The organism is uncultured Gimesia sp. (assembly GCF_963976445.1).
Classification (GTDB): domain Bacteria; phylum Planctomycetota; class Planctomycetia; order Planctomycetales; family Planctomycetaceae; genus Gimesia.
On the sequence record NZ_CAXBKP010000016.1, the window covers coordinates 1 to 115,343 of the forward strand.

Annotated in this window: 88 protein-coding genes (1 of these 88 running past the window's edge); 40 read left to right on the top strand and 48 right to left on the bottom strand. The window is 49.2% G+C overall.

Features of this window, described 5'->3' with window-relative positions; all coding sequences use genetic code 11:
- Window positions 1-3,529, bottom strand: a 3,529-nt coding sequence (locus AAC022_RS17120) for an Ig-like domain-containing protein (protein WP_339732993.1), incomplete at its 3' end; no start/stop codon positions are given.
- 850 nt (window positions 3,530-4,379) lie between these two features.
- On the opposite strand from AAC022_RS17120, the gene AAC022_RS17125 reads away from it, so the two are divergent.
- The gene (locus AAC022_RS17125; protein ID WP_339732996.1) at window positions 4,380-5,813 is read left to right on the top strand and encodes a porin; all 1,434 of its coding nucleotides are present in this window, start codon (window positions 4,380-4,382) and stop codon (window positions 5,811-5,813) included.
- A 67-nt stretch (window positions 5,814-5,880) separates the two neighbouring features.
- Here AAC022_RS17125 and AAC022_RS17130 read toward each other — a convergent pair whose 3' ends face one another.
- From AAC022_RS17130 to AAC022_RS17160, 7 genes are all read right to left on the bottom strand, one after another.
- Window positions 5,881-6,876, bottom strand: coding sequence for a cation diffusion facilitator family transporter (locus AAC022_RS17130; RefSeq protein WP_339732997.1), 996 nt, complete (start codon window positions 6,874-6,876; stop codon window positions 5,881-5,883).
- A gap of 204 nt (window positions 6,877-7,080) precedes the next feature.
- Window positions 7,081-8,244, bottom strand: coding sequence for a M24 family metallopeptidase (locus AAC022_RS17135; protein ID WP_339733000.1), 1,164 nt, complete (start codon window positions 8,242-8,244; stop codon window positions 7,081-7,083).
- Between the two features lie 434 nt (window positions 8,245-8,678).
- Window positions 8,679-10,415: a TIGR03545 family protein gene (locus tag AAC022_RS17140; protein ID WP_339733002.1), complete on the bottom strand. Its 1,737-nt coding sequence runs from the start codon at window positions 10,413-10,415 to the stop codon at window positions 8,679-8,681.
- Window positions 10,412-10,924, bottom strand: coding sequence for a TIGR03546 family protein (locus AAC022_RS17145; protein ID WP_339733005.1), 513 nt, complete (start codon window positions 10,922-10,924; stop codon window positions 10,412-10,414). The genes AAC022_RS17140 and AAC022_RS17145 overlap by 4 nt, the downstream gene beginning before the upstream one ends.
- A gap of 251 nt (window positions 10,925-11,175) precedes the next feature.
- Window positions 11,176-11,571, bottom strand: a complete 396-nt coding sequence (crcB, locus tag AAC022_RS17150; RefSeq protein ID WP_339733008.1) for a fluoride efflux transporter CrcB — start codon at window positions 11,569-11,571, stop codon at window positions 11,176-11,178.
- 49 nt (window positions 11,572-11,620) lie between these two features.
- The gene (locus tag AAC022_RS17155; protein WP_339733011.1) at window positions 11,621-12,829 is read right to left on the bottom strand and encodes a PQQ-binding-like beta-propeller repeat protein; all 1,209 of its coding nucleotides are present in this window, start codon (window positions 12,827-12,829) and stop codon (window positions 11,621-11,623) included.
- Window positions 12,830-12,888: 59 nt separating this feature from the next.
- Window positions 12,889-14,034 (bottom strand): hypothetical protein, encoded by a 1,146-nt coding sequence (locus tag AAC022_RS17160; RefSeq protein WP_339733014.1) that lies wholly within the window; start codon window positions 14,032-14,034, stop codon window positions 12,889-12,891.
- Between the two features lie 294 nt (window positions 14,035-14,328).
- On the opposite strand from AAC022_RS17160, the gene trpD reads away from it, so the two are divergent.
- Complete coding sequence (gene trpD / locus AAC022_RS17165; RefSeq protein WP_339733016.1) at window positions 14,329-15,351, top strand: anthranilate phosphoribosyltransferase; 1,023 nt, start codon at window positions 14,329-14,331, stop codon at window positions 15,349-15,351.
- A gap of 190 nt (window positions 15,352-15,541) precedes the next feature.
- Window positions 15,542-16,015 carry a DUF2203 domain-containing protein gene (locus AAC022_RS17170; RefSeq protein ID WP_339733018.1) on the top strand — a complete coding sequence of 158 codons (474 nt, stop codon included), beginning with the start codon at window positions 15,542-15,544 and terminating at the stop codon, window positions 16,013-16,015.
- A 28-nt stretch (window positions 16,016-16,043) separates the two neighbouring features.
- Here AAC022_RS17170 and AAC022_RS17175 read toward each other — a convergent pair whose 3' ends face one another.
- Both AAC022_RS17175 and AAC022_RS17180 read right to left on the bottom strand, forming a co-directional pair.
- On the bottom strand, window positions 16,044-17,408 hold the full coding sequence (locus AAC022_RS17175) for a sulfatase-like hydrolase/transferase (protein WP_339733020.1): 1,365 nt from the start codon (window positions 17,406-17,408) through the stop codon (window positions 16,044-16,046).
- A 149-nt stretch (window positions 17,409-17,557) separates the two neighbouring features.
- Complete coding sequence (locus AAC022_RS17180) at window positions 17,558-19,606, bottom strand: prolyl oligopeptidase family serine peptidase (RefSeq protein ID WP_339733022.1); 2,049 nt, start codon at window positions 19,604-19,606, stop codon at window positions 17,558-17,560.
- 537 nt (window positions 19,607-20,143) lie between these two features.
- Here AAC022_RS17180 and AAC022_RS17185 point away from each other — a divergent pair.
- On the top strand, window positions 20,144-21,943 hold the full coding sequence (locus AAC022_RS17185) for a DEAD/DEAH box helicase (RefSeq protein ID WP_339733024.1): 1,800 nt from the start codon (window positions 20,144-20,146) through the stop codon (window positions 21,941-21,943).
- 85 nt (window positions 21,944-22,028) lie between these two features.
- Here AAC022_RS17185 and AAC022_RS17190 read toward each other — a convergent pair whose 3' ends face one another.
- Window positions 22,029-23,525 (bottom strand): hypothetical protein, encoded by a 1,497-nt coding sequence (locus AAC022_RS17190; RefSeq protein ID WP_339733026.1) that lies wholly within the window; start codon window positions 23,523-23,525, stop codon window positions 22,029-22,031.
- Window positions 23,526-24,010: 485 nt separating this feature from the next.
- Here AAC022_RS17190 and polA point away from each other — a divergent pair, with 485 nt between their 5' ends.
- The 5 genes from polA (at window position 24,011) to nusB (ending at window position 30,573) form a co-directional block, all read left to right on the top strand.
- The gene (gene polA / locus AAC022_RS17195; protein WP_339733027.1) at window positions 24,011-26,716 is read left to right on the top strand and encodes a DNA polymerase I; all 2,706 of its coding nucleotides are present in this window, start codon (window positions 24,011-24,013) and stop codon (window positions 26,714-26,716) included.
- Window positions 26,717-27,015: 299 nt separating this feature from the next.
- Complete coding sequence (gene coaE, locus AAC022_RS17200) at window positions 27,016-27,660, top strand: dephospho-CoA kinase (RefSeq protein ID WP_339733030.1); 645 nt, start codon at window positions 27,016-27,018, stop codon at window positions 27,658-27,660.
- A gap of 215 nt (window positions 27,661-27,875) precedes the next feature.
- The gene (rho, locus tag AAC022_RS17205) at window positions 27,876-29,309 is read left to right on the top strand and encodes a transcription termination factor Rho (RefSeq protein ID WP_339733033.1); all 1,434 of its coding nucleotides are present in this window, start codon (window positions 27,876-27,878) and stop codon (window positions 29,307-29,309) included.
- Between the two features lie 155 nt (window positions 29,310-29,464).
- Window positions 29,465-29,947, top strand: coding sequence for a 6,7-dimethyl-8-ribityllumazine synthase (gene ribE, locus AAC022_RS17210; protein ID WP_339733035.1), 483 nt, complete (start codon window positions 29,465-29,467; stop codon window positions 29,945-29,947).
- Window positions 29,948-30,024: 77 nt separating this feature from the next.
- Window positions 30,025-30,573: a transcription antitermination factor NusB gene (gene nusB, locus AAC022_RS17215; protein WP_339733037.1), complete on the top strand. Its 549-nt coding sequence runs from the start codon at window positions 30,025-30,027 to the stop codon at window positions 30,571-30,573.
- Between the two features lie 5 nt (window positions 30,574-30,578).
- Here nusB and AAC022_RS17220 read toward each other — a convergent pair whose 3' ends face one another.
- Window positions 30,579-31,712, bottom strand: a complete 1,134-nt coding sequence (locus AAC022_RS17220; protein ID WP_339733038.1) for an SDR family oxidoreductase — start codon at window positions 31,710-31,712, stop codon at window positions 30,579-30,581.
- Between the two features lie 258 nt (window positions 31,713-31,970).
- Window positions 31,971-34,199, bottom strand: coding sequence for an MMPL family transporter (locus tag AAC022_RS17225; RefSeq protein WP_339733041.1), 2,229 nt, complete (start codon window positions 34,197-34,199; stop codon window positions 31,971-31,973).
- A gap of 561 nt (window positions 34,200-34,760) precedes the next feature.
- On the opposite strand from AAC022_RS17225, the gene AAC022_RS17230 reads away from it, so the two are divergent.
- Window positions 34,761-35,111 (top strand): PilZ domain-containing protein, encoded by a 351-nt coding sequence (locus tag AAC022_RS17230; protein WP_339733044.1) that lies wholly within the window; start codon window positions 34,761-34,763, stop codon window positions 35,109-35,111.
- A 39-nt stretch (window positions 35,112-35,150) separates the two neighbouring features.
- Here AAC022_RS17230 and AAC022_RS17235 read toward each other — a convergent pair whose 3' ends face one another.
- Together AAC022_RS17235 and AAC022_RS17240 are read right to left on the bottom strand one after the other, a co-directional pair.
- Complete coding sequence (locus AAC022_RS17235; protein WP_339733047.1) at window positions 35,151-37,010, bottom strand: hypothetical protein; 1,860 nt, start codon at window positions 37,008-37,010, stop codon at window positions 35,151-35,153.
- Between the two features lie 218 nt (window positions 37,011-37,228).
- Window positions 37,229-38,086 carry a deoxyribonuclease IV gene (locus tag AAC022_RS17240; protein ID WP_339733048.1) on the bottom strand — a complete coding sequence of 286 codons (858 nt, stop codon included), beginning with the start codon at window positions 38,084-38,086 and terminating at the stop codon, window positions 37,229-37,231.
- Window positions 38,087-38,321: 235 nt separating this feature from the next.
- Between AAC022_RS17240 and AAC022_RS17245 the strand changes: the two genes are divergently transcribed.
- A complete protein-coding gene (locus AAC022_RS17245; RefSeq protein WP_339733050.1) occupies window positions 38,322-39,743 on the top strand; it encodes a sulfatase in 1,422 nt (473 codons plus the stop codon).
- Window positions 39,744-39,751: 8 nt separating this feature from the next.
- Here the strand turns inward: AAC022_RS17245 and AAC022_RS17250 are convergent, their stop codons facing one another.
- The 4 genes from AAC022_RS17250 to AAC022_RS17265 all read right to left on the bottom strand — a co-directional run bounded on the left by AAC022_RS17250 (window position 39,752) and on the right by AAC022_RS17265 (window position 44,022).
- Entirely contained in the window at window positions 39,752-41,314 is a 1,563-nt protein-coding gene (locus AAC022_RS17250; protein ID WP_339733051.1) for an arylsulfatase, read from the bottom strand.
- 119 nt (window positions 41,315-41,433) lie between these two features.
- Window positions 41,434-42,138, bottom strand: coding sequence for a class I SAM-dependent methyltransferase (locus AAC022_RS17255; RefSeq protein ID WP_339733052.1), 705 nt, complete (start codon window positions 42,136-42,138; stop codon window positions 41,434-41,436).
- The gene (locus tag AAC022_RS17260) at window positions 42,119-42,733 is read right to left on the bottom strand and encodes a methyltransferase domain-containing protein (protein WP_339733054.1); all 615 of its coding nucleotides are present in this window, start codon (window positions 42,731-42,733) and stop codon (window positions 42,119-42,121) included. The genes AAC022_RS17255 and AAC022_RS17260 overlap by 20 nt, the downstream gene beginning before the upstream one ends.
- A 2-nt stretch (window positions 42,734-42,735) precedes the next feature.
- Entirely contained in the window at window positions 42,736-44,022 is a 1,287-nt protein-coding gene (locus AAC022_RS17265) for a glycosyltransferase (RefSeq protein ID WP_339733056.1), read from the bottom strand.
- Window positions 44,023-44,304: 282 nt separating this feature from the next.
- Between AAC022_RS17265 and AAC022_RS17270 the strand changes: the two genes are divergently transcribed.
- Window positions 44,305-46,017 carry a hypothetical protein gene (locus AAC022_RS17270; RefSeq protein WP_339733058.1) on the top strand — a complete coding sequence of 571 codons (1,713 nt, stop codon included), beginning with the start codon at window positions 44,305-44,307 and terminating at the stop codon, window positions 46,015-46,017.
- 42 nt (window positions 46,018-46,059) lie between these two features.
- Here AAC022_RS17270 and AAC022_RS17275 read toward each other — a convergent pair whose 3' ends face one another.
- The 6 genes from AAC022_RS17275 to AAC022_RS17300 form a co-directional block, all read right to left on the bottom strand.
- Window positions 46,060-46,695 (bottom strand): DUF3124 domain-containing protein, encoded by a 636-nt coding sequence (locus AAC022_RS17275; RefSeq protein WP_339733060.1) that lies wholly within the window; start codon window positions 46,693-46,695, stop codon window positions 46,060-46,062.
- A 155-nt stretch (window positions 46,696-46,850) separates the two neighbouring features.
- Entirely contained in the window at window positions 46,851-47,438 is a 588-nt protein-coding gene (locus AAC022_RS17280) for an HD domain-containing protein (RefSeq protein WP_339733062.1), read from the bottom strand.
- Between the two features lie 36 nt (window positions 47,439-47,474).
- Entirely contained in the window at window positions 47,475-49,598 is a 2,124-nt protein-coding gene (locus AAC022_RS17285) for an ABC transporter ATP-binding protein (protein ID WP_339733064.1), read from the bottom strand.
- A gap of 55 nt (window positions 49,599-49,653) precedes the next feature.
- Window positions 49,654-50,568 (bottom strand): ABC transporter permease subunit, encoded by a 915-nt coding sequence (locus tag AAC022_RS17290; RefSeq protein WP_339733066.1) that lies wholly within the window; start codon window positions 50,566-50,568, stop codon window positions 49,654-49,656.
- Window positions 50,569-50,928: 360 nt separating this feature from the next.
- Window positions 50,929-51,240 (bottom strand): acylphosphatase, encoded by a 312-nt coding sequence (locus tag AAC022_RS17295; RefSeq protein ID WP_339733067.1) that lies wholly within the window; start codon window positions 51,238-51,240, stop codon window positions 50,929-50,931.
- 107 nt (window positions 51,241-51,347) lie between these two features.
- On the bottom strand, window positions 51,348-51,551 hold the full coding sequence (locus AAC022_RS17300) for a carbon storage regulator (protein WP_339733069.1): 204 nt from the start codon (window positions 51,549-51,551) through the stop codon (window positions 51,348-51,350).
- Between the two features lie 716 nt (window positions 51,552-52,267).
- On the opposite strand from AAC022_RS17300, the gene AAC022_RS17305 reads away from it, so the two are divergent.
- Both AAC022_RS17305 and AAC022_RS17310 read left to right on the top strand, forming a co-directional pair.
- On the top strand, window positions 52,268-53,329 hold the full coding sequence (locus tag AAC022_RS17305) for a Gfo/Idh/MocA family oxidoreductase (protein WP_339733070.1): 1,062 nt from the start codon (window positions 52,268-52,270) through the stop codon (window positions 53,327-53,329).
- Window positions 53,330-53,584: 255 nt separating this feature from the next.
- Complete coding sequence (locus AAC022_RS17310; protein WP_339733071.1) at window positions 53,585-54,424, top strand: MBL fold metallo-hydrolase; 840 nt, start codon at window positions 53,585-53,587, stop codon at window positions 54,422-54,424.
- A gap of 135 nt (window positions 54,425-54,559) precedes the next feature.
- On the opposite strand, the gene AAC022_RS17315 is transcribed toward AAC022_RS17310, so the two are convergent.
- Entirely contained in the window at window positions 54,560-55,933 is a 1,374-nt protein-coding gene (locus AAC022_RS17315; protein WP_339733072.1) for a Gfo/Idh/MocA family oxidoreductase, read from the bottom strand.
- Window positions 55,934-56,258: 325 nt separating this feature from the next.
- Here AAC022_RS17315 and dinB point away from each other — a divergent pair, with 325 nt between their 5' ends.
- Window positions 56,259-57,455, top strand: a complete 1,197-nt coding sequence (gene dinB / locus AAC022_RS17320; RefSeq protein ID WP_339733073.1) for a DNA polymerase IV — start codon at window positions 56,259-56,261, stop codon at window positions 57,453-57,455.
- A 33-nt stretch (window positions 57,456-57,488) separates the two neighbouring features.
- Here dinB and AAC022_RS17325 read toward each other — a convergent pair whose 3' ends face one another.
- Window positions 57,489-59,720: an ABC transporter permease subunit/CPBP intramembrane protease gene (locus tag AAC022_RS17325; RefSeq protein ID WP_339733074.1), complete on the bottom strand. Its 2,232-nt coding sequence runs from the start codon at window positions 59,718-59,720 to the stop codon at window positions 57,489-57,491.
- On the bottom strand, window positions 59,717-60,496 hold the full coding sequence (locus AAC022_RS17330) for an ATP-binding cassette domain-containing protein (RefSeq protein WP_339733075.1): 780 nt from the start codon (window positions 60,494-60,496) through the stop codon (window positions 59,717-59,719). The genes AAC022_RS17325 and AAC022_RS17330 overlap by 4 nt, the downstream gene beginning before the upstream one ends.
- 454 nt (window positions 60,497-60,950) lie before the next feature.
- On the opposite strand from AAC022_RS17330, the gene AAC022_RS17335 reads away from it, so the two are divergent.
- From AAC022_RS17335 to AAC022_RS17355, 5 genes are all read left to right on the top strand, one after another.
- Window positions 60,951-62,207, top strand: coding sequence for a PQQ-binding-like beta-propeller repeat protein (locus tag AAC022_RS17335; RefSeq protein ID WP_339733077.1), 1,257 nt, complete (start codon window positions 60,951-60,953; stop codon window positions 62,205-62,207).
- A gap of 51 nt (window positions 62,208-62,258) precedes the next feature.
- On the top strand, window positions 62,259-62,543 hold the full coding sequence (locus AAC022_RS17340) for a hypothetical protein (protein WP_339733079.1): 285 nt from the start codon (window positions 62,259-62,261) through the stop codon (window positions 62,541-62,543).
- Complete coding sequence (locus AAC022_RS17345) at window positions 62,540-63,007, top strand: hypothetical protein (RefSeq protein WP_339733080.1); 468 nt, start codon at window positions 62,540-62,542, stop codon at window positions 63,005-63,007. Before AAC022_RS17340 ends, AAC022_RS17345 begins: the two co-directional genes overlap by 4 nt.
- Before the next feature lie 91 nt (window positions 63,008-63,098).
- The gene (locus AAC022_RS17350) at window positions 63,099-64,169 is read left to right on the top strand and encodes an FAD-dependent oxidoreductase (protein WP_339733081.1); all 1,071 of its coding nucleotides are present in this window, start codon (window positions 63,099-63,101) and stop codon (window positions 64,167-64,169) included.
- Window positions 64,169-64,741: a class I SAM-dependent methyltransferase gene (locus AAC022_RS17355; RefSeq protein ID WP_339733082.1), complete on the top strand. Its 573-nt coding sequence runs from the start codon at window positions 64,169-64,171 to the stop codon at window positions 64,739-64,741. The genes AAC022_RS17350 and AAC022_RS17355 overlap by 1 nt, the downstream gene beginning before the upstream one ends.
- Before the next feature lie 7 nt (window positions 64,742-64,748).
- Here AAC022_RS17355 and AAC022_RS17360 read toward each other — a convergent pair whose 3' ends face one another.
- On the bottom strand, window positions 64,749-65,006 hold the full coding sequence (locus AAC022_RS17360) for a DUF2007 domain-containing protein (RefSeq protein WP_339733083.1): 258 nt from the start codon (window positions 65,004-65,006) through the stop codon (window positions 64,749-64,751).
- 268 nt (window positions 65,007-65,274) lie between these two features.
- Here AAC022_RS17360 and AAC022_RS17365 point away from each other — a divergent pair, with 268 nt between their 5' ends.
- Window positions 65,275-66,543, top strand: a complete 1,269-nt coding sequence (locus AAC022_RS17365) for a dipeptidase (protein ID WP_339733084.1) — start codon at window positions 65,275-65,277, stop codon at window positions 66,541-66,543.
- A gap of 645 nt (window positions 66,544-67,188) precedes the next feature.
- On the opposite strand, the gene AAC022_RS17370 is transcribed toward AAC022_RS17365, so the two are convergent.
- Window positions 67,189-68,310: a hypothetical protein gene (locus AAC022_RS17370; protein WP_339733085.1), complete on the bottom strand. Its 1,122-nt coding sequence runs from the start codon at window positions 68,308-68,310 to the stop codon at window positions 67,189-67,191.
- 331 nt (window positions 68,311-68,641) lie between these two features.
- Here AAC022_RS17370 and AAC022_RS17375 point away from each other — a divergent pair, with 331 nt between their 5' ends.
- The gene (locus AAC022_RS17375) at window positions 68,642-68,974 is read left to right on the top strand and encodes a hypothetical protein (protein ID WP_339733086.1); all 333 of its coding nucleotides are present in this window, start codon (window positions 68,642-68,644) and stop codon (window positions 68,972-68,974) included.
- Between the two features lie 1,218 nt (window positions 68,975-70,192).
- Here AAC022_RS17375 and AAC022_RS17380 read toward each other — a convergent pair.
- The 5 genes from AAC022_RS17380 to AAC022_RS17400 form a co-directional block, all read right to left on the bottom strand.
- On the bottom strand, window positions 70,193-71,854 hold the full coding sequence (locus AAC022_RS17380; protein WP_339733088.1) for a hypothetical protein: 1,662 nt from the start codon (window positions 71,852-71,854) through the stop codon (window positions 70,193-70,195).
- A gap of 48 nt (window positions 71,855-71,902) precedes the next feature.
- Window positions 71,903-72,835 (bottom strand): SgcJ/EcaC family oxidoreductase, encoded by a 933-nt coding sequence (locus AAC022_RS17385; RefSeq protein WP_339733090.1) that lies wholly within the window; start codon window positions 72,833-72,835, stop codon window positions 71,903-71,905.
- Between the two features lie 440 nt (window positions 72,836-73,275).
- Window positions 73,276-73,653: a hypothetical protein gene (locus AAC022_RS17390; RefSeq protein WP_339733092.1), complete on the bottom strand. Its 378-nt coding sequence runs from the start codon at window positions 73,651-73,653 to the stop codon at window positions 73,276-73,278.
- A gap of 47 nt (window positions 73,654-73,700) precedes the next feature.
- Window positions 73,701-74,576, bottom strand: coding sequence for a bifunctional methylenetetrahydrofolate dehydrogenase/methenyltetrahydrofolate cyclohydrolase FolD (folD, locus tag AAC022_RS17395; RefSeq protein WP_339733094.1), 876 nt, complete (start codon window positions 74,574-74,576; stop codon window positions 73,701-73,703).
- 70 nt (window positions 74,577-74,646) lie between these two features.
- Window positions 74,647-75,138: a phosphatidylglycerophosphatase A gene (locus tag AAC022_RS17400; protein ID WP_339733096.1), complete on the bottom strand. Its 492-nt coding sequence runs from the start codon at window positions 75,136-75,138 to the stop codon at window positions 74,647-74,649.
- A 325-nt stretch (window positions 75,139-75,463) separates the two neighbouring features.
- Here AAC022_RS17400 and AAC022_RS17405 point away from each other — a divergent pair, with 325 nt between their 5' ends.
- From AAC022_RS17405 to AAC022_RS17420, 4 genes are all read left to right on the top strand, one after another.
- Window positions 75,464-77,185, top strand: a complete 1,722-nt coding sequence (locus AAC022_RS17405) for an NADPH-dependent assimilatory sulfite reductase hemoprotein subunit (protein WP_339733098.1) — start codon at window positions 75,464-75,466, stop codon at window positions 77,183-77,185.
- 382 nt (window positions 77,186-77,567) lie between these two features.
- Window positions 77,568-79,091 (top strand): 2-isopropylmalate synthase, encoded by a 1,524-nt coding sequence (locus AAC022_RS17410; protein ID WP_339733100.1) that lies wholly within the window; start codon window positions 77,568-77,570, stop codon window positions 79,089-79,091.
- A gap of 32 nt (window positions 79,092-79,123) precedes the next feature.
- Window positions 79,124-79,558 carry a hypothetical protein gene (locus AAC022_RS17415; protein ID WP_339733102.1) on the top strand — a complete coding sequence of 145 codons (435 nt, stop codon included), beginning with the start codon at window positions 79,124-79,126 and terminating at the stop codon, window positions 79,556-79,558.
- A 469-nt stretch (window positions 79,559-80,027) separates the two neighbouring features.
- Window positions 80,028-81,788 carry a glycosyltransferase family 39 protein gene (locus AAC022_RS17420; protein ID WP_339733104.1) on the top strand — a complete coding sequence of 587 codons (1,761 nt, stop codon included), beginning with the start codon at window positions 80,028-80,030 and terminating at the stop codon, window positions 81,786-81,788.
- 15 nt (window positions 81,789-81,803) lie between these two features.
- On the opposite strand, the gene AAC022_RS17425 is transcribed toward AAC022_RS17420, so the two are convergent.
- Window positions 81,804-82,451 carry a molybdenum cofactor guanylyltransferase gene (locus AAC022_RS17425; protein WP_339733106.1) on the bottom strand — a complete coding sequence of 216 codons (648 nt, stop codon included), beginning with the start codon at window positions 82,449-82,451 and terminating at the stop codon, window positions 81,804-81,806.
- 72 nt (window positions 82,452-82,523) lie between these two features.
- Here AAC022_RS17425 and AAC022_RS17430 point away from each other — a divergent pair, with 72 nt between their 5' ends.
- The 7 genes from AAC022_RS17430 (at window position 82,524) to AAC022_RS17460 (ending at window position 90,768) form a co-directional block, all read left to right on the top strand.
- Entirely contained in the window at window positions 82,524-82,955 is a 432-nt protein-coding gene (locus AAC022_RS17430) for a YkgJ family cysteine cluster protein (protein ID WP_339733108.1), read from the top strand.
- A 616-nt stretch (window positions 82,956-83,571) separates the two neighbouring features.
- A complete protein-coding gene (locus AAC022_RS17435; protein ID WP_339733110.1) occupies window positions 83,572-84,030 on the top strand; it encodes an HU family DNA-binding protein in 459 nt (152 codons plus the stop codon).
- Window positions 84,031-84,560: 530 nt separating this feature from the next.
- Window positions 84,561-84,779 carry a hypothetical protein gene (locus AAC022_RS17440; RefSeq protein WP_339733112.1) on the top strand — a complete coding sequence of 73 codons (219 nt, stop codon included), beginning with the start codon at window positions 84,561-84,563 and terminating at the stop codon, window positions 84,777-84,779.
- Window positions 84,780-85,112: 333 nt separating this feature from the next.
- On the top strand, window positions 85,113-86,051 hold the full coding sequence (locus AAC022_RS17445; protein ID WP_339733114.1) for a dihydroorotate dehydrogenase: 939 nt from the start codon (window positions 85,113-85,115) through the stop codon (window positions 86,049-86,051).
- 79 nt (window positions 86,052-86,130) lie between these two features.
- A complete protein-coding gene (gene trpS, locus AAC022_RS17450; protein WP_339733116.1) occupies window positions 86,131-87,111 on the top strand; it encodes a tryptophan--tRNA ligase in 981 nt (326 codons plus the stop codon).
- A 5-nt stretch (window positions 87,112-87,116) separates the two neighbouring features.
- Window positions 87,117-87,776, top strand: coding sequence for a hypothetical protein (locus AAC022_RS17455; protein ID WP_339733118.1), 660 nt, complete (start codon window positions 87,117-87,119; stop codon window positions 87,774-87,776).
- Between the two features lie 91 nt (window positions 87,777-87,867).
- Window positions 87,868-90,768 (top strand): PQQ-binding-like beta-propeller repeat protein, encoded by a 2,901-nt coding sequence (locus AAC022_RS17460; RefSeq protein WP_339733120.1) that lies wholly within the window; start codon window positions 87,868-87,870, stop codon window positions 90,766-90,768.
- Window positions 90,769-90,780: 12 nt separating this feature from the next.
- Here AAC022_RS17460 and AAC022_RS17465 read toward each other — a convergent pair whose 3' ends face one another.
- Window positions 90,781-92,286 carry a sulfatase-like hydrolase/transferase gene (locus AAC022_RS17465; protein WP_339733122.1) on the bottom strand — a complete coding sequence of 502 codons (1,506 nt, stop codon included), beginning with the start codon at window positions 92,284-92,286 and terminating at the stop codon, window positions 90,781-90,783.
- Between the two features lie 166 nt (window positions 92,287-92,452).
- Between AAC022_RS17465 and AAC022_RS17470 the strand changes: the two genes are divergently transcribed.
- The gene (locus AAC022_RS17470) at window positions 92,453-93,358 is read left to right on the top strand and encodes an endo alpha-1,4 polygalactosaminidase (protein ID WP_339733124.1); all 906 of its coding nucleotides are present in this window, start codon (window positions 92,453-92,455) and stop codon (window positions 93,356-93,358) included.
- Between the two features lie 6 nt (window positions 93,359-93,364).
- Here the strand turns inward: AAC022_RS17470 and AAC022_RS17475 are convergent, their stop codons facing one another.
- The 5 genes from AAC022_RS17475 to AAC022_RS17495 form a co-directional block, all read right to left on the bottom strand.
- Window positions 93,365-94,156, bottom strand: coding sequence for a phosphoadenylyl-sulfate reductase (locus AAC022_RS17475; RefSeq protein ID WP_339733127.1), 792 nt, complete (start codon window positions 94,154-94,156; stop codon window positions 93,365-93,367).
- A 227-nt stretch (window positions 94,157-94,383) separates the two neighbouring features.
- Window positions 94,384-95,199: an HAD-IIA family hydrolase gene (locus AAC022_RS17480; RefSeq protein WP_339733129.1), complete on the bottom strand. Its 816-nt coding sequence runs from the start codon at window positions 95,197-95,199 to the stop codon at window positions 94,384-94,386.
- A 573-nt stretch (window positions 95,200-95,772) separates the two neighbouring features.
- Window positions 95,773-96,216 carry an Hsp20/alpha crystallin family protein gene (locus AAC022_RS17485; RefSeq protein ID WP_339733131.1) on the bottom strand — a complete coding sequence of 148 codons (444 nt, stop codon included), beginning with the start codon at window positions 96,214-96,216 and terminating at the stop codon, window positions 95,773-95,775.
- Between the two features lie 359 nt (window positions 96,217-96,575).
- Window positions 96,576-97,988: a type I glutamate--ammonia ligase gene (gene glnA / locus AAC022_RS17490; protein WP_339733133.1), complete on the bottom strand. Its 1,413-nt coding sequence runs from the start codon at window positions 97,986-97,988 to the stop codon at window positions 96,576-96,578.
- Window positions 97,989-98,656: 668 nt separating this feature from the next.
- Entirely contained in the window at window positions 98,657-99,373 is a 717-nt protein-coding gene (locus AAC022_RS17495) for a pyridoxine 5'-phosphate synthase (RefSeq protein ID WP_339733135.1), read from the bottom strand.
- Window positions 99,374-99,688: 315 nt separating this feature from the next.
- Between AAC022_RS17495 and AAC022_RS17500 the strand changes: the two genes are divergently transcribed.
- On the top strand, window positions 99,689-104,275 hold the full coding sequence (locus tag AAC022_RS17500; RefSeq protein WP_339733137.1) for a putative Ig domain-containing protein: 4,587 nt from the start codon (window positions 99,689-99,691) through the stop codon (window positions 104,273-104,275).
- Here AAC022_RS17500 and AAC022_RS17505 read toward each other — a convergent pair.
- From AAC022_RS17505 to AAC022_RS17530, 6 genes are all read right to left on the bottom strand, one after another.
- Entirely contained in the window at window positions 104,235-105,044 is an 810-nt protein-coding gene (locus AAC022_RS17505; RefSeq protein WP_339733139.1) for a lysophospholipid acyltransferase family protein, read from the bottom strand. The two genes, AAC022_RS17500 and AAC022_RS17505, sit on opposite strands and share 41 nt — an antisense overlap.
- 125 nt (window positions 105,045-105,169) lie before the next feature.
- On the bottom strand, window positions 105,170-106,285 hold the full coding sequence (locus tag AAC022_RS17510) for a serine hydrolase domain-containing protein (RefSeq protein ID WP_339733141.1): 1,116 nt from the start codon (window positions 106,283-106,285) through the stop codon (window positions 105,170-105,172).
- A 162-nt stretch (window positions 106,286-106,447) separates the two neighbouring features.
- Entirely contained in the window at window positions 106,448-106,783 is a 336-nt protein-coding gene (locus AAC022_RS17515; protein ID WP_339733143.1) for an STAS domain-containing protein, read from the bottom strand.
- Between the two features lie 482 nt (window positions 106,784-107,265).
- The gene (locus tag AAC022_RS17520) at window positions 107,266-108,522 is read right to left on the bottom strand and encodes a hypothetical protein (RefSeq protein WP_339733145.1); all 1,257 of its coding nucleotides are present in this window, start codon (window positions 108,520-108,522) and stop codon (window positions 107,266-107,268) included.
- A 67-nt stretch (window positions 108,523-108,589) separates the two neighbouring features.
- Entirely contained in the window at window positions 108,590-109,336 is a 747-nt protein-coding gene (locus AAC022_RS17525; RefSeq protein ID WP_339733147.1) for a hypothetical protein, read from the bottom strand.
- 155 nt (window positions 109,337-109,491) lie between these two features.
- Window positions 109,492-110,631, bottom strand: a complete 1,140-nt coding sequence (locus AAC022_RS17530) for a hypothetical protein (protein WP_339733149.1) — start codon at window positions 110,629-110,631, stop codon at window positions 109,492-109,494.
- Window positions 110,632-110,956: 325 nt separating this feature from the next.
- On the opposite strand from AAC022_RS17530, the gene AAC022_RS17535 reads away from it, so the two are divergent.
- From AAC022_RS17535 to AAC022_RS17555, 5 genes are all read left to right on the top strand, one after another.
- Window positions 110,957-111,931: a hypothetical protein gene (locus tag AAC022_RS17535; protein WP_339733150.1), complete on the top strand. Its 975-nt coding sequence runs from the start codon at window positions 110,957-110,959 to the stop codon at window positions 111,929-111,931.
- A 159-nt stretch (window positions 111,932-112,090) separates the two neighbouring features.
- Window positions 112,091-113,110 (top strand): hypothetical protein, encoded by a 1,020-nt coding sequence (locus AAC022_RS17540; RefSeq protein ID WP_339733152.1) that lies wholly within the window; start codon window positions 112,091-112,093, stop codon window positions 113,108-113,110.
- Window positions 113,111-113,174: 64 nt separating this feature from the next.
- Window positions 113,175-113,738, top strand: coding sequence for a signal peptidase II (gene lspA / locus AAC022_RS17545; protein WP_339733154.1), 564 nt, complete (start codon window positions 113,175-113,177; stop codon window positions 113,736-113,738).
- Window positions 113,739-113,766: 28 nt separating this feature from the next.
- Window positions 113,767-114,825, top strand: a complete 1,059-nt coding sequence (locus AAC022_RS17550) for a tetratricopeptide repeat protein (RefSeq protein WP_339733156.1) — start codon at window positions 113,767-113,769, stop codon at window positions 114,823-114,825.
- A gap of 34 nt (window positions 114,826-114,859) precedes the next feature.
- On the top strand, window positions 114,860-115,343 hold the 5' portion of the coding sequence (locus AAC022_RS17555) for a MotA/TolQ/ExbB proton channel family protein (RefSeq protein ID WP_339733158.1). Its footprint extends 380 nt past the window's final position; the window shows 484 of its 864 coding nt (coding positions 1-484); the start codon lies at window positions 114,860-114,862; its stop codon lies beyond the right edge, outside the window.

Genomic DNA, 115,343 nt, shown 5'->3' on the forward strand with positions numbered 1-115,343 from the left:
TCACGCCCGTAATTGTGATGGTCGCCGTTTGAGCAACTGAGCCACCTTCGCTATCAATCACGTTATAGCTATAGGTAATCACGGCGGATTCACCCACCGCCAGATCGTTGTAAGCACTCGGGGTAATATCCAGCTGGTTTCCGTTGATGGTGACGCCACTGGCGTCGCCGCTGTCCAGCGTCAGACCGTCCACACTCAACAGGTCCGTCGTATCGGGATCACTGGCACCCGTCAGCAGGTCCAGACTGAAGCTCATATCATCTTCCGTCGCAGTTGAAGTCACAGCCGCACTCACTGCGGGTGCATCATTCACGCCCGTAATTGTGATGGTCGCCGTTTGAGCAACTGAGCCACCTTCGCTATCAATCACGTTATAGCTATAGGTAATCACGGCGGATTCACCCACCGCCAGATCGTTGTACGCACTCGGAGTAATATCCAGTTGGTTTCCGTTGATCGTAATTCCGCTGGCGTCGCCGCTGTCCAGCGTCAGACTGTCCACACTCAACAGGTCCGTCGTATCGGGATCACTGGCACCCGTCAGCAGGTCCAGACTGAAGCTCATATCATCTTCCGTCGCAGTTGAAGTCACAGCCGCACTCACTGCGGGTGCATCATTCACGCCGGTGATCGTGATGGTAGCAGTCTGAGCCACACTGCCCCCTTCGCCATCGATCACATTGTAAGAATAAACGATGACCGCGGACTCACCAACGGCCAGATAAGTGTAGGCACTCGGATCGATATCCAACTGGTTACCGTTAATCGTGATGCCGCTGTCGTCACCACTGTCCAGCGTTAGACTATCCACATTCAATACGTCGGTCGTATCAGGATCACTGGCGTTGGTCAGCAGATCCAAGCTGAAACTCGCATCGTCTTCCGTCACCGTTGAAGTTACCGCAGCACTCACGGCGGGAGCATCATTCACACCCGTAATCGTAATCGTCGCGGTCTGAGCCACTGAGCCCCCTTCGCCGTCGATCACATTATAAGAGTAAACGATGACTGCGGACTCACCCACGGCCAGATAATTGTAGGCACTCGGATCAATGTCCAGCTGGTTACCGTTAAGAGTAACCCCACTATTGTCACCACTGTCCAGAACCAGAGCATCCACATTCAGCAGATCTGTCGCGTCAACATCGCTGGCATTGGTCAGCAGGTCCAGACTGAAGCTGACGTCATCTTCCGTCGCGGTCGTTGTGACAGCGGCACTCACGGCGGGAGCATCATTCACACCGGTGATCGTAATCGTCGCAGTCTGGGCAACAATGCCCCCTTCGCCATCAACCACATTAAAAGAATAAACGATGACCGCGGATTCACCAACGGCCAGATCGTTATACGCACTCGGGTCGATGTCCAGCTGGTTTCCGTTGATCGTAACACCACTATCGTCGCCACTGTCCAGCGTCAATCCACTGATATTTAACACATCAGTCGCATCAGGATCACTGGCGTTGGTCAGCAGGTTCAGGCTGAAGCTCGCATCGTCTTCCGTCACCGTTGAAGTTACCGCAGCACTCACGGCTGGGGCATCATTCACGCCGGTGATCGTGATGGTAGCAGTCTGAGCCACACTGCCCCCTTCGCCATCGATCACATTGTAGGTATAGGTTATGACCGCAGATTCACCCACGGCTAAATAATTGTAAGCACTCGGATCAATATCCAACTGGTTTCCGTTGACCGTCACACCACTATCGTCACCAATATTCAGAGTCAAGCCATCCACATTCAGCACATCAGTCGCGTCAATATCGCTGGTGCTGGTCAGCAAGTCCAGGCTGAAGCTCATATCGTCTTCCGTCGCGGTCGTCGTTACCGCGGCACTCACAGTCGGAGCATCGTTCACACCATGGATCGTGATGGTCACAGTCGCGGTATCCGTGCCGCCGTTACTGTCATCAATCGTGTAGGTAAATGTTTCGGTGGTTGACTCACCGTTCGCCAGAGCCTCATAGGCTCCGTTAGGATCAAATGCGAAACTACCGTTGGCGTTTAAAGTCAGAAGACCACCCGCCCCTATGGAAATCGAAGCTCCGACATCACCTGCATTGCCATTCACGGCTGAAATCGTCAGCGCGTCCATATCCACATCCGAGTCGGCAGTGGTGGGATTCGCAGCCAGCACGTCGCCGTTCATCAGAACGGTGTCCTCATCTGTCACAACAGCGTCATCGACGGCGACCGGTGCATCGTTGATAGCACTGACATCGATGGTAAACAGATTAGACTGAACAGTATTGCACGCAAGATCAAATGCTTCGATTACAATACTTGTCGATCCAGTCGCATTCAAGATCGAATTCAAAACCAAGTCACCGGTAGAGAAATCAAGTTGAACAAGACCATCATTTGAGATGCTTTGAACACGAAAGGCGACTTCCGTTCCTCCATTCTGATCGAAGTAAGTGGAGAGTGAACCCAAATTCAAGCTACCAAAATCTTCAGCCCCCGCTTGATCTGAGATACTTAACAAAAAGATAGGAGGGGTAACATCCAATTCGAAACTGACATCGAAGTCACCGGGCGAGTTCAGATTGCCGTGTTCATCCTCTGTCATGAAGTGCAGCGTATGAGCGCCCCCTTCTAGAGACATGCTGCCATTCAGATTGGTTTCCAACCAGCCACGCGTCAAGGTGAAGGAACCGCCGCTCGCGCCGCCGGAAATCATTCCGAAGATATCAACAAAACTGCCCCCATCCAGGGCAACTTTAAACTGAGTGATCAGGCTTTCGTCAGACACATTCCCGACGATGGTTAAATCGTTGGTCACGCCGTCTGAATTAGACACACCAGAATCAATCTGCAACCCTGCGACCACAGCAGGTGCGTCCTGATCTCCGATCAGTTCCAACTGGATCGGTGGAATATTTCGGTTGGAACTCAATGCTCGCATATCGGCATCGTCGATGTCACCATCTTTATCGCTGTCCAGCTCTTCTGAATAAAGATCTGTGCTCGGATCCAGCCCCAACTGTTGCATTAACTGAGTCGTATAGTGATTATAGCCAAAGAGATAATGGTAGCTGGCAGCCAGCGCGTGCTGGTATTCAGGATCAGAAACCGATCCACTGCCGTCCTTATCACCGGGCAGGAAGACGTCGACAATGAAACCACCCGTTTCGGCAGTTTGACCGTTGACCAGGATCTTGTATTCCCCTGGATTCAGTGTCGCTAAGACTAGCGAATTCAGGCCATTATGATCATTCTCAGCAAGAGTCAACTCAATAACCGCATTGGTATTCGCATTTAAGATTTGAATTGCTGCCGGATTAAAGGAAGAGTTCGCCGCCGCTCGAACCTCAAACCCAAGCGTCGGAGAGCTGCCGGCTCCCACATTCAAGAGCAGTTCCGTAGAGTCGTTCGGTTGATTCACTGAACTTTCGAGCGAAGCCAGGATATTACTAGCAAGCAAGGTCCGGTCTTCGAGTCGTTCGACGTGACTCGCATATCCAATCGGACGCGAGATCCGAAATGGGGAACGACGGTTTACTTTTCGAGTAGATTTACGGCCAAACAATCTCTTCAGGCTCTTCATAGTGTTTTTACTCGTAACTGATTGAATAGTGGTTGATTCACAAATGGTATGGTCGCGAGGGTATTTACTGTCAAAATAGTCACTTAATTTGACGATTAAGCGAATTAAATCTAACAGCCAGCCAAGCGTTCAATAAAAGGAAATTCTTTTTTGTGTACGCATATTTGGCTCAAGAATGCAGATATTAATACGCATTATGGAATATCTTTGCCGACGCGCGAACGAATTGCAATTAATAAAAAGAGATTCTACGTCGTTTAGGCAATCTTGTTCAGGTTGTAGGACCATCATAAAGGTCGTCCCAAAAGTAAGAGTCCTGTTCAGTAGGCGGGATGAGGAGAGCTGTTGCTTTAAAGCAACATGATTGTTCAACTTAGAAAACGTAAATGTTAAGTCTTCTGTACAAACTGATTGATCTGAATCAGATATCGCTGGCGAATGAATTCATCTCAAACCATGCTCCCTATTCGCTGTGCTCACTGCGCCAAATTCTTGTCCGATAACATAGGTAATTCAGAGCCGAAGTTAACGTTTGCTGCGGGAAATCACTGTTAAGACGTCACTTAACAAATAATTAGTTTCTGCCTGTTGGACCATCTAAACCGAAAAAAGGAGAAGAAGAGCTATTTTGCCACGAAGAAGGCGTCATGTTCTTTTGAATCAGGCAGGCAAGAGAAATACTTCTTTTTAAATAACTTATAGCTATCAATTCAGACAAAACAGACAGAGGAATCCAATCCTCTGATGTCTTGATCACTTAATTGTTCAGGCACAGGGTGGACACGACAGGATTATCGTTCCTCAGCCGAGCTATCACAAAAGTTGGAATAAGATGCAAATAAATAAAATCTCACAATGGATTGTGGTTGTAGTTGCTATTTGTACGCCTTGTCTGGCTCACGGACAGGAAACTCAACTGGCGGAAACGCTCATTCATGAATCCGTGCCGGGCGAAGAACCATCTTTGTACGAACCCATTTCTATGAATTACGCAGAGGCACCTGCCTGCAGCCCCGATCAGGCGCGTGCAGAGAGTTGTGTGAATGAGATGTGCCTGCCCGAATGCCAGTGTTGCAATTTTCTCGATCAGTTTCTGATGAGTCATTCTCCCATTTATCCCTCAATGAAGTCAAAACGGATTCACATGGGTGGCTGGATTGATCAGGGCTTTACCGGGAACTTTCAGAAGCCTAACAACAATTTCAACTTGCCCGTGACGTTCAATGATCGATCCAACGAATATCAGATGAACCAGCTTTACCTGTTCATGGAACGAGCTGTCGATTTTGGTGGCGATGAACTGGACTGGGGTTTCCGCGCCGATCTGCTCTACGGTACTGATTACTTTTTCACCACCGCGACCGGGCTCGAAACACACAACGACGGTTCGGCCCACTGGAACAGTGGCAATGGCCCCCGAGCTAACGGCGGTGATTCTTACGCCATGTATGGCCTTGCAATGCCTCAACTGTATGCAGAACTCTATATTCCCTGGCTCTCTGGTGTCAGTATCAAAGCTGGTCACTTTTATACGCCAATCGGGTACGAAAAAGTAACCGCACCAGATAACTTCTTCTATTCACACTCTTATTCCATGCAGTATGGGGAACCATTTACTCATACCGGTATGCTGGCAACCTTCCAGGTCAATGAGCAATTGCAACTGTTGGCTGGTGTCGCACGCGGCTGGGATACGTGGGAAGATCCCGATGATGACGCCGAATTACTGGCGGGAATCGGCTGGGTCAGCAGTAATAAAGAGACAAACATTAACGTGGCTTTGTCCTCTGGAGATCAGGATAACAATGCCAGTGCCAGTGCCAACCGCACCATTATCAGCTTTGTCCTGTCGCATCAATTCAGTGAATGCCTGACCTATGTCTTCCAGAGTGACTTCGGGATTCAGGACAACGGAGCGCTCAATAATCAATTTCAGGTTGTCCCCGCCAAATGGTATTCGATCAATCAATATCTGTACTATGATGTCTCAGAGACTCTTGCCTGGGGAGCCCGCTTCGAATGGTTCCGCGATCAGGAATTCTCGCGGGTACTCCAGTTGCCGGCCTCAAATGCCACAGGCGGCAACTACTATGAATTAACCCTGGGTGCCAACTGGCGTCCTCATCCCTGCGTGACAGTCCGACCGGAACTACGTTTCGACTGGTCTGACACCAGCTCCCCGTTATTCAACGTACAAGGCCCTTATAATGACTTCCAGGAAGACTATCAGATCTTGCTGGGTGGTGATGTGATTATTCGGTTCTAATCGTACTTGAAGGTACCATGGCTTCAACTACTGGTGTCATTGACGGCAGTTGCGATGTCGGCTCGTTTTAATGGTCGGCTTCATAGTAGGGTTCGACATGCACTACGACTTCCCTGACAGTAGGCCAGTCCAGTTGTATCTGGCGTCGCACCTGCTGAGCCGTTAAGTGGGCCTGATCGACGGTTTCGTTGGGATTGACTTCAATATCAATATTCACGTGTGCGTCAGGACCGGCAGTCTGAATGCGGACCTTTTCCACATCCAAGACGCCTGCGACCTTCATCGCAGATGCTTTGACCTGATCGAAATATTTCTGATGGGGAATTTTATCCGTCAGTTCATTCAGGTTCTCTCTGGCGGCAATCCAACCCAGATATACCATGATCACGGCCAGAATCATCGCTGTGATGTGATCGATCAAATGCCCGTAGCCGGGAATCTGGCTGGCAATCAGCAAACCAAAAGCAGCCACAAAACTGGTAATGGCATCAACGCGATAATGATAGGCTTCCGCAATCATCGCTGAGCTCTGTTCCTGTTGCGCCATCCTCAACACAACGCCACAGGTAAGCTCTAGAAGAATCGCTGCAAACAGGGGAATCGTCCAACTGACCCAGCCAATCACTTCAGACTGCGTATGGCTGATGGCCGCAAACAACTGATATCCGAACGTTCCGGTCCCCACAAGCAGTATCAGAATTCCCAATTGAAATCCGGCCAGAGGTTCATAGCGACCGTGGCCAAAGGGGTGATCTTCATCGGGAGGTTGTTCTGCCAGACGGATGGCAAATAAAATCGCCAGTGAAGTAAAGACATCGGCACTGCTTGCCAGCGCATCGACCAGCAGCACGGAATGCCCCAGAAACCAGAGACCGACCAGTTCCATCACGATCACAAACAGGCGAACCGAAATTCCCAGCCAGGCTACTTTCATCAAGCGCGCTGTTCTTCGGCGGCGAATGCGATTCACATCATCCGATAATGTGAGTGCATCCGGAAAGACATCCAGCACAGGAGTCTGAGGCGGTAAATCGGGATTCCCAGATGAATCGGAAGCTGCCATGAGAGTGCTAACACATCTAATGATAAGAAGTCAGGGCTCAAACCTTACTCGCCCCGTGACTCGACTGACTCTATTGCAGGGATCATCTTGATTCGAATCAGGAATTTTGACAAGAGCGAACGCAGCCGAATGAACTAAACTTTATGCTTTTTATCGTCTCCACTTTTTAGCGTCTCCAATAGTGACGATACGCATTCAGCAGTCTCACTCGGGCAGAATCAGAATGTCGGGCAATGACATTTGCTGCTCTTTGACCTTAATCTTTGCGGTCGGCCACTGTTCCATCGGGGTAATCAGGATCGTCTGGTCCTGTTCAATCAGAATGGTATCCCCGGTCATCGCGGGTCCAACGGAAGGGTGCCAGAATGCAGCCATGCCGGGGGCGAATTTGAAGTCACTATTCAGCAGAATGGACGTTTCCGCGGGCAGGTAGCCAATGATATCAGCCTGATCAGCGTGCTGCCATTCGTCAGGGCAATCATACTTCTCATAAATGCGTTTGACACGATTCCAGGTGTCGAACAAAGCCCAGTCCGGTTTGGAAAAATAGATGCCTGTTGCCTGCATTAACAAAGCCTGATGATGGGACTTGATAAAACTGGAGGGCGGTTTACCCAGCGAAACGGTTCGCGTCGCTGCCGCATGCAATCCATTTTGCGAGCCAACGGCCGAGATGACACAATAGCGTTCCAAACGGTCTTCGCCGTAGCCCCAGTGGCGATAGCGAATACTCTGGCCATCGACCATGACCTGCAACCGCTTGGGATTCACGCCATGTTTCAATAACCGATGCGACAGGCAGCCTGCGATCTCCTGTTCTGTCTGGCTGCGTTCCACTCTGCGGGCAGTCGCCTCAACAGCGTGGGAGACAATTTTCCCCAGAGCCCGTATGCGTTCGCCTTCCAGTTCGGTGAAAGGAACACGAAACCCTTTTAACTCCGCGGAAACATTCTGTGTCTGTTCCACGCCTGTATCACTGGCAACTTTTCTTCCCTTACAGAGATCTTTGATCAACTGGGATAATGGCTCGTACCAGGGACGGGTTTTAATTTGAAAACCGAGTCCGGGAATCGCGCGGTCGAAGATCTGGTTTGCATCGACATTGCTGCAGGCAATCAGCCGGGCATCCTGAGTGATGAAAACCGCAGCACAACTCTCTCCAGATCCAGAGCGGGTCAAATCGGCCCCAGAGGTAAACCAGGCGATATTTTCAGGAGACTGCAGGAGCAAGGCATCGAGTTGATTCTGTTCCAGAAAGTCGATGATCTGTTGCTGTTTGTAGTCAACATCGGTTGCACGTCGTGGATCGGTCGTGGGAATTTCTCCAGAAGAGATAGGTGCATTTGCATTGACTGCCACGATGGTCATAAAAGACTCCCGACTCGAATATTACAAACGACATCTCAAATACACGCACAGACCCTTTGAAAATCGCATGTTTGAATACTGATCTCATTAATGAGTTTTGTATTGATATTTGTTGAAGTCAAGCGTTTCTCGTTGATCCCAACGAAGAAAGCCAAGTTTCGTCTCAATTGTCGCTACGATCTCATCTATTCGGCTGTTCCAAGCCAGAATATTTGAAAAGTAAAGATGTGAATTACGATGACCTAGTGGACAGGATGGTGCAGACAGAACAGGCAATATAAAGGCGAATAAAAGCATCCTGCATCGCGCTCCGTTCCCTGATTATTAATCATATCACAATGTGAGAGAAATCAAGGGGAATTTATCAGAACGAATCGCTTCTCTGCGATAAACTGAGGAGATTTTCACTGTTTTTCAGTGAATGCGCGTACCCGTCAGCGGAGGAGTCTGCGAATATCTAAAGGTCGGTTTGAGACTTTTTGTATCACCGCCTGAACTTTGGATTCCTCTTGTTCGAGGTGTGCGATGACCTCGGAATACTGGCGATTCAGTTTTTGAACCAGCTGTTCCCGTTCCTGCCCCGCCCGTTGCTCAATCTGCTGAGCCATATTCTGTTTTTGTTTCACCAATTGCGACTGGAACGCAAGCTTCAAGCCCTGGGCAATTTTCTCTCCTAGTTCCGATTCCAGTCTGACTTCCGGTCGCTCATAAGAACCGGCACAATGCAATGTCGCCGAGATAGTCTCTACTGAAGAAAGCGTCTGCTGCACGATGTCCGCCATGATTTGATTTCCGGACTCAGATGTAGAGACCTCAAACCGGACCGGACTCTGATTAAATTCAAGGCGGCATTGAAAATCGTGCTCTCGTAATGTGACATACGATTTGCATTCGGTCTGGTCGGCAATCAGGTCGAGTGTCAGCTTGTCTGAATCTTCGAGTCTGATTTTTTTCTGATGGGGCAATTGAAACAGGACGACAAAATCATGCGTAGGTACTGATTCATAAAACTTGAGATCTCCGGCAAACTTGATCTCGGCGTCTGCTTCGACCTGAGCCTGAAGTTGAATCGGCTGCCGATACATTGAAGGCGAGGAGGAAAGTTCTTTGATCAGGCCGACGAAAGGATACATCTGCTGATCAACGCGTGCGTTTCCACTTAAGCGAATCTTTTTGAATAGAACCTTTGGCAGAGCCGTATCGCGACGAAAATCGATCCATTCCCCTTGTATCCGTTCCGGTTCCTGCTCATCCCGTAGCGTTTTGACAGTTTCAAAGATCATGCCGGACCAGCCGGAAACCTGTTCCAGTTGTTGAGACAACTCCTCGCCGATGATCGCATGCAGAATTTTCTGTGGATCGGGCGAGACAGACTCTACCAGTTGATCGAGGTTTGCCAGATCCTGTTCTTTGGCCCGTTCGATTCTCTGATAATCCTGTTGAGCAATTTGGGGAAGCGAATTCAGTTCGCTGCGAATCTGCTTGCCTTCTCTGACAAGTAAATCTACGCGCTCGGCTGACTCAGCATAGGTCTTGATTTTATCAATCGTTTTTCCATCAGCCGTCTTTACTCTATTTTCAACCGAATCAATTTCCAGTTTGACCTGCTGCAGACGCGTTTCATACTGGTCAAACCGCTGTTTCCATTCCTGTTGAATTGTCTTGGAAACCCGAACGGTCTGCAGTCGATTCGGATCGAGTTGTTCTGCGGCCGAATCTTTTAAAATACTCAGCCAGGATTTCCCCAGCTCCTTTGATTTTTCACGAAAACGACGGGAGTCTACAAAGAAACCGGTCCCCGGTTGATCAGCTGCGTGCTCCGACAATTCATCGGTTGCTGTGCGAGGTGTATCAAATTCCATCCCAGAGATGGTTGCTTCTTCAACAATCAGATTGCGGTACAGTAACGGTTTACCCGACAGTTTCATTTCAAGTTGATCGAAAGTAGCCAGATAACGTTTACTCGAACGACTGGCAATTGCGACAGGGCCGGTCTTGATTGACGGAGGAAAGAATCCGGTCTCGAGGCTCACGACCTCCACTTTCGTTCCAGTCAGTGATTCTCCCACCTGCACCAACCCCGTTCGTACGAGCGGATCAAAGGCAAAGGCAAAAAAGACCCAGAGAATGGTAGCTAGCGCAAACCGAGGGAGCAGGTAATTCCACTTCATGAGACTTCCCCGACAATCGCGCCCACTTGCGTCCCCCAGAGAATTTTCACAATACGATATTTTTTCAGTTTCTCAGCCACGAGCGGCGTGTATTTTTCAAACTGAGGTTTTGTGAAGTAATACACCGGGTAAAACAGCAACAGTCCCAGAATCAGGCTGCCCATCACGATGGTATTGTTAAAGTCAGTCCAAGGTGCCAGAGGCAGTTCATACACCGACTGCCAGAAACCCTGTAACGAAGATGCCAGCAACACGCCGCGACCAATCAGATGGCTTAAGGGATCAAACAGCAAGGAGAGCCAGGAGAACAGAATCGTCGACAAAGAAGCTGAACAGAGATTGACCTTGGAGCCGGCCAGAATGAATAGCAGGACAACCGCAATCAAGTTCTCTTTCGGAACCAGACCTATCACCATGCCCATACTGAACCCAAGGGCCAACTGGCGGGGTGAGGCAGCGCCACTGAGAGCGCTCGCAAGAAATCGCAGAGATCGAAGCCAATAAGACATGTCGAGACGAACTCCGCTCTATTTCTGGAGTGAGGGATGGAAAAAATAATTCTGCCCGCCTGAGAAGGTCAGGCAGAATCCCCCCCGATACGTTGTTTTATCGGTCCGAGTTCGTGTTCTCCTTAATTGATATAACCAGAAAATCTTAACATTCACAAATTCCCCATCTGTCAGCGCGGAATGTGGCCCGGAATAAGAAAGGGATCAGTAAAGTCCGATGCTTGCGGCATATTGGAGGAAAATAACTCGACTTACTTTTCCAGATAGAACATGACCGAAGCCCAGCCCAGCCAGACAGCAAACAAACCAACAATCAGATTTCCGGAGATGTTGAGAAACGCCTGCTGCATCTCAGAGTTTCGCATCAAACTGACTGTATCGTGACCGAAGGTCGAGAATGTAGTGAGCGATCCCAGAAAACCAGATACCAGGAACAGGCTTGCATGTTCGTGAACGCGGAGAGAGGGATGAAGCTGTTTATGCGTGATGATCGCCATCAGAATACCGATCAACAGACAACCGGCGGCATTCACCACTAAAGTCCCCGCAGGAAACCCCGGGTACCTGCGCGACACGAATTCCGTTATGCTGTATCGCGCAATCGCACCGACAAAGCCTCCTAACCCGACAGCCAGCAATTGTGACACAAATCAGTCCTTTACTCAGTCATGATTGACGCGCATCGTGAGCAGCGTTTTACTTGGAAGATATTTTCCAGAGATGTTTATCGCTACGAAGGAAGAGTGAATTGTCTGCAATCGCCGGCGTTGCCAGAATCGTTTCTTTCAAATCAATTTCTCCCGTCACTTCGCCCTTCTCTTCTCCCAGTTGGACAACCTGCAGCAGTCCTTTTTCACTGACCAGATAGAGATGATTGGCGGCGGCAATTGGTGTCGCACTGAAGGGGCCTTTCAAACGCAGTCGCCAGACGACTTCGCCGTTCTCCGGATTCCCACACGTTAAAACTCCCGCACGATTTACCGTGAAGATCCGTTTCTGATAAACGAGCGGACTGGCAGTGGAGGGAGACAACTTCTGTTCCGACCAGAGCACTTTCGGCGGTTCGCTGCTGGAACCGGGCACTAGTGCAGTCAGTCCTTTAGAGGGAATATACAGCACATTATCGCCCACTGTTGTTGAAGGAATGCGACTAGCGCCTTCTTCGTACTGCCAGGCCGTTTCACCCGTTTGAGGATAAATGGCATCAACACCATCATTCGACTGCAGCAATACCAGTGTTTCACCTTCACCGGAAGACTTGAGGATGGAGGGGGAAGTCCAGTTCGCCACGCGGGGACGTTTGATCTTCCAGCGGGCGATGCCGGTTTTGACATCCAGGCCTGTCGTGAAGGAATCATCATCATTTTCAACAGGCACAATTAAGGTTTCCCCGACTACAATCGGTGATGAAGCCATTCCCAGGCTATTACTGGCATTCGGAAAATCGTGAGACAGTCCCCGAATCCAGAGCAGATTGCCATCCAGATCGAGGCAAACGACATCGTTACTGGAAAAGGTCGCAAAGATCCGTTTACCATCGCTGGCCGGAGTCGGCGTCGCGACACACATCTTCGTGTGGCACTGCGTGCGGCCTGTCGCCCAGAACTGTCGTTCCCAGAGACGCTTGCCGGTTTTGAGATCGAAACAGAGCACGTGCAGTTGATCTTCCTTGAATCCTGTCGTGCTGGTGATAAAGACTTTATCGCCGACGACGATAGGGCCCGAAGCGCCGCGCCCCTCTAAATCGGCAGTCCAGGCGATGCTCTCCTGATCTACTTTTGAAGGTGGTGCGTCTGAGGTCGCCACATTATTAGTCAATGGCCCTCGAAACTGGGGCCAGTCGGCTCCGCAACACAAACCAATGGCGATCAGCGGCAGCAGCAATTTAAATGATTCGTTTTTCATCAGTTCATCCTTTTCAGGAAAGAAGCGTATCAATCAATGATTTGAGATAAGAACGCACGTTATGGGCTGAGTTGAGTCGTCGCCTCTGGCTTTTGTGAAAGCACACCCGTTCCTGAAGGACGTGCGATGCGAAGCTGAAACTGATAACGTTGTGCCCAGCTTTCCTTTTGTTCGTTCTGGCAAAGCTTGAGCAGGATCACATTTTTGCCGGGCTTGAATGTTACGGGCACAATGTATTGATCGAGCACCATTCCACGGTGATATTCGTTGCGGGCAAACAGAAGTTTGCCATTCACCCAGATTTTCCAGGCGTTGGGTGTGCCCAGACGAATCTCCAGCGACTGTTCTTCCGGGCTGTAGAAATCAGCGGAACAGTACATGACCGCTCCCTTGTAAGCCGAAATCGACTTGGCAATATCAAAGATGCCGTAGTCATCTTCGGTATTCACCGACTTCCATTCAACTTTGCCCTCTTTGCCTTCCACGGCTGACGTGAAATCTATTTTTGCTTCCGGTGTGTAAGCTGTGTCGTAACCTTTTTTGTCACTGTTATCGAAGGGGCCGACAATCATCCAATCAGACAGGAACCCAAAATGTTTCTGCAGATCAATTTTCTGGCCGAGGGTTCTTAACGGCTTGACGATCGCTTTGACCTGATCCCCATCAGTCGCACCGGTGAGTGCCTGCTGATAGATTTTCTTAGCCTGATCTTTCTTGCCAGCTTTCTCCAGATTTTTTGCTTCATCAATCAAACGTTGCACGGCGTCGCGACGAAGCGTGACGCTGGGGTCGTTAATCATGCCGGGAATCAACCGGTCTTCTGCTTTCGGATCAACTTTGATCAGCGTTTCATAAGCCAGCCGTCGTGCGCGCGGATTCTGAGATTTATCCAGAATGAATTTTTCCAATTGGTCGACGGGGAGTTTTTTCTGCTGAATGGCGTTAGCCGCGATGGTTTCAAACGCACCACGCAGCCAGTTGACGGCCAGTGGATTGGCGCCTTCAAAGCTGGACAGGATCGGAATCAAAGCCGACGCGTCTGCCTGGGAAAGTTGCTTCACCGCTTTCGAAGCAGCGAGATTTCCCTGACCTTCTTTTTGAACCTGTTTAATTTGTGCAATGTCTTGCTCTACATCGTTCGCCTGAAGAGTCGCCAGCGAACTGAAAAGGAACATGAGGCAGAGTAGAAAACGGCTTCGCATCATGGGAGTCTCCTGAGATTCTTCGAAGTTATCGGAATGATCCTCTGAAGGCAGGAGGATCAGTGTGAAATCGAACGTAATACGAGGTTGGATTGTACCAATCTGAAATCAGTACCGACAAGTATGACAGGAAACTTGTGCTTGATTCAAGTCTGGAAAACAAGAATGGCTCTCTGTTTAAATAATATTAACTTCCTGTATTTAACCCGGGAACTTTGGCTGAATGTTATCTGTGGTCTTGTTATAATTTCAGTCTAATACCAGATAAACCGCTTTTGAGTGTTTGGATTTACGCAGATGTCTACAGTTCTCAGGGAAACACTGGATCGATTACTTCAAGGCGAAAGCCTGGAGACTGAAGCCGCTTACGAGGCGATTGCATCGATCATGCGTGGCGAGTGCAGCGAAATACAAATCGCAGCGTTACTGACCGCACTGCGGATGAAAGGGGAGACCTCTGACGAGCTCGTCGGTGCAGCCCGAGCGATGCATGAACGGGCTCTGGCGATTCCCACCAAAACCACCGGCCTCCTGGATACGTGTGGAACAGGAGGAGATCAACTCCATACGTTTAATATCAGTACTGCAGTCGCGATTGTTGCGGCTGCTGCCGGAATTCCGGTGGCCAAACATGGAAATCGGAGTGTTTCCAGTTCCAGCGGTTCTTCAGATGTCCTAGAAGCCTTAGGGGTACGCCTGGACCTGACACCTGAACAAATAAGTCTCTGCCTGGAAACAACAGGGATAGGCTTCTGTTTTGCTCCCCTGTTACATTCGGCGATGAAATATGTGGCTCCCGTCCGTCGGGAACTGGGAATTCGCACCATCTTCAATTACCTCGGGCCTTTAACGAATCCCGCGAGTGCTGAACACCAGTTATTAGGAGCAAACTCAGATCAGGCTGCGGAAAAAATAGCTCAAGCCCTATTAAAATTAGGTCGAAAACATGCATTGGTTGTCTGTGGGAATGGAGAACTGGATGAGGTTAGTCTCTGGGGAAAAACAGCCGTTTATGAAATTACTGGCTCCGAATTACGGTATTTTGAATGGACAGCCGCTGATTTCGGATTATCGGAATGTGACGTAAGTCATTTGGTTGTCGAGTCCTCAGAGCAAAGTGCTCAAATCATTCTGGGTGTCTTTCAAGGTGAACAGGGACCCGCGCGGGATATGGTCGTAGCAAATGCTGCGGCTGCCTTATTGGCAGCGGAAAAGGCTACAAATTTGGAGCAAGCTGTTCAAAATGTCTCACAATTGATCGATACAGGAAAAGTATTCGAAAAACTCAAACATCTCATCGAGTTTACCAGTAAAATATAAGGAGAATGAATATTCGGGATTTCTGTCAGGTCCCAGGAAAATGCGCGTCTCTTCGTTTGTATTGACTTGCCGAATCTGAACAGCCTCTTATAATTCTTCAAAACTATGACAATTCAAACAGGAACATTCAAAAGCGAAAAGTCGCTGCTCAATTGATTTGTTTCTGTCAAAAAGAAATAAAGGTCTCATCATGAATGCTGAAGCACAACGCAAGCTGATTTTCACACCTGAAGAGGCCAATCTTCGTTTACCACTCGTGCAGGCGATTGTCAAAGACATCGTTGAGTTGTATCAAAATCTGCACGACCGCCAGGAACGAATTACCGAAATCAAACGGCTACCCGGTGCGTCCGCTCGGGATGAAGAGTCTGCCTACAGCGAAGAACTTATCCAGGCCGAGTTGGATATCGAAAACGATATGGAACAACTCAAAGGTTTCGTCACCGAGCTCTTGGAACTGGGTGTCGAACTGGAAGACCCGGCGCTGGGTGTCGTGAACTTCCCTGCCCTGCGTGACGGCAAAGAAATTTATCTCTGCTGGAAACTGGGAGAAGAAGAAGTGTCTCACTGGCATACGCTGGATGAAGGCTTTTCTGAACGTCAGGTGCTGTTTGAAGAATCGTTGAATCGTGATAACGAAAACAGCGATGAGCCACTGATGTAATCAACGTCAGGCACGAACCCTTCCTGCTTTAATTCGTAGTCGCTTCGCGCTCCCATTCTGTATACGCGTGCGTTAAATCCTTCACGATCTGCGGGTGCTGTGACGCTACGTTCGTTGTTTCCCCCAAGTCCTGTTCGAGGTTAAAGAGCATGAAAGGCTGCTGTGGTTTCGTACGCAGCAGTTTCCATTTACCTCTGCGGACCGCGATATACTTGCGATACTGAAAAAAGAACGTCCTAGGTGACGCGGTGTCTGGTGCTTCCAAAACGGGCAGCATGTTCTGACCGTCCAGAATCCGATCGGAGGGAAGCGTACCTCCTGTCAACGAGACCAAAGTGGGTAGTATATCCAGACTGATGAGTGGGGCATCATTCACCGTCCCCGGTTTGATGTGGCCCGGATAACGCACGATTGCGGGAACCCGAATTCCCCCTTCCCATAATGTGACGCCTCCGTCGCGTAACGGTTTGTTGCTGGCCACTTCCAAGCCGCGCTCCTTGAGCATGAAGGCGCCGTTGTCCGAATACCAGATCACAATCGTATTCTCGCTGAGTCCACTTTGCTCCAGTTGCTTCAAAACCCGACCGAGGGCGGTATCCAGGGCAGTGACGACTGCACGATAGCGTTCTTGCGGATTTTTGGTTTGCGGCGAATAGCCGTAGGCTTCAAACGCGCTGTCCGGTGCCTGCCATTCATTTCCTTGTCCCGGTCGCTTATTGCGTTTGCTGGGAAAGTGCGGCGCATTAAAGGGCAGATAGAGAAAAAACGGATGCTGTCGATTAGCGGCGATGAACTTGCAGGCTTCATCGGCAAATAAATCGGTGGAGTAACCTTCCACGAACACTTCTTTTAAACCACGCCACAAATCGTGCCGTCCCGCATAGTAATGGTGGTAATAATCTATATTGCCCGCCGCGAAACCAAAAAACTCATCGAAGCCCCGCTCTGTCGGACGACTCCCCGGCGAAAAACCGATATTCCATTTTCCAAAACAGGCGGTCCGATAACCCTGCTGCTTCAGATAGGCCGGAATCAGCAATTCACTCTGGCGTAAGCCATCCGCATAATTTTCATCCGCGCTTAACTGGTGATTCAAACCAATCCGTTGCGGATAGCGGCCCGTCATCAATGTGGCCCGGGAGACAGTACACGTCGGCGAGGCGGTATAAAAATCGGTGAGTTTCACTCCCTGCTTCGCCAGTTGATCCAGTTGCGGCGTTTTTATCACGTCATTACCGTAGCAACCCAGGTCGCCGTAACCTAGATTGTCGGCCGTGATCAGCAAAATATTAGGTCGCTTCGAATTCTGTTTTTCATTCGCCGAAAGTGGCGAAAGAGAAAGCACAGCGAACAAAAAAACCACGATCAAGCAGGAAAACAAGCGGCGGTGCATCGAAGATCCTCTTAACGGTTCAGACAAAGTGTCATGTACATGAAGGAGTGCGCAGCAAACGAAACCTCTTTTCATTTACCTTCATCTGAACAAGGTCAGCAAACGGTGTCAATCAAAGGCCTGTGATCGCGATCCCCTGGAGCCGTACGCTATGTGAGCTGCTGCATTAAATACAAATACTCCAGCGAATTGAGCATGGCTTCCTGTTTCTGGTTTGCGGTCCCTTTGTGGCCCCCTTCGATATTTTCGTAATAGTAAAAATCGTGCCCCATCTGTTCCATGCGGGCTGCCATTTTGCGAGCATGCCCCGGATGCACGCGATCATCTTTGGTCGAGGTAAAGAAATAGACTTTGGGGTACGCCTGCCCCTCTTTCAAATTCTGCAACGGCGAATACTTCTGCAGATAGGCCCATTGTTCGGGCAGATCGGGGTTCCCGTATTCCGCCATCCAACTGGCGCCGGCCAGAAGTTTATTAAAGCGTTTCATGTCGAGTAGAGGGACGCCGCAGACAATCGCATTGAACAATTCCGGACGTTGTGTAAATGCGACTCCCATCAGCAGGCCTCCATTACTGCGGCCCATCGCTCCATAATGCCTGGGGGAACTGAAGCCGCGGCTCTGGACGGCTTCGGCAACCGCGTAAAAATCATCAAACGCGCGCTGACGATTTTCCAGCAGAGCCGCATCGTGCCAGCGAGGGCCATATTCGCCGCCACCTCGAATATTGGCCAGCACATACGCGCCCCCTTTTTCCAGCCAGAGTTTACCCAACAGCGGGCTGTAATGCGGCATAATCGAAATTTCAAAGCCGCCGTAGCCGTACTGCAAAACCGGAGTCGTATGATCGAGTTTGATGTCTTCCCGGTAAACAATGAAATAAGGGACGTCGGTTCCGTCCTTGCTGATGGCAAAATTTTTCTCGACCTTCAAACCGCTGGTATCGAAGCGGGCGGGAGTAGATTGAATCGGTTCTTCGACGCCTTTTGAAAAATCGACGTAATACAGGGTGCTTGGTTGCAGAAACCCATCTCGGGATATGAGCAGATGATTGCTGTTACTGTCAGAAGAGTTGATGGAAATGACATCATTGTCTCCCCAGGGAATCAGTCGTCCCTGCCACTTATTGTCTGCAAACTTGAATTCCCGGATCTGGCTGGAAACATGTTCGATATCGGTGATATAGACCGCATCCTTCGCACACCGTACCTGTGAGACGGTGCCCGATAGCCCTGGATCAAACAGCGGCAGCACCTGATTGATCTTGCCCGTCTGTTGAAAATCGGTCAACGAAAAACTGACCAGAGCCCCGGGCTTGAAGCCGCGCCATTCTTCTTTTAATTCGACCAGCACCTGATCCTGAAACAGACCTGATATACTGGACTTCTGCGGAAGCGGCAGTTGTTTTAACTCCCCGGTCTCTGCAACAAGATAGAAACTGAAATGATAAAAGTCGTGCCCACGCAGAACAAAACAGACCTGCCGTTCTCCGTGTTCGAGATTAACGGGATGAGTGAAGGTTTCCTCCATTCCTGTTTCCAGCAGCGTTTCGGCTTCTGAGAGAGGCGTCCCCCGCTTCCAGCGTTTGAGAATGCGGGCATAACCGGATGTATTCATACTGCCTTCGCCCCAATCGGTGGCGATCAGTAATTGATCCCGGTTCTCCCAGCAGAGATTCGTTTTCGCCAGAGGTACCTCAAAACCATCTTTGACGAATGACTGGGACGGTACATCAAATTCACGATAGACGGCGGTATCAGTTCCGCCGGGAGCGAGCTCGATGATACAGCGATCATAATCGGGCCCCAGACAGTCGACGCCTTTATAAATCCAGTTCTCGTTTTCGTCTTTCGCCAGCTTGTCAACATCGAGCAGTGTTTCCCAGTTTCGCTGCTTGCTTTTGAATTGGGCGAGACTCGTGCGCCGCCAGATGCCACGTACGTGATCTTTGTCCCGCCAGAAGTTATAAACAAAATCGCCGCGCAGAGATCCATAAGTAATACGGTCGGAGGCGGTCAGAATCTGCAGTGCTTCCTGCTCATATTCTTGATACCGCGGATCACTGGTGAGGACCTTTAATGTCGCATCATTCTGTTTCCTGACCCAGTCTAGAGCCTGTTTCCCCTCAATCTCTTCCAGCCAGAGCAATGACTCTTCCTGATTTGCGTTTTCCTCCGAAGGACGATCCAGTGAATCCATGGTTAAACTCCGATTGAGTAGGGGCTTATGATCAAGTCTGCATTCATTGTAGATGAAAACTTGAATCTGTCTTAAGAGATCAGAACAAATTTGTCATATTTTTCTGAAGAACCGCCCGGGAAATCAGATATTCTTTGAAATACTGAAAAGGAGACGTGCAATTAAATAGGGGCAGTGGTATAATCCCCAACGTTGAGTAGTCAAAAAACATCCGGTTTATAGAAAAAAACCTGATTCAATTTTGACTGATCTCCAGAAACTCTTTTTTAAAGAACACGCTGTTTGCGGTTCTTTCGTGTTGTTTTGGCTACTTTTTGCCGAATTTCCTAATAGGAATTCCGTTATCAAGGGTAGCAGTTGGGTGATACGAAGCAGAGCTTCGAGGAGAGCTCTTTTCAGGTCATAACCTGAAAATGAATCCCTGAGTCCGGAATGGCCGACTCTCACCTGTATCTTTTTTTGCACGAGCAACTTCTATTTTTAACACGACGTATACGCCCAGCCTCCCGGCTGAAGGTTCGTCGAAAGGTTCAACGTATGTCAACAGATGCCCCATCACAGGCAAAATTTACGGATTTAGCGCTCAGTCAGCCCATCTTGGATTCGCTGGAAGAGCTTGAATACCATATCCCGACACCGATTCAGACACAGACAATTCCCCACTTACTCGAAGGACGTGACCTGGTTGGGCAGGCCCAAACAGGAACAGGTAAAACAGCCGCATTTGCACTGCCTTTACTCTCAAGAATCGATCTGGATGTCAAAGCACCGCAGCTTTTAGTGCTTGCCCCTACCCGGGAACTGGCAATTCAGGTTGCCGAATCATTCAAAAAATACGGTTCCAAACTCAAAGGCCTGCAAGTACTTCCGATTTACGGGGGAGCTGATTTCAAAGGCCAGTTGCTGCCTTTAAAACGGGGTGTGCACGTGGTGGTAGGAACTCCCGGTCGTGTGATGGACCACATGCGTCGCGGTACACTCAAAATGGACAACTTGCGTTGTCTCGTTCTGGATGAAGCCGACGAAATGCTGCGTATGGGCTTTATTGATGATGTGGAATGGATTCTGGAACAGATGCCAGAAAACCATCAAACCGCCCTGTTTTCAGCTACAATGCCCGCAGTAATCCGCCGCATCGCTGTCAACCACCTGAAATCGCCTGAACAAATCACCGTCAAAGATAAGACCAGAACAGCAGATACCATTAACCAGCGCTACTGGCTGGCAAAAGGTCATCATAAGCTGGATGCACTGACTCGCATTCTGGAAGCAGAAGAAATCGATGGCGTACTGGTTTTTGTGCGAACAAAAACAGTGACCACGGAACTGTCGGAAAAACTCGAATCGCGTGGTTTTCTTGCAGCTCCTTTAAATGGTGATATTCCCCAGAAACAACGGGAACGGACCGTGGGTCGCCTTAAAGCCGGCCATGTGAATATTGTCATCGCAACCGATGTCGCGGCCCGTGGGTTAGACGTGAATCGCATCAGCCATGTGATCAACTACGATCTACCCGGCGACTCAGAAGCCTATGTGCATCGTATCGGTCGTACTGGTCGTGCAGGTCGAACGGGTGAAGCAATCACTTTCGTTTCTCCCCGCGAAACACGTTCACTGCAAACTATCGAACGTGCCATCAAGCATAAAATCGAACGGATGGATCTGCCCGCGATCAGTAAGATCAATGAACGCCGCCAAGAGCGTTTCAAAGAATCGATCACGAAGGCCATGAAGGGCCCTGATTTCGAACTGTTTCAGAAGATGCTGGCCGAACATCAGACCGAATCTGGCAACACGGAACTTCAGATTGCAGCCGCATTGGCCTGTATGTATCAGGGGAAACGTCCGTTGTTTTTAACCGAGGCCCCCCCCAGACCGCAACGGGAAACATCGGCTGGTCCGGGAAGAAATCAATTCCGTTCGGAACGCCCAGAGCGTTCTGCACGTCCGGAACGCTCTGAACGTCCAGAGAGTCGTTTCCAGAAAGATAAAGAACGTCCTCCTCGCACTCGCAATCCCGAAAATGTCCCCGAAGAAGGCATGGAACGGTTCCGCATTCAGGTGGGCCACAGCCATGGCGTCAAACCGGGCAACATTGTTGGTGCGATTGCCAATGAGGCCGAACTTGATAGCCAACATATTGGCCGGATCAATATCTTTGATGACTACAGTACGGTTGACCTGCCGGAAGGCATGCCTCGGGATATTTTCCAGGCTTTAAAAACCGTCTGGGTCTCTGGCCAGCAGCTAGGGATTTCGCGATTCGAACAAGCGGACGCATCTGCCAAACGAAAACGCTTCAAAGGTAAGCCTAAGCACAAACAACCACGGGTTTGATTCCTGTTGTTTGCCGCTTTGACCAGACCATAAAAAAAACCGCGGTCGTGATTCACGACCGCGGTTTTTGTTTTTATCGTCGCTATTATTTATTGCTTCCAAAAGCCTTACTTGTCTGGCCTGAAGAAGTCTGTTGCTTGAGTCGTTTGTTGCGAGTGAAGACCTGTGAAACAGCCCCTGAGGATGACGCATTCACGCCTGTTTTCTTGGCCCCTAACTTGATTTTCGAAGGCACACCGGACCCAGGCACAAACAGACGACGTTGTGGCTTATAACCGATGTAGCTCAAGAAGTCGTTAATCCCAACCACGCGTACTGCTTTCAGACGTGCTTCTTCCTTGATCTCTTTCATCTTGCCGATCAGCTCCAGCATCTTGTCACGTTGCTCATCGGTCTTGGCTGAGTCCACATCTGGAGTCTCACCAATCACGAGGAATTTGGTATGGACGGATAATCCGTCTCCGAGCCGTTCCCCGTTTTCTGTGACTTGATTGTCGATCTTGGCATTGGCATTTTCAATGATCCCACGCAGCAGATCCATGTCCGATTTTCCGTCCCCATCCAGATCGATGATACCGGCAATGGCAAATGTTTCTGGCCGACCAATTCCCCAGAGTGGCGTATAAATCGGGTCGCCGGGACTGATGGGCTGGTAAATGTCATCGCCAACAATACGGGCTTCCGCAAGATGCGGTCCCAAGATTTTGGTCACTTCAATGGCACCGATGATATCTTCTTCACCACGACCAATCCCCTGATGGGATTTGCGGTAAACACTGAATGTCATTCGTTTGGGAAGGCGATCGGCTTCTCCCAGGTTGATCCAGACGACGCCCGTACTGTTATCAACCGTGCGGATCACGCCATCGGGCTTTTCGAAACTGACTTTCTGCACCTGATCCAGACGGCTGCGAAGTGTATCAATCAGGCTGGCATATCGAACACTTTTGTTTTCGAGATCTTTAATCTTTTTGGCGTCTGTTTCACGCAATTGATCCAGTTCAATCAGGATCTCTTCATTTTCTTTCTGGAGGGCTGCGATTTGCTGATCCTTGGCAGAAACCTCTTCTTCTTTGATTTTCTGAGTATCCGCTAAATCGCTTTCAGAACTGTCTCGGGCCATTTTATGCTGATCGACGACTTTGTCCAACTCTCCTTTTAAGGCCAGGAACCTTGCTTCCAGTTCATTTTTGGCCGTTTGTTCCTGTGCGAGTTGGCTTTTGGTCTGATTCAACTGACCCGACATTTTGATGAGTGTGTTCTTAATGGTTGGCTCAGCCAGAACGGCGGCATGAGTTTTGATATCCAACTCGGTGGCCCCAATCACGGTATTGGGAGTTTTGTTATCCAGGCCGATATCGTCCTGCTCATTGCCGATCAGTTTTTTCAGCGCCTGCAGTTCTTCGTCCAGCTTGCGGACCGCGGCACCATCCCGCTGTGAATCCTTCTGGGCCTGATCCAATTTGACGTTCGATTCTCCCAGATCTTTATAACCCAGATACGCGGCAACGCCCGCAATCAGTGTGGTCATCACAAAAAAGATTAATGAGATGTGAACAGCAGTTGGTTTACTGGCAGCCATGTTTTTAAACCTTAAGGATTTCTAAGTGACAATCAGGTGCGGCTTGCACCGTGACGGTAATCGTCTGATGTGTAAAACCAATTTCGCGTCGCTCTGGATCAGCCTTGACTCACTACAGGAAAGACAGATGAAATGAATCTGAAAATTCTGAAGAACCAGCATCCTGCCTTCTATCCATTTTAAATGCTGAAAAAGCAGTGTCAAGAAGCTTTCTCATTCTATGTCGTGTGCTGACAATTGGTTTTACGCTTGCTGGCAGGGTTGACCTCTTCAAAAAAGTACACAAACTATCAGTTATACGACCATAGCAGCCAGGACTGATAAAAGATTTCAACGAGTTTTGAGTTCGACAAGCCTGTCGATGGCGATCCCGGCTTGTCTCTTCAATAATGAGCCTGACCCTGCAGTCATACTGTGGTGTTAGCCTCCCCATGTTTCCAATTTCGGCAATCTCTTTTCAGAATTTCAGGTAAAGCTAAATCTTTATGAAAGAAACACTTTACATCATTGATACGTTTTCTCTGGTATTTCAGGTTTTTCATGCTGTACCGCCCATGACCAGCCCCACCGGGCAGCCTACCAATGCCATTTTTGGTATCACCCGCGATATCCTTAATATCATTAAAACCCATTCTCCCGACTATCTGATCTTTGCCATGGATTCGAGTGGGCCGGGAACCAGAAAAGAGATCTACCCGGAATATAAGGCAAACCGCAGCGAGATGCCCGAAGATCTCAAACCCCAGATTCCGAATATCATGGAAGTGATCAAGGGATTTCAGGTGCCAGTCATTGATTGCCCGGGCTGGGAAGCGGATGACATTTTCGCCACCATCGCGCACAAGGCGAAGGAAAAGGGACTTGAAACCATTATTGTGACTAATGATAAAGATGCCCGGCAGCTGATCAATGACGCCGTGCGGCTCTATAACATTCGCAAAAACAGCTTCATGGACGCAGATGCCGTCGTAGAGGATTGGGGCATTCGCCCCGAGCAGGTGATCGATTTTCAATCACTGGTAGGCGACAGCGTCGATAACATTCCGGGCGTTCCCCTGGTCGGTCCGAAAAAAGCACAGACTTTAATTGAGCAATTCGGCACGCTGGAAGAAGTGCTGGCCAATGCTGATCAGGCGAAAGGCCCCAAACTGCAGCAAAACCTGAAAGAATTTGCCGATCAGGCACGTATGTCGCGTGAACTGGTGACACTGAAAATCGATCTGGAATTGGAAGTCGACTGGGAGGACTCGCGTTTAACGCACCCCGATCGCGAACGGTTGCGCGAACTGTTTCTGGAATTTGGTTTCCGTCGTTTTGCCGACGATATGCAGGAAAACTTTACCAAAAAGAGCGAGCCAAAGATTACCGAAAAACGAATCCAGGAAACGGTCGACACCAAACCGGCGTTCGAAAAATTCATGACGCTGTTGAAGCAGCAGGAAGAATTCTGCGTCGATCTGGAAACCACCGGCTTGAAACCAGCCGAGGCAGAAATCGTGGGCTGGGCCATCAGTTGGCAGAAAAACCAGGGCTATTACATTCCCGTCGAAGGCCCCGCCGGTCAAAAAGCCCTTGATCCAGAGTATGTTCTCGAACACATCAAGCCGCTTCTGGAAGACCCAGACATTCAGATTACCAATCAGAATATCAAATACGACATGGTCGTACTGATGCGCGTCGGCGTGTTTCTGCAGGGAGTCAGCATTGACCCGATGGTCGCCAGCTATCTGCTGAGTGCCGGCGAACGTGGACACAGCCTGGATAAACTCTCCGAACGCTATCTGCAGCATACGATGATTCCGATCTCGGATTTGATCGGCTCAGGAAAACAGCAGAAAAGAATGTTTGAAGTTGATGTTGAGAAAGTGGCCGAATATGCGGTGGAAGACGCCGATATCGCCTGGCAGCTCTCTCGCATTCTCAAAGAAGAACTCAAACAGAATGACCTGTGGGAGCTGTACTGGGACCTGGAACGCCCACTGATTCCGATTCTGGCAGAGATGGAATTCACAGGCATCAAGGTGGATAAAGCCGAATTAAAGCAGCAAAGCGAGCAGCTTCAGGAACGCCTGACCGAACTGATTGGCGAGATCTACGAAATTGCCGGCCATGAATTCAATATCGCTTCGCCGCTGCAGCTCCGCACCGTTTTATTTGAAGAATTAAATTTGCCTGTCTTCAAGAAAACAAAAACCGGCCCCAGCACCGACCAGAGTGTTCTCGAAAAATTAGCGCCGTTGCATGAACTACCGGCTAAGATCACCGAGCATCGACACATCTCGAAACTGAAAAGCACTTATCTGGATGCCTTGCCTGATCTCGTGAATCCGGAAACGGGGCGGATTCATGCCAGCTTTAATCAGGTGGTCGCGGCAACAGGCCGATTAAGTTCCAGCGATCCAAATCTGCAGAACATCCCCATCCGAACAGAAGAAGGGCGGCAAATCCGCAAAGCCTTTATTCCGGAGAACGAAGACTGGCGATTATTGTGTGCTGATTATTCACAAATCGAATTACGGGTTCTGGCGCACCTGAGTCAGGACGAAGCGTTGAGCCAGGCATTCCGTGAAGGGGCCGACATTCATACGGCCGTCGCATCGGACATCTTTTGTGTTTCTCATGACGAAGTCGATCGTGACATGCGACGCACCGCCAAAGCAGTCAACTTTGGTGTGATCTATGGACAAAGCCCTTTTGGTCTCTCCGAAGCGATCGGTATCCCGCAATCCGAAGCAGCTGGTTTTATTGATGATTATTTTAATCGTTACAGCGGTGTTCGGGAATTCCTGGATCAGATCCTGGAAGACTGTGCGAAGAATCATTTTGTGCGAACAATCTGTGGCCGAAGGCGAGATATCCAAGGAGTGCGTACAGGCATTCAGAAGCAGTTAAATATGCCCGAACGAACCGCCATCAATACCGTGATTCAGGGATCGGCGGCCGACCTGATTAAACAGGCGATGATCAATTTGAGTGCCCGGCTGAAACAGGAACAACATCCAGGCAGACTACTGATGCAGATTCATGATGAACTGGTGTTTGACGTACCGGTCGCGGAACTGGAGTCACTAAGTCAACTGGTACGAGTCGAAATGGAATCGGCGATGGAATTGGATGTCCCGCTGATTGTCGATATCTCATCCGGTTCAAACTGGCTCGAACAGACTCCGCTGGAGGTCCCCAAAGCCTGAACCTGTGACGATTAGGTCAAAAATCCGTATCCGGCGCGCTCATAGATCAAACTCTTCTGATATTTGAGTGAGAGTCCCTAAGCTGAAAAGCATAATTTTAAGGGGAAAACAGCGAAGTTTCCTTTTTTTTGTTGACATCCAGCATGCTATCGGTAACCATATTAATGCACGCCCATGTGTCTCATCTACCAGTTGCTAAGGGATTCAGCAATCATAAACCTCCTGTGTGGTAAGTTTCTGTTGCGAAGGAATGTGTAAGAAAACCATTTTCCACCATTGCAAGTTGTTTTAACCATCTTGTGTCTTGTCATACATTCATTCCCACAATTGCACTGATCGGAGGGATCGGGTCTGGCAAAAGTGCGGTAGCTAATAAAGTCAAAACGTTGCGATCTGTAACAGTCATTGATGCCGATCAAATCGGTCATGAGATACTTGATTTTCCTGTAATTCAGCAGAAAATTCGAGAGCAGTTTGGAACTGCGGTGTTCAATGAACAAGGGAAGATCGTCCGTTCCAACCTTGCCAAACTTGTTTTTGGAGACGAGAAACAACATCACGAAGCATTAGAGAAACTGGAAGCAATAGTCCACCCCGAGATCCATCGGAGACTTGAACAGGAAATTTTGTTGGCCCGGTCCCAAGGGCAGGTCGATGCAATCCTGGTTGACGCAGCTGTGATTTTGGAAGCGGGCTGGAAAGATTTGTGCGATCAGATCGTATTTATTGAATGTCCTTTCGAACAACGGTTCAACAGGGTCACTCAGAACCGAGGCTGGTCGTCAGCAGAATTGACTAAACGGGAAAAACATCAGTTGCCTCTCTCTGAAAAACGAAAAATGGCGAACGGTGTGATTCACAATGACCAGGACCTGGATGCTGCCGGACTCGCATTATCCAGATTTATCGATGACTTACTAAAACGAAATCAATTAGACAAATAACCGGACTCCTGATGTTTCACCAACATGTTTGAGTCTCGCAGATAAATTCGTAGCAGGCACCTCCCAGACCGTATCATAAACATCCACTGATGCTTTTCACTTTATTGACAACCTTTCCAAAGGTTATTTGATCTTCGCGTTCAACCCATCTCATTTGTTTCAAGAACTCCACGCTATTTCATCTCACTATTTTTGTAATTCGGAAAGTTATCACCATGGCCAAATCCATTAAACTTCAGACTTCTGAAAATGACGGACCTGTGGCTTCAAAAAATATCGAAGAGTTAGACCCCAAGTCAAAGCGGGAAAAAGTCGAAACGCGTCATCAACGCGAATCGGCGATTACCAGAGCCGCCGATGAACGCTATGAGAAAATCAAGCAGAGTGACATTCATATCGCCGACCTGCAACGGCTGACAATGAAAGATCTCATGCAGTTGGCCAAAGAAGAAAATCTGACCGAATACACGGGGCTGAAAAAACAGGATCTGATTTTCAAGATTCTGAAAGAACGCACCAAAGTCAACGGTCTGATGTTTGGGGAAGGCACGCTGGAGATTCTTCCGGACGGATTTGGATTTTTACGCAGCCCCGATTACCACTATCTGCCCTGCCCGGATGATATTTATGTCTCTCCCAGCCAGATCCGTCGCTTTGGCTTACGGACTGGTGCGATTGTGGCCGGCCAGATTCGACCTCCCAAAGAAAACGAACGGTACTTTGCGTTACTCCGCGTCGAAGCCGTCAACGGCTGTGATCCCGAGATCCTGACCACCAAGGTCTTCTTTGACGATCTGACGCCGCTCCACCCCAAAGAACGTCTTCGACTTTCATCCACCGCCGGCAATTTGAGTACCCGGATTGTCGATCTCGTGGCTCCCGTCGGAATGGGACAACGTGGTTTGATCGTTTCTCCACCACGTGCCGGTAAAACCGTGATGCTGCAGGAAATGGCAAAATGCGTACTGGGCAGTCATCCCGAAGCTTATGTGTTTATCCTGTTGATTGACGAACGACCTGAAGAAGTCACCGATATGGAACGCCAGGTCGGCGGAGATCGTTGCGAAGTCGTCAGCAGTACGTTTGACGAGCCACCGAGCCGCCATATTCAGGTTTCCGAAATGGTGATTGAAAAAGCCAAGCGAATGGTCGAATACGGCGAAGATGTCGTGATCTTTTTGGATTCGATTACTCGACTGGCGCGTGCCTGGAATACGGAAGTTCCGCATTCCGGTAAAATTCTGTCTGGTGGTGTCGATGCCAACGCACTGCAACACCCCAAACGATTCTTCGGTGCCGCCCGAAATGTGGAAGAAGGGGGCAGCCTGACGATTGTCGCCACCGCATTGGTTGATACAGGCAGTCGTATGGATGAAGTGATCTTTGAAGAATTCAAAGGAACCGGTAATACGGAACTGCACCTGGATCGCCGAATGGTCGAAAAACGAATCTGGCCTGCGATTGACGTGAATAAATCTGGAACACGACGTGAAGAATTGTTGATGGACGAAGAAGAACTCCGCAGAGTCTGGATCCTCAGACGCGTGCTCAACGACATGAACCCCGTGGATGCGATGGAGCTTCTGGTAAACCGAATGAGTCGAACCAAAACCAATGAAGAATTTTTACTAAGTATGAACTTGGGGTAATCATCGCTAAGATCTGCCCCGCAGGTTCAAAACGTTCTTGAATCAAACCAAATTGATTCAGAGATGCAATCCCCGTGATTCACTCAGCCAAATGATAAGTGAACAACCCACTGGTCTGTTTTTTTGTTTCCCATTTAGATTAAGTTACTACTTCGATGAACCACAAACTGATTGAAGGCGATTTACTGGCCCGCGATGCAAAATTTGCCATCGTTGTTTCCCGCTGGAACGAACTGATTACCCGCCGGCTGCTGGACGGGGCGCTTGAAACAGTCCGTCGTCATGGTGGTTCGGAAGAAAATGTTTCTGTCGTCTGGGTCCCCGGTTCATTCGAATTACCTCTGATTGCGGATCGTCTGGCAAAAAGTGGTCGTTATCAGGCTGTCTGTTGCCTGGGTGCCGTCATTCAGGGAAGTACGATGCACCACGATTACATTAATCATCAGGTAGCAGCCGGCATCATGCGAAGCAGTCAGGAAAGTGGCGTTCCCGTCTTGTTTGGCGTTCTGACCTGTGAAACAATGGAACAGGCGCTAGATCGCGCCGGCGGAAAAGTTGGCAATAAAGGGAGTGAAGCAGTGCTGGCTGCGATTGAGATGATCAATCTGTTACAATCGATTGATAAAAATCCTTCATAAGTGCGCTGTTAAGCCACAACCAGAGTGATTGAAACTCTGATTTCTATATATTCTCCAACCGTGTTAGTGATGCCCTCATGTCTCTCCGAAAACAGGCGCGAACTTTAGTCGTGCAAATGCTCTATCAAATTGATCTTAACCCCGATATTGTCGCAGGGGATGTTCGTCGTATGATTGACGAACATGGGCGTAATAAAACAACCCGCGAATTTGCGTGGCAATTATTTACCGGCGTGATGGAGTATAAACCACAGATCGATGAGCAAATTATTCGCGTCGCTGAAAACTGGTCTCTGAAACGGATGGCGGTGACGGATCGTAACATCCTCAGACTGGGTGCTTATGAATTATACCACACCGATACTCCGTCGGCAGTCGTCATCGACGAAGCAGTGGAACTGGCCCGTGAATTCGGCAGTGCCAACTCTTCTCAGTTTGTGAATGGCATTCTCGATAAGCTGCTGCATCAACCGACAGCGCCCGAAGTACCTCCAGAGGAGCAACCCGCGCCGGCCCCACCTGAAATGCAGGAGCCGGAAGCAGAAGAAGAAGCACCCGCCAAAGACGAAATGGCACCCCGCTCGCCGTCTCCCTATCGCAAGTCGAAGAACCCCTGGGCTACTTAACGCGGCTACTTAACGCCAAATCGATGTGGCGTGCGGTCATTCCAGCTGAAATTCATATCGATAGCAGCCTGCGAAAGTCGCATTAATAATTCGCGGTCGATATGCGGGCAGGGTAAATGTGGTGCTGCCGTCTGGGTATTCGTGCTGTCGAACACTGGATCATCGCGCCAATAGGAATTGTAAACGCGGATGTGATCATAAAACAGCCGCTCTGCTTCGGTTGGATCTGTCAGCTCAACACCGCCGCCGACAAAGATGGAACCGTAGAAATTACAGGTTTCTTCCAAGACATCATGTACCAACCTGGACTGAACAGGATGCAAGGGGGTCAGATGATACGTTTTCTCATGATGTTTGGGATGCGTAATGATGTAGGACATCACAGCAGAAACCCAATCCACGGGAATCAGATTTTTTGATTCCGTTCCATCAAGAGTAAAGCGGGAGTTAGCATAGAGCCGTCCCGTTTCATCGGGGGTTTGCATTTGCGTTAAAGTATGCCCCAGCTGCAAGGCGGCATAAAACCCATGAAATGTATTTGTAAATCCGGTTTTCGAGTCGCCAATAATAATCGCAGGCCGAAAAACTGTCAGCGATTCAATATGCTCGGCACTCCGTACCAGCATCTCAGCTTCGAGTTTACTGCGTTCATAATCGTTACCCGATTCCTGCCCGACATCCACATCGGACTCCATAATTCGGTCCGAGCGCAAACCACAAATGTACGCCGTTGAGACATGGTCTAATTTTTTGATTTCCGCTGTTTTACAGAAATCGAGAACTTTTTTCACACCGCCAACATTCGAACGCCAGGGTTCGCTTTCCTGACTGGTGCTATAAAAAGAAAGGCTGGCTGCAGAGTGAAGAATGCGGTCTACATTCTCTGTAGCCCATTCAAGATGCTCCGGACTCAACCCCAGATTTTCCTCATTGATGTTACCTTCCAGAACAATGGGCCGTGGCAATTCGCGACCTAACTGATCATCCCAGAAGCCCATGATCATGTCGATGCGCTGGTCAACCGTCATCCGTCTTGTAGGACGGACCAGAACGGCCAACGGGACTCCCGCAGAAGCTAAGTCCCGAATTAAATAGCGTCCCAGTAATCCTGTGGCACCCGTTATCAGAAGATATCCCATGTTGAATTCCGCTGTGTTTTCAATAAATAAAAAAGTTAAGGTCGTTTCATACCTATAATTTGTTGTTCTACCAGTTCGCTCAGATAATTCGTCTATTGCACATCGTGTCGAGGCAGATTCAGCCTGGAAAGAAGCAAAAGGGGACGCCGATTGAGCTGGGGAGCATCAATGATAATGAACTGGCTTCATATATCAATCAAGGGGTACCGAAAAGCCGAGAGTTTGCAGGAGCAAATGCCTTGTTTTCAGGAATTCGCTCTATGCAACTGCTTTCTCTGATTGATCTTTCGTTCCATGACGATCCTGCTTGAGGAAATGCGGGACACGAGGATGCTGGCTCTCAAGCAGCTCGTCTCTGTCATTGTGATCAGTACTTTCACTCTCATCTGATTTCTGCGGTCGTAATGCCAGCAGACAAGGAAGTAAGATCAAGTCGCCCACTAAAGCTGCCACCAATAGAGATGTCATCATATATCCGAACCGTGCGGTGGGCACAAAATTGCTCAACGTCAAAGCGAGCATCCCAGCGCCGGTAATCACAGCCGCTGTGAAAATCGGCTCTCCAGTCATCAGCAGTGAATCACGAGAAGACTCTGCCGAATTCTTCGTCAGTCGATATTGGCTCTGATAGCGTACCAGGAAGTGGAATGTTCCATCGACGGCAATCCCCAATGCGATACTGGCCGTCATCATAATTCCGATATCAATGGGAATCTGATACCAGCCCAAAATCCCGAACACGATACAAATCGGGGTCAGGTTAGGTACCATCGCCACCAAACCGGCATTGATGGAACGCAGCGAAACAATCATAATCACGGTGATGATCAGAAACGCCATCGAGAAGCTTTCCCAGAATCCGATAAAGATCTGGTTTTGTGCCCGTCTCAATAAGGGGGCGACACCAGTCAGAATCACATCTGGATCATCTATCATCTCCGTCAGTTGGTCATAGATCATATCTTGAGGCAGATCGGCACCACTGCTGATTCGGGCGGAAATTCGCCAGAGTCGTTCACCATCGGAAACAAAATCATTCTCACCATGGGTCGCTTGTGCATGTGATAACAGGCGAGCTGTCTCGAACGGGCTATCTGGAAACTGTTTCGGGAAAAAACTGCCCAGAGACATGGTATGCCGGACCGCGGGATGCTGTTTGATCTTTTCTTCCAGCTTACGAACCCGGTCGATTTTCTGAATGAAGGGAATTTCTTCATCGCCAAAATCGACAATCACTTCAACAGAATCCAATTCAGTCAGGTCATTCTGTACCGCACGCACGTCCTGAAGCACTCTGCCTTTAGCCGGCAGAAAATCGAGCGGATCGATTTTAGTTCTGAGGTTAAACAGACCGACCCCGGTAATCATCACGAGGACAATCGTCGCGATAGAAACACGACCGGAATGATCGATCAGCCAGTTGGCACAGCGTTTGAAATCCCAGCGACTTTCTCCCGCATGTACCATTTTGGGGTCAATGGGCCAGAGCGTTAACACAGCCGGCGTTAGTCCGAGACCGGTAATTAACGACACGAATGTTCCAATCGAGGCGGCATACCCAAACTGAACCACCGGACCAATTTGACTGACCGTCAATGAAAACAGACCAATCGTCGTGGTCAAGGTTGCCAGAAAGCAGGGCTTCCAGGCAATTTTCAGAGCGGCCGTAATGGGATCTTCTTCGTCAATACAGCTGGCAACGTAATGATGAACGTGGATCGAAATCGCCAGGGTGAAGACCATGACCATCACCGACAGGGCACCGAGGATGAAATTCATTTCCCCGCCCCCCAGATAGATCAAGGCGGTCGTCAGGTTGATTGCCCAGACGGTCAAGCCGAGTGTCGCCAGCGTTTTTTTCCATTCCCGGAAAGAGTAATATAATAATCCCAGACTGATCAGCAGCGTGATGATAAAGAACTTCTTATTACTTTTCTGACTGCCAAGTCGGTCCAGTTCGGCAATCACAACCGGGGCTCCTGCCAGTTGAACTTCATTGCCCGTTAACTGATTGTATTCCAACTGCGCACGGATGCCTGCTACCGTGCCAGCGCGGTCTTTAATTCCGACATCTGACAGCAAAACAACGATACCGGCTACGTTCTTTTCCGAATTGATTAACAGGCCATTCAACCTGTGATTGATTTCTTCTTTTTCAACATTGAATTCATTGAGAATCTTTGTGAGCCGACCGGGTGTCCAGCATTGCCTGACTGTTGGCAGTGTTTCAATCCTGCTGGCCGTTGATTCGATCAGTAACGGCTGGTCTAGACCTTGCTGTACTGCGATTAAGACAACTTCTTCCGCACCGAATTCTGCCTTGAATCGATCGTACACAATTCGCACATCGGAATCTTTGGGTAACCAGGTTTCGATGTCGTTATTGGATGGCAGCAATTCCGCTAGAAATGTCAGAATTGGCAGCGTACAAAAAACGCCCCAGATGAGTTGCCTGCTATATTTTTTATAAAAAGAAGAGATCATCATAAGTATTGGTAGATCAATCTGCTTTCTCTTGTTTGAGCCAGTTCAAGTTCTCTCAACAAAGAAATTCATTGAGAAAATGGGCATCTTCAGACTGCCGCTCTGAAGGAGGACCGTCCGTTGAATTGTTCTTGAACTATTTAGTATTGGAGGTATTTCCCGTTTTTTATCGGAAGCACCCCAATTTGGTATCGAACCAATTTCGAGATTGACGTCATGAGGATTTTATAAACAACAAACGTTATAGCAGAATTTGGTGGAGTCTTTGGAATGACTGATACAACACGCGCCAACGGGGTGCGGATAATCGTTATAACATGCAGAAATCGATCTGCTTCTACTGTTTTGGCGGACGTTATAATTGTTAGTGTTTAACAGTATCAAGGGTTCTCCCTACTCGAAGTTGCTCTCGCGGCGTCCAGAATCATCGGAAACGCCGCACCGAATTCAATTTGAAACGAAAGTCAAACCCGCATTATTTTTATAGCCTATATTTCAATATCAGCTATGGATTAGAGACTTGGTAGACTTTCAGAAATGACTTCAAACTCAGGAGTAAATTCAATGTCAGAGACCCCGTGGAGCCGTCCCTCGATTGAGGATCTCAAACACGTCTTGGAAAGTTTTGGAAACAGCGATGCCGTCAACATCAGAGAAGTTGACCGACTGGAACTTTCTGTTCCCGCCGAGATAAAAACAGCACGTGGAAATACCATCCCCGCGATGACTCGAGAAATCAGTCGTCAGGGACTGGGCATGCTGCACAAAGGCATGTTAAACCCGGGTGAAGTGACCGTCAAACTGGCAAGCGAAACACGCGAATTTGAGTATCGTGTCAAAATCATGTGGTGTACGCCTTGCGACAACGGCATGTTTATCAGCGGCGGAGAATTTTTGACCAAGCCACAAGACTAATCTGACAGATCAACGTGGCTGAACATGCAAACGGAAGGATCAGGGCGAAGGATTGCCCCGCCGTAGCAGGATGACAATGATCATCAACAGCAACAGGATGATCACCCCGCCCACAATCAGCAACAGTGTCGTCATTCCTGACCACGCGTTTCTGAGCTGGGGACGTTTATTCCCATCCAGATCCCATTCGATCTCATCCAGCACTAAACTGGTTTCAGCAAGAGGACCATTACGATTCTCTCCATTCAACACGCGCCCCTTCTCTCGTCGTTCCTGAATCTTCGACTGGAACTTCACAGGCGCTGTCTGAAAACCCTGTTTTCCCCCGGAATGATTCAGCATCGTTGCCGATTGTCCCTGAGACTCGCTGTTTTGTGAAGTCAAATCTCCAGGCAGCCTGGGCAGCATTAACCTTGGCCCCGGTGCAGAGGACGCCTCTGCTTTTTCTACTGCTTTAATCGACTTTTGTTGAATCGGTTCCTGCTGAGCAGGCTCTGGCCCACTTAACCTGATTCTGGCCGGTGGTTCTTCTGGAACTTCTTCCAGACCGAGAGAGGGACTGGGAACAGAACTGGTTTCAGGCTGAACTGTTTTTTTCGGGAACGGAATCTCTAATGGCTCTTCTGCTTTCTCTTCGAACGTTGGTGCCCCCAATCCGATTCCACCAGACTGTTTTTTCTGACTCCAGACGTCACTTTGTCGTCGTCTGGGCTGAATTGTAATTGTCTGTGGTTCGTTCCCCATGTTGCGCGGAACGATCAGCGGCAGTTCCTCTGAGCCTGTAGACGGACGCGATTGCGTTCTTGGGGCTTCTGGTGATTTCGGCTTTGCGACCGCGCGTCGTTTCAGCGGGTGAACGCGTGACGGTTGAAACTGAAAATTGTGTACCTTCTGGCCGCTGTTGGTCTCCACACGGGGCTGAGCATGTTCAACGGCCTGTACGTTCGATGCTTGCAGAGCGGGCTTCGAACTCTCTATCTGCTGCAGTAACATTTGAGGCGATTGTTCTTCGATACCAAAAGCAACATGCCCGCGGTAACTGGCTTCAAGCGCCTGTTCTGCCAAAAACTCTGCGTATTCATAGTTTTTTTGTTTCAGTTCGCGTTTCGCTCGCCCCATGACGGAATCAATCTGTAAACGCCGCATTTCCTGATTCACGTCGTCAATCGTAGGCTGCATCTGCTTCACATTCTGCTTGAGAACTTCGCTCATTTGCGGAAGCTTTGATTGTTTTTTCTGATCCGGTACCTGATCTAAAGAGCGGCTGAGTTGTTCCGTACGGAAAGGCATTGCCTCTTCTGCTAACTCAGACTGCGAAGCAGGAGCTGACGCTTTAGGTTCCGCCTGTTGCGATTCGGCAGCCGGAATCGCATTAGAGACACGCTGAATTCCGTTTGTATGCTTCTGATTTACCGAACTTGATGCCAGTTTGATACGGTCCATTTTCCGATGATATGTTTCCGCTACCTTTGCAGGATATTTCTTAGCGGATTCAACCAGCGATTTAGACCGCCAGTTCTCAAGCGGTGCTTCAACAGTTTTCCTGTTTGGCTTATTCAAACGTCCTGAGGAATCTCTGTCGTTGTTCAACGAATTCTCTGCGATCTCGATGCCGGGTGGCTGCCCTTCTGCTCCAAGATCAATTCGATTGATATTGGGGGAAGATCCGCTGACTTTAACCTTGGCGACAGATTCTTTATCTGAATTATTCTTCTTCGAACCAAAAAAGTTAAAGTTGGAACTACTTTTGGAAGCAATCAGCGCATCTTCGGACTTTTTCTTACTGGATTGCGAAATCACATCAGAGGGCTGGCGCAAACACCCCACCGTGAAATAACAGCTCACAATCAACAGCAAACAAACCGTTGTCACATTTCGTTTTACTTGACCGGTCTTCACAACCACAAATCCTGTCATCTGCATACAGAGGTCAAAACGGAACTTCGATTCTCTGCTTAGGTAGCGGGAAGTAACCTCAATGGGGACTTGAGGTTCAGGACGCATCATTCGCAGGCGCGCAACCGCACCCGACGAAATGCCTGTGATCTTTTATCGACTAGGCTGAATTGATGGCATGAGAGGGTATTTTGGATTTTGATCGTCTTTAAGAAAATAGCTTATTTCTTGCAGAGCTTTCGTAACGTTTCCATATTGACCTGATCCAGTGGAACGTCGTCTCCTCCCTCTTTGGGCGTCTCCAGATACATCGGCCGATCTTGAAATGTCGGATCATTCATCAAATGCCGAAACGGTTCCAGTCCCAGAAAGCCCTGGCCGATACCTTCGTGCCGATCTTTACGACTGCCGAATTCGCATTTGCTGTCATTTAGATGAAAGGCGCGAATGCGATCGTAGCCGATCACTTCATCCAGCTCGGCCATGGTCTTCTTATATTCTGATTTTTTAATCAAGGGATAACCGGCGGCAAAGATATGACAGGTATCAACACAAATCCCCAATCGCTCCCCGTCCTGCACCTGCTGCAGAATATAAGCCAACTGTTCAAACCGAAATCCGAGATTCGAACCCTGCCCAGCCGTCGTTTCCAGCCAGATTTGTGTTGCAAACCCTTCCGTCTGCTGATGAATGCGATCAAGGGCGGCCACAATCCGGTCGAGTCCTTCTTCTTCACTCGATGTTACATAACTCCCCGGATGCATGACGGCACCGACCAGCCCCAGTGCCTCGGCCCGCTCCAGTTCGATCACAACCGCATCGATCGATTTATTCCACAATTCCTCTTTTGGGCTCGCCAGATTGATCAAATAACTCATATGCGAGCAGGGATGCGTAATTCCCGTTGCTTCCAGCCGCTCCTGAAACAGACTGACGTCTTTGTCAGTCAGCGTCTTAGCCCGCCATTGATTATTATTTTTGGTAAAGATCTGCACGCAATCCATTTCGAATTTGGCGGCGGTATCAACGGCTTTATAGTATCCACCAGCAATAGACTGATGTGCTCCCAGTAACGGCATGTATCAAATCCAGTAAACTGAAAAGAAATATTTAATGAGTTCCGACATTCGGGAACATTATAGTTTGTCTGCCCTGCCCCCTCCAGCCACTACAATGCGTGAGAAATTCCCCGTGGATTGTATTGAATTTCGTGGGAACTTTTCTGGTTTACAGTTACAATCGATCTGATTTCGCAATTCCATTCACCTGCTGAGTCAGGCGATCTCTGTTTTTTCTAATGGTGCCGGACGAATCATGGCTTCAATCAAATTGTGCTCGCTGTTTCTCACTTTGTGTTTGACGACAAACATGCTTCACGCGGCGGATCAGCCGAATATCATTGTGCTACTGGCCGATGATCTCGGTTATGGTGAACTCGGTTGTCAGGGAAATCCGCAAATTCCGACGCCGCATATCGACTCAATCGCAGAGAACGGAATCCGCTTCACGCAAGCGTACGTCACCGCACCGAATTGCAGCCCATCGCGGGCCGGCCTACTAACGGGTAAGATTCCGACTCGCTTTGGTTACGAGTTCAATCCCATTGGCGCGCGGAATGAAGATCCGGGAACGGGCCTGCCCCCCGCCGAACAAACACTTGCCGAATTGTTGCACGATCAAGGCTACACCACGGGGCTGATTGGCAAATGGCATCTGGGTGGCGCTGCCGATTATCATCCTTACCGACATGGCTTTGACGAGTTCTTCGGCTTTGTGCACGAGGGACATTACTTCGTCCCGCCCCCTTACCAGGGTGTGACAACAATGCTGCGGCGCAAGACACTTCCCGGTCGTAGTCAGGGACGCTGGGTTAGTGACAACCTGATTTACTCAACCCATATGGGACACAATGAGCCCGACTACGACGCCAACAACCCGATCATTCGCGGTGGGCAGCCGGTAGTAGAAACAGAATACCTGACCGATGCGTTTACGCGCGAAGCCGTCAGCTTTATCGATCGTCATCAGGACAAACCGTTCTTTCTCTATCTGGCGTACAATGCAGTGCATAGTCCGTTGCAGGGCAAAGTAAAAGATATGCAGCGTTTCAAACAGATCAAAGATGTGCAGCGCCGCATCTTTGCTGCAATGCTGGTCTCTCTAGATGACAGCGTTGGAAAAATCCTCAAACAGCTAAGTAAGTCACAGCTCGATCAGAAAACGCTGGTCATTTTCTTGAGTGATAACGGCGGCCCCACACGCGAACTGACTTCCAGCAATCTTCCCCTGCGTGGTGGGAAAGGATCAATGAATGAAGGGGGGTTGCGGGTGCCGTTTCTGATGCGCTGGACGGGCACCTTGAAACGGCAGCAGACATTTCCTCATCCGATCAGCAGCATGGACATCTTCAGCACATCAGCAGTGCTGGCCGGCGCAAAGGTGCCACCAAACCAGGACGGTCGCGATCTGATGCCTTATCTTTTGAAACAGAAAACAGGATCGCCACACGAGGAGTTTTTCTGGCGACAGGGAAACAGAGCGGCACTCAGAAAAGGTAACTGGAAAATTGTGAATCATCGCGGACATCGAAAAGAGCCTGCCTGGGAACTGTTCAACATCGCCGATGATCTGTCCGAGAAACAAAATCTGGCTTTACAGCAAGCCGAAAAATTGAACGAGTTAAAATCCCGTTGGAATGAACTCAACGCACAAATGAAACCGGCGCTCTTTCGATAACAGTCGGTTTAGTCTTGTCGAGCCACTTCTGCGCCCGGTCGGCTGCTTCCCTGCTTGATGATTCGGGCAAGCTGCTGTTTTAGTCGCTGTGTTACCGCAGGCTGCTCAGCAGAGACGTCTGTTTTTTCTGCAGGATCTTTGGCCAGATTGAAGAGCTGGAACTGCGGCACCTTGGTATTTGCCAACTGCTGCTCGACCACCACGTTGCGAGCGGTCTTTCTATCGTAGCGATGTAGTTTCCAATCGCCGACGCGCAGTGCATAGGTCCCGTTATTGCCATTATTCTGTTGCACAAGATGGCCGCGGCCCTGTGCCTTGTCTTTACCTAACAAAGCATTGAGCACGTTGAAACTGTCACGACAATCGTTGGGAGGCAGACTCTGTTTCGTCAGGGAAGCCAGACTGGCTGGCAGATCGATGGTGCAGACAAGCGCATCGCTCAACCCCGGCTGGATGCGGCCTTTCCAGCGAGTGATAAACGGTGTTCGCGTTCCCCCTTCGTAGACACTGTATTTGCCACCGGAATAAGGGCCCGCAGCGCGGTGTTTCCCGATTTTTTCCAGTGCACCATCCTTATAGCCATCGTCAAGCACCGGACCATTATCGGAACAGAACACGACCAGCGTATTTTCTGCCAGCTTCAGTCGATCGAGTGTCTTCATCAATTCACCGACACACCAGTCAAGCTGCACGATCGAATCGCCGCGAAAACCGAGTGATGTCTTCCCCTGAAACCGCTCGTGCGGCATACGCGGGACATGGATATCGTGCGACGAAAAGAACAGAAAGAACGGCTCGTCTTTGTGCTGCTCGATAAAGGCCACCGATTTCTCGACCCACTTATCGGCCAGATCTTCATCGCGGAATCGGGCCGCGTGGCCGCCGGTATAAAAGCCGATGCGACTGATGCCGTTGTGAATGGTGGAATTGTGCCCGTGCGACCAGTCCATTTTCAGCGTGTCACGATGTGTTAAGCCCGTGGGATGATCAGGGCTCGGTTTTTTATTCCCCACCCATAATGGATCGGCGGAATCGAGATTGAGCACCCGATGATCCTGCACATAAACCTGTGGTACACGATCATTGGTGGTCGGCAGCAAAAAGCAGGTATCGAAGCCGATTTCAAGGGGTCCGGGTTTTAACTGACCATTCCAGTCCGGTCCTTTCGTGCCGCCGAGCCCAAGGTGCCATTTTCCGATGACCGCTGTGGCATATCCAGCGCGATTCAAAATCGATGCGACTGTTTCCGTGCCCGGTTTGATAATCGCTGGTGCGTTTGGTGGCGCGATTCCCGTTCGTTCGCCGCGAAAGGCATAGGTCCCAGTCAGCAGTGAGTAGCGAGTTGGTGTGCAAGTCGAAGCAGAGCAGTAGCCGTTTGTGAACCGCAGGCCTTCTGATGCCAGCTGATCAATGTGCGGCGTTTTGAGTTCCGTCGCACCGTAACAGGAAACATCGCCGTAGCCCAGGTCATCGGCCATAATCACAATTACATTCGGCGTTTCAGCAAACGTTTGTCTATTTGCATACCCCAGTAGCGTGATCAGAAACAGCATCAGGAAACAGCGGCGCATGGTGATTCTCACTGTGAGTTGAAACGATAAAAGTCGAATAGGGATAGAAAGCTTTATGGTAATACAAGCAGCGAGCCGGATCTACGAATAACGCTCTATTTTCTCAGTCCGAATTCGCATCAGGTTTTCTGTCCAACATACATCAGTTTCCCGAAAGCTACTTTCTGCTGCTCGGATTGAAAGTAGCTGTTGAGCAAAGCGAGAATGTCTTCGGGCTGACTGAGCCACTGTTCGTAGGTCGTGATCTCCTGCTCGATCATCGTCGCCAGAGCATCTAATTTCGGCCACAGTTTTCTCAATACCTGAATTTTGCAGACCGCATGCACAAAACGCAAAAACGGTGTCAACCAGGGTTCTACGATGACCACACAGCCTCCCGGCCGGAGCACACGCTGCATCTCGCTTAAGGTCTGTTCTAGATCTGCCGGGAGAATCGGCAGGTGATGCAGTCCCCCCTGCACGATTAAGACGTCCCGGCTATGATCTTCGAATTTCAACTCTCGACAATCCCCCACATACAATTGTGCGGCACCCTGATATTGCTTGAGTAGATGAGGTGACAGATCGACGCCTTCCACCGAATGAAATCCCAGTTCAAGCAGCGCATGCAACCCGGTCCCCTGCCCGCAAAACAACTCGACGACACGCAAATTTTTGTCCCACTGATCAACGCCCAGTTGCTGAAGTCGTTTCAGGAATTTATGGCATTCCTGTTCCGGCGTCTCGAAACGGCGATAGGCGGATTCCCAGATCTCATCACAGCATTCCATTCCCGGCTGCCAATATTCAATCTGCAAGGCTGGCTCATTCTGCTGTATGTTCATGGCTCACTCGAATTTTAGCAACGAAATGCAGCGATCGGCCAAAGAGGTAGTCTGCCGGTCTGGGGTAGAGATGAAGATTGCTTTCCCAGTCAGTGACCTCTAAATTCAATGTGGAGAACATCTGCTGCCACTCCTCATAAGACAAATAGTTGTACGGCAGAGCGACACCATAACTTGCATTCCCCACCCAGTCCATGAAGCGGAGAGTTGATCTCGCAAACAGTCCGTTTCGGGTATGATCTTTAATGAGAATCGATTTTCGCGCAACCCGTTTTGCTTCCTTCAAAATCACAGTGGGATCGACCGTGTGGTGCAAGACGTCGATCAATAGAACTGAATCAACGCTGTTATTCTCAAAAGGAATTGTTGTTCCATCAAATGCGGTGACCGGAATTCTGGTATCCGACCTTACGAGTACATCGAGGCCTTTGAGCTTCAGACTCGGGTTGGACTCAGCCAGACAGCTTCCCAATAGACCATCACCACAACCAATATCCAGCACCAGACCATCCGGGGGCAATAATGGTGCAAGGTGTCTGGTTAGTGATTCAACACGTCGGCTGTGGACCGCGTGAGAATGGATTTGCTGGAGCATTTTCATTTCATTATGTGTCGCGAAGTTTCAACCGTCGGAGTGATTTTTTGATAGTTTACGTTTCTAAGATCACTCGATTCATTCGATATTGATTCAAGGATATTTTTTTCGGCGGCACTCTGTTCAAAACTCCAAATAGCGACAACTTTCATGAGTACGAAGAAAATGAGTGTCTGCATCACCGTGAACAGAGTAAATGCGCCTGCAATCAAGCGTGACCAATGCAGGGTAATCGTACCCGTTGTCACAAACTCAACAATGCCAGGCCAGAGGAACCCAATTCCCAGGAAGGTAAACAGGCCAACAATCACCGCCAACGGTTTCCCGGTAAACAGACTGACCACGATCGATGACCAGAAGCCGACCGATTCCTCACGACGCGCACTGAATTGCGCCATCCGGTTGGTCAGAGCCGAAGCCAGCAGTAACATCATTCCCAAAGAACCCACCAACTGGCAGACGACAAATCGATAGATCATCCATTCTTCCAGCCTGCGGTGCTGGAAGTAGAACTCAGTCGGATAGGCCGCCAGTAGCAGGATGAATAACACACAGAAGGAAAATCCTGCCAGAAAGATTTTTTCTGGCCGATAGCAGAGTACACCTTCACTGATGACTTTGAGAAAACGAATTCCGTCCCACAGTGCGCTCAGCTTGCTCTCACCGATGCGTTCCTCATATTTCATGGGGATCTCAATGATGCGCAAGTGATTCATTAATGCACGCGCACTCATTGCCGGGGTGAAATGCAATCCATCCGGCAGCGGATACAGATGTTTGAGTGACTGCCGACGGACGACCCGCATTCCGCTGGCAGTATCCGTCACTTTTCGACCACATAACAGCCCTAATAGAAACGCAAAGATTCGGTTGCCTGCCCTGCGAATTGCCGGCATTTGTGAGTCGGGCCCCAGACGTGAGCCAAGTGTGACATCAGCATGTTCGGAAATCGCCGTCTGACAGAGTTGGGAAAAGAAACGTGGGTCACACGTCCCGTCCGCATCCAGAAACCCGACCAGATCACCGCGTCCCTGCCTCCACCCCTCTTTAATGGCCGCTCCATAACCCTGATTTTTTTCAAAAACGATAACCTGAATCTCGTCAAAGCTTTGCGCAATTTCCACAGTCCGATCGGTCGATCCATCGCTGACCACAATAATTTCCATGCCCTCTAAGCCCGATGAATGGATTATCTCTTCCCGGGCGTCCAGGCATCGGACAATCGTGGCACCGATGGCATCCTGTTCGTTTAAAGCGGGAATGACAACTGTAAGCCATTTATAATCCATACTTTACGACTCATTCCTATTGACGTGAATGTGCTGGTTCTACAAAACCATCTAAAGAGTTTAGACTGAAGCGGTGGCAGAGACGACTCGTCTTTAAAATAGCAAGAAATGTATAATAGGGAGCTTTAAGGGGAATGGCCAACAATATTTTGCCATTCCGAGCTTCTGAACCGTGGTCGATAATACAGAAATGCCAATTTTACAGCTCATTCCAGTTGAACTGAGTTGCTGCAAACGGGCATCAACCTGACTCACCCGGCTCGTCAGAACAACGATTGATTCATGAAAATAACTCTGATTCTATTAACCTGTTATGTCTTCGCCGCGTTGGTGCTGCTCACGAGAGTGATCCCCACGCAATTCATTCGTTTCAAAATCTTGAAGCCGCTGCGGAGGAAGATTCATTTCCTGTGCACTCCCCGCGTATCTGTGGTGACCATGTTTATTCTCAGTTTTGTGCTTTCGGCTGGTATCTCACAGTTCAAAAAACCGGTTCCCCGAATTCATGATGAATTCAGCTATCTATTAGCAGCCGATACGTTTTCGCAAGGCAGGCTCACAAACCCAACGCACCCGTTCTGGAAACACTTTGAATCGTTCCACATCTTCCACCAACCCTCTTATGCTTCCAAATATCCCCCCGGACAGGGACTATTTCTGGCTGTCGGTCAAGTACTGACCGGGCGACCGATTGTCGGAGCCTGGCTGAGTGTCGCGCTGGCGTGTGCGGCGATCTGCTGGATGTTGCAAGCCTGGGTCCCGCCACGCTGGGCCTTCGCCGGAGGGCTGATGTCGACGCTCCATCCGCTCATCATACTTTGGGGGCAGAATTTCTGGGGCGGCGCTGTTGCCGTGCTTGGTGGGGCACTTTTATTTGGCGCCTTGCGTCGTTTGATCAAACAACCTCATGCAGGCACTGCGTTGCTCTATGGGCTGGGACTGTTTCTACTGGCAGTCAGCCGACCGTTCGAAGGATTTTTGACCGCTGCTTCAGCATCAGGATTGCTGGTAATCTGGATGGTCAGACAATCGCAATTTCCCAATCGCATTTTATTTCGCTCTGTACTCTTACCTTTGGGAATTGCTGGCTTCTGTATCGCAGGCGTGCTTTTGTTTTACAATGATCGTGTGACCGGAAATCCTACACAGTTCCCCTATCAGGTGCATGAAAAAACGTATTCGCCCACCCCGCTGTTCATTTGGGGAACGCCACGTCAGGTAACCATTGCAAATCCTCACTTGGGACAATTTTATACAGGATGGTCACTTGACGCCTACCAGAAGCAGCAGAACCTAAGAGGCTATCTTGATATGGTTTTACTCAAGCTATCCCGGCTGGTAGGAAATCTGATCGTATTTCCCCTTGGCATTCTCTTACTGATGGTTCCCTGGATCATCAAAGCGCACTGGGGACGCGTGGCTGTGTCAGTCACATCATTGATCTGTCTGATAAATCTGTTGGGTACGACATTTTTTCAACCGCATTATCTGGCGCCGGTGATTCCCCTGCTCTTTTTCATTTTCATTCAGGGGGCACGGCACTGGCGTGTTGCCAAATGGAAAGATTGCCACCGGGGCCCCGTATTCGTCGCCGGCCTGTGTCTGATCTTTATCGCCATGAGTTTCACGCGTGTCTGGCTCTTCACGACCGACCTCAGTCTGCCATCGCAGTACAAGATCGCATTTCAACGATCAGAGCTGCTGGAACAACTGCAGCGGCAACCCGGAAAAGATCTTGTGTTTGTTCAATATGACTCCAATCATGATCCTCATTTTGAATGGATTTACAATCGGGCAGACATCGATAACGCTGAGGTGATCTGGGCACATATTTTAGACGAGAAAGAAAATCAAAGGCTGATCAAGCACTTTGCCGGTCGACAGATCTGGTGGATCAATGCGGATGATGACGAAATCAAACTGAAACCGTTTGAAAGCATGCCTGCGAATCCAAATCCGCCACAACATTCACGCGACGCAGATTCCGATGCGTAGGTGTTCGAAAACCGTTCCTGAATTTGAACGGGTTTCAAATCGTTATTTTTTCCCGGCTGGATTCTGCTTTGAGGGAGTCATCTCAACCCCGGACCTGCTAAAGGCGATGGCCCGCGAACCAGCGGTCCCGATCATCACCGCTTCCATGAGCGGCTTGTCTGCAGTCTCTTCTGAAGTCCAATTCACCAGGAAGTTTGCTCCGGACCCACCACTACTGTCACGTTCTTCCACCAGAAATTCGATTGTCTGAAATGGTTCCAGTTTGATCGTACGGTCCAGATAAGATTCAACCAGTTTGCCATCCGTGTTAAAGTAATCAATCGAATTCAGATAGACGGGTTGATCCGAATCGATGTTACGAATACTCAATGTCGTTTCCAGCAGTAACGGAGATCCGCCGTGATAATAGATGTGTGAGTAGCTGGGAATATACATCGAACCACGGCGGGAAAATTTCTCCCCATTGATATCACCTGCCAGGTAGAGGCCGAGGTCCGGTGGTTGATAACTGCGCGGTGGCACGTATTTGATTCGATCTTCAAACTTCGCAAACCGGTTATCGAGATAAACGACTGCGCTGATCGTGACCAGACTGATTATTCCCAGTAGAAATAACAGCCCGATCCAGTTTTCACACAACCAGAGAAACCAGTTAGGATACTCGTTTTCATCTTGCATCGCGCACTCACTTTCCCTTCAAGCAACTATTTCCGACTGTCGTTGAGCGCGGGTTCTGCCTTCCCTTGGGATCCTGTCGATACGCCCAGTTCCTGATTAGTATTAAACTACTATAGTAAAGGCAAATTTGAAAGTGCGATTCAAAGATCGAGCGGCTAAGGCAGGTGTTTTTTCAATTCTTCGAGCCGCGCATTGCAATTCCTGACGAGCAATTCCAGTTGCGGGTCAGACTGACCGGCGGCTTCGATCATGGAGTGATAGTATTGCACGATTGCTTCGGGGCTCGCGCCAAAGTGTCCCCAGAACTCCTCTTTGTTTTCGATTTGCAGATCAAACAGCATCGCTTCCAGGTTATGCAACTTGTCGGCCAACTCGATCGCTCGAGCCCCCAGCGTCGCACCCTGCATAACTTGAATATGATCCTGCTTGCGATCCCGCCAGCTCCGTTTTTTCCCTTCGCGGGTCTCTTTTTCTTCCGTCATTTCTTTGACGTACTGAACGACATCGGCCGAGAAAAGTTCTGCCAGTTCTTCGATCGTCAGTTCCGTATCCTCGACAACATCATGCAGAACTGCTGCGGCAAGAATCGACTCTTCATGAAAACCGGCCTTGATCAAAATCAGGCAGACACTCATCGGATGAGCGATATAGGGAACTCCAGACGATTTTCGTTTTTGAGACTTATGCGCCACAGCGGCCAGCCGGACCGCATGTTCGAATACGGGAGAGTGAAGTGGTTCCATGCCTGTTTCTTTGGTTCAACGTTCGTGTGAAGATTCTTAAGTGTGTCTGAACTGATTGAATCGCGTGTACTCCCAATGGCGATAGAGGGCCGATTTCTTCAACAGATTCGATTGATTGTCAACGGCTTCCACCTTTCCTTCATGGATCAAAACGACCTGATCGACTCGGCGGAGCGTCGCGACCCGGGAAGGAATGATCAGAATCGTGCGATTCTGAAAAATTCGAGTATAGGCATCTTCCAGCAGTGTTTTGGTATCGTCGTCGAGCGATTCTTCCGGTTCTTCAATAATCATCAACGCTGGTTTTCGCAGTAAGGCCCGCGCCAACCCTAAGCGAAAGCATTCGCCTGACGTCAGCTCTTCACCATTCTGCCCCAGCGAGGTTTCATAACCTTGTGGCAAATTCTGGATAAACTGATGTGCGTGTGCTTCTTTTGAAGCGGCGATAATCTGCTGCAGGGAATAACGTTCATCGCCGCAACGAAGATTCTCCTTGACGGTCCCCGTTAAACAGGGATCATTCCCGCTGACATAAATGGCTTCCGCCCTGAGTGATTCTAATGTCACCCAGGCACTGTCTTCGCCATCAATCAAAACCCGCCCCGACTTTGGTTCAATGAACCGGGGAACGAGATAACTTACCGCCCGCGGTGCCAGCGTTTCCAGCGACACCAGCGCCGTGCTGGTTCCCGCCGGAATTTTCAAATCAAAGCCATTGAGAATTTTCGGGGTATTGGCTGACTGGCTATAGCTGACATTTTCGAACTGGAGTGATTGTGATAAGGGTTCCTGAAACTTAGCACCGACGGCCTGACTGACTTCTGGAATCAGATTCAAATACCGATAGATGGAACTGGCGGCGATACTGGCATCGTTGCGAATCTGCATCAGATTATACAACCCGTTGACGGGCAGATAGAAGAAGGCGAAGATGCCGACGATTAAGATTGCTGCCGAGAGCGGCAGGCTTTCCGGATTGACCAGCACCTTATAGCCGACCAGAAACAGAACCAGACAGGAACAGAATACCGCCAGACCGCGGGCAATCCGATGCCCCCAGCCTTCAACGCGTTTCAGCTTATCGAGGTTGTCTGTATATTTTTCGAGATGCTTCTGGAACTGTTCATGCTCTGCTGTTTCCATTCCATATCCACGCACCAGTCGCGTACTGCGTAAATTTTCTGCGAGCAGAGCGAGTTCCGAATCAATCGTGACCAGCGTTTTTGCGTGTTGCTGTTCATGATTTTTTCGATGCTGCAATAAAAAGTACCAGGCCGCCGATAGTGGAATCAGGCACTGTAATGTTAATCTCCAATCGATTGAGATCGCGAACAACAACATAACAAGCAGTGAACAGGGATGTCGTCCGAGTTGATAGACCCACTCAAAAACGCCATTCTGAACCGTTCCGACATCCTTGATGAATAGTTGAAATGCATGCTCCGTTTCTTTGCCGGATAAATCACTGGGGCTCAGCCGCAATGCCTGCCGATGAATCATATTACGTAAGGTCATCGAAATATGATGCGAATTTTTTAGACTGCGTTGCCGTGCTCTCCAGCGGATCAGAACCCGGATGCTGGCAAGCACCAGTGCGACCAGGATTAGAGTAAATAGAGCCGTCTGGTTTTCCTGCAGTACGGGAAATCGCTGATATATCCGCGACATGATTCCCCATTGATATTTGGAATGCAACCACCAGACGGAGGGGAGAATACCTGAGTCAGTCAACGTGATCCTGTTTGAGACAACGGGAGCAGGCGCTGCAAGCTGGTTCTCTACTGGCTTAGGTTCCGGCTTAGGTTCCGGCTTGGGTTCCGGCTTGGGTTCCGGCTGCTTTGCATCTGGTTCTGGCTGTTTTTTCTCTGCAGCCCCTTCTGCCGGGGGTTCAGCTGGTTTTTCGCCCTTTTCTTCTGCCAGCTGACTCGCCAGCGGAAGCACATTTCTGATTTCCTGCAGTACCTGGACATTCTGCTCACCGCGGACTGTGATCCTTCCGCGATGATTGAGCAAGTCGACAATCAGAAATAAATCGACCAATAAGCAGGCCAGCAACAGGCAATTTAACAATGACCAGAACAAGACGGATCTGGCGGAACCCCGAAAGAATTCCCGCGCAGGAAACGCGCGGTGGAATGCGTTGGGCTGACGATTTGACACAGGACCCACCGAATCTGTATTAAATTATTGAGAAACGAAGACTGCTCTCTGTGCGTCAGGCAAGGTCACGGTCTTCAAAAAGGATAAAGGCAACCAGAATCGCGATTCCGGAATAGAGCAGACAGCTTAAGGCGGAATAGCCGATATAAATTGGTGGAACCACTGTTCCCGTTGCGACCGCGGGTGACATATTAAAGTTGTCCAGATTAGGCAGAATGGTGGCGATCAACTGCCCTGTGAATTTCACAAACTCCAGCCCTTCTGCTTTCGCCTGCACCAGGTTCGGAGTCAAGTGTCCGATGATGTAGATACCAAAACAAATAATCATGTTCACCATCATCGGCAGTCGTGTGGAAATCGCGACGCTGATGGCGGCCAGAATGGCGACTTCCATATAGATCAAAAGAATCCCGGGCAGGATCAGCCAGACGGCGGCCATTTTTTCTGCATGGCTGGGGACATCTTTAGAGGCTTCCCGTGCGTCATAACCCACTTTAAAATAGACGAGTAACAGGAAGGTAATCACCAGGGGCAACATCAGCCAGACAACGGCTTTCAGAATACCCAGGTATTTCCCCACAATAAACTGCCTTCGATTGATCGGCTTGGACAGCAATGTCATTGCCGTCTTACCTTCAATTTCATCTGCGATACTGGTACTGGCCGACCAGACCGCCAGCAACAGACTGCAAATCAAAATCGTCGCCAGACCGCAGTCCATTAACATTTTGACATCATCGCCCATCGAAAAGAACGGGAGAAACGTATTCAACAACAGCAGAATCAATCCCAATGCCATCAGGAGCAAAAAGACCGGCTGGCGAATGGCTTCTTTCGTAGTGGCTCGGGCAATCACCCCTGCCTGCGTGAAGGCACTCACGCCAAACAAAAGAATAAAATAGAGTACGACCCCTGCACCGGTAATCCACCATTGCACAGTCAGGTCAGCGGTTTCAGCAGAAAAAACCAAGAGGCTTTCCATCGTTCATTCACCAATCAAATAACAAAAACTATTATGAATTGCGAAAATTAAAGGTCATACTCGTCACCCGGCGATTCCAGGCGCAGAATCACTCTCACCTCTTACGAACCTGAGTGCTTCGAACGTTGGTTTTATTTTTCGATTTCCGAAAACAAAGTTCTGAAAACAAAGAGATTTCAGGCGTTTGAACCAACTTTTATCGAGCAAGAGCTACTTTACCGAGAAAAGGTGGTCAAAGTAAAGAAAGCAAGGCACTTCGGTCGCTGTTTTCCCCAATCTGGGATGGGCGTTCGCTATAACTTGCCAAATTGGTTTGATGCCAACCTGAACCTGCTCAATTGCATAGGGTTAGCGTTTGATCTCGAATTGGGACCAGGCAGGGTTGGGCGTTGCTTCCTGAATCGATACATCTGTTACATTCGCTGCAAACATCAGCATCATGTCTTCGAAAAACTGGTCGAGAATCGACTTGCTACTCGCCTGGGCTACCAGTTCAACTGTTCCATCCGACAAATTTTTAACAAAGCCAGTGATGGGATACTGCTGCGCAAGCCTTGAGGTACGGTAACGAAACCCGACGCCCTGGACGCGTCCCTGAAAAATGGCGCGCAGACAAACGACGTCCGCCGATGAATCAGATTGCTGAGAACCAGCGCACATGGATGGCTTCTCTTGTGTAATAGAAATGGTCAACGAATTAATAGAGGCTCGATCGACGATCAAGAATGACTTGAGTCTTGAGGTGAGAAGTTTAAAAGCAGTTCGCGCTAAGGAGAAGTCGTTTCTTTAGGGAGCTGCTCAATCTCAGGCAGCTCAGAAAAGTCGATACACAACTCTTCGCGAACAATACTCATACTTCGGGGGGCATCAATGCCCAGTCGGACAGAATTGGGACCAATGCGAACGATTGTTAGAGTTACATCATCGCCAATCCGAATTCGCTCGCCGGGCTTACGTGATAATACAAGCATTTCTTTTCGAATCCTTCGTTATCTGTTCCCTCATACTTCCTTGTAACCTTCTTTCAAAGGTTGAAGCAAAATGCAGGATGAGGGTCATTCAAGAGTACTCATCTCAACAGCCTGCTGAAAACAATCTATACGACTCAGCAAACTGCCATCACTACGATGTCGACATCAGTATGATAACACCTTTCGGCAAAACGTGTCTACCCCAGACCCGTAAATATCAAACCAACCCAAAAAAACGCCATAACACGCCCCTATTTCCACCACCCGACCCACTTTCGTGCACAAAAATCGCGCACCGCGTCCGATGCACAAAAAAAAGGCAACCCACAGGCACGCCAAAGTCGTTTTAGCGGCATTTTTGCCCCTCTTTTTCCTGATTGAACAGCGCGTATCGTACTCGGGCCCCGTTTCCAGTATACCGGAAACGGTCAGCCGCTTCAGATTTCTGCATGCTGGCAAACTCTCAGCAATCAATTCAAATTGTGCAAAACGCAAATCACGATTGGGATTTGTACAAGATAAAAAAAGAAGCTGGAAAACCGCTTAGCAACCGCTTGACGATTTCCATCAGGATCGTCAGTCTTAAGCAACAGCCTTCGCAAATGTACGTTTTAGAAAATGGTAGCGGTCCATCATTATCGAAACTCGGCCTGTGAGACGTTACAAAACGAATTCGGGCTCACTCAGAATTTCTGCCTCAACAGCAGGGGAACATCATGATTCGTATTGGGATTATCGGAGTTGGTTTTATGGGAATGGCTCATTACGAGGGAGCCAAAAAACTCAAGGGAGCCAAAGTTACAGCTATATCAACCCGCGATACTAAAAAACTGTCGGGTGACTGGAGCAGTATCGAAGGAAACTTCGGTCCGCGCGGAGGCCAGGAGGACCTCTCAAAAGTTAAACAATATCACGATTACCATGATTTGCTGGCTGACCCCGATATCGATCTGGTAGATATCTGCCTGCCGACACAGATGCATGAACAGGTGGCCCTCGATTCCATTAAGGCAGGCAAGCATACTCTTGTCGAGAAACCGATTGCCATCGACCTCAAAGCCGCCAATAAAATGGTAAAGGCCGCTGAAAAAGCGGGGGTCCAATTCATGGTCGCCCAGGTACTCCCCTTTTTTCCGGAGTTTCAATTCGCCGTCGAATGTGTACGGAGCAATAAATACGGAAAACTGCTGGCAGCCCACTTCCGTCGTGTCATGGCGCCTCCAAAATGGTCTGAAAACATTGAAGACTTCCAGAAACTGGGCGGCTGGGGAATCGACCTGCACATCCACGACAACCATCTGATTAGCCTGATGTGCGGCGTGCCGAGTAAAGTCACGTCGCGCGGCATTGAAAACAAAGGCTACGTGAACCATGTTCATACTGTTTATGACTTCGAAGACCCGAACCTGGCGGTCAGCTGTGTCAGCGGCGGCATCGCGGCGCGTGGTTTGGAGTTTGCACATGGCTACGAACTCTACTTTGAAGATGCGACAGTTCTGTTCGGCGCCGGGACCATGGGTGTTGGAAAGCAAAAAGAGTGGGTCGTTAGCCAGCCTTTGACTTTGATTACAAATAAAGGCCAGTTAAAGCACCCCAAACTCAAGGGGGGCGATGCCTGGTGTGCCGCATTTACCCTCGAGTTACAAGCGGCCGTTAATGCCCTGGAATCGGGCGTCGAACCAGAGGCACTCTCCGGCGCCCTGGCAAGAGATGCCCTGAAAATTTGCTATGCTGAAGCAAAAAGTATCCATTCGGGGCGATCCATTCCGGTCAAATAAGTGTCCTTTGACTTTGTAAAGTGACCTTTTCCACAATCAGACCGCCGAATCTCGAACGGTTCTCGAAATACGGCGGCCTGTTTATTGGTATGCTGGAAGAATTGGGGTAATCTGGCGTTCTTCGAGACCACTTTCGTCGAAACCGGAAACCGCTCAAAGTCCATCGCGGACAGTCCGAAGGGCGCTAAAACACGATTCCAACCCTAAATTCGGGTCAAATATAAGACTCCTTGATCTCCTGATAACGTGATGACCATGCTTGAAAATCTACCTCTCCAATCCGTGAAATACAAAGGACTGACGATCGAGGGCTATTCCCGCGCAGCCGTTCAGAGCTATTGGAGAGTTCCCGAACTCAAGTTGGGTTTCGATATGGGGGGCAGCCCCTGGTCGTTTATGGGGACCGCGGTCTATTTTATCTCACACGCGCATCTGGATCATATGGCGGCACTACCCGCGTACGTTGCCCGGCGACGGATGATGAAAATGAGCCCCCCCACGATCTATATGCCCGAAGAAGTCGTGGACCCGGTGTGGAACATGCTCAAAAGCTGGCAGAAACTAGATCGCGGGCGGATGGAATGCGACTTGGTTGGCATGAAAGATGGAGAAGAAATCCAGCTTTCTCGCGAACACGCCGTGACCGCATTTCGCACCAAGCATACGGTACCTTCGCTCGGGTTTCAGGTTTGGGACTGTCGCAAAAAACTGAAACCCGAATACATGGGTAAACCGGAAACGGAAATCCGTGATGCCCGGATGACGGGAATTGAAGTCAGTGAAGAGATCCGCGTACCCCTGGTTTGTTACACCGGCGATACCGCCCCCGCGGGCCTGGATCATTTCGAGACGGCGTATCAATCGAAAGTTCTGATTACAGAAATGACGTTTTACCGCCCCGAACACCGGCGGGAAAAGATTCATAAATTCGGACACATGCACCTGGATGATATTGTCGAGCGTGCGGAACGATTTCAAAACGAATTGATCATCCTCGCACACTTCAGTACGCGGTATCACGATAACCAGGTCATGAACGCCGTCAAAAAACGGTTGCCTGCTGAGTTACAAGAGCGCCTACAGCTCTGGATGTAAGCCGGTTTGAAAACGTTTGATGGCTAATGGATGAGTCTCATCGCCGATCAGTCTTATCGCTACTGACAATCGCTAAAAAAAGCCTGAAGGAAATTCGCTTCCTTCAGGCTTTGATTCATGGTTAAAACGAACTGACTACGCGTTGATTTCGTAGCCTTTTCGTTGTTCTCGTGATTGCCACTGGTTGGCATCATCGTCGCCGATAATCTGCTCTGTTTCGGGATTCCATTCCAAAGAACGGTTCAAACGAATGGCAATATTTGCCAGGTGGCAGGTCGTAATCGCGCGATGATGGGTCATCACATCGGAAATCGGCTGTTCCCGTGCATCGACACATTCATAGAAGTTGCGCATGTGATCGCCAGGCTTTCGCCCTTTGTAGAGCTTTGTGATCGTATCACTGGAAAGCGGGTTCGTTTTCAGGTCTTCCACCGGTTTTCCGGTCAAATCGCCACGGCTGACGAACATTCGCCCTTTCGTACCGGTAAACAGAATCCCGTTACGACCATCACTTTTAATCGTCATTTTGACTTCGTTCGGGAAGGTACATTGCACTTCGAACTTGGAAGCCACGTTATAGCCGTCGTCCTTGGTAGGCATGCCATCTTTCAGAGGAATCGGATGCTCTGCAGAAATCGGCACGACCTGAGTCGGACCGGAGTGATCCATGCCAATTCCCCACTGGGCGATATCAACATGGTGTGCGCCCCAGTCAGTCATTTTGCCGCCGGAATACTCATACCACCAGCGGAATTCATAATGGCCACGAGTTTTTGCATGTCCACCATCCTTTTTCCAACGATAGTCCGTAACAGGAGCCTGTCCGAGCCATTTTTCCCAGTTCAATGATTTGGGAACTTCCGCTACCGGAATGGGGCCACTGGGAGCAATCCCGCCAATCACACATTCGACTTCAGTGATATCACCCAGCCGACCTTCCTTAATGACCCCCAACGCATTCAGGAACCGCTGTCCCATTTCACTACGCTGTTGAGTCCCCACTTGGAACACACGGCCGGTTTCTTTCAATGTTTTAATGATCTGCTTGCCTTCATCGATCGTCAATGTCAGCGGCTTTTCACAGTAAACGTCTTTGCCGGCTTTCATGGCTTCGATGGCAATTTTCGTATGCCAGTGATCGGTGGTAACGATCGTCACGATATCAATTTCGGGATTTTCAAGAACTTTCCGATAGTCTTCAAAAATGGCAACTTCTTTGTTGTTCCCTTTTTTGCCCTGAATGTCTTTCACCCGGTTACGGGCATTGTTCAAATGAGTGGCATCGACATCACAGACGGCAATCACATCGCCGTATTTCATGGCGTTAGGACCAACCGCGCCCCAGCGACTCCCGGTTCCGATACAACCGACAACCGGACGATCATTGGCTGCTTTGAATTTGTAAGCGCTGGCGGGGTCAATATCGAACCAGAAAGGCATACTGCCACCAGCAACGGCGGCAGCGGATGTTTTCAAAAAGTCGCGACGATTCTGCTTTTGATTACTCACTGAAGACTCCTTATCAACAAAGAATGGTGCAGGACGATTCGGCGAAACGAATCGTATAGTTGCAGGAAGATTAATCGTGATCAGTCATTATAGTGAACTGAGAAACGGCTTTGCAAAGATCAAGCGGCCTTTATATCTGTTTTGCGCTCTATTCTTTTTTGTACGTCTCTCAAGTGTTTCATGCTAAGATGAAAGCGGAAAATAAAAACCAAAACTGGAAATCGAGAGACCAGAACACAATTTAATCAGCGTAAAGCAGCCCAAAATACAAAACGAGCTCTTTTTTAGCGAAGTTAATAAATAGATCCGACAAACGATTGATCCGATGCGCACAATCCTGCACGTAGACATGGACGCGTTTTATGCGTCGATTGAAGAACGGGAACACCCGGAATTGAAAGGGCAGCCAATCATTGTTGGCGGTCGTGCAGAACATCGGGGTGTGGTTTCCGCGGCCAATTACAAAGCGCGCGAGTACGGAGTCCATAGTGCGATGCCCATGAAAACCGCACGGCAACGGTGCCCGCAGGCGCACTTTTTTCCGGTCCGCATGGAAGAGTACGCGAAGATCTCGCGGTCGATTCAACAAGTTTTTCGTAAGTACACTCCGCTGGTGGAGCCGCTTTCTCTGGATGAAGCGTTTCTGGATGTGACCGGCAGCCATCTGTTATTCGGCACCGGACAGGAAATTGCGGTCGCCATCAAACGTGAGATTAAAGAGTCACTCAACCTGATTGCCTCCGTCGGCATCGCTCCCAATAAATTTCTGGCCAAAATTGCTAGTGACGCCGACAAACCGGACGGACTAGTGATTGTCGAGCCGAATGGCATCTACGCCTTTCTTGATCCCCTGCCCATTTCCCGTGTCTGGGGCATTGGAAAAGTCGCCACCAAGCGTTTTTCTAAACTGGGCATCAACACGATTTCTCAACTGAGGACCCTTGACCCTGGATTATTAACGGAACTGTTCGGCGAACAGGGACAGCATTTATGGGAACTGTCACAGGGAATTGATGATCGTCCGGTCGTTCCCGAACGACAGGCGAAATCGATATCACGCGAGACGACATTTTCATTGGATGTGACCGATCTGGAAATTCTGAAAAGCGTTTTGATTGAACTGGTGGAAGACGTCGCCCGCCGACTCCGTAAAAATGAACTGCGTGGCCGAACCATTCAACTCAAAATTCGCTACGATGATTTTGCTACGTTTACCCGCGCACTCACGGTCAATCAGCCGACGAACATTACCAGAGAAATCGAAGCAGCCGCCTTACTCCTGCTGGAACAGAGACTTCCCGAACGCCCTTTATCGATCCGCCTCATTGGCGTTGGCGTAAGCGGATTTGACTCGGGAACCCGGCAGCAGCGTTCTCTGTTCGACGAAGAGGACCAGCAGAAACATTCGCGTTTGGATCAGGTCAAAGATCAGATCGCAAACCGCTTTGGAACGGAATCCATCAAACGCGCCAATCGGATTGAGGCGGATGAAACAGACACGGAAACATCCTCAGAATCCTGAGTCGCTTGCCAATCTGGAGTTCCTGCTGCAAATTCAAGCCGCGGAAGGATCTGTTGCCGGAGTCGGCTGTCTGCGATTGCTGATATAAATCAAACCAAAGCCGACGACCACCATCAACAGCGAGCCTCCCAGCCAGGCGATGGGGAGATGCTTCTGATTTTCCAGGTTGAGTTCCAAACGGGAAAGCGATTCCTGATAACTGGCGATGGTGATTAATAGACCATTGTGAATCATGTGAAGCAAGATGCCGGGAATCACACTGCGAGAGATCACATTCACATAACCCAGACACAGGCCCATGAAGAAACTGGGAAAGAAGCGTTCGATAAACAGAGAATCGCGCACGATTACATGGAATAGCGCAAACAGAAACGACGAAGCCAGAATGGCTCCCGTCGATGAAAAGCGATTCAGGAATGCACTTAACAGATACCCTCGAAAAAACAGTTCTTCACACACCGCCGGTAATACTGCCAGCGAGACCAGCTTGACCCATAAAGGGATGGCTGAAAGCTCAAGTTTCATGGATTCGAATATTTTGGAAAGCGATTCGATCCGATGATCGGTGAGCGCCATAATTTCGATTTCATAAGCGAACGGCCAGAGTGTAAAGCCGAGTAAAATAGCAACCAGACAGGATAACACCTTCGGCCGAAACCAGCGGAACCCGGTTTTCAGTTTCACGCCTCCCAGCCAGGCAAACAAGAGTGGGATCATGAAAAACAGACAAAACGTGAGTGTTCCCGAAACCAGTAGGCGTTGTGAGAATGTAATGCCACTCAAACGCCCCACGAATGCCGCAGAGAGAATAAACACCGGAAACATGACGGCCAGACAGAGCATGGCATTGCTCAAAGCGGGTTCGAGATGTGTTTTTTTCGACCGCTTGAAAAAGTCAGACCAGGATGTTTCCGTTTGATACAAAATCGTATCGGTACCAAAAATCCGTGCAGCGAGACTCAGTGCAACCACCCCATAAAACAGGGTGGAAAACACGGACACAAAAAACAGGAGCGGCTGGGCATCGTGCAGCAGAAAATCGCGGCTGAGCAGCACAATATTCGCCAGTGGGACCACCGCCCAGACCAGCGTCATTTTTAAATCGGGGACCATTCCCAAGATGCCGGGTGCCATGGAAATCAACATCAACGGAATCAGATAGGCCTGGGCTTCCTTAAAACTGCGGGCAAAGCTGGTGATACACAGCAGGACTGCAGAAAAGAAGGCGGCAAAAATCACCAACAACAACAAGATTTCCAGCAAGATCAACAGCGTCATTCCCTCGCCGAACAGAACCGTTTCCAGTCCGTTCGCATAAGCGGTTGCCAGCATCGCCGTCATATTGACCAGCGCGGTCAGAATCGCCACCACGAGGACCGTAAAAAACTTGGCACTGAGAATCCACATCCGCGGGAGTGGGGCTGCAATCAATGTTTCCAGTGTGCCACGTTCCCGTTCGCCGGCAGTGAGATCGATGGCGGGGTAAACGGCGCCGGTCATCGTCATCAAGATTAAAATCAAGGGGACGATCGTCACCAGGGAATAGGCTTGTCCCATTTCTGATTTCACAGTCGAAACCGTGGTTTCAAAGGGAACGAGTTCGCTTTCTCCCATATTATTGAGCAATTGATCCCGATAATCCCAACGAACCGCCTGTAAACGTTCTTCTACATATTCCGCCGCACGCCGGCTGTGTGCCGATTGTGCGCCGTAAGTGATTTCAAATCGGCCGCTGGTCTGTTCCTGTAGCGAGTTTTTGTTCTTTGTTTCCAGAGGAGAGTAGCGTACGCCAACATCGACGGCCCCTTCGCTGATCAGCTTGTCAATACTCGAATTATCCCCGGCCTCGTCAGCAATCATAAACTTGATGACGGGCTTCACCTGCTGGAAGGCTGCCAGTGCGTTCTTCGTTGCGTTAGGTTCACCCGCCGATGCCGCAGCCTCTGCCGTCTTTGATTTCTCTTTCTCAGCAAGGATCTCTTCCCCCTGATTAAACAGGGCGCGAAACAACTGTGCTTCCGGATCATTGGAAAGCACAATGAGATATTCGATTTCACTTACCTGGGTCACCTGTGTCAGCAAAAACTTCTGCAGCATTAAGCCGAGTAGAGGATAGACGAGCAACGGCATTAAAATCAGAGTGATGACCGTCCGACGATCACGAAGTATTTCCCGCAGCTCTTTTTGCAGCAGTCCTGAAAACCGAAACGTGCGAGTGGGTGTGTAGATGCGGTCATCAGAATCCTGGTCATACGGGGACGTCATGAAATGAACTCCCCTTGCGCATTGGGAATCGGCCGAGCAGATTCAACCGGTGCATCGAGCAGCTGCAGGAAGATTTGTGTCAATGTTTGGCAGGACGTGCACTGCTGTAATTCAGCCAAGGTCCCTTCGTAACATTTTTTGCCTTTGTATAGCAATCCAAACCGGTCACAGAGTTGCTCTGCTTCATCCAGTCGATGAGTGCAGACAATCACAGCTTTGCCTTCATCGCGTAACAGATCGATGTAATCAAAAATCACCTTACTGCCTACGACATCCAGACCGCGCGTCGGTTCATCCATCAGCATCACGGGGGGATCGTGAATTAATGATCGTGCCAGATTGACGCGTTGTTTTTGTCCGGTACTTAAGGTGGCGGAACGACGATCCAGGAAAGGATCAATGCCAAACAAACGAGACAGCTTTTCGATCCGGTCTTCCGCCTGGACGCGGGGAACGCCATACACGTCGGCAAAGAAGGAGAGAATTTCGCGCGGCGTTAGCCATTGATAGAGGCCCGCACTGGTCGAGACCAGACCAACCCGCCGTTTGATTTCATCGGGGTGGCTTGAGACCAGAAAACCTTCGACTTCCGCATCGCCACTAGTTGGTTTCAACAGTCCGAGAACCATGCGGAGCGTCGTGGTTTTACCGGCACCGTTGGGCCCCAGCAAACCATAGACTTCCCCTTGTTGCACTTCGAACGAGACATGATCGACGGCCAGAACATCCTGATTTCCGGCTTCGAATATCCGCGTGAGATCTTTAACAAGAATCATGCTGGCCCGCCCCTTGTTCTCATCTGACACGTGAAGCGCAACCTATGCGTCCTGTCTTTTCAATGAATGCCACCATTCTTGATAAAACAGGTGTCGTCACGACAATAAAATAGATTTGAAGGATTTGCCTGCTTCAAATACGTTGATATCACGAGAAATGTGATTAGAAATGCTGGCGCATACTCAACGTGTCCTCGAACCAGACCATTCTAGCAAACTCAAGGTCAGTCTGTCACGTACTAAAAATGCCCCCTCTCAATAATCGGCAAAGAATCAGGATAAAATCTTCTTGAATCGTTTGAACATTTTTGTATCAGGTCCTCATTTTTCCAGGAGTGAAAGAAGGCTGCTGAATCGCCTTGCACCGGGTCGCCACCTCGACCACAATAAAGTAGCATTACTAAACTCCGACTTTCAAAATCTACGCTCGTTCCGAACTCGAAAAGGTCATACGATGAGCCTACCGATTCCCCGCTACTGGTTTAACTGCATTCTGATGCTGTGCCTGATCACTAATTTTGCTGCTGCTGAAGATGACTGGCGTGTCTGGCGAGGTCCAAATGCGAATAACATCGCAGCCGACGGCGAAACACCTCCCGTCAAATGGAGCGAATCGCAAAAAATCCGCTGGAAGGCCCCTCTGTCCGGCCGGGGACATAGCTCGCCGATTGTAGTGAATGACCGTGTTCTGATTTCCACTGCAGATGAACAGAAACAAATTCAATCGGTAATCTGCTTTGATCGTGCGACGGGGCAGCAGCTCTGGAAAACCGATGTCAGTCAAGGTGATTTTGCTCCGAAAATTCACCAGAAGAATACGCATGCCTCGCCAACACTGGCTTCGAATGGAGAAACCATTTTCGCTGTTTTTCCACAGTTCGATCAGATTCAGTTAACAGCGCTGGATCTGAATGGGAAACAGCGGTGGCAGATTAAAGCCGGCGGTTATCTGCCACTCGCGTATCAGTTTGGCTACGCCCCCTCTCCCCTGCTGTTCGAGGGGAACGTGATCGTCACTTCAGAATACGAGAAGAATGGTTTTATCGCCGCCTTTGATCAACAAACGGGGCGCGAAGTCTGGCGAACGAAACGGCCGGAGAAGATGAACTTCTCCACTCCGATTGTGGCGCGGATCGCAGGCCGCGACCAGTTGCTGCTTAGTGGCAATGCCAAAGTGGCCAGCTTTGATCCGAAGACCGGCCGCGACCTCTGGTCAGCTCCGGCGATGTGGATCGTCAGTTGCGGGACGATGGTCTGGGATAAGGATCTGGTCTTCACCAGTGGCGGATTTCCCTTAAAAGGGACAATGGCCGTCAAAGCCGATGGTTCTGGAAAAGTCGTCTGGACGAATCGGGTGAAATGTTATGAGCAATCGATGCTGGCCTTTCAGGGTTTTCTCTACGCGGTCGACGATAACGGCATCGCGTATTGCTGGAATGCCCAGACGGGAAAAGAGCAGTGGAAAAGCCGTCTGGGCGGGAAAGTCTCTTCTTCGCCGATTCTGGCTAACGGTAACATCTATCTGACCAATGAGCAGGGAAAAACGTTCGTCTTCAAAGCGAATCCTGAAAAATTCGAACTGCTGGCAGAAAACCAACTCGGCGACGAAGGCTTCGCGACACCGGCCATCTGCGGTGATCAAATTTTTCATCGCGCCGCCAATCGCGCGTCCGGTAAGCGTCAGGAATTTCTGTACTGCATTGGAGAGTGAGCATCGCATTATTCTTGTGAGTATCACTGTCAGAATGATCTGATAATAATCATGAAACCAAGACTGTACGCTGACTTCAATAAACTGGATCAAAACAGAAGCGCCATTCTGACCTGCCTGGGAACTAAGAAAGATCTGCAAGAACTGCAGTTGAAGTTAGCTCCCGGGCTGGAAGTGGTGCTGTATATGCCGGACGACGTCGATGAAACGGGGACACCAGATTGCCTGGAAGTCGAAGCCGTGATTGAGTATGACCGCGTTCACGATGAATGGATCGGCGTGTTTGAATGGGACGAGTTGTGCTATCGCTCTGAAAAAAAGAACTCCTCAGAATGAAGTACACAGAAGCCGATATCATACCTCTCGAAGATCCTCTTGAATTCATCCGCTCGCACCAGGAGATGTTTCTCCCTTTCGGGAATCTGAGGGCCAGCAGTATTGTGGCGATTTTGGTAGATGAGGCACTGTCGTTAACGGGAGCAAAAGCCTCTGCCTTCAGAGTGAATGACTGGTGGGTTGTTTCATGTGAAGCAGACTGGCTTCTGCGATCTGCTGAACAGACTATTGATACACTCTTTCAGCAGATAACGGCTTGCCCTCAACTGGGCGTCAATTCCCATTACTTTGAAGTCGTTCTCCATGCCTTTGCGGATGACCTGATCACATTGACGACACAAGAGAGTGAACGACTTCTAATCAAAGGCAACGCACCTGCACTAGAAGAAATCGAGGCCGCAAAGGAACTCGCCACAGGCTGGAAACGAATGACCCTCTTCCGATATCATGCACCTGACTCGTAAAGACCATAAATAAGAATGGCATCAGTTCTGCCTCAAACCCCACCCAGGCCCCTAAGTATTAATTTCATTCAATCTTACGAAAACGTATCATATGCCTCAGCAAACTGAATTTGACCTTATCCTTGTGGGACAAGGACTGGCGGGAACGGCGCTGGGTTGGACGTTGCTGCAGCGTGGATATCGGGTGCTGTTGATTGACCGTTGTGAACCGACAACGTCTTCACAAATCGCGGCGGGACTGATCACCCCCATCACCGGTATGCGGCTGGTTGTTTCGTGGCGACTTGATGAATTCCTGCCGTTCGCGACCGAATTTTATCGTCGCATTGAACAAGAAACGGACGCATCCTTTTTTGAACTGAAGCCGATGCTGCGGCTGTTTTCTTCCGAACAGGAGCAGGAACAATATCGACAACGTTCGCAGACTCACTTCCCGGAGCTGATTTCGGTACCGCAGCCTCTGGCCGATGAGAGTGCGTTTGAGATGAGTCGGGGAGGCTTTGAAATGACGCAGGGCGGTCAACTGGATGTGCCGACCTATCTCAGTCTCTCCCGCACGCACTTTTTAAAACAGGATTGTTTTCTGGAAGCAAACATCGATCCGGCCAGCGATCTTGTGTTTGAATCAGACTGTGTGATACTGCCGCGCTGGAAGGTTGCTACTGACAGAATCATTTTCTGTGAAGGTATCCACGGCCAACAGAATCCCTGGTTTAAATCAGTGCCCTTTGAAGGAGCGAAAGGAGAAATCCTCACCTTGAAAATACCGGGACTGAATGAGAGACGCGTGGTGCATCGGGGAGTCTGGCTGGCACATTGGAAAGAGGATCTGTATCGTGCCGGTTCAACCTATGATCGCGAACATCTTGACTGTGAACCGACGGCCGCTGGCCGCGAGGAAATCTGTGCGCGACTTGCTGAATATCTCAAGCTGCCGTTTGAAGTCGTTGACCATCGTGCGGCAGTCCGGCCGGTGATTCGGGGCCGCTTACCAATTATGGGTTTGCATCCCACCGAACCTCGCGTCGGATTTTTTAACGGCTTCGCTTCGAAGGGGAGCCTGCAGACTCCATGGATGGCCGATTATTTCGTAAACGTTCTGGAAGGCAAACAGACGATGGATAAACAACTGGACCTCAGCCGAAAACTAGATCTCTCCTAATGACACGCTTAACCGACCAAGCCCATGAACTGATTGCCGCGGTGTTACAGCCGGGAGAAACCGCCATCGATGCGACAGCGGGAAATGGCCACGATACGTTGTTTCTGTGTCAGACCGTTGGTCAAACGGGCAAGGTTTTTGCGCTCGACATTCAACAGGCGGCTCTGGATCAGGCAGCCGAGTTACTACAACAGGCTGGAATTTCCAACGGTGAATTGATTTGTTGCGACCATAGTTCGCTCGGGAATATCATTCCGGAAACGTACCTGGAACGCATTGGCACGATTATGTTCAATCTGGGATATCTGCCGGGAGGGGATCATTGTCAAATCACAAAAACGGATTCGACTCTGGCTGCGATTGAAGCGGCATTGCTGCTGTTACGTCCGGGCGGCATTCTGACAGTGCTGGCGTATCCCGGTCATCCGGGTGGTGATTCAGAATCACAGGCAGTGGCAGAACGATTCAGCCAACTGGAAACGAGTGGCTATGAATCCGAGGTAATTCATGCGCGATCAGAATCAACAAGCGCACCGCGGCTGTTTGTGGTTAAAAAGCGCGGGCGTGTGTAGCGGACACTTATTCTTCTTTGGAAGCGTCTTCTTCAAACCCATCTTCTGCAGTTTCTGTAGATTCGCGTATCTCTTTTAGAATCTGGCGGGCGCGATCCACGTCGGTCGACATGACATCGACTTTGACTTCAAAGACACCGGTAAGACCTGCCTGAAGTTCATTTTCGAGCATGCAGCGAATTCCTTCCCCTTCCAGCGTCAGCTTAATAAATTCCGCTTCCATCACGTTTGTGGTAGAGTACACTGTTTCCAGGCTTTCGCTCATCGATATTTTCCTTAAGACAAACCGTCCATGTTATCACGTTGGATACATGGAGCGCTCAACAGTCAGTCACAATTCCGTTTTGCATCTGTTCAAGCTAACCGGAAACCGTATTTTCTTCAATACTGTTTTCCGTTCTTGCCGTCTGATCCCTTACAAAGAGACAGAGTCTCATTTCATCCTTGTAAACCAGTATAGCCCGGCGATACTCTGTAGGACGGCGCCATTCCATATTTTCCCACAGAATTTTCCCACAGAAAAAAGGGACGTTATGAAATCCCATTCCTTATCCGCTATAAACTGGGCAAAACGTGTGCTCCTGACGCTCGCTTTCTCCCTGATTCTCACTCCCGGTTTACTGCCGGCCGAGCAGCCGGATCGAAAGCCAGTAGTCCTAACGGAGCGTGCCCGCAAGCTGCATCAAGAATGCCTGGTGATTGACGGACACAATGATCTTCCCTGGGCAATGCGACAAAAGGCGGCTTCTTCATTCAAACAGGCCGACATTTCACAGCCTCAGCCAAAGTTTCATACGGACATCCCCCGACTCAGAAAAGGAAATGTGGGGGCCCAGTTCTGGTCTGCTTATGTTCCCTCTGAAACGCGTCTCGAACGCCGTGCCGCCCATAATACGCTGGAGCAGATTGACCTGATTCATCGGATGATCAAGCGTTATCCTGAAACATTTGAAATGGCGTCGACCGCAGATGATATTGAGCGAATTCACAAGTCGGGAAAAATCGCCTCAATGATCGGCGTCGAAGGCGGGCATTCAATTGAAAATTCGCTATCCCTGCTACGCGTGTTTTATGGACTCGGCGTTCGTTACATGACGCTGACGCATTCCGACTCGCTCGACTGGGCCGACTCGGCGACAGATGACGCAAAAAACAAAGGGCTCTCCCCCTTTGGTGAAGAAGTCGTGCTCACAATGAACCGGCTGGGGATGCTGGTTGACATTTCGCACGTTTCGCCGGAAACGATGGATGACGTGCTCCGTGTGAGCAAAGCACCGATTATTGCCTCGCATTCTTCGGCGCGGGCGATCGCCGATCACGCCCGGAATGTTCCCGATGACATTCTGCTCAAAATCAAACAGAACGGCGGCGTGGTAATGGTAAATTACTTCTCTGGTTTTGTGGTTCCCGAATCAGCCCGCCAAATGACTGAGATGTTTAATGTACGCCGTGAACTGAAACAGAAATATCCAAAAGAATCAGAATTCAACCGGGAATACAATCGCTGGAAAAGCAGTCACAAAATGAAACCGGGAACGATTCATGATGTCGTCGATCATATTGACCATATCGCGAAAGTGGCAGGCGTGGAACATGTGGGAATCGGCTCAGATTTCGACGGCGTTTCCTCACTCCCGAAGCAACTGGAAGACGTCGCAACCTACCCGCTGATTACCCAGGCATTATTAGACCGAGGATACACGGATCAGCAGATCAAACAGATCATGGGACAAAACCTGATGCGTGTGCTACGAGAAGCAGAAAAGGTTGCCAAACAGCTCCAGCAGCAGCCAGCGGAATAACGGAAGACTCATTTCCCAGAAAACGGATTCGCACTACTGTGGAATTTTCATCTGCGTGCCGGCGATGGTATCGGGTAATATCCACGAGCCAACTTGATCAGCGAGCGTGCGTCTGATCGTTTTCTTCTTTCAATGGGAACCGTCAATAGGAACCGTTTTCATGAAACAAATCTCTGTGGATCTACGTCTTCGTTCTGCTGAAGTTTCTGAGTTCGTCAGTCAGAAACAGAATCGTACAGATCAGCGAGAAGAGGTCAAGCTGCGATCCGGATGTGATAACCTATCATCCCCCATTGATGTCCTTGCGATACTCTTTGATTGCGGAATGAAGTCGTTTGAAGCGTCACGAAAATCATCTGCCCAAAGTGAAGCATTGAGAGCAGATCTGTCAAAACCCGTTTCAAACAAGGGCTTTATGCTGGTGTTGATTTTGTTAGGGTGCCGATGCATGTACTATGTTTTGAGTTTCACTCGCGTGCCCGACGCAAGCTCAGCATGTTACGAGTCGGCACGGGAGCGTCAAGGCGTAAAAAACGCCCTGTTTCCAGGGCATTTATGTGAGTTTCAATATTTCTGAATGGGTCAACCAATTTTGATAGCGACCCGAATTACGACATCCGCAATCGGACCAGTGCAAAACCGGAGTTAATTCGATTCACGTGCTGCAGTCGCTGGTTTCGGAGCCACTAATTCCGGTTGCGCTGCTGCCGGTGGTGCCGGTAATTTTTGCTGCAACTCCTGAACTTTCTGCTGCTGCAACTCTTTGAGATACTCCTGCAGCAATTGAAACGTCTGTTGAAATTCCGGACGATTGGTCACCATATGGTATTTTGAATCAAGCTGTATCTGCTGATAATTCTTGATCACAGTTTCCAGTTCCACGATTGAAGTATTCGAAGACATACTTTCGGGCAGTTCCAGATAATCTTTCCAGACATCATTCACAATTTGATTGAGTTCCTGATGCGAACCCAGCAATTCATTCTTTAATTCGTCTTGATTCAGTTCCTGCTGGGCCAGTCTGGCGGTCTCCTGATCCACTCGTAACATGTCCCAGATTTCAGAAACGCCGTCACTGAAGTAGATAATGACCGTTGATTTATCTCTGGTCAAACTATCCAGTCCGGTTTCCATCGTGATGGGATCTTCTTCGCCAATTTTCCAGGCGACGCGCTGCTTTGCTTCATCAATTGCGCCCTGGAGCGGCAATGTAATATTGCCCTCTTTTTTGAAATAGGTACCCGCGATCGCACCATTTTTTCCGACCGCCAATTGGACCGTCACATCGACGTCTTTGGTTCCCTGTGGAACAATGGCGAACACGCCTGCGGGCATCCACTCAGCCGCATCTTCCGGCGGAGGAACACTGTCAGCAATTTGATCTGCCTGTGATTCATAGACCGTTACGGGAGCGACTTGATCGCCGTTGTTATAGATATACCCATCACTGACCGAATAGTTATAGACGACGGGAGCCAGACTGTTATATCCAATCCAGGCACTGACTCCGCCGAACGTAGTCCAGACCCAGGGACGATATGCATATCTGCGATAATGATAACGGGGATAGTAGCCATAGCGTCTGTAACCGGAGGAACCATAGCCTAATCCAAATCCGTAGTTTGATCGATAACCTGACCAGTAGCCGGGTCGATAATGGTAAGACCTGTTGTTCGCATAACCGGGCCTGTTCAATCCCCCCCTCCGATTTCCTCCCGATTTCAAACCGGGACTCCGATGGGCGTGATGGTTTCCTCTTGAACTCAATCCTGAGCTTCTACCAACGTTCTGGTTTCCAGTCCCGTTTCGGCTTCCCCTCGGACTCAGACCTGAGCTTCTACCAACGTTCTGGTTTCCAGTCCCGTTTCGGCTTCCTCTCGGACTCAGACCTGAGCTTCTACCAACGTTCTGGTTTCCAGTCCCGTTTCGGCTTCCTCTCGGACTCAGACCTGAGCTTCGACCAACGTTCTGATTTCCAGTCCCGTTTCGGCTTCCTCTCGGGCTCAGGCCTGGACTTCTACCACTGTTCCTGGAACCTGAATTTAAGTTTGAGAAGCTGGATCGGGATCGGCTGCTGCTTCCAGGACGTAATCCCGGATTGCCGATACTGTTTCGCTGTCGTGATGAATTCGAATTTCTGGAAGATCCCGTCTGGTTGCTTCTGGTCTGGTTGCTTCTGGTCTGGTTGCTTCTGGTCTGGTTGCTTCTGGATGAGTTAGTCGAATTCCCCGGCCGCATAGCTGATCTTGTACTTCGGCTCGAAGACGATCTGACCGATCGTGACGGGCTTACCGACCGTGAAGGGGAACTCCTCCGTGCTGAAGAACTACTGCGTGAGGACGACTGTCCTCTGGATGGAGTAGAGCGAGAGTTCCCGCCCGAGCGCCCACTACTGCGAGACGTACTACGCCCCGCGGACCTTCCACTATGATGTCCACCGCCACCGCGCGACATACCGCCGCGACTTCCGCCGCCGCCGCTGCGTTGTCCACCACCGCGCTGTGCAAAACAATCAAGCTCGCAGACAAATATTACCGAGAGCAATGCTAAAAATGTAATCGTAAACTGTCTCATTTTCCTCACCTGTTCGATCAGAGAGAGAGAATGACTGATCGACCTGATTCGCGTCTGTCACGAGAGGGAAAAGACTGATTTCACCTGCTCGGCATCCGCTTTAATAATTGTTGTCAACAATTCTGTTTTGAGAGGCCCAAAAGAAAATTGTCATGAATCATAACGGTTGCTCTGCAAAAGCAGATCAGTTGCTGCCGAGAACTGAAGCACTTCGCAATTTGAATCTGACCAGCAAACAGACACTCCCCATGTCTTATACATTCAGAATGACACGAGACTCATTGAGCGGATTTCGTATCAAAGCTTTCAGACACGGGACCTCTTTTAAATCCCAGTGCTGAAAACCATCTTGGGGCGTATTTGCCTACAGGAGCAGCATCAACTTGCGAGACTCCGTCAATCAACAATCAACCTTGTGGGGCAAGGTGAACCGCACTGGCATTACCGGACGGTTGTGTTTGAGTTTCATTAGTAACGACGTTGGAGGCGAAAGAACATAACAAACAGCATAAGAAACACACTATGTTTCTTACTGTTGCTCTCGAGAGCAGACGCCGTTCCTAACAGTATCTGTATCGTAGTTGCATTCGTGGGGAACGTCCTGATGAGTTGTTGAACGATCCTTGTCCTGCTTACGTATTCACGATATGTAGTAAAATTGAAAAAGTCAACGTGAAGTAAGCCAGCCGTCCCCTTTAGTGAAATAGATCCGAGCTCGAACAGGTTCACAAATCTCTTTATTCATAGGTATAATCTCCTGATTTGGCGGAGAAATCATAAGTTGGGGAAAATGAATTTTTTCATCAGACACCTGTCATATCAAGTCTCTGAAAGTTTCAAGGAACCCTTATTTTTGATAATCGAAAAACGGACTGCCGATCGATTTTCACTTAAAATGCGAGTAACCTCGATCGAACTCTGTTGAATCCATCCTTAGTCTCTACTACAGCCTTCAAGCTCGATCATTGACGGTTTCTACGACTAAATCTTGACAGGTACCAATAAAAAACGCCCTGTTTCCAGGGCATTTTTGTGAGCTTCAAGATTTTGGCACAGGTCAACCTGTGTTAACTTTTTATGATGTCGCAGCCGCTGGTGGCGGTGCCGGCATTTCAGGTTGCTGCTCCAGATCTTTGAGATAATCATTGAGCAATTGATAGGTCTTCTGAAATTCAGGACGTTTTGTCAGAACCTGATATTTGGAATTAGTCTGAATTTGCTGATAGTGCTTAATCACGGTTTCCAATTCGGTTTTCGTGGGAACAGCCGTTTCAGAATACATACTGTCGGGCAATGCCAGATAGTCTTTCCAGGCATCATCCAAATTACTTTCTAGTTCCTGATAGGAGGTGACTAACTGGCTCTTCAGATCTTCGTTGTGAATTTCCTGCTGTGCCAGCTTGGCGGTTTCCTCATCAATGCGCTGCATATTCCAGGTTTCCGAAACACCTTCACTGAAATAGATAATCACTTTGGATTGATCTTTGGTGAGACTATCTAGCCCGGTTTCCATCGTGATGGCATCTTCTTCGCCGACTTTCCAGGCGACGCGCTGATTCTTTTCATCAACGGCCCCCTTGAGCGACAGCGTGATGTCGCCGTCTTTCTTGTAGTAGGTTCCTGCGACGGCACCATTTTTCCCAACCGCCAGTTGCACCGTCACATCGACTTCTTCGGTGCCTTGTGGAAGGATCGCGAACACGCCGACAGACATCCATTCCGAGGCATCATCGGGTGGTGGTACACTCTCTGCGATTTGATCGGCTTGCGTTTCGTAATCACTCACGGAGGCGACTTGAACGCCGTCGTTGTAAACGTAGCCATCGTCAACGGTATAGTTATAAACGACAGGTGTCGCTGCGCTATAACCGATCCAGGCTGCGATGCCTCCATAGGTTGCCCAGGCCCAGGGCCGGTAACCATATCTGTGATAATGCTGGTATGGGTTGTATCGGTACCCGGGACGATGTCCGTGCCAGTATCCGGGTGGGTAGTAAGGTTTATTTCCATAGCCGGGCCGGTTTCCGGGTCGATTTCCTGGTGGTCTGTATCCAGGTGGCTTGCCACCGCCTGGTTTCAATCCTGGTTTCCCGCCGCCTGGTCGGTTTCCATTTCCAGGACGATTACCGTTCCCCGGTCGATTTCCAGGACCGTTGCCGGGACGATCACCTGGCTTGAGTCCTGGTTTTCCGCCACCGGGACGATTCCCGCTGCCGGGCCGGTTTCCACTACCCGGACGATTTCCGTTGCCGGGAGATAACCCCGGTTTACCTCCACCAGGCTTGGTTCCCGGTTTCGTTCCTGGTCTGTTTGATCCAGGCCGACTTCCGGGTCGGTTTCCACTTCCAGGTCGTAATCCGGGATTCCCCGAGCCGCTTCCTGGTCGTGTTGAAGGTCGTGAAGAACCGGGTTTACGATTTGAGAAATCGAGTGTTTTCCCCGGTTTTGATGCTGGTTTGGAAGGTCGCGCAGACGGTCTACTTGAAGAGGGCCGCTTGACAGATCGTGATGGTGTGCTCGGGCGACTCATGGACGGACTGCGTCTCGAACTCGAGGATGAACCTCGGGAGGGAGCCGGACGTGACGAACGTGATGCGCCACCACGGCTGCCGCCTCCGCGGGAAGCGCCACCTCCTCGTCCTCCACCGCCGCGTCCCCCTCTTTGGGCGAAACAATCGAGCTCGCAGATAAACATCATTGCGAGAAAAGTCATCGTTACTACAGTTATCTGTTTCATCAGTTCAGCCTGTTCAATCAAGAAAGAGGAGGCATGTCATCAATTGATTTATTTAGAGTCAAGTGCGGGAGGTAAGCGAATCACTTTCACTTGATCAATATCTGGTTCGTGTACGTTTCCGACAATTCTGTTTTGAGATTTCCAGAGAAAACGGTCTTCGTCGTTTTCGTCTAATGTGTATGTATTCGTCGCTGTCGCACGTGTGCCATCCTGGAGTACACCGACTTTCTTTACTACCCAGTGATTCCCCTGCCGCGACCAGTATCCTTCTGCCATTCCCCCGTCGGTATCGAAGGTCCAGCTTTTGATCTGTTTTCTGATCGGATCCCAGCCAACACGCTGTGTACCAGAGAGTAGAACCCGGCCTTTCAAATTGACTTTGAATTTTCGGAGAATGAAATTTTTATTCTTACTCCAGACGGCTGATGTATAAATGCTGGTGGAATCTTCCTGATCCACCCATTCACCAATCATCCATTCCAAAGGTTTTAAATGCTCATAATTCGAAGGGACTTCTTCTGCCGACTCACGTACGGAAGTCAGTAACCACTTTCCGTCTTTCTTGATGCGAATCGCAGAGAAACGTCCCATGACCGGTTTGCCTTCCGGTGCAGGGTCGACTTCTGAGGTACCGTCTATCAGCACGATATCAGGACGGAGAAAACGAATAGAATTCGCATGCACTTTAATTTTGCGTCCGTAACTGGAATGGAAGTAGTTCTCGAACTCGGCATGAATCGCATCACGGCCCACGTAATGTGTGCCGGTTTCATCGATGTAATCGCCGTCTTCATCCCACATTTCGGCGATGGCATTCGCATCACGATGGTTAAAGGCTTTCACAAACGCCTTATTCGCCACCTTGAGGGCAGACAGTTCAGAAGTTGAGTCGCTGGATACTTTAGAGACGGAGTCATCGGAAAAAATATCAGCGGCGACTGAGAGAGAGAGAATCAGCGCGAGACACACAGACAGCTTCATAACTTTGCTCCCCAAGACAGACATCCAATTTCAAAATGCCTGAACTGCAGATGAATAGGGTGGGAGCCTCCTTACAAAATTTGCGCGAACAATCATTGTCCGGTCTACCTAGTCAAGATAGGTCTGTATTTTGTATATGTCAACAAAAAGTAAGTAAGACGGTTAAATAAGACGGTTAAAATAGACAAACAACAGATGCCTGCCTTGTTTCTGTATCAATTCAGTCGGATCGGAACTATTTGATCTGAGGAGTCCTGAGCGGGAAACACCGATTCTCGGGTATTTGAATAAAATTTGAATTCTTCAGAATTCTATGGAATAAAGTAGTGAGATCGAGCCTCTTATTAGGCGATAGGGAGGTCTTGTTTGATTATCGAGAACAGGCCTGAAAACAGGGTTTCCTTCAAAAATGACTGAATCAAACCCGGTTTGTGAGATTCTCATACTTGCAAATCAGATATTCCATTGAGAAAACGGAGAACCGAGATGAAATTACTGTCGACACTTTTCACACTGTTGGGACTGACACTGTTTGCAACTGGTTGCACCAAGCCTACTGAGACACCAGCACCTGCTGAAACTCCCGCTGCCGAAACAACTGAAACACCAGCCGCTCCAGAAGAAGGCGGTGCCGCTAAACCTGAAGGTGAAGCTGCTAAGCCAGAAGAAGCTAAACCTGAAGCGAAGCCTGAAGAAGCAAAACCAGAAGCAAAGCCTGAAGCCAAACCAGAAGAAAAGAAACCATAATCAACGGTTTCTATCCACTTCTGTGTGATAAACAAAAAGCTCTCCTGATCATTCGGGAGAGCTTTTTTCATTTGGCTTCTTTAGAGAGCCTGCTTTTGCCATGCGGACGAGGCCCATTTCAATTGGAGTGATTCTCTGAGAGAATGCGAGCAGCCGCCAGCGTATTTTTCAAGAGCATGGCAATCGTCATCGGCCCCACTCCGCCGGGAACCGGTGTAATCGCTGAAGCAACCTCTTTCACAGAATCAAACGCGACGTCTCCCACCAGCTTGCCCTCAACGCGATTGATGCCGACATCAATTACAATCGCTCCGGGCTTGACCATGTCAGCAGTGACAAATTCCGGCTGGCCGATGGCGGCAATAATAATATCTGCCGAGCGTACGATCTCTTTCAGATTCTGAGTACGACTGTGACAGATGGTGACGGTAGCATCCGCGCCGACGCCGCGCTGAATCAGCAGCATGGCCATTGGTTTTCCCACAATCTCGCTGCGTCCTAAAATAACCGCATGCTTTCCCGCTGTCTCCATCTTGGTAGAGAGAATCATCTGCTGAATCCCATAGGGAGTACAAGGCAGATAACGGGGACGGCCCTGAACAATCAAGCCGACGTTTTCGGGATGAAAGGCATCGACATCTTTCAATGGATTCACGATGTCCAGAATCGCCGTTTCGTTGATATGCTTCGGCAAAGGAAGCTGAACCAGGATGCCATGCACGCCCGGGTCGGCGTTCAATTCCTGCACCAGCTCAATCAATGCGGCTTCAGTCGTCTCGGCGGGCAACCGCTTCAGGGTACTTTGGATGCCTGCTTTTTCACAAGCACGCTCTTTATTGCGAACATAAACAGCACTTGCCGGATCGTCGCCGACCAGAACCGCCGTCAAATGCGGGACAATCTGCGATTCCGCTTTGAGTTGCGCCACTTCCTGAGCGATCTGTTCACGAAACGAAGCGGAGAGGGCTTTGCCATCAATAATATCTGCGGACACGCTGTCAATTCCTTGAAAAAAACTTCCGAGATTGTCAGTTCGCCCACAACATAACGCATCAGCCGAAAATCTAAAACCACCCCAATAGAATTAATGTGAGGTAAAGGCAAATCGCGGCCATCACAGCAGCTACATAGTCGTCCGACATAATTCCCCAGCCTCCATGAATCCGATCAAAATATCGAACCGGCCACGGTTTCCAGATGTCAAACAGACGGAACCAGAGAAACCCAATCACCGAATACCAAAAAAACCGCAGATCGAGGGGCAAGTAAAAGACGGGCAGCAATACAACGGTAAATGCACCAATTTCGTCGAAAACGATACAGCCGGGGTCGTCCCGCCCGATAATTTGGGAGCCCCGATCACAAAGGTAAACGCCCACCAGAAACAGCACTGCAGAGACCAGAAGATAAACGGGCAAAGAAAGATTGAGCCACAGCATCCCCAAAACCAGCGGGGGCCCTAACAGGCTGCCGAATGTGCCGGGCGCCTTGGGAATCAGGCCGATTCCCAGCCCGGTAGCGAACAGCAGAATGGATTGCTTTTTGATGTTTCTCATTAATGATAAATATTCGATCAGCAAATTCTCTGCTGTGCAGGACAGGAAAAAGTCACTATTCAAGATAATCGAAGTCGTTTATACTCTACCTGGAAGCGATTTTCCCGGGTACAAATGAACAAACCGCTTTTATAAAGTGAGCTGTTACTGTAGAGATTAATCTCTACAATTCTGAGTGATCCCGTCTTTCAAAGTCATGAATCGTACCTGAATGACCAGAGATTGCCAATTGGATTCAAACTAAACCTACCCAGCCATTCAGAAACTCTTCCTGTGAAGCTGAATTCTGAATGTCATTACGATCATACCAATCAGGATTGAAGATATGACATCCCAAGAAGGCCCTAAGCTTTCCAAACTGGAACTTCTCAAAGAAGGCAGTCGCCAGCTTCGTGGTACTATTGCTGAAGAACTATTGAATGACAGCGATGAGTTCACCGGCGATTCAACACAGCTTCTGAAACACCACGGCACCTATCAACAGGATGACCGTGATCTCAGAAAAGCCAAGAATCCGGATGGAACCCGCAAGGGAAAAGCGTATAGCTGCATGATCCGCACGCGGGTTCCCGGCGGTAAAGCGACCGCGGAACAATTTCTGGCCGAGTTGGATTTATGCGATCAATACGGCGATGGCACCGTGCGTCTGACAACACGTCAGGGCTTCCAGTTGCATGGTGTAATTAAAGGCAACCTGCGCGCAGCGATTAAAGGAATCAATGATTCCAAACTGACGACCCTGGCTGCCTGCGGTGACGTGAACCGAAACGTGATGGCGTGCCCTGCCCCTTATAAAAACAATGCGATCTTCGACTCCATGCAGGACATGGCGTATGCACTCGCAGAACATTTGCGGCCGCAAACCACATCGTACTTCGATTTGTGGATCACGGACGAAGATGGCAACAAAACCAACGAGGCAGAGTTCCAGCCGGTCGAAGAACCGATCTATGGTAAAGTCTATCTGCCTCGAAAGTTCAAAATTGGCATTGCGCTGCCCGAAGACAACTGTGTCGACATTTACACGCAGGATATTGGCCTGCTGGCGATTGTCGAGAACGATGAAATCATCGGTTACAACTTCTACGTCGGTGGCGGCATGGGAGTCACTCCCAGTAATAAAAAGACCTATCCTGCCCTGGCTAAGCCGCTGGGCTTCGTGGAAAACGATCAGGTCCTCGCTGTTGCGGAAGCGGTGCTGAAAGTCCAACGTGACTTTGGGAACCGGGAAGACCGCAAACAGGCACGCATGAAATATCTGGTCAATAACTGGGGCATCGAAAAGTTCCGGGAAACCGTCGCCGAATACCTGGGCGCCCCCGTGGCTGCTCCCCGTGATATTGAAGTGACTGGAATCGATGACCACATGGGCTGGCACGACCAGGGGGATGGCAAACTGTTCCTCGGCGTGAATATCGAAAACGGCCGCATCAAGGATGACGGTAACCTCAAGATCAAGACAGGTCTCCGCAAGATCCTGGAGACATATCAATTCGAGGCTCGTATCACCGCGAAGCAGAGTATCATTTTCTGTGATATTGATCCTGCCGACAAGGAAGACATCGAGAAGATTCTGGCAGAGCATGGCATGAAACGCGCCGATGAACTGTCTGTGATTCGCCGTCTGTCAATGGCGTGCCCTGCCCTGCCGATGTGTGGTCTGTCGGTGACGGAATCAGAACGCGTCCTGCCGGATCTCATTACCGAGTTTGAACAAGAACTGACGCGTCTGGGACTAGAGGACGAGCAAATCTCAGTCAACATGACCGGCTGCCCGAATGGCTGTGCCCGCCCTTATGTTCCCGATATCGGGCTGGTTGGTAAAGCAGTTGGAAAATACACGCTGTATCTAGGTGGCAATTCTCTGGGGAATCGCCTGTCATTCATCTATGACGATCTGGTTCCGATGGGTGAAATCACAAGCCGGCTCTCGCCTCTATTGGAATACTACAAAGAAGCCCGTGAGGCTGGCGAATTATTCGGAGATTTCTGCCATCGGATCGGTAAGGATGCGTTGCAGGAAAAAGCAGGGCTGGCGGCGAAATAACATTCGAAGCCATTTCTAGACATTTTGCTGAACCTTTTACCGGCGAGGCTGTCCACCATTTTGACAAAATCAATCCGGAACGGGTTGACCATGAGTGATTCAGCAGGTAGATTATCTGCACAATCAGGCAGTCCTGCTGCCGAGACCAACGGTATTTTAAGTTAAAAACCCAATGCAAATTCACAATCGGCTAAACCAGAACCTACTACTAAACCTGCTATTCCAAGCCAGGTCTTAGGTTCTTTGTACGATTGTTAATCAAAAACAGCGAAACCCTGAGACCAGATTGGCCTCAGGGTTTTTTATTTTACCCACTGGTACTATTCTGGTCTCTCATTAGCTCCCCTGATCGGGAGCGGAAATTGATTCATGGAGAAAACCAATGTCCGATGACACAGTAAAGATTTTTGACACCACATTGAGAGACGGTGAACAATCGCCTGGTTGCAGCATGACAACCGCCGAAAAGATGAAAGTGGCGAAGGAACTTGTGAAACTGGGCGTGGATATCATTGAAGCCGGTTTCCCGATCGCCTCGCCCGGCGATTTCGAAGCGGTCCAGAAAATTGCCAATGAATTCGGCAGCCAGACCACGATTTGCGGATTGGCCCGCTGTCGCAAAGAAGACATCGACCGGGCCTGGGAAGCTTTGAAAGAAGCCGAAAAATCGCGTATTCACGTGTTCCTCGCGACCAGCTCGATCCACCGCGAACATAAATTAAAAATGAACAAGGAACAAATCGTAGAGACGGCCGTCGAAATGGTGAAACGGGCCCGCGATTATTGTCCTGATATTGAATTCTCACCTGAAGATGCTGCCCGTACCGAAAAAGACTTCCTGTGTGAAGTTGTCGAAAAAGCAATTGACGCCGGGGCGACGACCGTTAACATCCCTGATACTGTTGGCTACGCGACGCCGGCTCATTTTCACGATGTGATCGCAACACTGAAGAAGAACGTGCCAAACATCGACCGCGCCGTTATCAGCACCCACTGTCACAACGACCTCGGACTCGCGGTTGCCAATAGTCTGGCCGCTGTTGAAGCGGGCGCACGACAGATTGAATGTACGATTAACGGCTTAGGCGAACGTGCAGGAAACTGTGCTCTGGAAGAAGTCGTGATGGCATTGAAGACGCGTCACGATTATTACGGCGTGCATACCAATATCAACACCAAGCGGCTGTATCCGATCAGCCACCTTGTTTCAACAGTCACCGGAATGACCGTGCAACGGAACAAAGCCATCGTGGGGAAGAATGCATTTGCACATGAGGCAGGCATTCACCAGCATGGCATCCTTCAGGAACGGACGACTTACGAAATCATGCATCCGGATGATGTCGGTTACGTAGGCTCGAATCTTGTGCTTGGTAAGCATAGCGGACGCCATGCGTTCCGTGATCGGATCCAGACATTGGGGCACACGTTGGATGATGAAACATTCGAACGGATCTTCAAAGAATTCATCGTGTTGGCAGACAAGAAAAAAGAAATCTATGATTCCGATATTGTCGCTTTAATTGAGAATCAGGTGACAGACACGCCGGAAAAATGGAAAATCGTCCGCTTCCACACATCTGCCGGAACAGGCACGATTGCCACCGCGACGATTGAACTGGCGGATGAAAACGGGGAAATTCAATGTGATGCCGCGACCGGCGACGGCCCGGTTGACGCAGTGTTTCGAGCACTGGAACGGATTTCCGGAATCACAGGGATTTTGGAGCAATACCATGTTGGTAGTGTTTCCAGTGGAAAAGATGCGCAAGGTGAAGTTCGTGTGGAAGTCCGCATTAACGGGGAAATATTTACCGGCCGCAGTGTGAGCACAGACATCATTGAGTCCAGTGCCAAAGCCTATCTGCAGGCGATCAACAAGGCAGCCGCCAAACTGGAAAACTGAGAATACTTTCTTCACCCAAAGATGAGTCAGAAATGACAACCGACGATCCTGAATCACAGACCAAGAGTTTCAAAGGTAGAACGATTGTTCTAAGCCTGCTGATCTTTGGTCTGCTGATGTCAGGATCGCTGTATGTATTCCAGGCTGTGAATACGTTTCACTTTGCAGATACTCAAAATGCCCTGGCGAGAGAATTCCCTGAATCCCGACCGCGCGTGGAAGGGGGCCGACTCAAAGGCAAACCGGAAAACCCGCCCACCTTTCGTGTCACGCTGGCGGTTCCCTTCAATCCAAATGAGAATGACGCCGCTATCCAGAACATGGCTGATCGGATTCTGGAAATTGCCTCTGAGAACATGGATCTGAACCAATACGAGCAGGCCGAATTGCATTTTTACCAGGCGATTCCCGAACAGACAATTATCATGCGCAATGTCAAACGCGATCTCAAGACGTGGCAGGAGTAGCAGACTACAAACGAAAGTCCCCGCCAACCGTGTGTCGAACTCGTCGACAGGGACGTCGCTCAAGCCGACACCGCTGTCTCATTTCAATTTACGACTGCGCTCTCCTACTTCACCTTGCGCCCTGTTTTCCAGCTTCCAGACGAGAATCTTGAGGAATATTGCTGTTAAGTCATCACTGGCACACACATTGCAGCGAGTAAATATAAGCCTGTCATCATCATTGTTCCGAAAAGATCAAGTAGGCTTCCCTCCAGCCAAAGTGATGACGCCCGTCTTAATATTGGCTGGAGGGATAGCCATACTTGGATGACTCTCTTCCCCTCAAATCAGCTGAGTCGGATGCGAATTTTCAGTAAGCAGATCGCCTCTCTATCCAAATCTCTCTTCCGCGTCCCAGATACTCCGGCTATCATCGAAACAACATGTCTGACAAGACACCCCTGTTTCTTCAAACTGAGCCCGGACAGTCATGAATCCTACCCAGAATCGATTACAAACGAGTAAAGGATTCTGGTCTGTGATTGGCATGCTCCTGCTGATTCAATTCTGCCTGGGATTGTATTCCGCTCAAAAATTGACGGTGACCCACGACGAGTATTGGCATCTGCCCGTTGGTTTACTCGGCTGGGAAACGGGAAAATTTGACTACGATCGCTTGAATCCTCCCCTGATTCGAACCTGGTGTGCTCTGCCTCTGTTATGCACTTCAGCGGAAACTGGTAACCCAGCACACTTGGCTGATCCCGCGGATTACGGAGACGCCTTTCTCCAAGCCAACCCGAAACATTACCATCAGTATTATGCGCTCGGGCGGATTCCGATGCTCCTACTTTCCGTGGCGTCAGGTCTGCTGCTGGCTGTGTGGGCGCGGGAGCTGTTTGGATTAACTGCAGCCTATCTGGCGATCCTGCTCTGGACGATGAGTCCGAATATCCTGGCAAACGCGGCACTCGGTACACAAGACCTCGCGATTGCCGGATTCTTTCTGGCAACGGTCTACTGTGGTTGGAAGTTTGCGCGAGCCCCTTCCTGGAAATGGGCCTGGATCACTGGTCTGGTGTTGGGGCTGGCACAAGTCACCAAATATACGGCGATCCTGCTGGTGCCGATTCTGATCATACAATGGTTTCTGCTGCGGGTGAAAAATCCCGAAATCAAACATGAACTTCCTCGAAAAATGATCCTCGCCAGATGGGGTACACTCCTGCTGGTAAGTTGTTTTGTGTTGAATGCGGGCTATCTGTTTCAGGGCAGTTTTCAGCCGATCAACGCGTATCAGTTTCAGAGTTCCGAGCTCAAAGTTTTGAACCAGCTCCCTCTGCTACTGCAAAACATCCCCTTGCCGCTCCCTCGGGACTACCTTCTGGGATTTGACCTACAACGCTTTATCATGCAGCAGTCGCATCCTACGTTTCTAGATTCCGAATGGACGCTGACCGGGTTTCACAGCTATTACCTTTACGCTCTGATTTACAAGCTGCCTCACGGCATTCAGTTTTTGCTGCTGCTGGCGATTTTCCAATGGATCAAACAGCGGAATCAACCTGACTGCATGTCGCCCCGAACTCTGGGAATGCTGGTCACGCCCGTGGTGTTATTGGTCGGTATCGCCAGTTTTTCGAACAATCAACTGGGCCTGCGATACATTCTGCCCGTGTTTCCGTTCCTGTTTTTATTGATTGCCCCACTGGCAGAACAACTGGATCTTGAGAAGCACAAGGTCTTTTCCTACGCGATCATTGTCGCCGTTCTGACGCTACCTTTCTCACTTCGATTTGCTCCAGATCACCTGGCGTATTTTAATGAACTGTCTGGCGGACCTGAAAATGGCGGCATACACCTGATCGATTCGAATCTTGATTGGGGGCAAGACTTGTATCGGCTGAAAGACTATCTGCAACAGCACAAGGTGGACGACCTCGGGCTGGCTTATTTTGGCACCGTGCCTCCTTCTACACTGGGCATCCCCTATCGCGTGCCGCCCGAGTTCCATCCTGAACCGGGGACCTATGCCATCAGTGCCAGTCTTTTGCAGGGACGCCCCTATTCCATTCGCAAACTGGATGGCAGCCGGCATAACCTTGGCAATGACGCGCTCGGTTACTTCCGATTCTTCAAACCAAAGGCACGCCTGGGATATTCGATCAATGTTTATGAACTCAAGCCCGAAGATGTGATTCGCTGGCAAACAGCGATAAGCCGGGTTCAGAGGGGACTTCCCATCGACTAATCTGTCGGTCTGAAGTTATTCAAACGGTAAGTCGGTTGATGTATCCAGCTCCATCTCTCGCAGCAGATTCAGATATTGCTCGCGTGTATTAATATTTTGCAGTCCCTGCAATTCAGGATCAACTTCGCGAAGTTCCTCAACATCCAGAAAACAGGTTTCCACAGTCTCAGCCAGATCGAGGGGCCGGCGTTTGTTTTCGCTTAATAATTGCTGAATCAATTCGACCAGGGATGTCCGATAAACGGCAGCCAGAGGATGAACCCATTTTCCTTCCCGGACCATTGCCAGCTGATTTTTTCCCAACCGGGAAATGATCATTTGCATGAACTCAGCTTGGATCAAAGGGGTATCACAGCCAGTGACGTATGCGGCATCACATTGATCTTTCAAGACTTCCAGCCCGTGTCCAATGGCGGACAGCGGGCCAGCTGCTGTTTCCCGATCATAAACGATGGTGACTGATTTCGACAGCGCGGGTAGCTCCTGCTCTCGGGAGGCGATCACAATCAGAGGGGAGACAACGGAAGAAACAATTCGTACAACTCGTTGTAACATGAGTTCATTTCCCACTGGCAATAACGCCTTAGGATAATTCATGCGAGAACTTTCTCCTCCACAGAGAATGATGCCGCCGATCTTCATTTCTTCGTTTGAGTTTGACATATTCCCGCAGGTAACTTACAAAAAGGATTCGAAAACAGCAGTTTAACACAATACAGAGAAACGATCTGAAAAATGAGTGATCAGAATTCTGAACAAGGCCCCTGGTATCAAGATGGATTACAATTTACCTGTACTCAATGCGGTAATTGTTGCACGGGAGATCCCGGTGTCGTGTGGGTCGATGATTCAGAAATCGAAGCCATTGCAGAAGTAACGGGTAAATCAAAGGGGGAAATCTTATTGATGCATACCCGACTGTACGCAGGGCGGCGTTCATTAACAGAATTTGCAAACGGCGACTGTACTTTTTTCGATCCAGAGAAACGAGGCTGCACCATTTATGAAGCGCGCCCCACACAGTGCCGTACCTGGCCGTTCTGGAACTCAAACCTTAAGAATAAAGCAAGTTGGGACTCTCTCTCACCCGGCTGTCCAGGTGCAGGCAAAGGCGCGTTTGTCAGTTTTGAAGACATCCAAAAGCGAGCCACACAAACAGACTTATAGTTTCTGATTTTGCTTTGCTTTTGATGATGCTAAGCAGACCCGTTATTTCGAATCGCTTTTCATTTCTCCATCCTTCTGACTCAACTTACGACGTCGAAATATCGTTTGAACTGCCTTGAAGCGTGTGACAGAGGCGATGATTCGCCGTTAAATAAGTATCGATTCATAAAGGATTTGTAGCTCTCGATTACTGCAAAAGTCACTCTCCAGCGCGCTTTTTTCAAATTTAGTGAGAAGTTTGTAAAAAAATCCTCGCGGCTTCAACTAGGGAGTCTAACAAGACTACGAATGTTTGAATTGTCTAATAATCCACAGAATACAAAAAACTCTATCTAACTGATTTCAAATGAGTTACACAATATCAGAAACCCTTGACGCCATAAAAATCAGACAAGAAATGAGTGTGTAAGAATTACCGTCATCTGGTGTAATTTCGTATAACATCAGTCTGTTTCCAGTGCCTTGCCAAAGATCGGTCTTGACTTACTGTTCAATTGTGGGAAATAATCTATCATGACACTAAGTCGTGTAACCCATTACAGTTGAGACGGCTCATGAGTGCCCAGCGGAAGGGCATAGCTGTCCGACGGCTTCTCAAAATTGGGAGAACCCAGTCGTGACGAAAAAAGAAATAGTCAAAGTGATTTCGGAAGAGATTGGTTTGACACAGCTCAAGACAAAAGAAATTGTGCAAAAAACGTTTGATGCGATTGTTGACACACTGGTCACAGACAAACGCATTGAGCTCCGCAACTTTGGCGTATTTGAAGTCAAAAAGCGGGCAGCACGAAAGGCAAGGAATCCTCGCACAGGTGATCGTGTCGACGTAGAAGAAAAATACGTCGTAACGTTTAAGCCTGGCAAGGAAATGGAAAAGCGTGTGCGAAACCTGGAAGAAGAAGCGGCACGACTTAAGGCTGCTGCTTCTCAACCTCAGGTGAGTGCTCCTGCGGCATTACAGCCTCAGCAGACACCACCAGCGGCTCAGCAAACTCCAGGTTCAACACAGGGAACCCCACAAGTAGGAACTTATAATAACGGTTCTTATCCTTCGGGAACTCAGCATACGCCTTAAACCTGTTTGCTAAAGACTTTACTGCTGAAAGAACTGGTATGAACTTTCTCATAGCCGGCCTGTTTTGATTGTACCGAAACAGACCGGTTTTTTTATTGCTTCAGCCACCTGCATTTCTTGACAACCATCGCCAATACCTGATGGTCCCCACCTTTCCCTTTTAAGTCCAAGCAAAGGGGAATCACCTCAACTTATACCGACGTTGGATCAACAATAATGAATATTTGTTCCGTAAACGGCTTTGTTTCCAACGTTAGTCTCCCATTTCATGCCTGATAAACCGATTTACCACAATAATTGGAATAATCCGTATTTTTTACCAAAGTCTCCTGATCTGATTGTCGATAAAACGAACTAGAGGAAATTAAAGGTGGTATTTATAATCCCGCCTCTCTCCTCGAATTACATTTCAGCACTTTAACCCCTTCGATATTGGTTTGATGCCTTTCATTCAATGGTTTGAATTAAGGGATCGTTGCCTGGGATCAAGACCAGCACAAATATGGCACGACCATATCATGGAGAAAAAAATGCGTAAGTTCCTATTGGCCAGCATGTTAATTGCAATTTCACTCACTCAGGTTGGATGTGTGGTTCCTATCTACTCATCCTCACGAGATGATCGTGCTCGTCAATTAATTTTCCAATCAGAAAGCATGCGACATATCCCCAAAATCTGGGAACGGATCTGGGGGCTCGATATGCCTGATGTTGCGACGCCCTATCGAACTCACGGTGGCGTGATTTAAAATACGTTACTGGTTAAGCGCATGACCTTACCGGTCTGTTCAATTCGCTCCCGATTCATTTGAACAATCGAAATCGATAAAATCATTCACAGCTGCCGAACATTCGTTTTCGGCAGCTGTTCTGCGTTTAAGGATCGTGTTTTCAAGGGCACACTTACTGGTCCTCACACTATCAGAACGCTAAGATGAGCGTCTGGGGCCGTTAGATCCCCTTCACAGTGCCAATGATTCAAGAACCGACTTCCCTATGCGGCGATTGGCAGGGCACTTCTTTCAATAACTAAATAAAAGAACGATCATGCAGGCTTTAGCTGCAACGCGGACGATTATTCGATGAATGCCCCGACACAAACGGATCTATTATCAGTTACACTGAACCGTCTTACTTTGAAAAACCCGATTCTGGTCGCATCGGGAACATTCGGCTACGCGCGCGAAATGCAGCCCTTTCTCGATTTTTCCAAGCTGGGCGGCATTATCCCCAAGACGATCACTACAGAACCACGGATCGGAAATCCGCCACCACGTACGATAGAAACCAGTGCCGGTCTCTTAAACTCAATTGGCCTGGATAATGACGGCATCGATCTGTTTCTGGAAAAGCATCTGGACTATCTTGCTTCGCTGGAAACCGCTTTGATTGTCAACATCGCAGGACGCAGCATAGACGAAATGGCCGTCATGGCGTCCCGGCTTGACGTATTTGGAGATCAGATCGCCGCGCTGGAATTGAACATTTCCTGCCCGAATGTCAGCGGGGGCGTCGATTATGGAACGCAACCCGAGCTGACGGAAAAGATGCTCAAACAAGTCACCGAAAGCTGCCAGTTGCCGATCATTGCCAAACTGACGCCGAATGTAACGAGTGTCGTGGACATCGCACAAGCGGCTGCTTCCGGTGGAGCCGATGCCGTCTCGCTGATCAATACGGTACAGGGGACCGCCATCGACTGGCGACGCAGAAAGCCCATTCTGGGAGGGGTTTTTGGAGGTCTCAGCGGACCTGCAATTAAACCGGTCGCCTTGCGAGTCGTCTGTCAGGTCGCGCGGGCGGTTGAGATTCCAATCATCGGCGTCGGCGGTATTTCTAATATCGATGACGTGATGGAATTCCTGGTCGCAGGCGCTTCAGCGGTTCAAATCGGGACGGCAAACTTCTACAATCCCGGCTTGGCGACGCAACTCGTTGGAGAGCTGGAACAGATTGTTCTCGAAGAAAAATGTTCCCATGTGAGTGAACTTGTAGGCGCGCTGGTATATCCAGAAAAATAATTCACCAACAACTCCAGCCCCTTTCAGTAACTCTATTTCCACTTTCAACAGATTTTACAACGATAAAGAGAATCAGCGCATGCGAGTGTTATCAGGAATCCAGCCAACGGGCCGTTTTCATTGGGGCAATTATTTCGGGGCGATCAAGCAGTACATCGACCTGCAGGATAATGAGCAGGCGTTCTACTTCATCGCTGATTTACATGCGCTGACCACACTTCGCAATGCGGAGCGACTGCGACAGAATACCCAGGAAGCCGCCATCGATTTGCTGGCGTTGGGACTGGACCCCAAACGGGCGACGCTGTTCCGCCAGTCTGATGTGCCTGAAATCACCAGTTTGACCTGGATCCTGATGACAATCACTCAAATGAGTCTGCTGGAAAAATGTCATGCCTACAAGGATAAAAAAGCAAAAGGCATCGCCGCGGATGCAGGGCTGTTTACCTACCCGGTTTTGATGGCAGCCGATATTTTACTTTATGACAGCGACATGGTTCCTGTCGGCCAAGATCAGGTTCAACATGTCGAAGTCACACGCGATCTGGCACAGCGTTTCAATACCCTGTTTGGAGAAACTCTGACACTTCCGAAATCCCAAGTCCTGGATACCTCAGCCAAAGTACCGGGAATTGACGGCGAGAAAATGTCAAAAAGTTATAAAAATGTGATTGAGATCTTTGAGGCTCCCACAAGGCAACGCAAAAGAGTCATGTCGATCAAAACTGATTCGGCAACGTTGGAAGATCCCAAAGACCCGGATAACTGCGCTGTGTTCGCCTTATACAAACTGTTTGCGGATGAAACACAGCAAGCAGAGTTAGCACAACGCTATCGAGCGGGGGGCATGGGCTACGGCGACGCGAAACAGGCGGTGCATGATGCGGCGCTGGAATACTTCGGAGCTGCCCGCGAACGCCGAGAACAATTAGCGGCAGATACGGATACCCTCAACGATATTCTTGCGGAGGGAGCCCGCCAGGCCAGGGAAAAAGGCAAGGAAGTGCTGGACCGGGTTCAAGCAGCCTGCGGGCTGGGTTCAACTCATTTATCGAAATGAATCTTATGCCGGACCAGCCTTTAGCTTCTCAACCTGCTCAGCGGCATTCTACTGCCGGTTATGTTCAATGGCTCATCATATCATTGATTCTGATCACGGCACTGTCTCTGCTGGCGGTTCATCTTCCCGATCGACTGAAGCTACTGCTGGTCTATGCTGTGGTGTATGGATTGATCTCCGGTGGCGCATTGACAACCTTAGCCATCAAACTGGACATACCTGTCAAACGAACACTCATTCTTTCCATTGTCTGTTTGACGATTTTCGGACAGTCGCTGATCCTGTATTTATCACATCAGCGCTATCAGGAAGCCACCCAGAGGCAGTTTCAAGCGGATCAGACATCAATAGTCATTGAACGGATGCTAAGGACAGGAGAGCCACCAGAGGATCCCAAGGCACGCAAAGAGTATGAACAGGTCGTCGAACAGTTTCAAAAGGCGAAAGCAGAACGTAGAGAGAAAGAACAGCAACTGCTTGAAATTTCCTCTTACCTGCAGCATCGTATTTCTCCGATCGCCAAGCTGAAATCTCCCTGGCCTCAACTCTTCTGGCTACTGGAACTCATTTTCTGTTGCCTGGCAGCAATCTGGGCGAGCCTACAAGTTGCAAAACCGGAGCCGGAATCCCCCACCGATCAGGGCCAGGATGAAACGGTGAGTTGAATGCCCTCCGGCCTCATGGTAGCTTGATAGTATGCGCGAGTTGAAAATACTCTCTAGCCGTTGATCTCAAAACCTGAAAAAGGTGCGACCAATGTCCGACCTCTGTTTACGCCCGATCATCCTGTTCGTCTTGCTGCTGACCCAGTTCCCGTTGGGATCAGCCGAAGCCAGTGATTGGCCGATGTGGCGCATGAATCCACAACGATCGGCACACACAACAGAAACCCTTCCAAAATCACTTTATGTTCAATGGGTGCATCAACTCCCTCCGCTTGAACCAGCGTTTAAGAATGCGCGGTTGCAGTTTGATATCGGCTATGAACCCGTCGTTAAAAACGGGATCCTGTTTTATGGATCATCGAGTTCCAATTCGGTCACGGCCATTGATGTTGCATCTGGCAAGGAACTCTGGCGGTTCTTTACTGATGGCCCCGTTCGTCTGGCTCCCGTTGCCTGGAACGACTCGGTCTACTTTGGATCAGACGATGGGTGCCTGTATTCGATTGCAGCAAAAACGGGAAAACTGCAATGGAAATTCCGAGCGGTCCCTTCAAATCGACTGATTCTCGGCAACCGTCGTCTGACTTCGGTCTGGCCGGTCCGCGGGGGTCCTGTCATTGAAAACGACACCATTTATTTCGCAGCAGGGGTCTGGCCGTTTGAAGGCGTCTTCATCTATGCTTTGGATACAAAGACGGGCGCCACGAAGTGGGTCAATGATCGGCTGGGCTTTATTTATGGACAACACCCGCATGCCGCCGAGGCGTTTGGGGGGGTGACTCCTCAGGGTTATCTCGTGATTTCCGAAAATGAATTGATTGTCCCCTGCGGAACGGCGTTCCCCGCCCGACTCAATAAAGCGACCGGAGAACTCATTCAGTTCGAGCTCCCGAAACCAGGACGCACACCTGGCGGATGGTTCACCACTGCAGGCAAAGCAGCCCGTCGCGGTGAGACGAAGCTTGAGAAAACAGAACTGCTCTTTGACCGGGATGTAAATTCCGCGCGCCATGAAAACGGACAAAACTATGGTCCTGATGGGAAACGAGGCCTGCGTCAACAAATCCAGGCAGGTCAAAAACAGCTCGCTTATGACAAACCAATTCCGGGAGTGACCGGAAAAGTCCACTCCCTGCTCGTGGCAGCGAACCGATTATTCGTTGTCACACTGGAAGGAAGTCTCTACTGTTTAGGCCCGGATAAAAAAGCACCTCAGACCTATATTTCTCCCATTACTGACCCTAAAAAACGTAATCCGGCTCCGACATCTACCGGCACACCAGCCGTGATTTCGGATCGTCTTGCTGCCGGCGGTTACGTCTTCCTCGCAGGCATTCCTGATGAAACGCTGATGCAAGGATTGCTTGGCCATAAGAGCCTGCAAGTCATTGGATTGGATACCAACGCTGATCGAATCGCGACGCTTCGCCAGGCTTATCATGCAAAAGGCAGGTCGGCTTCGGAACTCTCATTTCTTCCGGGCACTTTGAACGACTTTGCACTGCCGGCATATTTTGCGCAACTGATCATCACTTCGGAACCACAACAGTCAGGCAGCGATTCTTGTTCACAACTGGTTTCAAAACTCTATCCCTCACTCCGCCCTTATGGAGGCTGTCTGCTGATAAAATGCACGGAGCAAGCACACTCTAAACTGGCAGAGGAATTCAAAAATTTATCTCAGGCACGGATCTCCCGCAAAGAAGGATATACGGTTTTTGAGAAAGTGGGCGCGCTTCCAGGCTCATCGAACTATACCGGCGGCTGGTCGAGTCCGGATGAACTGGTGAAAGCACCGGTGGGTGTTCTGTGGTACGACGACAGTGTCGGCAACTTTAAACGCGCCCCCCAACCACAGTTTGTAGACGGCGTCATGATTTCCCATTCCAAGTACTGGCAGGGTTACCCGGCTGGAATCCGTCCCCCCTATAAACTGCTCGCGCCTCAATTTTCCGATGTCTATACTGGCAGAAAGTTAAATGAAACAGAGGCGAAAACGTTAGTCGCAGATTTACCGACGCTGGACCGAGACCAAAAACAACCAAGCCAATATCGGCCCCCGTATCAGAAAAATGACTGGAGCCCTGCCCCACCCGTGATTGGAGAACGCACCAATCCGCTAACAGGAAAATCAGAGCCCCGCGCGTTTCCCAAAAGTTATGGTTGCGATGGCGGCGTTGATTACAGCTACCTCTATACCATGCGATCGGGAACCGCTGCCTTTTATGACAAACGCGTGGAGAGTGGGACGATCCACATCAGTGGCCCGCGCTCTGGCTGCACGAACAGTATTGTGCCTGCGAACGGACTGCTAAACGTCCCCTATTATTTTCAGGGATGCACGTGTAGTTATCCGCTCCCCGTCGGCCTCTCGCTGATTTCATTGCCGGAGACGCACGAGCAATGGATGGTCTGGGGCAAAAGTGAGGTCAAAGATCTGCAGCGAGTCGGATTAAATTTTGGTGCCCCCGGCGATCGCATGACCCATCGAGGCACACTCTGGCTGGATGTCCCCAGTGTCGGTGGTCCTTCCCCAGAACTGGAACTGGCTGCCCAACCCAAAACGATCCAGCCGTTTTATGAACATGCCTTGTGGATCGAAGGGGGACGTGGCTGGCCTTGGGTGGGTGCATCTGGAATCACCGGAGTTGATCAGATCACTCTGAAGAATATCAAACCCGATGATTACACACTGCGACTTTATTTCCGAGAACCTGAGTTCTCTACGCCGAAAAAACGGGTCTTCAGCGTGAACTTAGATGGGAAGCCGCTCATCAAAGACCTCGATATTTTTCGCGAAACAAATTCACAACAAAAGATCCTGGTGCGCGAGTTCCCTCAGATCTCGCTGAGTGGAAACCTGAACCTGACTTTTACCGCCAGCGCAGGAACACCTCTGATTTGTGGTGTAGAACTGGTCAAGAACAGCCTGCCTTTGGACACGCTTGTAGAGTTACCGAACCGAAAACCGGAATTACTCAGAAAAGAGTAATTCCGTGGTCGATTAAAAATCACGGAAGGGACCACGCGGTTCCGACTCTGCCATCTCTTTTTTCCAGTTAGCAAAGTGGGCTTTCATTTGCTTCAGTTTTTCGGGATGTGTTTTGGAAAGATCATGCTTTTCACTCACATCCTTTGAAAGATCAAACAGGCCATTTCCTTTTGCCGATTCCAACCACTTCCAGTTGCCGACCCGCGCGGCTATATCAGCCCGGCGTTGCCAGTACATTTCTTTTCGTGGAGAATCAGCCTGCCCCATCAGTGTCGGCAGCATATCGTAACCGTCAATGACAATGTCTTTGGGCAGCGGCAAATTGGCTTCTTTGAGGAAGGTCGGAACCAGTTCCAGCGAAGTCAGCAGGCCTTCGTTGACGGTGCCTGCTTTGATTTTTTTCGGGTAACGTACGAGACAGGGAACACGGATTCCGCCTTCGAACATCATCCCTTTTTTGCCTGTAAGCGGCGAATTATCGGAACCACCTCCGCCTCCATTATCGGAAAAGAAAACGACAATGGTATTGTCGGCGATTTTATATTCGTCGAGCAGATCCAGAACCTCGCCAATCGCATCATCCATGCAGGTGATGGAGGCGACGTATTCCAGTCGTCGTTTACTGGGAGAAACGCCTTGCTTGATGGCCGGTCCCTTGGGAGTTTCCCGATATTCATAGCGACCCGTTTTTTTCTTCTTAACCAGTGTATCCTTTAAATGCGGATACATCTTTTTGTATTTCTCCGGAGCCTGAGCACCGCCGCGGATACGGGGATCGAGACTGGATGCACCATGCGGTGCGTTGAACGGCAGATAGAGAAAGAATGGCTTTTGATGATTCTCTTTCACAAACCGAACGGCTTCTCGTTGAAACAGGTAAGTGCAATAGGTGCCTTTATCCTCTTCGGTCGGTTGATTGTTGCGAAACATGGAAGGCACGCCGTAACGCTCGTGCGTAAAATAATCGACGCCGGTATTACTGAATCCGTAGAAGTCATCGAAGCCCCGTGCCAGAGGCAGGAAGCGTTTATGCACACCCAGATCCCACTTGCCATAAATTCCGCTGACATAGCCGGCCTGTTTTAATAACTGAGGCAACAATTTTTCACGCACATCCATACCACCAATGCGTTCGAAGCTGACCTCGTACTCTTCAGGTTTGTACTTGTAGCCGTAGTCGGGTGCTTCGTTGCGAATCATGTCGTAAACACCATTTCGCTGTGGATAGCGGCCTGTCAACAAACTGCCTCGACTGGGTGTACAGGCTGGCCAGGTGACATAGAAGTTGGTGAGCTTGGCACCTTCTTTTGCTAACCGGTCGAGATGGGGCGTGATGACTTCCTGACTGCCGAAGCAACCCAAATCTTGATATCCCTGGTCATCACTGACGATCAATACAATGTTGGGAGGTGCTTCTGCAGCACTCAAGCAGAGGCTTGACAGTAGCCAGAAACTCAATACCAGTGACAGACCCCTGACAATTTGACGACTACTCTGTTGCATCTGATCTCGATTCATAGCTGGTCTTCTTGGTGAAATAATAGAAAATAGCTTTAGTACATTGATCACTTCCTTTAGAATAACAAACACACTCAAGGAAACACAATTCACTGACTCAAGGGCCGCCTTAATGAAACTTGTTTTACACCTCTTGTTGATCATCATATGCAGTTTGAACACAACGATGACCGAATCAAGCTTGAGAGCTGAAGAAAAAGCATTCACGCCGACCGGGCTTCAACTTTACTATGGTAACGATTCCAAAATTCTGGACACGATGCAACAGCGAATGCGAAAAGGTCAGGTTGTCGTGATTGAATTGCGCAACCTGAGTAAGGAACAAATTTCCGCAATTGTAAACAGCAGCCGTCAGGCAGGTTCCAAAGTCCTTGCCTACATTAGCATTGGCGCACTGGGACATCTGGAAAGAGCGAATTTTGAACAATATCTAAAAGATCGCAATGTCTCCAAAACATTGGACAACATGATCCTGGAGAAAAATCAAAAGTTTGAAGCCTTGCGAATTGATGTGACGGAGTCTATCTGGCGCGAATTTCTGATACAAAGAATCAAACGTATCTATAATCAGAATGTTGATGGTCTGTTTCTGGATGCTGTGGACACCTGCGATCTGTATATCAACCGAAAGGAGTGGCCGATTTCGAGACGGGCGGAAAGTGTTAAAGTGATGATCGGTCTGATTCGAATGATCAAAGCAATGGCACCAGAAAAATTTGTCATGCAAAACCGAGGCCTGAATTTGATTGGAAAAAACGTTTTCGTGGGCGATGCCACCGGTGTTTTTATCCCCGGTCTGGATCTCGCACATTTTCACCCAAATAACCCGGATGGATTACTTTGGTCGGGGGCCTACACTGATTCCAGTGCCTGGATTGCCAGTAAAGAACGGGACATGATCCAGATTCGAAAAAACGGTTTTACTTCGGTATTCACGTTAGGGTATGCCGACTCGGCAGTTGACCGGAAGCAATTCTTTCAGAACAGCCGCGCTGCGGGGTTCATTCCTGCCTGGGGAAGTTCAAATATGAAGCTGCATGAGGAACTGACACAGGAAGCCAATTCTGAATGAAAAGCCTCAAATCATAAAGTCGGTTTCGCGTCCCAGTACTCGATCTACCAGATCCTGAGATAAGTCGATGGCGGGCGACTGTTTTCCGGAAACATCAGTCGGGTTAATACCACAATACTGTGACCAGGGTCCCAGGTGCCGCCAACGCCCGGCGCGATTCGGTTCGCTTTCCATGACAGGCGTCGTGCACCGATTGCAGCCGATGGTTGGATAGCCTTGCTTATGAAGCGGATTTGTGATGACCTGATTCTCATTGAGATAGGCTTGAAATTCATCCTTGGATAAGCTTGCCAGGATATTCACACGCAGACAATTCATGGCGGGATCAATCGCCAGAATCGGCACATTGGCACGCTGCCCTCCATCGGCACGACGCAGACTGCCAATCAACGCATCGTACTGGTCGGCGACCTGAAGCAGTGGTTGTGTCTTTCGCAAATCACAGCACTGCTCCTGACCTTCAACCGAAAGGTACAAGACTCCCCGTTCGTCAGTCTGTTCCTGTATGGTCTGAGCTGGTTCCAGAGTGACGATCTTTAAGCCGTACTCCTTGACGAGTCGATCTCGCGTATCCAGAGTTTCCTGAAACAAGACACCGGTATCGACAAACAGAATCGGAAGATCCGCTTTGATCTGGCTGAGCATATGAGCAACGACACAACCCGCACGCTGCATTGACGACAATGCTGCCAGTCTGGTACCAAACATTTCCTGAGCCCAATGAATCAGCTCAAGAGGAGTTCGTTCTTCAAATGCTTCGTTAAGATCTGCTAAATCGGCTTGAGTCAGACGTGCCATTCAAGTATTCCTGCTGCGATATTTCCCCAGCGTTAATGCGAAGAGAAAATCGCTGAATTTGAAACATATTCCTGCAAATGTAGTGCGAAATCGACTTTGACCACATTATTTTCAGGAATTGTAACGAACCACCAAGAATACCTCAATGCGCGCAAGAACGGGTTCTAGCTCAAACAGGGTGAAATTGATCACGATTCACTCCAAACCGTTTCAGGACAGTTGGAAAATCAGGCCAGTAGACGTTCCACCTTGGGAAAACGAGAATCTTCCAGCTGAAAGAATTCCTCTTTGTTCAGATCGGCAATGCTGTCGACCACCAGATCTGGCTGATAGGCGTAATAATTGAGATCAGTCAGCGCAGTTCCTCCTGAGAGCACCAGCACAGAACGATAGCCCATTTCCACGCCTCCCAGAATATCCGTTTCCATTGTGTCGCCAATCATGGTGGTCTGAGCGGAAGAAATCCCCAATTCCTGTCGAGCACTTCGCATCATGACGGGGCTCGGCTTTCCTACACTAAAGGCTTTTTTCTTCGTAGCCGCTTCCAACATAGCCACAATCGCTCCACAGCCTGGCCTGAGACCATTTTGCGTAGGACAGTTCGGGTCCATATTTGTGGCAATGAGTTTTGCCCCGTTTTCAATCATGCGTACCGCGGCTTCGATCATCTCAAAATTCATCGATCGGCCTTCGCCTACGACAACATAATCGGGATCATGATCGACGATCGAATATCCGTTGCGGTGGAGTGCATGTAACAGGCCACCCTCTCCGATGACATATGCCGTCCCGTTGGGTTTACTCTGCGCCAGGAATCGAGCGGTCGCCATGGCACAGGTAAAGATATGCTCTTCTCCAACCGTAATTCCCATGCGAGACAATTTTGTGACTACATCGCGGCGGGTTCTCTGGCTGTTATTCGTTAAAAAAATAAAAGGCAGATCGCGCTTCTTTAATTCATTGATAAAATCGACTGCCCCTGCAATCAGGTCAGTCCCTCTGTAAATGACACCATCCATGTCAATCAAGTATCCTGGTAACATCGCTTTCGGTCCTTGAATTAATAAAATTTGAGTCGGAACTCATGTGGGATATCTTCAGATGCTGGAGCGCTCACTGAAAGATTCAGTGTTTGAATCGGGTCATGGAAGACTGTCTGTTAACTACAGACCAGGGTGCTGTCTATTTTTGAACTCCAAATTGACCATTAGAACAATTCATTTTGATTTGCATCTGCTGAAGCGTTTTAGCGCATTTAAAACAAAACATACCAGAGGGACTTCGCAATTGCTGTGCCGGACTTGATCCGCTGACACAATCAGACAAGCTTCATCATATCCGTAACCCGTTTGCCTATCTGACGTTTCTAGTTTTCTTCGTAATCAGGATTGATCTAAAAACCATGAAATCTTTATCAAGACCTCACACACACGCATCGCGATAGACTTAGCATTTAAGCGAAGCTGCACAGGAAATAGACACGAACCGATGCGGGAACAAACAGAGCAGGCAGGCTGATTTCCAGAGCCCGCTAATAAAAAACCCCGGCTGTCTAAGTCTTAGACAACCGAGGCCGCAACCAACAATTTTTCAAGATGGGAGAGTGCCTTCCCACATCATTCCGACTTAGCTACATCCTGGATCTCAATCCGCTTGGGTTGCATTTCCAGCTTTTTCTCCAAGACTACAGTCAACACACCTGCATCCAGTGTTGCTGCCACTGAACCCGGATCGACCCAGTCTGGTAGCTGGACAACACGTTTGAACTTGCCATAGCGGCGTTCATTATGCAGATATTCACGGCCTTCGACCGACTTTCTTTCTCCTGTCAGAATCAGATGACCATCTTGAATATCCAATGAGAGCTCATCCTTATTCATCCCCGGCACATCCAGAGCAACATGATACTTACTATCCTCTTCCCAGACCGAGAGGGGAGAATAAGCGCCTTCGACACCCGGAAATGACTTTCCGAACAATTGATCGAACGCATCATCTAAATCAGAACGAAGGTTGGCAGAAAAAGGGAATCCTAATTTGTGTGTACGTGTTCTTAACATGAAATTTGCTCCTTAGAATAATCGCCGACATTATTTTAGTTTCAAGGCCTCAAGTTTTGTTTCTCACTCAGTCCTGAGTAACCTATGACATAGCACACAGCATGCCATATTTAGCAACCACAAAAACAATTCCCCCATAATCAATTACTATTAAACAACTTACCGTCCGAATAAACACTCGATCCATTTACCCTGCAACACAAAACCACCTCAAAGAGATGCCGTTTTGGCACACTCTCCGATTGCCGCGAAGGTGCCATTTTGGCACCACCGTTATCCAGACGTAAAAAAACTCGCAGCAAACCAACTGATTTACTGCGAGTTAAATCGCGTATTCAAGAACGCTAAGCTAATCACACTTACGCGTTATAGTAGAGATCAAACTCATAAGGATGAGGGCGTAAGCGAATCGGATCCAACTCTTCAGTTCGCTTATGCTTAATGAAGGAGCTGATCAAATCTTCGCTAAAGACGTCGCCAGCAGTCAGGAAGTCGCTGTCTTCTTCCAGAGCAATCAATGCTTCATCCAAAGATTTGGGAGCAACATTGGTTTCGGCCAACTCTTCTGGAGTCATGTCATAAATGTCACGATCCAATGGCTCACCAGGGTCAACCTTATTCTGAATACCGTCAATCATCGCCATCATCAGAGCGGTAAAGCTGAGATAACCATTGGCAGTGGGATCAGGACAACGGAACTCAACCCGCTTCGCTTTAGGGCTGTTGGAATACATGGGAATGCGGCAGGAAGCAGACCGATTTCGCTGACTCATTGCCAGGGTCACAGGAGCTTCAAAGCCTGGCACCAGACGGTGGAAGCTGTTGGCGGTCGGGTTCGACAGTGCAATCAAAGCGCGGCCGTGTTTGAGGATACCACCAATGGCATGCAGCGCCAGTTCGCTCAAACCTGCATAGCCATCGCCGTACATCAATGTATCTCCACCTTTCCAGAGAGAGATATGAGTATGCATACCGGAACCATTGTCTTCAAAAACAGGTTTCGGCATGAAGGTCACAGTTTTGCCATTGCGTTTGGCAACATTCTTGATGATGTACTTGTACCACATAAACTGGTCTGACATCAGGAGCAGTGGTGAAAATTCCATATCAATTTCACACTGACCGGCAGTCGCCACTTCGTGGTGATGTGCTTCAACCACAATGCCGACATTTTGCAGTTCTTCAACCATTTCAGCACGCAGGTCGCCATAGCTGTCGATTGGTGATACAGGGAAATAGCCCCCTTTGTATCCGACTTTATGACCCAGGTTTCCCCCTTCAGACTTACCTGTATTCCAGGCCGCTTCTGAAGAATCGATTTCATACATGGCGCCTCTCTGATTTGAGAGATATCGTACGTCATCAAAGATAAAGAATTCTGGTTCCGGCCCGATAAAACAGGAGTCTGCGATCCCGGTCTGCTTCAGGTAAGCCAGACCTTTTTTAGCGACACCACGGGGGTCTTTGTTATAGTCTTCTTTAGTAATCGGATCGACAATGTCAGCCAAAACACTGACGGTCGGTTTATTGAAAAAGGGATCCAGTTTAACCGTCGAGGGATCCGGTACAGCCAGCATGTCTGAACTGTCAATCGGCTGCCAGCCACGAATCGAAGATCCGTCAAAACCGACACCATCTTCAAAGGTACCTTCGTCCCAGGTACTGATGGGGTACGAACAATGCTGCCAGGAACCAAAGATGTCGGTAAACTTTAAGTCGACCATCTTTGCGCCATTTTTTTCTGCAAAAGCAAAAAAGTCTTTGGGAGTCATCGCAATTTGCTCCTCTTAAATGTCAGAGTGAAACAGCAGGTAAAGAGGCCCGTCATACCCTGTCCTGCGAAGAACCGATCATATCTACAATAAGTCCAAGTAAAGTGAGTGACGGAAAATAAACCTGTTCCCGTATCTGAAAAAGCAAGCTGTTGAAAACGGCCATCGTCTTCAGAACACTCGTTCCTTTACCTGATATTCGTATGAGTCTCTCTAGATCCCTCATCCGATGAAGTGAATTCAGAAATGAAACTCACACTTCCCTGGTCACATAAAGTCATCATGAGTCAAAGTAGATTGGTTGGAACCAACAGCGATTGCAGGAGATCGCAACCATACTGAAACCCATAGGCACAAGATGCAGCCACGCACGATCTTGACGGAATTCTCAGCCGGTACATCTTGTTCGATAGAATACTACCGTAACGAAAAAATCAGCAGAAATCTACTGTCAGGCTGCTCTCTCATCATAAATCTCCTCGCCGGATTTGAGATTCCCTAACTCCTGACAAACAAATAGAATTTGAGAGGATTAACGATTAGCGAACCCTGTTAAACAGGTCGCTTTATAATGATCGAATACAACTCAGATCTAATCCTTCGCAGGTAAAACAGGTATCGCACAAAAGCGCCGCGATTTGCGGATCATCGCCTGTTCTGGCAGTTGCTTACGTTGAGACCAATGCTTTCATCTCACGCACCGCCTGCTCCATTCCCACCAAGACAGCGCGAGAGATAATACTGTGCCCGATATTCAATTCACATACATTGGGGATCGCTGCAATCTTTGTCACATTGCGATAGGTTAATCCATGTCCCATATGCAGCTTCAGACCTTGCTCAACCGTAAACTCAGATGCCCTGAGGAGTGTTTCATATTCCTGCTGCTGCTCATCAGACGAAGATGCGTCTGCATAACGGCCTGTATGCAACTCGACCGCATGCACGCCCAGTTTTTTTGCGGCAGCAATCTGGTCCAGATCAGGATCAATAAACAGACTGGCTTCGATGCCGACTTCCTGCAGTTTGTGCACGCATACTTTGACGCGTTCCAGGTTTGAGATGACATCCAGACCACCTTCTGTCGTCAATTCTTCCCGCTTTTCCGGCACCAGCGAAACCTGATCAGGCCGCACTTCCAGTGCAATCGCGGTCATCTCTTCTTCGGCTGCCATTTCCAGATTCAATTTCACTTGAACCGTCTTCTTCATTGTATAGAGATCGTGATCCTGTATGTGACGCCGATCTTCTCTGAGATGCAACGTAATGCCATCCGCGCCGCCTAATTCCGCCAGAACTGCGGCCCATACCGGGTCCGGTTCATAGGTTAAACGGGCCTGTCGAACGGTGGCTACATGATCAATATTAACGCCCAGACCTGGCATGGCAGATATTCTTTCTAAACAGAATTGGGTTCGAGATTACTCACCAGAGAACAATATGAGACGAAGTCACGCTTTCTCGACAATCAAACTCCAAATTAGTTCTCACAAATCTCAAAAGGATAAAACATATATTATTGGTTTTTGAGAGAATATCCAGAACAGGACTCCGGGAATCTCAGGCAATCATTTTATTTTCAAAACTAAATGGAACTCTTTTGTCGCATTTTAGCACTCACTGACGAATCACTTAAGGATCAAGTATCCAGTTCCCTGTTTCCAACTGATTCGCAACTTCAATTCAGCAGTGAGATGCCCATGTTTTTCAATAAATCCAGCAAATTCTACCAGCGTTTTATCACCTGTAACTGCCAAAACCTGTTTCAGAATACGAGCCGTTCTGTGCGGCGGAGCCGAAAAGCAGCGAGTTATTCCATTGTTCGAACAGAAAACCTGGAAGAGCGACAATTATTGGCAGCCGACGATTTGACAGACCTGAGCGATGACTTTGAAGATGCCGCCACGATTGCCAATTGGCAACGAATCTACGAAACCGAAGGCTGGGATGCTGACCAACTGGAAACCTGGAATATTGATGACACACAAGAGGGAAAAATGGTGCTTGCCCCTCATACGACTGTCTGGTTTGAAAATTACCGCGGCCCCTTAGTTTACAAGGAACTCACAGGTGACTTTGTCGTTACAACACAAGTACAAATCGGAGATCGTGACGATATTGGTGACAACGATCTGGACGATGTACCTGACGGATCGCAGTTTTCACTCGCGGGGCTCATGATTCGTACCCCGCGGAACATTGTAAACCCCGAAGTAGACTGGAGCTTGGGATCGCAGGCAGATGACGGAACCAATAATGGCGAGAACTATGTGTTCCTTTCTCTCGGCTGGGGAAGTTCGGGGGATCAATTTCAAATGGAAACGAAAACGACTCGAAACAGCGATTCTAATCTCGTACTGCAAGATATGGGTAACAATTCCATCATCAACCTGCAGATCGCCCGTATTGGGGACACTGTCTTTACGCTCTATCAATTTCCCGGTGAGGAATGGGTACTTAATAGACGTATTCCTCGATCTGATTTACCCGAAACGCTTCAGGTCGGCATGGTAACTTATACTGACTGGGAAAAAGCAAATGACTATGTCCCGTTTGACCAAAACAACAATATACTGCAGCCGGGAGGGCTTGATCCGACACCAGACGTCCCCTTTCAGCCGGATCTGATCGCAGGATTCGAGTACATTCAGTTTGATCGACCTGAAATTCCGGAATCCTTACAGGGATTAAATCTGGGCTTACTCGCTTCTGATTCACAATTACTATCATTCCTGGGCGACAACGTAAATTCCCCAGCCCCTATCAACCCGACCACAGATTCTCCGATGGAGATCGGGATGAATCTGGCGAGTATTGCAGACTGGAACTCCGCCTGGACTTTTATAGACATGGCTCACACCATGCGTTCCTGGAATAATGTCAGCCTGAACCTGGAAACCAACGAATCAATCTCGGGATCAACTCTGTTCGATCTGGAATTAGATGAAAATGGCTGGCCGATGGAAACTCACCAGACCGTGAATGAGTTAGGTCAGACGATTATCCAACAGTATATTTCTCCTATTCTTACGGGAAATGTAAATCCAGCCGGAATTTACCGTGCAGAATGGGATGGTGAAGCACTGGTATTGCTACCTGGTGTGATCGAACAGGGAGTGACTCCCGAGGGGAGAAATTATGCATTGCTGGATTTAGCAGAAAACCAGAATGCGCGACTACGAGTTCTAGACATCAATCCAGCCAATTACTTCCGAAACTTCAATCTCTGGATGCCTGAGTATAACGGACAAAGTTTTGTCGGGCAGGACTGGCAACCGGGAGAGTCTTTTTCACCATTTCATCCCCTGTTCCTGGAACGTCTAGAGCCTTTTGAAACACTTCGGTTTATGGACTGGATGGAGGCCAACCTCTCTGACGTTGTCACCTGGGACGATCGTGCTCAACTCTCTGATGCGACCTATTTCGCTGGTAGTGATCGAGATGATTTCCATAATGGCATTGCTCCCGAATATATGATTGAGCTTTCTAATACCCTGGATGCAAATGCCTGGTTTAATATGCCTCATCAGGCTGATGAAAGTTTCGTACGTAATTTTGCAGAACTGGTACGAGATACTCTCGATCCGGAATTGACGATTTATGTTGAATGGTCAAATGAAATCTGGAACTTTGCCAATGGATTTGATGCCAGTCGTTGGATTCAGGAACAACTCACGCTGCCGGAAAACGCCGGAATGAACCGATTTGAATTTTCGGCTAGTCAGATACAGGAAGATTTTGCCATCTGGGAGGACGTCTTCGCCGGGCAGGAAGACCGACTGGTTCGGGTTGTCGCCGGCCAGCAGGCCAACCCCAATGTTCTGGCAAGTCTATTAGCATCTATGGATGGGAATTTCGACGCCATCTCGGTAACCGCATATGCGGGTCTTCGTCAGGATCAACTCGCGACTTTTGATGAATTTACCACAGCAGACGATATCATTGATTCACTTTTGGAAGTATCTGTCCCCTGGAGCCTGGGACATCTGGCAGAACATCAGGCTATAGCAAATCAGTACTCAGAGATATTGGGGCGTGAGATTGACCTGGTGACATACGAAGGAGGTTCTCACCCCAGTGCCTATAACACACCTGCCCAGGATGCGGCCCATGAAGCTTCACTCAGTCCTCGAATGTATGATGTCTATCAGACTCTGTTAAACGGTTCACAGCAAATTGGCGTGGATCTATATAATCAATTTACCTTCACAGGCGGTGGAGCACCCGCTCGCTGGGGTGACTGGGGCTTGTTACATACGATGGACCAACCCCTGGAAGAATCCTATGAATACCAGTCGATTCTCGACTTTATTAACGATAACGACGTTGTACCGGTAGTCAATATTGAATCGCCTGTTTCGGAGGTGGAGGAACTTGGTACCTCTACTCTGGAATTCGTACTCACTCGTAGCGAAGACCAACTCGATCAACCTCTGACTGTAAACTATGAAATTTCTGGAACAGCCACACCCGATGATGATTTTAATAATTTGACGGGTGAAATCACGTTCCTGGCCAATGAAACTTCGACGACACTCATCGTCAGTATTCTGGAAGACCTCATCGACGAAGAGGATGAATCCATCGAAATCCAGCTGCTGGATGATGACCATTACGTTTTGGGAGAAGTCAGCCTGGCGACAGGCCTGATCCTCGACAACGATTTTACCAATGTTGCTCCCGTCGCCGGGACCATTTTGGATCAAGATATTCAAGAAGGGACTCCCTTCTTACTGAATGTGAACGACCTCTTTTCTGATGCCAATGCAATCGACGGAGATCAACTCACATTAGCTGCCATGCTGTCCGGAGACGCCGTATTACCAGAGTGGCTTGTTTTCAATGCCGAAACAAGACAACTGAGTGGGACTCCCGGCATCGGTGATGCTGGCATCTACGACATTGTGATCACAGCCACAGATCTGGCAGGTCTCGAAGCCAGCAGTTCGTTCCAATTAAACGTCAGTCCGCTTCTCTTTACACAATATGATCTGAGCGTTGTCAAATCTCCCAGTGCTACCTCTGAGAATGGAGAAACCCCCACACTAGCTGAAAGTGCCAGTTTTCTTCATGAATGGGAAACGTATTGGGTCGAAGTCTGGGGCAGTATTTCGAATTCGTCAGACACCGGCTCAGACACCGGCATTGAGACGTTTTACTTCAATCTGAATTACAATACCGAATACACAACGGCAACAAGTATTGAGTATGGTGCCGCATTTACAGAAGGCCAGTCGGGAGAAATTGATGATGCAAGCGGAACGATTCGAGGCATCTCAGCCAGCACAAACCTGAGCGATGCCGGCGATGATCAGTTTATATTGCTTGTTCGGATTGAATTCACGCCGACCGACAATGATCAGGTCAGCATTGATGACGAAACCCAGAGCATTGGTCCTTATCAGGCTGGTTTTGCGATTGAGCAACCGGAATTCCAACTGACCGATCAGACCGGGAGCCAAATGGGAGCAGTTAATGTCGCGGAAGCAGAATTCTGGGCTGTCCCCTATGATGCGAACGATGATGATGCGATCAATTTTCGCGATCTGCTCGTACTCATAAACGCCTATGGAAAAAGTAGCTCCAATGCGAATGTACCGCAGGCCTGGCTCATGGATTATAACCAGTCGGGAAGCGTAAATTTTAGAGATTTGGTCTTGTTGATCTCTAATTATGGTAAATCGAAATCGAACGATTCCAATGTGACACTCCCTCCGAATTTCCCGAATGCCTGGATTTCACAAAACCTGATCGCGGGATCGATGCCTCAATTACAACAACAAGTGGCAACGCCACTCACAATAGAACAAGCGACTTCGACCGCGCAGGCAGCCATCCAAGCCTATTCGGAGTCTGTTTCACCGGAGAAATACCAGGTACTCAAGAACACAAAAATCGAACTTGCAGATCTTCCCGGGAAGACCTTAGCCAAAGCAATGCCGGGTACAATTCTGATTGATGTCTCTGCAGCCGGTCATGGATGGTTTGTGGACAACACCCCATGGACTCACTCTGAATTTCATACTTCAGGCGCATCAGAATGGAAGGCTCGCACTAATTCGCAAGCTGCCCGGCGGATTGATCTACTGACGACAATTTATCATGAATTAGAACACCAGCTGGGACATCAACACGAATCGTCTGGGGTAAGGAAACCGACCCTCTCGCCCGGCATCCGCCGCCTACCTGCCGAGAATGTTCGTGCTCATCACAATCAGGAACGTTCTCAGAAATCCGATCAGTTTTTCAGTTCGCTGAACGATAATGATCTGCTGGCATTTGGATAAGCTGTTCTTTCTCGTCAGAGGAAGGGCTTCCCAGATATTCGGTTTCACCAAGTTCGGCAAGTTTCTGCATCATGAGAGTGGTGACTTCTTCCAGGACTTCTTTCGAGGCACGGAGGTCATAATATGCTGAAAGATCAATTGGATCGCCGTAAACAAGAGATGTCTTCGTAAACGAGTAAAACGGTTCCATCATATTTTTACCGCCGGGAGAATTATTAATATAAACCGGATACACGGGGGCTCGGGAACGCAATGCCAGAAACGCAATCCCCGAGTTCGCGTGTGCAATGGAGCGTCCTTCCTGAAGGCCTCCCTCGGGAAAGACGCCGATCAATTTCCCCTGCTTTAACCTGCGAAGTGCTTCGCGAACAGGGGCGACATCTTTACCATTCCGGTCAACAGGAATCGATTGCATAGATCGGGAGATCCAGCCAACGATACCTGGAAGTTCGTAATATTCGCGTGCCATCAAGAAACTGATACAGCGTTTTATTTTCTTGGAATTTCCCAAATGAGAGTTATACCACAGAATCAGCGGATCAGCAGGGCTGCGATGATTGGCAACGATGATGGCGGCCGAATCGCCTGGAAAGGGACAACGACGATTTGCTCTGACGTGCCACATACTCGGAGCATAAACACGCGCAATCACAAATAAAACCCAAGCCTGCCATCCGTCTGGAAGTTTCACCGCTTGATAAACAATAATCGTTAATACGACTAATGCATAAAAAATGAGCGTCAGGATGCCGGCTGCTTCTGGATTCATAATCAAGATTCATGCAAAACAAGATGTAAGATACGAAACACGGAATACAGGATTTGCTGTGCCTAATTATAGTCTCATCAAAAAAAATAAGGCAACATTAACTCTCGCAAACCACGCACGAATACCTACTGCTCGATCGTTGCAACGATTGTATTTGAAATGCGGGCCAGAAAACGCCCGTGCGGCTCTTGCGGCTGAGTCGTCAGGATAATGGCGGACGCCTGTAATAGAGGATCAATCCACAACACGGTCCCCGTTGCACCACCATGCCCGTATGCTGCAGACGAAAGCAAGTCTCCATAATAGTCGCTGTTGGCTGCTGTCACGATTTGCCAGCCCAGCCCCCAGCCCTTGCCCTGTCGAGCCGCCTTTGACAAGCCGGGGATTTCACACAATTGATTTCGTGTCGCCTCCTCAAGTGTCCGGTAAGAAAAGATCTGCTGCTGCCGATAGCGCCCCCTCTGCTGCAGCATTTTGACTAACTTTGCCAAATCGGAGGGAGTCGTGAACAACCCGCCCCAGGGTGCGCTAAAGCGTTTCCAGTAGGGACTGTTCCAATCCCAATGCGGTTCGATATTTAATTCTTCCGGTATGCGAATTTCTGCGATTCGTTCGATCCTTGGATCAGTGCCGGTCGTCCATTCCTCAGGAACACCCAGAGAGGTATCGCGCATCCCCAGAGGTTCAAACAGAGACTGTTTTAAAAACTCAGCACACGATTGACCGGTGATCCGTTGAATCACCTCGGCTAAAATCGCAATCCCCGCGCTTTGATATTGCACCATTCTCCCGGGTGGTTCATCGGGAGTGAGCTGGCAAATCTGTTTGACAAATTCAGAGAGCGGTGCGTTCGCAGCACGGAGTTCACGGTTATTGGGCAGCATATCAGGTAGTCCGGAGGTATGCGTCATCAGATGCCGGATTGTGACTCCATGTTTGCCGGCACAGCCGAACTCGGGAATAAATTGTTTCACCCGATCACCCAGCAAGAGTTCTCCCGCTTCCAGCAGTTTGAGTGCTCCCAGCACAACAATCGGTTTTGTAATCGAAGCCACCAAAAAAATGGCATCTTCGCGCAGGGGATCGCTTCCGTTGCCGACTTGCTGGCGTCCTTTAAAATAACAGCGAGATGTCTCGTCTACCATGACCTGCAGCGCGATCGCTGGCACCTGATCTGTGTCACAGAACTGATCAACCAGTTTTTCAACGGCGTCCCAGCGTTCCGCATTAATTTGAGGCATTCTTACAGCCAATACAATTCAGAGTAGAAGAAGAGTGGTAACAACTGTTTCCAGCCTAATCACTCATCTCGGTTTTGAAAAGGAGTTTGTCTGACTGCGCATAAAAAAAGCGAAAGCCGATTCTGGTCAACCTTCGCTTCTCAATGAATTCCGGTTCATCCACTAATAGGGAATCTCTACATCATGCAGTCGCATGAACTGATTCAATTTTGTGATCTCCAAGACTTCGCGAATATCGTCAGAAGCATTGTAAAGGTGAATCTCGATATTGAGATCTCGCATGGAAGCCAGTAAACCGAGCATGCCACTGGGAATCAACTTCACGCCCGTTAAATCGATGGCGAGTGTTTCACAATGGTTCTCTTTGACCAGTTCCAGTAACTCATCCCGAATATCTTTGACACTGAAGCTATCAAGGATATCTCTGCCACCAAATCCGGCCACACAGAGGGGGCCCGCATGATAGACCTGGAGAATTCCTCCCTGTTGAACTGTCATCACAATCAATTCCTTTATTTAAGGGAAAATGAAGCGAAGCAAATAGAAGAAAATAAAATACAACAAAGTCCCAAAGCAGCTTCGCAATTCGTTTCCAATTCAGCGAACTATCATTGGCAATTCCTGTGCCAACGACAACATCTATACAAAACATTCTAGGCCGACTGTTTTTAAAGCAAACATCAACAGCATAAGTTGTTTAATACATATCGTTTATGCAATCTCGCCCTGACAGATCTGAAATCAGCCGCGACCGCGTCATTTTATCGGACTGCAGTAAAATGCCTCACCCTGTTAAAATTTGAAACAGTCTTCCAAGGCACCTCTGCTTTTTTCTAAGGCAGCCGCCCCCTATTCCTACTCGCGAGAACCAGCTGATTTACTGGTGGACAGTCGCGTCACTCCACTAAAAAAGCCCGCTCTGCAATATTGCACAGCGGGCTTAGGATTCGCGGGAATCCACTTAGTGTTTTAAGTATTGTTCAGCGAACACGTGCTTGGAAGGTGACTACGCCCCCCTCGTGTCCTTTGACCGTCTCATCGACTTCAAAGGTCAGAATCAAGCTGCCTTCATTGTTATCCTCGACAACCAATCGCCCTTTGCGATCTGAAGTCGCACTATCTTGAATGTATTCCAGTCGAGGCGTTAAGTTGTCCACGACCTTGATTCCTTCGACATCGAAATCACCGATATTTTGATATTTAATGGTGAAGGTAATCACGTCACCGGGTTCTGCATTTTTCTTATCTGCCAGTTTGACAAGTTGCAGTTTACCCTCTGTTTTTCGTTTGTCTTCGATGCCAACATATTCTTCAGGCTTGATAGCTCGCTTGGATTCATGAGCCGATTGTTCCCGAATCGCAATAACGGGAAACTGAGTTCGTGACCAGATTGCCGCTGCCTGGATCTGATAAGCAATCCGGGCTTCATCCGATTGTTCAAACTGCCCGGTGGACTCTGTGCCTGTATCCTGGAACAGGTTGTTCAACTTGGTATGACCGCTAACGTAAGCAGTCTGCCCCACAGATCCCTGTTGGCTTTCGGTTTCGACACCACTGGCACGCGAACGCATGCGAATGCCTTCCAGCTGTTCGCGCTGTTTATGCTGAGTGATGACCGTACGCGCTTCCATGCCGACACCATGCACGGTGTCTTCGGTTGTAGCCAGAGTATCAACAGACGTTCCCGACAAAGGTGAGCTGGCCGAACGAATCGCAGCAAACCGGGGCGCATAAACGGCAACCCGATTTGACTTTTTCACTTCGTGCTTCCCTTTGTGGGTTTGATATTCAACAATCGTATCTTCTGTATCCAAACCCAGACGATTGTAGTCATCATAGTGCACTGGATTTTCCCGATCGCCACCATCAAACAGATATTCATCCGGGTACATTTGGACGACCGCTGGATCAGCACCGGGAGGCAATACGAAATCTCGTGCGACTGCAGGAGAGAATTCACAATAATCGGGACACGGTTGCGCCATCGCAGGAGCGGGCTGATGATAGGCCACCTGCTGAACCGGTGATGCCGGAGCTACAGCCTGGGCAGGAGCCGAAAGGCGGGCTGCCCCGACTTTGGTATCAAAGTCGGCATGTTGCACGGCGGGCGATTGTTCCTGCGCCTGTTTGGGAATTGGTTTATTCCAAGGCGTCGAGACGGTGATTGGTGATAAACTGGAGCACCCGCAACTGAAGCCGAGTAGCATGATCGCTACCGCTGAGCAGACACGCTGCATTCGCATTGCTCCTCTTCGAATTCGGTACGACAAATTCACCACGGTGTATCCTTCAATCAGTTAAGTATCAATTTTTTGTGTTCGAGTTTTGTAGTTCAACGACAGGTGCCCCACCACCATAAAAATCAGGGTCTTCTCCCCGCGTCGAGGGCAAGCGTCCGCCCAGACGCAGGATCAGCATCGGACGACCTAATAAGTCTGCCTCGGCAATCAGGTTTTTCTGACCCGTAATTGCCTGTGTTGGTTGTCGCTCAAATTTTGCGGGCACGGCTGTCTGAGGCCGTTCCAAATAAATCACCTTGGTTACCATTCTGCCAGACAGTGCCAACTCAATATCTTCCTGAGTAAAACGGATCGGAATCGGATACTGCTCTGCTAACCCTGCAGGCGGATGCAAACGATCAATCAACTCAATCGTTGGATACAATTCGACTCCCGGAAATTCGGGCATCCCACTAAGTTTGACACGATACACATAACCGACTGCAAATCCGATGGAAGCGGGCGAGGCTTTGGGAATCGTCTGCTCCGGACCACCTGCAAAGAATGTGACTGCCCCTGTTGAGGGGAGAGACAATTTCATCGGTTGAATGTAACCAGCTTGAACCTGCCCAGAGAGAGCCGCCCATTGACCGGCTACTCCGGGTGGCGTGCGTTGATTCAGAAGATGATAGAATTGATTCCCCGCATTGTACTTGCGGCCTCCAACGACTTGCTGAGACCAGGCAGAAGGCAATTCCATGACAAAAACGATCATGGTCATTAACAGCAATGTTAATAAGCGTAATCGGTTTTGTCGTTTGAATATCATCATGACTAAGCTTTTCTACGATCAAATGTCCTGAAGGATGACAGAAGAGTATTTAGCTGATTGAGAAGCGACTGCTGTAAAGAAATGAAACACGAAAAGACAAGGGGTTGCACTCCCTGCAACAGAATGCAGGGAGTGCAACGTGGGTCCTGAGTCTTTTAATACCCTGATCCTGGTGCCATGTTTCTTGGATAAGAAACCTGGCCGGGACTATGAACCGGGTGGCTTTCTGAATATTGGACATACTTAACAGGTTTTGGCAGACTTGGTGCCGGATTCTGTTTGACATCCACCAGGAAGTGATCCACTGGTTTGGGTAAATTGGTCTTTGACCGATTTCTCATAGTGTAGGACTTCAAGCTGGCTGGTCCCCCCAATGGAATGTGAGGTGGTCCAGGCAGACCGATTGGTGTTCCCGTCATCGGCATACCCCAGGCAGGAGTCGGTCCAACACCGGCAATCGGATTGTAAGCAGGTTGTCCGGGTGCTCCCATTCCACCCATCATTGCGGGGGCAGGCACACCAGAAGCGACACCAATGGAATGTCCAGGGATGGGCATCGGAGGCATGTGTGCTCCTGCATCACCATCATAAGAAACTTGTGAAACCCCTTGGTTACCGCCATCTTCAGTTGGCATTTCCAGATCCATGTTACCCATTCGCAGCACAGCCATAATCGTACCACGACGATCCGCTTCCGCGACAGGGTCTACACCGGGATCAAGACGTGTTGAAACCAAAGTCTCCACACCGGCAATGGCCAGTTCCTGGAATTTTTCATCTGGTAGATAGATGACTTTGGTGACAAAGTTGTTGCTTTCTACCTGATCCAGATCTTCCGGAGTGATTTCCAGAGGAATACTGTTATGAGACAGATAAGCGTCCGTTGTCGGGTGTGAAGGATACACCTGCAACGAAGGATACAATGCCGGAATCGCACGCCCCGGAATGTGCGACAGTTTTAACCGGTAGGTTGCCCCCTGGTGAAAATTGTAGCGTCCAGGTGCAGTGATCTGGTTTTCGGCATAGCCTTCAGGGACTTGCCAGCCAACCTTCATACCTGCTGGTCCCACAAAACGAATTTGTGAGGTGCGAGCAGCAAATGCGCTCATTGGAGGGGGAGCCAGCATTGGCAACACGCCAGGCCCCGGTCCATCTACCATAGGCCCCGGACGCTGCATCATCGCAGCGGGTGGAGCATGGTACTCACCTTTGTTAATAACTTGTTGCCCGTCAGCTGCACAGCCAACGCAAACAACAACCAAAGTTCCTAAAGCCAGGAAGTAGTACTTCATCATGACCCCTTGTTCGAATACACCACGACGAATAATGCGACTTGTTAAATGAAGAACCGTCCATCACAAACTAAGACGTCGATCCCTGGAATCTGGAACGGTCGACGTTCGGTTCAAAAAAGACTCAGTTTTCAGGTCGACCCCAAGCACGAATTTTCGTTAAAATACAGTGAGTCCCATATTTCAACGATTACACTCTGAGCTTAAACGGTCTGCTGACTGAAATACTCCAGCCAACTAGAGGCACATAGATGGCCTCATACATCTGTTTTCGGACTATCGTGGTCCGATTCTTTGGTAAATTCGTTTTTTTCCGAACAATTATAACATGTTACGCATTTTAACTCTGACAGTTTGTCTCCTGCTTGTCGCGGGCCTGAATGACGTTTTCACAATCCCATCCTGGGCCGACTCGTCACAAGACCCTACTAACAAAGAGGATACAACAAGTATCCCCCAGCGACTGCTGGCTTGGGCAGGACAGGATGCCGATCAAAATACGTCTGCACCCCCTGCGGATGAGTCAGAAAAGAATTTTAAAAAAAATCCGGGCCAGGCGAATGCATTGCTGAAACAGGCACGCCAAAAATTATTTACCTACAGCTCAATCAGAGCACACATCACTGAAAAAGTAGAAATCGGGCCGAAGCCCTTTGTGATCAGTGGAAGCTATCTGCAAGGACTGGATTTGAAGCTCCGCCTTGAATTTCAGGTGCAAAACCAGAAGAAAAATGGAAAACCTGTCGGAACGTTATTAGAAATCTGCGACGGACAGGTACTTTGGACGGAACACAATATCAAAGGGACGTCCCGAGTCACCCGCCGTGATGTGCAGGCGATCTTGCAACAAGCCGAGTTGAATCCGAAATCACAGCCCAATATGCTTGTCGCCGAGCTTGGTCTGGGTGGATTGCCCGGCCTGTTAGCATCGATCCAGAAAAACATGAAACTGGAGAGCGTCTCCGAACGCAATGTTAATGGGAAAACATTGACTGTCTTAAACGGGACCTGGAAAGACGAATTTCTGGCTCGATGGAAAGGGGGAGACCCTAATGCCCCGGTGCAGCTTCCCGCTTATGTTCCAGATGGGGTTAGAATCTACCTGGATCCGCAAACACTTTTTCCCAGAAGAATTGTCTATCTGAAAAAAAACAAAGAGTCTCTGGAAAGCATGGTGACCCTCAACTTTTCGAAAGTCACTCTCAATGCCCCCATTGAAGCAACTGAATTTACCTACGAACCTCCTGATGGCGTTTTTCCGGTTGATATCACGAATCAATATCTTAAACAATTGACGCAATAAATACGTAATAGTAGAAGCGTCTCGAAACGTCAGCAGCCGTACGTAGTTCTCAACCAGCTGACTTACACACCTTAAACCACTACTGTAAAACAACTTAAACCAGAACACCCAAGAGCCACTGTTTCAACGCGGAAACACAATCATCGGATCACAATAACTATGCCGGCAGCCTTTACAGAACTTAAACAGCAAAAATCACGTTGGCAGAGCAATTCTCCTCTGCATGTGGTTCCCAGCTGGGCTGCCTCGCTTGCCATCCACTCTCTAATCCTGCTGATTCTGATCTCCAGTCTCAATCGTTGTGATAGTGGGCAAACAGGAGGTCAGGACGGAGATCTACGAAGTGTCGGGATTTATGTGAAACAGTCGCCTGATGCCGAACAAATTCAGGAATCAGATCAGGAATCGCAAGAAACCACTCAAAACCAGCTGACTCCTCAAGACCAGGTGAAAGAAGTTCAGGATCACCCCCCCGTCGATACTCGACTCCCGGAATTGAATTCAAAACTGCTGGGAGCAGGACCAACCCAGACCCCCAGCATCCCTAATTCTCCTGCTACTGATTTCACAACAGACCAGTTAATGTCCCCGAGCACGGCACTCGCCCCCCCTGTCATGGGCACTGGCAATGTCAACTTTTTTGATGCCGTGGATTCTGGAAAGCGGTTTGTCTTTGTTCTCGATTGTTCCGGAAGTATGGCAGCGCCGCAAGGAGCCCCCATTCGAAAAGCCCGCTCAGAACTGATTGCCAGCCTGGCTGGTCTTAATCATCAGCAGCAGTTTCAAATCATTTTTTATAACACGACGACAAGAGCAATGCAGCAGCGCGGTAAAGCAGCCGGATTGCTTTACGCGACTGATATTAACCGAACCCTGGCCCGTCAATTCATCCAAAGTGTCGAACCAGATGGAGGCACAGATCACCTCCCGGCGATAAAGAGAGCTTTAAGTTTTCAACCGGATGTCATATTCTTTCTGACAGATGCCAAGCATCCCCAGTTATCCAGCGCGGATTTAAACGAAATTCGCGTCCGCAATGGTGGCAAAGCCAAGATTCATTGTATTGAGTTCGGCGAGGGTTTTCCCGTCAAAGAAGGAAACTCGCTCGACAAACTCGCTCGACAGAACCGAGGCAGCTACCGTTACTATAATGTCCGCAAGTTTATCAAAAACCGTTAAGCTTTTGCTGTTTTGCCAACTTGATTCCGAATCATCATCAACCACCTCAGAAAGTCGATCATTCATGTCTGCGACGGTATCCAAAGCAACTCGCTATACTTTGTTAATAGCCTGTTTGCTGTTTTGCGTAGGCTGTGATCAATACACCAAAAAGATCGCCGTTGAAAAGCTCAAAGATGAACAACCCATTACCTATTTCAATAATACACTGCGCATGGAATATGCGGAAAACACCGGCGCCTTTCTTAGCGTTGGCAGTCGGCTTTCGAAACCAGTTCGGTTTTTCCTGCTGGTGATCGCCAACGCAGCGTTTTTAATCATTGTCAGCGGCATGCTGATCTTTCGCTGGCAGATGCCGCTGGTTCAATTCATTGCACTTTCGCTGCTTCTCGCAGGTGGTATTGGTAATTTAATCGATCGTGTCTTTCTGAACGGCATTGTAATTGATTTTCTCAACATTGGCGTCGGCCCGTTACGCACGGGAATTTTTAATGTCGCTGACATGGCAATCACGGGAGGCGCCCTGCTAATGCTGGTATCGTGGTTTTTCACCAAAGATCAAATGGAGAAAGGAAACCACGTTGAATTGTCTCCGGCGGAACAGGCCACTCCTTCTACAACGGAGTAATCAATTCGGCTGACTTCGAAAGAATACTATGCGAACTTTTGCTCTTGTCATTTTGATCACTGTTTTTCTGTTACTGAAAACAGTCCCGACCTGTGCACAGGATAAGATCGAAGTTCGCCCCGATCATCACGTCGGCCAGGCAACCCTCCCCTGCACCATTCTGGATTTCACGCAATCGAACATTAAAGTCAAACTGCTTCCCAGCGGTTACGTGCGAACCTACCCCAGCTCACAAATCGTTAAGGTTCATACCCCGCAAACTGAGCAACACCAACAGGGTTTGGAACAACTGCAAAACGGGCAGTACGAAAAAGCTATTAGCTCATTTAACGAGGCGTTGAATATCGAAAACCGGTCCTGGGTACGCCGTGAAATACTGGCGCTCATGATCAAAGCCGCGTTAGCTCAGGGCGACGACCTGAAGGCAGCCCTGCGATTTCAGATCATGGTGGAAAATGAACCGGACTCTCGTTCCTTCGATCTGATTCCTCTGGACTGGTCCATCAAAGAAACACTTTCTCCAGCCCGTAGTGCCGCGCGGAGTTGGCTGATAGACAAGGATGAACTCAAACAATTGATGGGGGCAAGCATTTTGCTGACTGCCCCTGATTATCAGGCGCAGGCCGAAGCCGCGATGCGATCGCTGGCTACCAGTACGAACGTCAATATCCAACAACTGGCACGCACACAACTCTGGCGTCTCCGTCTAAGGGAGGGCGATATCAACCATAGGGAACTGCAGCGCTGGGAACGAAACCTGCTTCAGGTGCCCGAGCACTTGCGCGCAGGCCCTTATTTCCTGCTGGGAACCGGCTATGCCATGCTGGAACGCCACGGCCAGGCGGCTGCCTCGTTTCTCAGGGTCCCACTGTCCTATGACTCGAACCCTCAATTATCTGCCTTGGCAAATCTGAAAGCGGCAGACTCATTATTGGCACTCGGCCAAACGGCGAATGCCCTGCGGCTTTATCAGGAAACAGTCGCCCGCTACCCCAAGTCCTCTTCAGAACAAATGGCACAACAGATGATTGACCAACTCTTAAAACCCAATGCTTTCAACAACAGTCCCCCGACTGCCCCCAATTGATTTGAATCAACCAAGTCTGGAAAAGAATAATTTGATGGACCGAAGTAAACCCCTTTTAAAATTTGCCTGGATGAGTCTTGTCTGCTTCAGCATCAGTCTGGCAACTCCTGTAATCTGCTCAGCCGCTGACGAGCCTGCGGGAGCCGAAGGTACAGGTGCCGCAAAAATCGATCTCCGCCAACTGGTTGATGACGCCGGTGCTATTGGAATTATCATTGCTGTGCTGAGTGTGGCGATGGTCGCGCTGATTGTCGAACACATCATCAGCATTCGCAGTAATGCCCTGATGCCACCCGGTCTGGCTGAGGAGGTTCATTCGTTAATTATCCAGCAACAATACCGCAGTGCCGACTCGGTCTGTAAGTCCAATCCGAGTTTTTTGTCTTACATACTCTCGGCTGGTTTAGCGGAAGTTCAGATGGGCTATGGCGCCGTTGAGAAAGCCATGGAAGACGCTGCCATGCAGCAGTCGGCTCGTTTAAATCGTAAAATTGAATATCTCTCCGTGATTGGAACCC

What these genes read in the sequence shown, in the direction of transcription:
- AAC022_RS17125 (WP_339732996.1), top strand. Translation starts at nt 4,380, where the DNA reads ATGCAAATAAATAAAATCTCACAATGGATTGTGGTTGTAGTTGCTATT.
- AAC022_RS17130 (WP_339732997.1), bottom strand. Translation starts at nt 6,876, where the DNA reads ATGGCAGCTTCCGATTCATCTGGGAATCCCGATTTACCGCCTCAGACT.
- AAC022_RS17135 (WP_339733000.1), bottom strand. Translation starts at nt 8,244, where the DNA reads ATGACCATCGTGGCAGTCAATGCAAATGCACCTATCTCTTCTGGAGAA.
- AAC022_RS17140 (WP_339733002.1), bottom strand. Translation starts at nt 10,415, where the DNA reads ATGAAGTGGAATTACCTGCTCCCTCGGTTTGCGCTAGCTACCATTCTC.
- AAC022_RS17145 (WP_339733005.1), bottom strand. Translation starts at nt 10,924, where the DNA reads ATGTCTTATTGGCTTCGATCTCTGCGATTTCTTGCGAGCGCTCTCAGT.
- AAC022_RS17155 (WP_339733011.1), bottom strand. Translation starts at nt 12,829, where the DNA reads ATGAAAAACGAATCATTTAAATTGCTGCTGCCGCTGATCGCCATTGGT.
- AAC022_RS17160 (WP_339733014.1), bottom strand. Translation starts at nt 14,034, where the DNA reads ATGATGCGAAGCCGTTTTCTACTCTGCCTCATGTTCCTTTTCAGTTCG.
- trpD (WP_339733016.1), top strand. Translation starts at nt 14,329, where the DNA reads ATGTCTACAGTTCTCAGGGAAACACTGGATCGATTACTTCAAGGCGAA.
- AAC022_RS17170 (WP_339733018.1), top strand. Translation starts at nt 15,542, where the DNA reads ATGAATGCTGAAGCACAACGCAAGCTGATTTTCACACCTGAAGAGGCC.
- AAC022_RS17175 (WP_339733020.1), bottom strand. Translation starts at nt 17,408, where the DNA reads ATGCACCGCCGCTTGTTTTCCTGCTTGATCGTGGTTTTTTTGTTCGCT.
- AAC022_RS17180 (WP_339733022.1), bottom strand. Translation starts at nt 19,606, where the DNA reads ATGGATTCACTGGATCGTCCTTCGGAGGAAAACGCAAATCAGGAAGAG.
- AAC022_RS17185 (WP_339733024.1), top strand. Translation starts at nt 20,144, where the DNA reads ATGTCAACAGATGCCCCATCACAGGCAAAATTTACGGATTTAGCGCTC.
- AAC022_RS17190 (WP_339733026.1), bottom strand. Translation starts at nt 23,525, where the DNA reads ATGGCTGCCAGTAAACCAACTGCTGTTCACATCTCATTAATCTTTTTT.
- polA (WP_339733027.1), top strand. Translation starts at nt 24,011, where the DNA reads ATGAAAGAAACACTTTACATCATTGATACGTTTTCTCTGGTATTTCAG.
- rho (WP_339733033.1), top strand. Translation starts at nt 27,876, where the DNA reads ATGGCCAAATCCATTAAACTTCAGACTTCTGAAAATGACGGACCTGTG.
- ribE (WP_339733035.1), top strand. Translation starts at nt 29,465, where the DNA reads ATGAACCACAAACTGATTGAAGGCGATTTACTGGCCCGCGATGCAAAA.
- nusB (WP_339733037.1), top strand. Translation starts at nt 30,025, where the DNA reads ATGTCTCTCCGAAAACAGGCGCGAACTTTAGTCGTGCAAATGCTCTAT.
- AAC022_RS17220 (WP_339733038.1), bottom strand. Translation starts at nt 31,712, where the DNA reads ATGGGATATCTTCTGATAACGGGTGCCACAGGATTACTGGGACGCTAT.
- AAC022_RS17225 (WP_339733041.1), bottom strand. Translation starts at nt 34,199, where the DNA reads ATGATGATCTCTTCTTTTTATAAAAAATATAGCAGGCAACTCATCTGG.
- AAC022_RS17230 (WP_339733044.1), top strand. Translation starts at nt 34,761, where the DNA reads ATGTCAGAGACCCCGTGGAGCCGTCCCTCGATTGAGGATCTCAAACAC.
- AAC022_RS17240 (WP_339733048.1), bottom strand. Translation starts at nt 38,086, where the DNA reads ATGCCGTTACTGGGAGCACATCAGTCTATTGCTGGTGGATACTATAAA.
- AAC022_RS17245 (WP_339733050.1), top strand. Translation starts at nt 38,322, where the DNA reads ATGGCTTCAATCAAATTGTGCTCGCTGTTTCTCACTTTGTGTTTGACG.
- AAC022_RS17250 (WP_339733051.1), bottom strand. Translation starts at nt 41,314, where the DNA reads ATGCGCCGCTGTTTCCTGATGCTGTTTCTGATCACGCTACTGGGGTAT.
- AAC022_RS17255 (WP_339733052.1), bottom strand. Translation starts at nt 42,138, where the DNA reads ATGAACATACAGCAGAATGAGCCAGCCTTGCAGATTGAATATTGGCAG.
- AAC022_RS17260 (WP_339733054.1), bottom strand. Translation starts at nt 42,733, where the DNA reads ATGCTCCAGCAAATCCATTCTCACGCGGTCCACAGCCGACGTGTTGAA.
- AAC022_RS17265 (WP_339733056.1), bottom strand. Translation starts at nt 44,022, where the DNA reads ATGGATTATAAATGGCTTACAGTTGTCATTCCCGCTTTAAACGAACAG.
- AAC022_RS17270 (WP_339733058.1), top strand. Translation starts at nt 44,305, where the DNA reads ATGAAAATAACTCTGATTCTATTAACCTGTTATGTCTTCGCCGCGTTG.
- AAC022_RS17275 (WP_339733060.1), bottom strand. Translation starts at nt 46,695, where the DNA reads ATGCAAGATGAAAACGAGTATCCTAACTGGTTTCTCTGGTTGTGTGAA.
- AAC022_RS17280 (WP_339733062.1), bottom strand. Translation starts at nt 47,438, where the DNA reads ATGGAACCACTTCACTCTCCCGTATTCGAACATGCGGTCCGGCTGGCC.
- AAC022_RS17295 (WP_339733067.1), bottom strand. Translation starts at nt 51,240, where the DNA reads ATGTGCGCTGGTTCTCAGCAATCTGATTCATCGGCGGACGTCGTTTGT.
- AAC022_RS17300 (WP_339733069.1), bottom strand. Translation starts at nt 51,551, where the DNA reads ATGCTTGTATTATCACGTAAGCCCGGCGAGCGAATTCGGATTGGCGAT.
- AAC022_RS17305 (WP_339733070.1), top strand. Translation starts at nt 52,268, where the DNA reads ATGATTCGTATTGGGATTATCGGAGTTGGTTTTATGGGAATGGCTCAT.
- AAC022_RS17310 (WP_339733071.1), top strand. Translation starts at nt 53,585, where the DNA reads ATGCTTGAAAATCTACCTCTCCAATCCGTGAAATACAAAGGACTGACG.
- dinB (WP_339733073.1), top strand. Translation starts at nt 56,259, where the DNA reads ATGCGCACAATCCTGCACGTAGACATGGACGCGTTTTATGCGTCGATT.
- AAC022_RS17325 (WP_339733074.1), bottom strand. Translation starts at nt 59,720, where the DNA reads ATGACGTCCCCGTATGACCAGGATTCTGATGACCGCATCTACACACCC.
- AAC022_RS17330 (WP_339733075.1), bottom strand. Translation starts at nt 60,496, where the DNA reads ATGATTCTTGTTAAAGATCTCACGCGGATATTCGAAGCCGGAAATCAG.
- AAC022_RS17335 (WP_339733077.1), top strand. Translation starts at nt 60,951, where the DNA reads ATGAGCCTACCGATTCCCCGCTACTGGTTTAACTGCATTCTGATGCTG.
- AAC022_RS17340 (WP_339733079.1), top strand. Translation starts at nt 62,259, where the DNA reads ATGAAACCAAGACTGTACGCTGACTTCAATAAACTGGATCAAAACAGA.
- AAC022_RS17345 (WP_339733080.1), top strand. Translation starts at nt 62,540, where the DNA reads ATGAAGTACACAGAAGCCGATATCATACCTCTCGAAGATCCTCTTGAA.
- AAC022_RS17350 (WP_339733081.1), top strand. Translation starts at nt 63,099, where the DNA reads ATGCCTCAGCAAACTGAATTTGACCTTATCCTTGTGGGACAAGGACTG.
- AAC022_RS17355 (WP_339733082.1), top strand. Translation starts at nt 64,169, where the DNA reads ATGACACGCTTAACCGACCAAGCCCATGAACTGATTGCCGCGGTGTTA.
- AAC022_RS17360 (WP_339733083.1), bottom strand. Translation starts at nt 65,006, where the DNA reads ATGAGCGAAAGCCTGGAAACAGTGTACTCTACCACAAACGTGATGGAA.
- AAC022_RS17365 (WP_339733084.1), top strand. Translation starts at nt 65,275, where the DNA reads ATGAAATCCCATTCCTTATCCGCTATAAACTGGGCAAAACGTGTGCTC.
- AAC022_RS17380 (WP_339733088.1), bottom strand. Translation starts at nt 71,854, where the DNA reads ATGAAACAGATAACTGTAGTAACGATGACTTTTCTCGCAATGATGTTT.
- AAC022_RS17385 (WP_339733090.1), bottom strand. Translation starts at nt 72,835, where the DNA reads ATGAAGCTGTCTGTGTGTCTCGCGCTGATTCTCTCTCTCTCAGTCGCC.
- AAC022_RS17390 (WP_339733092.1), bottom strand. Translation starts at nt 73,653, where the DNA reads ATGAAAAAAGCTCTCCCGAATGATCAGGAGAGCTTTTTGTTTATCACA.
- AAC022_RS17400 (WP_339733096.1), bottom strand. Translation starts at nt 75,138, where the DNA reads ATGAGAAACATCAAAAAGCAATCCATTCTGCTGTTCGCTACCGGGCTG.
- AAC022_RS17405 (WP_339733098.1), top strand. Translation starts at nt 75,464, where the DNA reads ATGACATCCCAAGAAGGCCCTAAGCTTTCCAAACTGGAACTTCTCAAA.
- AAC022_RS17410 (WP_339733100.1), top strand. Translation starts at nt 77,568, where the DNA reads ATGTCCGATGACACAGTAAAGATTTTTGACACCACATTGAGAGACGGT.
- AAC022_RS17415 (WP_339733102.1), top strand. Translation starts at nt 79,124, where the DNA reads ATGACAACCGACGATCCTGAATCACAGACCAAGAGTTTCAAAGGTAGA.
- AAC022_RS17420 (WP_339733104.1), top strand. Translation starts at nt 80,028, where the DNA reads ATGAATCCTACCCAGAATCGATTACAAACGAGTAAAGGATTCTGGTCT.
- AAC022_RS17425 (WP_339733106.1), bottom strand. Translation starts at nt 82,451, where the DNA reads ATGTCAAACTCAAACGAAGAAATGAAGATCGGCGGCATCATTCTCTGT.
- AAC022_RS17430 (WP_339733108.1), top strand. Translation starts at nt 82,524, where the DNA reads ATGAGTGATCAGAATTCTGAACAAGGCCCCTGGTATCAAGATGGATTA.
- AAC022_RS17440 (WP_339733112.1), top strand. Translation starts at nt 84,561, where the DNA reads ATGCGTAAGTTCCTATTGGCCAGCATGTTAATTGCAATTTCACTCACT.
- AAC022_RS17445 (WP_339733114.1), top strand. Translation starts at nt 85,113, where the DNA reads ATGAATGCCCCGACACAAACGGATCTATTATCAGTTACACTGAACCGT.
- trpS (WP_339733116.1), top strand. Translation starts at nt 86,131, where the DNA reads ATGCGAGTGTTATCAGGAATCCAGCCAACGGGCCGTTTTCATTGGGGC.
- AAC022_RS17455 (WP_339733118.1), top strand. Translation starts at nt 87,117, where the DNA reads ATGCCGGACCAGCCTTTAGCTTCTCAACCTGCTCAGCGGCATTCTACT.
- AAC022_RS17460 (WP_339733120.1), top strand. Translation starts at nt 87,868, where the DNA reads ATGTCCGACCTCTGTTTACGCCCGATCATCCTGTTCGTCTTGCTGCTG.
- AAC022_RS17465 (WP_339733122.1), bottom strand. Translation starts at nt 92,286, where the DNA reads ATGAATCGAGATCAGATGCAACAGAGTAGTCGTCAAATTGTCAGGGGT.
- AAC022_RS17470 (WP_339733124.1), top strand. Translation starts at nt 92,453, where the DNA reads ATGACCGAATCAAGCTTGAGAGCTGAAGAAAAAGCATTCACGCCGACC.
- AAC022_RS17475 (WP_339733127.1), bottom strand. Translation starts at nt 94,156, where the DNA reads ATGGCACGTCTGACTCAAGCCGATTTAGCAGATCTTAACGAAGCATTT.
- AAC022_RS17480 (WP_339733129.1), bottom strand. Translation starts at nt 95,199, where the DNA reads ATGTTACCAGGATACTTGATTGACATGGATGGTGTCATTTACAGAGGG.
- AAC022_RS17485 (WP_339733131.1), bottom strand. Translation starts at nt 96,216, where the DNA reads ATGTTAAGAACACGTACACACAAATTAGGATTCCCTTTTTCTGCCAAC.
- glnA (WP_339733133.1), bottom strand. Translation starts at nt 97,988, where the DNA reads ATGACTCCCAAAGACTTTTTTGCTTTTGCAGAAAAAAATGGCGCAAAG.
- AAC022_RS17495 (WP_339733135.1), bottom strand. Translation starts at nt 99,373, where the DNA reads ATGCCAGGTCTGGGCGTTAATATTGATCATGTAGCCACCGTTCGACAG.
- AAC022_RS17500 (WP_339733137.1), top strand. Translation starts at nt 99,689, where the DNA reads ATGTTTTTCAATAAATCCAGCAAATTCTACCAGCGTTTTATCACCTGT.
- AAC022_RS17505 (WP_339733139.1), bottom strand. Translation starts at nt 105,044, where the DNA reads ATGAATCCAGAAGCAGCCGGCATCCTGACGCTCATTTTTTATGCATTA.
- AAC022_RS17510 (WP_339733141.1), bottom strand. Translation starts at nt 106,285, where the DNA reads ATGCCTCAAATTAATGCGGAACGCTGGGACGCCGTTGAAAAACTGGTT.
- AAC022_RS17515 (WP_339733143.1), bottom strand. Translation starts at nt 106,783, where the DNA reads ATGACAGTTCAACAGGGAGGAATTCTCCAGGTCTATCATGCGGGCCCC.
- AAC022_RS17520 (WP_339733145.1), bottom strand. Translation starts at nt 108,522, where the DNA reads ATGCAGCGTGTCTGCTCAGCGGTAGCGATCATGCTACTCGGCTTCAGT.
- AAC022_RS17525 (WP_339733147.1), bottom strand. Translation starts at nt 109,336, where the DNA reads ATGATGATATTCAAACGACAAAACCGATTACGCTTATTAACATTGCTG.
- AAC022_RS17530 (WP_339733149.1), bottom strand. Translation starts at nt 110,631, where the DNA reads ATGATGAAGTACTACTTCCTGGCTTTAGGAACTTTGGTTGTTGTTTGC.
- AAC022_RS17535 (WP_339733150.1), top strand. Translation starts at nt 110,957, where the DNA reads ATGTTACGCATTTTAACTCTGACAGTTTGTCTCCTGCTTGTCGCGGGC.
- AAC022_RS17540 (WP_339733152.1), top strand. Translation starts at nt 112,091, where the DNA reads ATGCCGGCAGCCTTTACAGAACTTAAACAGCAAAAATCACGTTGGCAG.
- lspA (WP_339733154.1), top strand. Translation starts at nt 113,175, where the DNA reads ATGTCTGCGACGGTATCCAAAGCAACTCGCTATACTTTGTTAATAGCC.
- AAC022_RS17550 (WP_339733156.1), top strand. Translation starts at nt 113,767, where the DNA reads ATGCGAACTTTTGCTCTTGTCATTTTGATCACTGTTTTTCTGTTACTG.